Origin of the sequence: Clostridiisalibacter paucivorans DSM 22131, from assembly GCF_000620125.1 — a bacterium.
GTDB classification, from domain to species: domain Bacteria; phylum Bacillota; class Clostridia; order Tissierellales; family Clostridiisalibacteraceae; genus Clostridiisalibacter; species Clostridiisalibacter paucivorans.
Genome location: NZ_JHVL01000001.1, coordinates 1 through 115,343, shown reverse-complemented (window position 1 = coordinate 115,343; position 115,343 = coordinate 1). Strand labels below are relative to the sequence as shown.

Sequence of the window (115,343 nt, the reverse complement as noted above, 5' to 3'; positions counted from 1 at the left end):
GCAAAAAAAATAAAAAAGATATATGGAAATTATTCAATGCTATTGTTCCCTATTTTTATATAACTATGTCTATTGTTATATGGACTTTATATTTTGAAATTGGAAACATACAAGACTTTGGATTGGGGAAAATAAATATAGTCTTGATATTATCGTTGATATCATTGGGACTTTTCATATTTGAAATTAAAAAAAGAAAAAAAGAGGATATGAAAATTTCTTTGGTAATTTTTACATTATATGTATTTATAATAAATTTTATTTGACAAAATAATAAAAATACAATAAAATTTGTTACATGATACCCCGACAGGGTATATAATAGTTATATAAATATATTATAGGGAGGAAAAAAAATGAGAGTTAATATTAGTGAAAAAGCTACATCTGAATTAGAAAAGATTATAACTAATAAACAGAGTACTGAAGACAAAAGAGTGAGAATATATATAGCAGGTATTGGCTGAGGTGGCCCATCGTTTGGGCTTGCTCTGGATGAGCAAAAGGATAAAGATCAAGAAGTAGTAATAGACAATATAAGCTTTATAGCTGATGATGATTTATTGTCTCAGTATGATAGCTTCAATATTGATTATAACAATAGTTGGCTTAGAAGGGGATTTTTTGTTACAGCAGAAGGAGTTAGAAGATGCTAAGAGATGGCTTGAATTAGGCCATCTTTTTTTCATATATTGTAGAAATTAGGGTATATTATATATATTAGAATATAGTTATTGTAAAAAAACTGTTTAATATATTTAATAAATGGTATATATATTATATGCGTAAAGGGTGAACTGTGTATTTCTCTAAAGAATGGAGGAACAATATGAGGTTTTTAGAAGACAAGGCTACCTTAGAAAAAATATTAATGGCTAGAGAGAATTTAACTAAAGATCAGATAACAGATTATAGCCATAGAATAATTTCTACATTATTTAAATTAGCTGTATTTAAAGAAAGTAAAACTTTAATGACATATATCAGTAGTGATCACGAAGTAAATGCAGATGAGATTTTAAACAACTCCTTTGAAAGTAAAAAGAAATTAATTGTCCCATCAATTGATTTTGAAAAAGGGAATATAAATATAATTAATGTTAAAAATAATAGTGAATTATTAAAAAACAAAGATAAATCTTTTTTTATTGAAAATGATTATAAGATTGTAAAAAAAGTAGATATTAATGATATAGATTTAATAATACTTTCCGGTTTGGCCTTTGATATAAGAGGACGGCTAATAGGGTACAGATTTTATAAAGATCTTATTAATGAAATAAAAGAAAAACCTCCAATAATAGGACTTGCTTATGATTTTCAAATATTAAATAGAATATCTTCAGAGGCTAGTATAGCACTAATGGATTATATAATAACAGAGAAGAGAGTAATCGTAAGATAAGGACTACCCGATTAATATTGAGGTAGTTTTTATTTTCTTTACAGGTATATTATTTTATGATATTATGTACATACAAACAACCCACCCCATAGGGGGTAGGACAAGGAGGGATAAAATGGTTAAAACAGTTAATTTGAATATTTCAGGTATGACATGTGCTGCATGTGCCAATAAAGTAGAGAATTCCCTATCAAAGCTTGATGGTGTAAATTCAGCCAATGTGAACCTACTTGTAGAGAAGGCAACTATTAAATATGATACCGAAAAATTAAATATTGAAGATTTGATTGATACAGTAGAAAAAACAGGATATGAAATTTCCGCGGATAGAATTGTTTTAGAAATTCAGGGTATGACATGTGCTGCTTGTTCTACTAGAGTTGAGAAGGCTTTAAATAAAACAGAAGGGGTATATCAGGCATCTGTAAATCTTGCTACCAATAGGGCAGATATACAGTATAATGGTAAAGAGATAGATATCAATGGATTGATAGATATAGTAGAAAAGACTGGATACAATGGGTCAACTATATCAGAAAATGTAGAGGATCATCAAAGAGATGCAAGGAATAAAGAAATAAAGACATTAAAAACTTTATTTATAATCTCTGCAATATTATCAGTGCCACTTTTTTCTGCTATGTTTTTCCATATGGCAGGAAAGATGACCCCTCTAAATAATGGATACGTACAATTGGCACTTGCTACTCCAGTACAATTTATAATAGGATATAGATTTTACAAAGGGGCATATCACTCTATAAAGGGTGGAGGAGCTAATATGGATGTACTAGTAGCCATGGGAACTTCTGCAGCATATTTTTATAGTGTATATAATGTTATTATAGGCGTTAAACACTATTATTTTGAATCTTCTGCTGTAATAATTACATTGATTTTATTAGGAAAGATGTTGGAGGCCATAGCAAAGGGAAAAACATCAGAGGCTATAAAGAAACTTATGGGTCTTAGGGCAAAAACGGCTAGAGTTATAAGGGATAATGAAGAAAAAGACATAGCTATAGAAGATGTAGTTGAAGGTGATATAGTAATAGTTAAACCAGGAGAAAAGATCCCTGTGGATGGAGAAATAATAGAGGGGAGTTCATCTATAGATGAATCCATGCTTACTGGGGAGAGTATTCCTGTAGATAAAGAGATAGGAGATACAGTAATAGGTGCTACTATAAATAATCACGGCTCATTTAAATTTAAGGCGACAAAAGTTGGAAAAGATACAGTATTATCTCAAATAATAAAATTAGTTGAAGATGCCCAAGGCTCAAAGGCTCCAGTCCAAAGATTGGCAGATAAAATATCAGGTATTTTTGTACCAGCAGTATTAGTTATTGCATTGGTGACATTTGTGGGATGGATGGTAGCGGAAAACGACTTTTCCGTAGCCCTTGTAAATGCTGTATCAGTATTGGTTATTGCTTGTCCATGTGCATTAGGTCTAGCTACACCTACTGCTATAATGGTAGGTACAGGAAAGGGTGCAGAAAGAGGAATACTTATAAAAGGTGGGGAATATCTAGAAAAGGCTCATAAAATGGATACTATAGTATTTGATAAGACAGGAACTATAACTAAGGGTGAACCTGAAGTAACAGATATAATAACATATAATGAATCAGAAGAAGAGATTCTTATGTTGGCTGCATCGGCAGAGAATGCTTCAGAACATCCTCTAGCTAGGGCGATAGTTGAAAAGGCACAGCAAAGGAATATAGAATTAAAAGAAATAAAAGGGTTTAAAGCTATACCAGGACAGGGAATTACTGCTGATATAGATGATAGGAAAATATATATAGGGAATAGAAGACTCATGAATGCACAAAATATATCTATATCTTCTATTGAAGATAAATTAGTGGATTTAGAAGAAAAGGGTAAAACTGCCATGATGATTTCATTAGATGGAAAAATTTCTGGAATTATAGCAGTAGCAGACACTATAAAGGAAAGCTCTATAGATGCAATAAAAAGTATTATGGAGATGGATATAGATGTGTATATGCTTACAGGAGATAATAAAAGAACTGCACATGCAATAGCCCATGAGGTTGGTATAGATAATGTGATATCTGATGTGCTTCCAGAGGACAAAGCAGATAAAATTGCTGAATTAAAGGAACAGAACAAAATGGTAGGTATGGTAGGTGATGGAATAAATGATGCACCAGCATTGGCTACTTCTCATATAGGGTTTGCCATAGGTACAGGAACTGATGTAGCTATGGAGGCAGCAGATATAACCCTTATGAAGGGAGATTTAGATGATATAGCCATGGCGATAAGGTTGAGTAAAAGGACTATGAAAACTATAAAGGAAAATCTATTTTGGGCATTTGCATATAATACAGCGGGGATTCCATTGGCTGCATTAGGATTCTTAAACCCTATGATAGCAGGGGCAGCTATGGCATTTAGTTCTGTGTCAGTAGTTACAAATTCTTTAAGACTAAAAAGATTCAAAGGATAAAAGGAGGAAAAAAATTATGAAAAAGAGTATAATGATAGAAGGAATGAGTTGTCAACATTGTGTGATGGCAGTAAAAAAGGCATTAAATGAATTATCAGGAGTGAAAGAAGTAGATGTGGATTTACAAGGGAAAAAAGCGGAAGTCCAAGTTGAAAATGTATCAAATGATGATCTCAAAAAAGCAGTAGAAGAGGCAGGATATGATGTAGTAGAAATCAAATAGACAAGGGGGAAAATCATTGAACCAACAAAGAATGGCGGCAAAGAATCTATTAAAGACATCTAAAGGTCAAATAGAAGGCATAATTAAGATGATTGATGATGATAGGTATTGTGTAGATATATCAAAACAGATATTGGCAGTACAAGGGCTTTTGAAAAAATCAAATCTCCATATTTTAGACCAACATATAAAAAGTTGTGTCAAATCAGCTATACTTGAAGGAAAAGGCGATGAAAAAATTGATGAGATAATAAATGTACTAGATAAATATATCAAATAAAGACTTGCAAAAAATATAAATATTTAATAATATAATATATGTTGATGAATATTGATACCTGGTTAGGAGAGGCTCCTATATAGAAATATGCCACTGCCCAGAAACATCCAGAGATGCCAATGGGTATAACAGGTATAATCGTAAAGGTTATACTTAATGTGGCTGGTTGAACCTAAGCTATATAGTGCTAAACCCCAACAGGTGTTAGGTGGGAAACCTTTCACTTGTTGAAAGGTTTTTTTGTTTTATTATAATTAGGAGGTGGTGAAAAGTGGACGATGGTCCTAGTCTGAGTTGCTGTTTTCAAAGGAAATATATAATATTTAAATCTTTCTTTTCATCACTGATTACTATATCAAATTGTATGGTGATGGGAGGGAATGCTTGGAAAAATAACTAAGAGGGGTGACAAAGATGATTAAAATCTATAATACTAATGAAGATTGTAAACTAGAGGAAATATCAGAAGTCAATAGGGGAGCATGGATCAATATGGTAAACCCTACTGATGAAGAGATACAAGATATAAATTCCAAATTTGGGATTGATATAGATCTTCTCAAGGCGCCTTTGGATGATGAGGAGAGTTCAAGGCTAGAGATAGAGGATGGTCAAGTACTTGTATTGGTGGATATACCCATGGTAGAAAAGGATGAAGATTCTTATGTCTTTTATACAGTACCATTAGGTATAATATTGTATGAAAAAAATATAATAACTGTATGTCTAAAGGAAAATAATATTATTGACCATTTTATAGAAAATAAAGTGCGAGGATTTTACACATATAAGAGAACTAGATTTGTATTGCAGATACTTTTTAGAATAGCAGCAAGATATTTATTATATTTAAAGCAAATAAATAAGATAAGTAATAAAATAGAAAAGCAACTTCATAAATCTATGAAGAACAAAGAACTCATACAATTACTAGATTTAGAAAAGAGTTTAGTTTATTTTTCTACATCTCTAAAGGCAAATGAAATAGTAATGGAAAAGCTTTTGAAGGTAGATGCAGTAAAATTATATCCTGAAGATGAAGATTTATTGGAGGATGTAATAATAGAGAATAAACAGGCAATAGAGATGGCAAATATATATAGCAATATATTGAGTGGTATGATGGATGCATTTGCTTCTGTTATATCTAATAATCTGAATATAGTAATGAAAGTGTTGACATCTATAACTATAGTTATGTCGATACCAACAATGTTTGCTAGTTTTTATGGTATGAATGTAGGGTTGCCTTTTCAAAATTCACCCCATGCATTCTTATTGGTTATAACATTGTCTGCAGTATTTTCAGCTATAGCGATCATATTCTTAACAAGAAGAAATATGTTTTTTTAGAAGATAGTAATAGTTGGTAGTCTGTAGTCAATAATTAAAAAAGTTAGTAGTTAACGGTTAATAGTTATTAGTTTATAGTAGAAATTCCATGAATTTTATCATTAAACTAATAGCTATTAACTACGAACTACTAACTTTTTTTAAACATTTATATCTTATACATTTCTAAATCATTTCTAAATCCTTCTGAAACTTTTTTGAATTCTCTTATATTTCCCATCATCTTTTCTAATTCTTGAGTATATGTGGTTACATTTGCACTTACTTCTTCAGAAGATGCAGAATTTTCTTCGGCTATGGCAGCCAACGCTTCTATATTTGAGGATACATCATTTATAGCATTGGCTTCACTGGTCAATTGATTAATCATTTCTATGAGTGAAGTAGATACTTTTTCTATGCTTACAACGGTATCATAGTTACCTTGAGCCACATTGGATAAATTTTTATTTTCGCTGTTAAGGGTAGTGAATTGTTCTTCAATTTGGGTAACCAATTGATCAATTTCCTTTATGAAAGACAATAGATTGTTATTTATATTTTTAACAGCATCCTTGGATTCTTCGGCCAATTCTCTAATTTCTTGTGCAACCACTCCAAACCCTTTGCCTAAGTCTCCAGCTCTAGATGCCTCTATAGCAGCATTTAGTGCTAAAAGATTAGTTTGTTCTGATATAGCCTCTACAGCACTAACGATTTTAGTAACATCTTTAGCTTTGTTTTGTAGAGATAGACTGTCTTCTTTAACTTTTGAGAACTGTGTAATTATTTCTTGTAGATTAGAAGATGTATTTTTTAATTCTTGATACCCATCGTTGATTTTTCCAACAGCTACTTCTAATTCGTTTTTACTATTGTTTTCTTTATCTACTATTTCATTTAATGCCTTTATATTGTTATTTAAAAGATATGCGGCAGATTCAGTTTCTTCAGCTTGGTTAACAGCACCTTCTGCAACCTGTTCAACTACTCCAGCAATATCTTTAGACGTATCATTCATATTTACTGAAATATCATTAAATTTTTCTCCAAATACATTTAATTCATCAGTCATACCTTTGAAGCCTACAAAATCGCTCTTTACAATATTCTTAAATGAAGTTAGGGATCGATTTATGTCTTCGAAAAAGTCATTTGTTGCTATATCATTGTCTTCAGCATAATTTCGTTCAGATAAATCTTTGAGTTGGGCTGTAATATTATTTTTAGGTAAAAAAAGTAGTTTCGAAATTACTAATGGAACAAAGAAAGATAATCCTAAAATAATACTATTGAGTATATTGCCATCTATAATATCTGATAAGAATATATGGGGTATTCCTATAAGAATTACTGAAGCTAAGGCTATTTTCATTTCCATACTTTTGATAAATCCAAAGGACAATAATTTATTCACTTTATATGATTTATATCTATATATTTGTTCAGGAAAGGTTATATGTATTTTAGTAAAATCTTCAGTTTTTTCTACAGTTTTTACATCTATATCTTCATCGTAGAATTGAGCAGCACCCTTTAATAGACCATGAAAATACCCGAACATACCTCTAGAGGATTTATAAGTCATTTCTGCTGTGTTTTTTCCTATAGCCTTTATGTCTAATAGTGGAGGTTTGGCTCCAGGTATTTTCTGTGTTATGACCACATGTACATCGTACATAGATTTTAAAAATGAATATAAGTTTTTATGGTCAAAGAATGCTGGATAATCATTAAAGAATGTATTTATATTGTCTATCCCTATTTCTTCCCATATCTCATATGAAGATTTATTTAACCTTTCTGATATAAAATTTACCATACCAAAGGGATAAGAATCATCTACATCTTCAGTAGGCTTAAATATTTTATTGGGATCCATATTTATAGATTCCATAGCTTCTATAGTTAAATCTTCACCATATTTTTTCTTACATGTTTTTATCCATGCAGAGACTGTTGTACCTTTCATGATATTTTCCCCCTTTAATTGCAGTACAAAGTTCCCAGTTTAGATAATAATACTTTTTTTATGCATTTGTTATGTATATGACTAAGAGCTAAGAACTGTATTTCCTATATTTAGTAACAATGAATCTTTTACCAACATATTATATATTATATCAAACTATAAACAAAAGGAATAGTTATTACCAAATAAAGTTTAGGGGGTAATAGATTTGATAAATAGGAATAATAATATAATTTATATAGATATGTATACTACTAATTTAGATAGAGTGACAAAATTGACTTTAGAGGAAGCAATAAGAAGAGTAGTGTTGGCTCAAGGTTTTTTTACGTTAAACGAAGAATTTTTGAAGGTTCAAAGTATAATAGCCCGAACCCTTTTGATAAGGAATATGAGGATATATGGAGGAAGAGGATGTTTAATGCATGATGGATGTGATGTATGTGATGAAGGACACTGTATAGAGATAATGAAAGAAGATGAGTTTATAGAATTCATAAATACTGAAAGAGGACAAAATATTATATCTAAGGTGGATTATGCCATAAAAGAAACTAGAGGTCTTATTATAACGAAAAATAAAAAGCCCATAAAAGCACTGTATACCCATACATGTGGAGGGTCTACTGAAAATTCTGAAGATGTTTTAGGCAATAGAATTTTGTATTTAAGAAAAGTATTATGTGATCATTGTAAAGACTCACCGTTTTTTAAAAATACTAAAGAAATAAATATGGATGAACTTGAAAAAAAATTAGGGATTAATTTAAAGGGAAAAAACAAAGAATATCTATTGGGGATTATAGATAAAATTTTTAAAGATGAACGGGGTAGAATAAATAAGATAAATATGTGTGGTAGAGAATTTAAAGGCGTAGAGATAAAAAAGCTGTTGAATCTTAATTCAACAAATTTTTTTATAACGCCAAAGTCACTACTTATAGAGACTAAGGGAGAAGGACATGGGTTAGGATTGTGTCAATATGGTGGAAGTGTTATGGCTGAAAAAGGCTATAACTATAGGGAAATAATAAATTATTATTATACTGGAGTAGAGATAACTAGTATCTACACCCCATGTATAAAAAAGCCCTTATTGGGCAAAATAATAATGATAGATCCAGGGCATGGAGGAAAGGATTCTCTAGGGAATATAGGAGATACAGGATTGTTAGAAAAAGATGTTGTATTAAATATATCTAAATTTTTATTGAATGAGCTAGAAGACATGGGAAGTAAAACCTATATAACTAGAGAAAAAGACCGATTAGTACCATTATCTGATAGGGTAGATAAGTGTAAGGACATAATGCCCCATTTGTTCTTGAGTATACACTTGAATGGATTTCATAACTCTTCAGTAAAGGGAGCAGAGGGATATTATTATAAAGGAGATTTACAAGGTAAAGCATTGGGAGAATCTATATTAGAACAACTTAGCAAAGACTTGAGTATAATTAATAGAGGTGTAAAAGAAGCCAACTTCTATATATTGAGGCAAATACCTGTAAATTGTTTATGGCTGGAAGTAGATTATATAACTAATCCAGCTCAAGAAATGTTGTTATCAAAGGAAGATTATCTGAGGAAAGTTTCCAAAAGTATAGCAGATGGGATTAGACAGTATTATTTAATAAAATAGGGATGTAACCCTATTTTTCTTATTAAAAGCAATAATATTAAAGAAATATAACTAAAATAACAGTTGACAACGATTGCAAATAAGTAGTATAATAATAATTTCAAACTTGACATTATATTATAATTATGATAATATAATGGTGTGACTTTGTAGAATATACATTCTTTTAATTGCTTATGGATAATTTGAAAGAAGGTGATTTTTCCCATGGAAAAAAATAGTCTTTGTAGAATAAAAGAGAATGTAGAAAATTATATTGGGTCTAAAGTTAGACTTAAAGCAAACAAAGGAAGAAAAAAGACTACAGTTCGAGAAGGTATCCTTGAAAATGCCTATCCTTCCATATTTATAGTAAAAATAGACGGAGGGCATGACTCTGTAAGGAGGGTTTCCTACAGTTACTCTGACATATTAACAGAAACAGTAGAAGTTACAATTTGCAATGAAGACAAAAGAATACAGGCTAGTTAATATATTACATCGCCGCCATTGGGCGGTTTTAATTTTTGTATAATAATTTTTGTGTTATAATGGAGTAAAAGCTTTTTTGGAGGGATAATATATGAAACGAAAGATAATCGTGCTAGTATTAGCAATAGTATTTATAACAGTTGGATGTAGCGATAAGCCAATGGAAAAACCAACAGATAATGAAACAATTTCTGGGGATCATCAAAAAGAAGATAATAATGTAGAAGAGAATACAGATAATGAGGAGCCCGAAAAAGCTCAAGAAGAAGAGAAGGTATATATTGGACAAGCACTAGATACTTTGGATAGAGATGGTATAGTAGAGGTATATGAAGAAAAATCAATGAGTAGTAAAGTAATCCATAAGTTGAAGGATTTAGATAAGGTAGAGCTTACAGAAACTCTTCCCTATGGATGGTTTAAGGTCCTTCTTGATGACGGCACAGAAGGCTATGTAGATGCTAGATATGTAAGAACTAAAGAAGTACCACCCCATGAATATGATGAAAATGTTGAGGGGTATGCACTAGTGTTCAATCATCAGGATCAAAAGTTAAAAATATATAAAGATGGTCAGCTTGAGAAAGAGGCCATAGCGTCCAGCGGACTGTGGGATCATTTTACCCCTAGAGGAGTATTTCAAATAGAGTCTGATAGAAGGGGAAAGGCGTTTTATACACCGAGACATGAACAAGGTGGTAAATATTGGGTAGGATTTAAGGGTGTATATCTTTTTCATTCTATACCCACAGATGAGAAGGGTAATTTTATAGATGAAGAGGCAGAGAAATTAGGTCAACCTGCCAGTCATGGTTGTATAAGACTACCTGTAGATGTGGCAAAATATATATATGATAATGTGCCAGAAAAATCCAGAGTAATTATATATTAATTGAGTTTTTAGTATAATGATAGTTCGTAGTCGGTAGTTAGTGGTAGAGAACCTAAGGTTCTCATCCTTAAACTAAGAACTAAGAACCAAGAGCCAAGAACCAAGAACTAAAAACTAATCCCATACAACAATTTGAGTCTTTGATTTAATATTTTATTAAATCAAAGACTTTTTTTCATTATATTATAAGTTTTTGCATAGATATATTATTGATAGATTATATGCTTAATATGGAATAAATATATAGGGAGGGATAGGCCATGGCAGTAGAATTGATTAAAGAACAGCTTAAAATAGAGCAGAAATATGGACATAGTCAAAATCAGACTATGGTAGAAGGAGAGATATTGATATCAGAAGATAAACCTAAGCTCAATAGTATTTTAAGTTTAGATGGTATTGTCAAAATTGAAGAACAAAAAGTCTTAAAGGATAAAATAGTGGTGGGGGGTATAGTGAAGGTAAGGGTTTTATATAGTGCCAATGAGGGAGAACTATCTATTCACAATTTGGAAGGTACGGCTAAATTTAATGAGGAAATAGAGGTAGAAGGAATAACCGATAAAATGGCAAGTGAAGTTAGAGCCATTATTGAACATTTAGACTATTCCACAGTAGAGGGAAGAAAAATAGACTTTAGAGTTGTGTTACAGTTGGAAGGAAAGACCTATACTAGGGATAATATAGAGATAATTGAGGATATAAAGGGTATAGAAGGGCTACAAACTCTTAAAGAAAAGATTAAGTATAACAATGTGGTTGGAGAAAAAAAATCTTCTACAGTTGTTAAAGAAGCATTTGAAATAGAAGAAGGTATGTCAGATGTATTAGAAGTATTGAAATTAGATGGAGAGGTTCTTGAAAAAGAAGTAAAAGTGGTCGAGGATAAAGTAATAATAGGTGGGACATTAAACATAAATATGATGTATTTGGGAACAGATTCTGGTAAAAGATTAAATTATGTATTCCATGAGATTCCTTTTACCCATTTTGTTGAGATGTCTGGCGTAATGAAAGATATGGACTATTCTGCCAATATGGATGTGGAGAGTCTAGTATATGATATAAAAGAAGATCTGGACCAAAAGAGAAGAATAGTAGATGTGGAGGGTTTATTAACTGTAAATACTAAAGTATATAATCAAATTGAGAAAGATATAATAACAGATACATATTCCACGTTTAAGGATCTAGATATAGAAAATGAGCAATTAAAAATAGAAGAGGTATTGGAAAATAAAAAGATAAAGGAACCTATAAAATCTACAATTGCTATAGATGAACAAGAAAACTTAGTGGATATATATGATGTAAAAGTTAAACCCATTTTAACAGACCATAGGATTATAGAGGATAAGATTATATTGGAAGCTGTATTAGATGTAAATATGTTGTATAAAGGTGAAGAAGAAGGAGATATACAGAAAGTGCATAGGGATGTACCCATAAAGACATATATAGATTTAGAAAATATAACTAAGGATATGGAAAGTGAAATAAATTTAGCATTAGAGGGAGTCCACTATACTAAAAAAAGTGAAAAGGAAGTAGAGATTGAATCTACACTGGGAATAGATGTAAGGGCAAGTAGGATTAGAGACATAGATATAGTGACAAATGTGGATGAAGAAGGTAAGGATATAGATCTAAAAAGTAGACCCAGTATAACTATATATATAGTACAAGAGGAAGATAATTTATGGGATATAGCCAAAAGATATCATACAACTACTGAGGATCTAATAACTACTAATGATATAAAAAATCCTGATAATTTGATGCCAGGAGAGAGGATAATTATAGAAAAGTATATTGATGGGGAGATTATATAAAGATTGATAAGGCTGCCAGATTAATGAAGATAGTTGGTAGTTCGTAGTCTGTAGTTGGTAGTTAATTAATGGTAGAGAACCTATGGTTCTCATCATTAAACTACTTACTATTAACTACTAGCTACTAACTAAACTATAATAATATATTTGTAAATGATATGACGGCTTAGGCCGTCTTTTCTTATGATGTTTTATGTTAGTTTCAAATTCTTTCATATATTCCATGTTTTTGATATAATACCTGTAAAGAAGAGGAAAAATATGATTGTAGAAAAATTATCAAAATATATGTATTCAATATAAAATGTATAGTATAATAGGAGTTGATGACATGGTAAAGTCTGTAGAAATTAATGCACATGCAAAAATAAATTTAGCATTGGATGTAATATCTAGAAGAGAAGATGGTTATCATGAACTTAGGATGATAATGCAACAGATAGAATTGCACGATGTTTTGTATATAGAAGAAATAGAAGCTGGCAATATAAGTATAAGCTGTAGTAATCCCAATATTCCTGTAGATGCTTCAAACTTAGTGTATAAGTCATGGAAATTGATGTCTAATTTATATAAAGTCGATAATGGAATTAGAATACATATTGATAAACATATTCCTGTAGCAGCAGGATTGGCTGGAGGTAGTGCCGATGCAGCGGCAGTATTAAAGGGACTAAATACATTATGGAATATGGGACTTACCAATCAAGAGCTGATGGATATAGCCGTTAATATAGGTGCAGATGTTCCCTATTGTATTATGGGAAAAACGGCACTGGCGGAGGGAATAGGTGAAAAGCTCACTGCAATACAGAAAATGAAAGAAACTCATATATTGTTAGCAAAACCTCCCATAGATGTATCTACAGCCCAAGTTTATAAATCTTTAGATTTAGATAATATAAAAAGACATCCTGATATAGAAGGACTAATAAAGTATATAAATAGTAATTATCAAAAGGAACTAGCTTCAAATATGGTTAATGTTTTAGAAACTGTTACTGCTAAGAAATATCCTATTATTGAGAAAATAAAATTAGAGATGATGAGATTTGGAGCATTGGGGAGTATGATGAGCGGTAGTGGACCTTCAGTTTTTGGTATATTTGATGATTATGAAAATATGTCTAGGTGTAAAAACGATTTAGAAAGGTGGGCAGGAAAAGTTATTATGACTAAAACAATCTAAGATTAAATCATGGGGGGCGTATAAATGGAAAAGGATTTAAGTAAATTGGATTTACAAAATTATAAACCTCTTAGAGAAATTGTTTTTCAGTATTTGAGAGAAGCAATTATAGATGGTGCATTAAAGCCTGGCGAGAGACTAATGGAAGTACAATTGGGGGAGAAGCTGGGAGTTAGTCGTACTCCTGTAAGGGAGGCCATAAGAAAATTAGAGTTAGAGGGATTAGTTGTAATGGAACCTAGAAAGGGTGCCTATGTAGCAGATGTATCTTTAAATGATTTGCTCAATGTATTAGAGATAAGATCTGTATTAGAGGGATTGGCAGCATCATTAGCATCTAAAAGGATTACAGAACAGGAATTGGCTATATTGAAAAGTAAATTGTATGAATTTAACGAAAGTTTAGCTAGAAAAAATAAAAAAGAGATTATAGAAAAGGATATTGAACTCCATGACATAATATTTAAGGCATCTAGGAATAAAAGATTGATATCTCTAGTGGATAGTTTAAGGGAGCAGGTCCATAGATTTAGGATTAGATATATAAATAGATTTAATAGCTCCAATAGATTGGGAGAGGAGCATAGAGATATTATAGAGGCCATATCACAGGGAGATAGTGAAAAGGCTAAAGAATATGCAGAAAAGCATATAAAGAGTGCTCAAGAATTTATATTGCAACAAGTAGACGAGAAATTCAAAAAAAATACAACAAGGAGTAAATAATTAAACATACCCTTGTCATTAGTTTATCGGCCAGATTTTGGCCGTTTTTTTATTATTTAAGTATAAATGATTGATTAATTTGGAAAGAATAAACAGTGATGTAAAAGTAAATATTAGTAATATGGTTTGAGGGTGGTAATTGACATGTTGATTAAAATAGATGAAATTAAAAGCATATTAAATCCCTATTTTTTAGTTTTTATATTTTCAGTGGGAATTTTCACTTGGATAGTAGATGTTGCTAAATTAAAAAAATCGGGATTTAAAAGAGATACAAAAATAGCAAGATATATATCATTAGGATATATTATTATGGCTCCTGCAATTTATATATTGCTATTTATACTAGGAGGAGAATAATGTCAAAAACATTGTTGTCTAAAAATATAGAAAATAATCTAAAAAATATAAAGGACAGATTAAAAGACTGTGATGATGTAATATATAGAGAATTTTTAGTAGGGGAAAGACAGACTAAAAAATTTGTCCTAATATATGTTGATGGCCTCATAGATAAAGATATTATAAGTGATTATGTGATGGAGTCTTTAATGCATCAAGCTAGAGAATTGCCCCCTAGTCCAGCTACTATAAAGAGTAGTATTTATGATTTAGCAAAAAACAGAAATATAGCTGTGCCTGAAATAAAAGAGTTTGATGATATAGATAATACTATAGAAAATATCTTGATAGGGGAAACAGTATTACTCATAGATCAAATTAAAAAGTCTATGGTTATATCTTCAAGGGGATGGCCTATAAGGGGGATAACAGAACCCCAATCAGAAACAGTGATAAAGGGACCAAGAGATGGATTTGTAGAGACAGCAAAGGTAAATACTACATTGATAAGAAGAAGGTTTAGAGATGCTAAATTGAAAGTAAAATATATGCAATTGGGGGAGAGGTCAAAAACTGATATAGCTTTAATGTATATTGAGGATATAGTAGATAATGAAGTGTTAAAGGAGGTAAAAGATAGGCTAACCAGCATGAAAATTGATGCTGTCCTTGAAAGCTCCTATGTGGAGCAGATGATAGAAGATAGCTGGGTTTCTCCATTTCCTCAAGTTGAGGTAACAGAAAGGCCTGATTCAGTAGCTGCATCATTAACGGAGGGGAGAATAGCCATAGTTGTTGATAATACTCCTACAGTATTAATAGTGCCTGCCACATTGAGTATGTTACTACAGTCATCAGAGGATTATTATTTTAGATGGGTGGTATCTTCTGCTGTGAGGATATTAAGATATATTGCAATACCTATTTCCTTACTATTACCCTCATTATATATAGCCATTACATCATTTCACCCTGGAATGCTTCCGACACAATTGGCTCTATATGTAGCGGCTACTAGGACTGGTGTACCATTTCCTGCATTTATAGAGGCGTTAATTATGGAAGCTACTATAGAACTTTTGAGAGAGGCAGGAACTAGAGTGTCAGGGCCCATAGGCACCACCATAAGTATAGTAGGGGGTCTTGTAATAGGTCAGGCAGCAGTTGAAGCAGGGATAGTAAGTCCATTGACCATAATAGTGGTGGCATTGACCACTATAGCTTCTTTTTCGTTACCTAGTTATAGTTTTTCATCGGGTTTTAGGGTACTCAGATTTCCCATTATGCTCTTATCATCTGTATTGGGACTTTATGGTATAACATTAGGTGTAATAATTATAATAAGTCATTTAGCAGGGCTCAAAAGTTTTGGAGTACCTTATTTAGCACCTTATTCCAGTATGTTTTTTATGAAGGATGAATTAAAGGATACAGTAATAAGACCTCCTTTGATATTTATGAGAAAGAGGCCAAAGTTTTTCAATATAAAGGATAGAACTAGGATTAAAAAATAGAAAGGACAATACTTATGATTGGGAAGGATAATATAACAAAGGGACAAAATGCTGCTATAATGGTTGGATTGACATTAGGGGTAGGGATATTATCTTTGCCTAGTAACTTAATAAATAAGGTTGGAAAAGATGGTTGGATATTGATTATTTTAGGTGGAATAATGACATCTATTATGGTAGTGGTGTTGACTAAATTGAATAATATGTATAGGGGAGAAGATATAAATCAATATGCAGTTCATATATTGAAAAAACCCTTGGGTAAAATAATATCTATAATATATATTTTATACTATTTAGGATTACTGGCATTTGTTATGCGGATATTTGCAGAAGTTACTGAGATGTTTTTATTAATAAATACGCCTACAGAATTTATAATTATAACTATGCTTTTGGCTACATCGTATATAGCCCGTATGGGTATAGAGCCCATAGGAAGAATAGTGCAGATAATCATACCCATAGTAGTAATTCCCATATTTCTGTTACTATTGACATTATTACCAGAGTTACATTTTGACAATATACTACCGATCTGTAGATGTGATTTCAAGGAGATACTATTTACGCTACCAACCATATTTTTTAGTTTCTTAGGATTTGAAATTATAGCTATAAATAATGGTTTTATGTTAAAGGAACAGCAGAGTATAAAAACTAATGTATATGCTGTTTTGACTATAACGGCTATATATATGTTTACATTTTTAATAACTATTATGAAATTTGGGGAAGAAAAATTAGATCATCTTTTATGGCCTTCATTGTCAATAATGAAGACCATAGATATACCTGGTGCTTTTATTGAAAATATAGAGGGAATAGTTATGTCGTTATGGATGCTGATGATATTTGCAACTGTAGCACCTGTACTATTTGCTGTTGCTTTTTCCTTTTCGAGGCTATTTAATTGCAAAAAATATGAGCACTATGTAATACCAGTACTGCCTGTAGTCTATATATTATCTTTAATGCCTGACAATTTAGCAGAGGCATATAATTATATGGATATGTTCTCCTATTATATAGGAGTTGCAGCTACTATAGTTATTCCTTTAAGTTTATTCATATTTGCAATAATGAAATTTAAAAGACAAAATCGATAATTATAAAGGATTTGCATGTAAGGAGAGAAGAGCTTTGGATAGAATGAAAATATATATTTTTATTTTGATTATTTGTATTGTATTTTTATCGGGATGTTGGGATAAGGTAGAGATAGATAAAAGGGCATTTATAACAGCGATAGGCATAGATAGTTATGAGATTGAGAAAGAAGAAGATAATCAAAATAAATTTAAAGATAGATACAATATAACATATGAGTATCCAAACTTAGATTATATAGGAAAGGATTCTTCAGGGCCTCCTCGTTTTACCATAAGCAGTACAGGAAACAATGTATACCAGATATCTAGACAATCAACTACTAGGACAGATAAAGTATTTACATTTAGTCATACAAAGGCCATTATATTTGGCAAAGATTTTTTAAATACAGAACTTTTTCAAAAGGTAATGGATACATTTGAAAGGGATCCAGTGATAAGTAAAAAGGCATATGTACTAATAGCCTCTGATAGTGCCCAAGAGATATTAGAGGCAGAATTGGAATCGGAACCTATCATAGGTGCATATATATCGGGAGCCATGGAAAGGATCCAGGTGAGTTCAAGATACAATAAAGAAACAACTGGAGATCTAGTTTCAAAACTTCACGAAACCAATGGCTGTGCAATTATACCTAGAATAACAAAACATGAAGATGAATTGAAGATAGCAGGATCGGGTGTAATAAAAGATTACAAATTTATTGGTTGGCTGGGTGAGATAGAAACTAGAGGGTTCATACTTTTAACAGATAAGGTGAAATATGATGAAATAACTGTAGTATACAAAGACTTATCAATACCATATGTACTTACTGGGACATCTATAAAGAAGCATGCCTATATTGATAAAAATGGGACTATACATTTTGTATTTGATTTAGTTACAGAGGGATATACTAAGGAATATATACTTGATAGTACAGAACATCTTTTAGAGAAAGAAGTGCTAGAAAATATAGAAAAAAAATTGGAAATAGAGATAGAGAAGCAAGCGCTGAAAACTATAAACAAACTTCAGCAGGTGTTCAATGTGGATGTAATAGGAGTGCAAGAATATTTGAGTAAATATGAACCAGATATATGGGATACAGTTAAAGAGCAATGGGAAACAGAATTTAAAAAAGTAAAAATAAGTGTAAAAGTTGATTCAAAGCTGAGAAGAACGGGATTAGCCAAATAAAAGGCAATATATATGCCTCCAATTCCTCTTCAATTTCCTTCATCTAGTTTTTTAGCAGAATTTATTAGTATTCTCTTAACTATATGTATTAATACTTTAAAGGTTGAGTTGGATACCTATATAATACATATAAATTTTCTATATGTTATAAAAAAATGTAATCTGGAGATAATAATGTATATAAGCACAATAGTTAGTAGGCAGTTCTCAGTAGCTATTAATTATATTTAAAACTAGGAGGGGACAATATGAAAAAGAGGATATTGACCATGCTATTGGTCATAATTATATTAACTCCCATAATTGGGTATGGGTATGCAAGGGATGTATTTAAGAACAGGGAAGAATATAAGGAGAAATTTATTAGATTTCATGTAATAGCAAATAGTGATTCTCCCGAGGATCAACAGCTGAAATTGAGGGTAAGAGATAAGATATTAGAAGAGATGGGAAAGAAATTCGAACATTCCAATTCCATAGATGAAACTAAAGAAATAGTAAAAGAAAATTTAGATAGAATAGAATACATAGCAAGAAAAGAAATAAAGGAAAATGGCAAAGATTATGATGTAGAAGCATCTATTGGATTATCGGATTTTCCCACAAAAAGGTATGGAGATTATACACTTCCAGCGGGAAAATATGAGGCAGTAAAAGTAATTATTGGAGAAGGTAATGGACAAAACTGGTGGTGTGTAATGTTTCCACCTCTATGCTTTATAGATACAAATAATGGATTGACAGGACATAAATCAGAAAAGGCGTTAAAAAAAGTATTGACCCAAGAAGAATACAATATGATTCTTACATCTAGACAGGAAGAAAAACCAATGAAATTAAAATTTAAAATAGTTGAGTTGTTTGAAAAAAACAAAAATGTATTACTAGGGGAAAAAAATAATCACTGATTTTAGTTCTTAGTTCTTAGCTCTTAGTTAGTAGTTGATGATGGAAATCCTATGGATTTCATTATATACAAAGAATAGTTAATAAGTGTGCAAATAAAAAATGGACTGTTGCCTGTCAATTTGAAAGGGGCAGTCCATTTTTTCATACTTGTTATAAAAAATTGTTTTATTATTTTCAATATTTACTTGACAGGGTGCAGTTTACTACTATTGGTCGTCTTATTTTCTTCGTATATCAATTATTTAAAAATAATCGTGAATAAATTTCACATATATTACAGAAAATACTTTTGACTATATAACACTTGAGGAGGTATCATCTTGAAAAAAAGAATCTTATTGATACTTATTATTATGGTGTTTATTCTATGCACAGCTGCAAATGCAGCACCTAGAATATTATACTGGGGTTCAACAGGCCAGCCAGTGAAGGATGTTCAATATAGATTGAGAGAATGGGGCTATTATGAAGGAGATGTAGACGGTATATATGGTTCTAGAACATATAGGGCAGTTAGGAGATTTCAAAGGAATAACAATCTTTCGGTAGATGGAATAGTGGGACCTAAAACTGCATCAGCTATAGGAATAAGGCTTGATAATGCAGGGTCTGTAGCTGCTTCTACATCTAGGGATGACAATGTCTATCTTTTAGGTAGAGCCATACATGGAGAGGCAAGAGGAGAGCCATATATAGGTAAGGTAGCAGTGGCTGCCGTTATATTAAATAGAGTGGATCATCCATCTTTTCCAAATAGCATAGCAGGTGTAATATATCAACCGGGGGCATTTACAGCTGTTAGTGATGGACAAATAAATTTAGCTCCAGATGATGAATCTTTAAGGGCAGCAAGGGATGCATTAAATGGATGGGACCCAAGTTATGGTTGCAGATATTACTGGAATCCTGCTACATCCACCAGTAAATGGATTTGGAGTAGAAAGGTCATTATAAAAATAGGCAAACATTGGTTTGGAAACTAAGGAGGTGTTACAGTGAAAAAGAGGAATATTATAATATCTTCATTTTTGGCATTTGCGATTTTGGCAACAGGAATTTGGGGATATACCCAATATAGAAAGGCAAGGACATATGAGATTATGTTGAATAATCAATATCAAAGGATGTTTTATGATATGAAAGATAATGTAGAAACAGTACAGACATCATTATCAAAGGCACTGTTGTCAGAATCAAAGGAGCAAAATGTATTATTATTGTCTCAAATATGGCAACAAGCATATTTTGCCAAGGATAAACTGGCCCAGCTTCCTGTAAAACATAGTGATCTAGCTAAAACTGAAAAATTTTTAAACCAAGTAGCTGACTATAGTTATGCATTATTACAGGACCATTTAGATGAAAATAATTTAGACAATAAACAACGACAATCTCTTTTCAAACTTCAAGACTATACTGCATATTTATCAGGAGAGCTTGAAGGTATACATCAAAAGGTATTGAAGGGTGATATAGATATTAGTTCATTGTCGGGAGAAAAAGATTTTAGGAAGGCCAATGAAAATATGATAAATACAAGATTGGCTAAATATGAAGAGGAACAACTTACTGAGTATCCAGAGCTCATATATGATGGGCCATTTTCGGACCAAGTATTAAATGTCAAGCCTAAGGGATTGGGAGATAAGGAGTTTACAGAGAAGGAAGCAGAAGAAGTAGCTAAAAAGTTTATAGGAGTAGAAAAAGTAGAAAAGATAACTGGGTTTGAACAAGGGGAAAATAGTGATGCCGCCAATATCAATGCCTATACCTTTAGTATAGTCCCTGAAAATAAAGACAAAGAATCGGCTATATACATAGGGATAAGTAAGATGGGAGGAAAGCCCATATGGATGGAAAACCCTAGGCCAGTAAAAGATAAAAAGCTGTCTGATAAGGACGCAGAAAAAAGTGCAAGAGATTTTCTTAAAGAAAAGGGATTTGAAGGTATGGAGCCCAATTATTCATTAAAGTATGATGGGTCAATATTATATAATTTTGCATATACCAAGGATGATGTAACCATATATACAGATTTAATAAAGGTGAAGATAGCGTTAGATAATGGAGAGATTATCGGATTCGATGCATCGAAATATCTAAAAAGCCACTATGAAAGAGAAATCGATACTCCTGAAATAACAAAAGAACAGGCAAGGGAAAGGGTAAGATATGATTTTGATATCTCAAAGACAAGACTTGCCATAATACCAGATAGGGGAAATAATGATTTGCTATGCTATGAATTTAGAGGTAAGTACAAGGGTCTAGACTTTATAGTATATATAAATGCCGCCACAGGTAAGGAAGAAAAAATATTGAAAATAATAAAGGACGAAAATGGAACATTGATGATATAGATATTAACTTTTTAATAAAGGTATAAATATCATAGAATGTAGTTAGTGGTTAATAGTTAATGTGAGAGTCTTATAGGGTCTCTACATTTAATTTAAACTACTAACTTTTTTTCTTCTCTTTGAATATATAGTATAATATAATATACTAAGTGAGTTGTTGGTTATTAGTTCTTAGCTCCTAGCTCTTAGTTCTTAGCTCTTAGTTGATGGTAGAAATCCTGCGGATTTCTTTATTGAACTACTAATCAATACTTATCAATACTTACTAGCTACAAACTACAAACTAAGAACCAAGAACCAAGAACCAAGAGCTAAGAGCTAAGAACTAAGAACTAAGAACTAAGAAAACTAATTACTAAATTCAAGGAGAGATTATGGATGGATGATAGACCTATTGGAGTGTTTGATTCAGGCATAGGAGGCCTTACGGTATTAAATGAGATAATGGAACAATTACCGGGAGAAGATATTATATATTTTGGAGATACAGCAAGGATACCTTATGGTACTAGATCTAAGGAGACGGTTATAAAGTATTCATTTCAATGCATAAAATTTTTACTGAGCAAAAATATAAAAGCTATAGTAATAGCATGTAATACTGCCAGTGCAATAGCGCTAAAGGAAGCTTCAAAACACTTCGATATCCCCATTATAGGAGTTATAGAACCGGGAGCCAATGCAGCTGTACTAACGTCTAAAAACAGAAAAATAGGGGTAATAGGAACTACAGGGACTATAAATAGTGAGTCTTATCAGAACACCATAAGAAAGGTGGATAAAAATACCGAAGTTATAGGGATTGCTTGTCCCTTATTTGTTCAGATAGTAGAAGAAGGATGGGAAGATACAGATGTTGCAATGTTGACATCGGAGAAATATCTGATGGAACTAAAGGAACATAATATAGATACCTTAGTGTTAGGATGTACCCATTATCCTATTTTAAGATATACATTGGCAAAAACCATGGGAAAAGGAGTAAATCTAGTAAATCCTGCCTACGAAACAGCTAAGGCTACTAAAGAAATGCTAAAGGATAAAAATTTATTAAGTGAAAGATTAAATACATCTAATTATAAGTATTATGTAAGTGATGACCCTGAAAAATTTAGAAGGATAGGTGGAAATATATTAAAAAGAGAAATTAGAGATATAAAAAAGGTGGATATAGAAAATATTTGAAAGGAGTAAATAGATGTGTGAAGTGAGGATAAAGATTAAAGGGAAACAAACAGATGAAAACGGAAAAGAAGATATTATAGAGCTATTGACAGAGGGGAAGTTTTACAAGAAAAGGGATATATATTATATAGTTTATGAAGAAACAGAAATTTCAGGGATGGAGGGGACAACGACAACTTTGAAAATAGAAGGAGATAAGGTTTCTATGAAAAGATTTGGTTCCAATACATCCGATATGGTATTTGAAAAAGGTAAGAGATTTAATACCTATTATATGACTCCCTATGGGAATTTAGATATGGAGATACTTACCAATAAAATGGCAATAGATATATCTGACACAGGTAAAGGCAATATAGAATTGGGATATAGAGTAAACATTTCAAATAGTATAGAGAGTAATAATGAATTATTAATAAATGTAATGTAGCATATGATATAATAAAAAGGGCACTTAAAAAAACAAGTGCCTAAAATTAAGCGGCTGTTGCCGAAAAACGGGCATTGGGGGGTGCAATGTTGAAAGATATATTTTTAAGAGAAAATATTTTTGAAATTTTGGATTATATAACAGAGGGGATACAGATAATAGACAATCAGGGGAGGATAGTCTATTTCAATAGGGCAGCACAGAGGATGGAAGATATTGATGGAGACAAGACTATAGGACGGCATATATTAGAGATATACCCATCTCTGTCATTTGAAACCAGTACTTTTTTATCAACTATACGTACAGGTAAGCCCATATTTGATGTGGAACAGACATTTAAGAATTATAAAGGAGATAAGATAGTAACGGTAAACTCCACTATACCAATAAAGTATAATGATAAGGTGAAGGGTGCCATAGAGATATCCAGGGATATAACCCAAGTGAAGGTATTGTCTGAAAAGATAGTAGATCTTCAGAGTGAGCTCTATGAAGGTAAACCAGGAAAGCGTGTTAAACAAAAGGGTACAGCAGATTATACATTTGTGGATATAGTGGGAGAAAGTAAAAAAATGTTGAGCTTAAAGTCTTTAGCATTGAAGGCATCTCAAATAGATTCTCCAGTACTGATATATGGAGAAACGGGAACAGGCAAGGAGTTATTTGTACAGTCTATTCACAACTCCAGTCCCAGAAGGCATAAGCCCTTTATAGCTCAAAACTGTGCTGCACTACCAGTTAATCTATTGGAGGGTATATTATTTGGAACTACTAAAGGTGGGTTTACAGGAGCAGAAGACAGATTGGGATTATTTGAATTGGCCAATAAAGGTACATTGTTTTTAGATGAGATAAATTCAATGCCTTTGGAGCTTCAAGCTAAGCTTTTAAGGGTACTTCAAGATGGAACAATTAGAAGGGTTGGTTCTGTAAAAACGGTAAATGTGGATGTCAGGATAATTACTGCCCTCAATATACCTCCAGAAAAGGCAATAGATGAGAAGATGATACGTAAAGACCTATACTATAGACTTAATGTAATAAACCTAAATATACCTCCTTTGAGAGAGAGAAAAGATGATATTTCTATACTTATAAAGTATTTTATAAAGAAATATAATGAACGTTTCAATAAAAATTTTAAACGGGTATCTAGACCAGTTATGAATAGATTTATTGAGTATTCATGGCCAGGTAATGTAAGAGAGTTACAGCATGTTATGGAAGGGATAATATCAATGTATGAAGGGGATGTAGTCATAGAAGAATTTCTACCCCAACAGTTTATTGATATGGAGACTGATAAAAAAGAAACAAAAGCTATAAGACCTTTAAATGAAGCAGTTGAAGAAGTAGAGAAGAGTATTATAATAGAAGCATTAAATAAGACGAACTGGAATATTACTAAAACTGGAGAGATTATAGACATACCTCGACAGACTTTACAGTACAAGATAAAAAAATATAAATTAAAAAGATAAATGTTTAACTTTGCCCAAAATTGGGCAGGAAAACATTTTCTATAGATATTTTTATAGCAATTTAATTGGGTATTTTCTATATAAAAACTTTTTTTAAAAAATATTTTTTAAAATTAAATGGCTATATTTCAAGGATATAGACGATAAATGACCATCGACAAAGATGGTTATTTTTTTATCAATAGAATTTTTTATAGATTTGGCATATTGGTTGCATAATAATATAGGTGAGATGATGAGGGAGTATGGAATAGAGAATAGAACAAAATTAGGAGGAATGTATAATGAAAAAAGGATGTGCTTTTGGAACACATAGAGTTATTGAACCTAAAGGAAAATTACCTCAACCAGCGACAAAAATTGACAACAACATGGACATTTATGATAATGAAATATTAATTAATGTTCAGACACTTAATATTGATTCGGCAAGTTTTACACAAATTAAGGAACAAGCCGGTGGAGATGTTGAGAAAATAAAAGAAATAATGAAGGGAATAGTAGCAGAAAGAGGAAAGCATCAAAACCCTGTTACTGGTTCAGGTGGAATGTTAATAGGTACTATAGAAAAAATAGGACCTGCAATGGAAGGAAAAACTGACCTTAAAGTTGGAGATAAAATAGCTACATTAGTATCTTTATCATTAACACCTCTTAGAATTGATGAGATCTTAGAAGTGAGAAAAGATATAGATCAAGTAGATATAAAAGGTAAAGCAATATTATTTGAAAGTGGAATATATGCAGTATTGCCAAATGATATTCCAGAAAACTTAGCATTATCAGTGCTTGACGTGGCAGGAGCACCAGCTCAAACTGCAAAATTAGTGAAACCAGGGGATACAGTAGTAATCATAGGTGGAACAGGTAAATCAGGAATGCTTTGTCTATATGAAGCTAAGAAGAGAGCTGGAGTTACAGGAAAAGTAATATGTCTAGGACATAGTGAAGATGCTATGAAGAGGGTTAGGTCAGCAAATCTTGCTGATATATATATACAAGCAGATGCTACTAATGCAGTAGAGGTTATGGAAAAGATTTCAGAGGCTACTAATGGAGAAATGGCAGACATAACTATTAACAATGTAAATGTATCAAATACTGAAATGGGTAGTATATTGGCTACAAAGGATGATGGTTTGGTATATTTCTTTAGTATGGCTACAAGCTTTACAAAGGCAGCATTGGGAGCAGAAGGAGTAGGAAAAGATGTAACTATGATAGTAGGAAATGGATATACTAAAGGACATGCTGAAATTTCTCTTCAAATATTAAGAGAATCAGAAACATTGAGAAAATTATATGAAGAATTATATGCATAGGGGTTAGTTACTGGCTAATAGTTACTAAGATTAGTTTAGCCATTTACTTTTATATAGGTCACTTAAATGTGACCTCAATAGGGAATAGTTAATAATTTATATAAAAAGAAAGGGGAATTATAAAATGGAAAAGTATTGGCAAAATATTGATTTATGGAAAGATGTGACGGAGGAACAATGGAATGATTGGCAATGGCAAGTTAAAAATAGAATAGTAGATGTTGAACAATTAAAGGAAATTATAAACATAACAGCCCAAGAAGAAAAAGATATAGCTGAAGTGCTTAAAAAGTTTAGAATGGGTATTACTCCATACTATGCAGCTCATATGGATAAGAGTGATCCCAACTGTCCTATAAGAATGCAAGCTGTACCAACAATAGCAGAAACTCATATAGGTAGTTCAGATATGGAAGACCCATTACATGAAGATACTGATTCACCAGTACCAGGATTAACTCACAGATATCCAGACAGGGTACTTCTTCTTATAACAGACCAATGCTCAATGTATTGTAGACATTGTACAAGAAGAAGATTTGCAGGACAAAAGGATAGTGGAGCTCCAAAGGATAGAGTGGATGCAGCAATAGAATACATTAGAAATACACCACAAGTAAGGGACGTACTTCTTTCAGGAGGAGACTGCTTATTAGTATCCGATGAAAGATTAGAATATATCATCAAGAAATTAAGAGAAATACCCCATGTAGAGATAGTAAGACTTGGAAGTAGAACACCAGTAGTTATGCCTCAAAGGATTACTGATAACTTAGTAAATATGCTTAAGAAGTACCATCCAGTTTGGTTAAATACTCATTTCAACCATCCAAAGGAAATTACTCCAGAAGCAAAGGCAGCTATAGCTAAACTTGCAGATGCTGGTATACCACTAGGTAACCAATCAGTATTGTTAAGAGGAGTTAATGACAGTGTTCAAACAATGAAAAAGTTAGTGCAAGAATTAGTAATGATAAGAGTTAGACCTTATTATATTTATCAATGTGACCTTTCAATGGGTATTGAGCATTTCAGAACTAAGGTTTCAAAGGGTATAGAAATTATGGAAGGTCTAAGGGGACATACATCAGGATATGCAGTACCAACATTTGTTGTTGATGCTCCTGGTGGAGGAGGAAAGACTCCAGTTATGCCAAACTATGTAATTTCTATGTCACCAGACAAAGTAATCCTTAGAAACTTTGAAGGTGTTATAACAACTTACACAGAGCCTCATTATGAAGAGACTAAAAAAGAGGACACAGAGGTTAGAACAGGGGTTGCAGGATTACTTCAAGGAAACGATGTTGCATTGGAGCCTACTAAATTAGAAAGAAATGAAAGAGCAGCAAAGAGAAATCAGAAATAGTTGGAAAGTTGGAAAGTTGGAAAGTTGGAAAGTTGGAAAGTTGGAAAGATAGAGGGATAGAGATAACAGGGGAAATGGAAGGAAGATAGTGGGGACTGTCTTCCTTCCGAAAAAAGTATTTAATTCAAAAGGGTTATTGGGAACAGGGAATCGAAAGGAGCCCTTAAGATATGTCTTTGATAGACTTGATAGACAAAAAATATAGGATAATTTCTATAGTAGGAATGGCCAAAAACGCAGGAAAAACTGTAACACTTAACCATATAATTCAAGAGGCCATATATAGGGATATAACTTTAGGGATTACATCTACGGGAAGGGATGGAGAATCCCAAGATGTGGTGACTAATACAGAAAAACCCACCATATATGTTATGGAGGGAACACTTATTGCTACCACTTCTGAATTTTTAGGTATGGGAGATGCCAAAGTAGAGATTATTGAGGTTACAGATTTTAGTACACCTTTGGGAAATATAGTTATTGGGCGAGTTAAAGAAGAGGGATATGTTCAAATAGCAGGACCTCAAACCAGCAGTGAAATAAAGCAAGTTTCTGAACGTATGTTAGAATTTGGTGCCAATATAATTATAGTAGACGGTTCACTAAACAGGGTTTCATCTGCTGCTCCATCTATTACAGAAGGTACTATATTGGCTACAGGGGCTACGGTGAGTAGAAATGTCAATAAGGTAATAGAAGAGACCATGCATAAAACTAATCTTTTCAGATTAGATGAGGTTAAAGATTCTGAGGTTAGATTAGAAATTGAAAAATGTATAGCGGACAAGAAGACTTGTTTGATAAAAGACAATATGGATGTAGAACAACTGGATATACGGACTGCGATAAATTGCGGAGATATAATTGCATCTCATATAGATGAAGATACTAGGTATATAGTAATACCTGGTTCCCTAGTTAAGAAGACTGTTGAAGACATTATAATGTACACTAGAAAGTATAAAGATGTAAAATTTGTAGTTGAGGATGGCACTAAGATATTTATAGATGCTAAAAGCTGGTTGAGATTTTCAAAACAGGGATTTAATGTAGAGGTGTTAAATGGGATAGATGTAATTGCTGTTACAATAAATCCCTATGCACCACAAGGATATTATTTTAATCCTAAGGAATTTTTAGATAAGATGGAGACTTATTTAAAAGATGTCCCTGTAATGGATGTCATGCTTTAATAATAATCTTTTGGTGGTGAATTCGATGCATGAATTTGTAGATGAGAGAACTATTGAAGGAATAGGGTTTGACTATGTATTGGATAGAATATCGGTAACGACACCCTATGGACAATATAAAAAGGATAATATGTCTCCTTTTATGCCTGGAGAAGAAGAAGAATTAAAAGAAGAATTAAATAAAATAGAAACCATAGTTAAACTTATACAAGAACATAGGCCTAGTTTTGTGAATTTGAAGACTTTATTTGCCCATATAAAGGATCTAAGAAAATCTATAAATAGGGCATCTGCGGGAGATGCCCTCACTGTGGTAGAATTATTTGAGATAAAGGCGTTTGTTTTTTTCCTTAGAGAAATATATATGACCATATCAGATATTGATTGGAATGTACCTGATGATATGGTGATTACACCTATTAAAGAGCTAGAAAAGTTGTTTGATCCCAAGGATAGTGGCATAAAGACATTTTATATATATGATGAATACTCAGATGAATTAAAAAATATACGAATGCGTAAATTAGAGCTAGGTAAAAAGATAAAGATAGAGAAGAAAAAGGCAAGAGATAAGGTCAAAGAGGACTTAAACTTAAATATTCGTCCCAATGGTGAAGTGGTTATTGCCAAAGATGAAAAGGAGCTTATAAAGACCATTGAAGATTACCCCCTATTAACATATAGCTCAGAAACATATATGAATATAAAGTTTAATCTAAAGTCCACAGAAGTAGTAAATGACCTTATAAGAGAGTTGGATTTGCTAAAAGAAGTTGAAGAAGAAGAAGAATACAAGGTTAGACAGATGTTATCTGAGGATGTAGCGTCATATAAAGATATAATATATAAAAATATGGAAGCCATAGGGACATTGGACTTAAATATAGCTAAGGCATATATGGCATTGGATATGGGAGGGGTTAAACCTACAATATCTAATGAACCCATAATAAGTTTTACCCAAGGTAGACATATAAAATTGGAAAGACATCTAATGGAAAAAAACAGAGAATATATACCTATAGATATGGGTCTTACCAAAGGTGTTACTTGTATAACAGGGGCAAATATGGGCGGAAAAAGTGTTACTTTGAAACTTATAGGGCTTATTATATCTATGGTGCAATATGGTCTGTTCGTACCATGTAGAGAAATAAGATGTGGACTATTTGAGTTTATATTTATTTCTATAGGAGACTTCCAAGATACGGATATGGGACTTAGTACTTTTGGAGGAGAAATAAAAGAAATACAAAAGGCATTATTAAGAAGTGATAAAAAGGGAATTATATTGATAGATGAATTAGCCAGTGGAACAAATCCGCAGGAAGGTTCCGCTATATCTAAAGCAATAGTAAATTATTTAATGAATAGAAATTGCATAGTGGTTATAACTACTCACTATGATAATATAGCCAATACTGAAGGGGTAAAACATCTTCAAGTTATAGGGTTGGAGAATGTTGATTATATAGACCTTGAAAGGGAATTAGAGGAACAGAAGGAATACGGTATAGACACCATTGCTAAATATATGGACTATAGACTAAAAGAGGTAAAGAGTAAGAGTCAAGTCCCTAGGGATGCATTAAATATAGCACGGCTAATGGGACTAGATGAAGATATAGTAGAAAGTGCCGAAGGAATATTACAGGAGTAAAAGGAGGTAAAATAATGAAAAGCAAACTTAATCTTGACCCAAAGGTCATAGAGAGTGCAAGAAATTCTGCTGCGAAAATTGCTGATGATGTACAAGAGTTTATAGATAGACATACTACAGTTACAGTAGAGAGAACAGTTGCAAGGTTATTGGGAATAGACAATGTAGATGAAATAGAGAGACCACTATCAAATGTTGTAGTAGACAATGTAAAAGAAGGTGGTGGATTAGGACTAGGGATTGCTTACTGGATAGGAAATGCTATGGTTCATACTGGAGATGATCCTCAAACTATAGCAGAAAAGGTATCTAGGGGAGAATTGGACTTAACAAAAATACCAGTTCAAGATGAACAAAAAATAAAGGAAAAGGTTGAAGAAATAGCTAAATCAACCGTTGAGACAATAAGAAAAAATAGGGAAAAAAGAGAAGAATATATAACTAATCTTGGAGAAGGTAAAAAACCTTACCTATATGTAATAGTTGCCACAGGAAATATATATGAAGATATTATTCAAGCTCAAGCAGCAGCAAGACAAGGTGCCGATATAATAGCTGTTATAAGAACTACAGCCCAAAGTTTACTTGATTATGTACCTTATGGTGCTACAACTGAAGGGTTTGGAGGAACTTATGCAACACAAGAAAACTTTAGACTTATGAGAAAGGCCCTTGATGAAGTGGGAGAGGAAGTAGGCAGATATATAAGATTATGTAACTACTGTTCAGGTCTTTGTATGCCAGAGATAGCAGCTATGGGAGCATTGGAAAGATTAGATGTTATGCTTAACGATGCCCTTTATGGAATACTATTTAGAGATATAAATATGCAAAGAACCCTTGTGGATCAATATTTCTCAAGGATAATAAATGGATATGGTGGAGTAATTATAAACACTGGAGAAGATAATTATCTAACAACATCCGATGCAGTTGAAGAGGCTCATACAGTATTGGCATCACAGCTTATGAATGAGCAATTTGCATTGAAGGCAGGACTTCCAGAGGAACAAATGGGACTTGGTCATGCATTTGAGATGGACCCAGGTATTGAAAATGGTTTCTTATTGGAATTAGCCCAAGCACAAATGGCAAAGGAAATATTCCCTGATGCACCATTAAAATATATGCCTCCAACTAAATTTATGACAGGGAATATATTTAAAGGACATTTACAAGATGCGTTGTTCAACCTTGTGTCAGTGACCACAGGTCAAACTATACAACTTTTAGGAATGCATACAGAGGCTATTCATACACCACATTTACAAGATAGAATGCTATCTATAGAAAATGCCCAATATATATTTAATAATGCTAGGGCATTGGGAGATGAGATAGAATTCAAAGAAGGAGGAATAATGCAGACTAGAGCTCAAGAGGTGCTTAAAAAGGCCGATGAGTTGCTTCATGAGATAGAGCAGGAAGGATTATTCCCAACTATAGAGAAGGGTAAATTTGCTGGAGTAAAGAGACCAAGAGATGGTGGCAAAGGTCTTGAAGGAGTATTGACTCAGGATGCTAAATACTACAATCCATTTGTAGAAATGATGCTTGGGGGTGAAAGATAATGTCTATAGAGAAAATAGATTTGACAAAGGTAAAACCCTATGGAGATACATTAAATGATGGTATGATGCAACTTTCTTTCACTTTGCCTGTACCCCATGGAGATGAGGCAGATGAAGCGGCAAGACAGTTAGCAAAGAAAATGGGATTAGAGGAACCCAATGTAGTTTATTCAGTAGATTTGGGTATAGGATATACATTCTTTGTAGTATATGGTCAGTGTCAACATACAGTAGATTATTCTAAGATAGAAGTGCCAAAGGTAGAAGTAGAATCTATGGATAAATATGGAGTAGAAGACTATATAAAAGAAAATATAAAAAGAGAAATAACTATATTAGGAGCCTGTACAGGAACCGATGCCCACACAGTAGGTATAGATGCCATAATGAATATGAAGGGTTTTGCAGGACATTATGGGCTTGAAAGATATAAGATGGTAAATGCTATAAATATGGGAAGTCAGGTGCCCAATGAAGAGCTAGTAGCTAAAGCCATAGAGACTAATGCAGATGCTATATTGGTATCACAAATAGTTACTCAGAAAAATGTTCATATACCAAATTTGACAGAATTAGTTGAGCTTCTTGAGGCAGAAGGCGTTAGAGATAAGATAATACTTGTATGTGGAGGTCCAAGACTTTCACATGAATTGGCCAAAGAATTAGGATACGATGCAGGATTTTCCACAGGAAGTTTTGCAAATGATGTAGCTACATTCATAGTTACAGAAATGGTAGAGAGAGGATTAGCTTAAGGCACTAAGTACTTTTATATATAAAAGAAGGAAGGGACTTACTCACCCTTCCTTTTTTAATATGCTTTATTTAACTTAACCAATAAACTATTATCAATAAATATAGACACATCTCCCCTTGTGGCGTTGGAGTTTACTGATATGGGCAAATCGCCATTTATACCTAATTCCACAGATTTTTTCACATAATTGATTGGCCATTGGTCTTCAGTATTAACTGATTCTTCATATCCCAATAGTCTTATTAATATGGTCAACACTTCACCGTAGGATATATTGTTTTGTGGTTTAAACGTACCATCGGGATATCCCTTTATAAGACCTTCCTTTACAGCTATATTGACATAAGGGGCAGACCAATGTGTGGCAGTTACATCTTCAAATTGGGAATCGGTTTTATACTGATCTACTAAATCATCCTTACCTATAAGTCTAGTCATCATTGTGGCAAATTCAGCTCTACTAATATTATTTTTAAGCTTCAATGTGCCATCATTATAACCTTTAATTATACCTAATTTTACTAATCGAGTGGCAGAATCCTGCTGTAACTTTTCTATGTTTGAGTCTTCTGCAAATGCGACAGTGCCTAATACTATTAAAAAAACTAGTAATAGAGATACAATTTTTTTGAACATATTCTCACCCCTTCCCATTAAATTATAACAGATAAAAGGGTGTGGAGATATTTCAATTGTTTTACAAAACATCTAATAAATTCACCAATATTTCACAACATTCCCCTCTAGTTATATGGTCTCGATATCTAAAACACCCATCGGCACATCCACCCATTATATCCATACAGGATACATTAGATATGGAATCTCTACACCAATGAGGAAAATTTTTCTCATCATTATAAAAAATATCCCCACTATTGTCCACAGGTATATCTTTAAATTCAAGGACCCTGTCTATAATCACTGCCATTTCTCCTTTGGAAACAGCTGATTTAGGTCTAAAACTATTATCAAGAAATCCCTTCATTATTCCCAATCGGTTAATGTATGTGATGTGATTATATGCCCAACTGGGTATTGAAGCTCTGTCTATAAAAACAGATTCACCTTTGCCGATAATATTGCCATCTAAGATTATTGCTAACATTTTACCCACTTGACTGCGGGTTACATATTCATCGGGATGAAAGCCACTATCATTAAAACCATGAACTATACCTAAAGATGACAAATCCAATATGTAGGGTTTTGCCCAATAGTTTTCCACATCATTATATAATAAAGGGTCTTTTATCCCCTCTTTATCCACAGATTGTATTTTATTATTGTGTTTTCTTTTATTTTTGTTAACAGTATTATGGGATTTATTAAAATGAAATTTTATATTACTTAGACTATGTTTTAGTGGATTTCCATCGATATCTAGAATGACACTCTTATCAACATCTAATTTTATATCTTGTTCTTTAATATCTTCAAATGGAATATGCCCTATATCTATATTAGAATTAAATGATGTATCTTGTCCTAGAAGTGTTATCGCCAATGTAATGGTATTTGTATCGTGATTTATTTTATTTCTTGCGATGAAATGGTCTTTATCTAGTATATCTGAATTAAGGATGACAGAATCGTTGTCAAATGATATATTCTTTCCATCATATTTTATAATCAATGCAAAGCCATATATATTTTCTATATCAGATATAGATATATGTACTAGATTTTCATTATCAGAGCTGTGGACAGGTATAGTGTTAAAAGATATTAGCAAAATTATCAATATAAAAATAATTTTTTTATTCATAAAAATTCCCCCAGAAAGAAATTAGTAATTAGTAATGGACCTATTTATAATTACAAGATCAGATACATCTATGATTCCATCATCATTGACATCGGCTTTACTGATATTTTCAGACCAATTATTATCATCTCTATCTATTTTATAGTAGCTTGCAGCTATTACTAAGTCGGCAAAGGTTATTATGCCATCACCGTTTAGATCTCCCAATGTATCTTTAACCATTTGTATAACTATATTTGTGTCCATATTATTCTCTATAGTAAATTCTTTGTATACATCCCTATAACCCTCAAGGGATATGTGTAGCATATATTGACCTTGGGCTAAATTTGGAATTTCAAAGGAGCCATTTTGGTTGGGAGTTGTAGAAGAAGTAATAGTATGATTTTTAAGGATATCTATATGTATTTGCTGTAAAATATGGGTATTGTCTATATTGATCTTTCCCAAAAGATTTCCACCTTTTGATACAGTATATGAAATTGGAACCGATGAAACTTTATTGCAAGAGAAATTACCATTATCGTCTTCGGTGATGATAACAGTGTTATTTTTCACTTTAAGTTCTCCATCACCTATATTATTGGCTTTGAATTTTAATTTACCTATGACCTTATCGCCCAATAAAGGGTCAGTATCACTGTTTAAACCAAATATAAATATGGGATTTACGTTCTTTTCATTTATCAATTTCTTAAAATCTGTGACATTAGATATATCTAAATCATAAGACAATAGAGTAAGTATATTTTGGTCAAAATCCAAATAGATTTCTCCACCTACCATACCCGATGGATTTACAACCTTTATATCTACTGTGAATTCCTTATCTATAGTTAAATTTTGAGAAGGAAAGAGGAGTTCCAGAGATATTTCCTCACAGTATCCATGTAGAGGAATTAAAAGGATACCAAAAATTACAATCATGACAAGTAATCTTTTAATATTCATACCATCTACCTCCTGAAGTTTGTATTAATAATTATTTTCTATACTTCTCAGCATGATAATTAAGTCCATTATGTCTATAGACCCATTTTTGTTTAGATCCCATGAGGGATGCCACTGTGAATCATTTTGGTCTTTATGTAGATTATCCACTAGAATATTTAGGTCATCAAAATTTACCATATAATCATCATTTATATCAAAATATCCTTTATCATAGACTAACTGGGTATCTGATATATCTGTATCATCTGTGGATGCATATACATATTTACTTACGGTCTGGAATTTGTCATGACTAAATGTAAGGGTATATCTATCTTGGAATATATCTTCAAATATATAATGCCCCTCTATATCTGTAGAGGTGTCTTTTATATGTTCCCCATCCATATAATGTAGTTTTACATCAATATTGTTATGGGAGAGGGCATTTTTAAGTTTAGCAATACCGTGTATAATAACCTTTGGGTCATGGAAAAAATGCTTGAAATTTTCATCACAGGACCAGTTATTGTAATCAATAGGGCCTGTAAAAAACACATCATTTTCAGAGAAAAGGGGTCCGTCTTTACTTCCCCACCAGTTCTGTTGTGCCTCTAAGGGATATGTATCAGAATTTTCTAAGTAAAAATTTGAACATATTATACTATTACGATAAAAATTTATATAGTCAGTTAAGGAAGTAAGCAATTTACATGTATAACCATGAAATTTGTTTTTATATATATTGATATCCTCAGTATTATTTTCTATTGCAATGGTGCTATTTTCAAATGTATTGTGATGTATTTCTAGGGAACAGCTATTGTTGAGAATTTTAATTGGAGTCTTTATAAAGGTATTATCTGATATAGAGATATTTCCGTAAACATAGGATTGGACATCAATTTTTGGATAAGTAGTTTGAAATGTACATCTATTAATTGATATGTCTATGGGAGAGGAATTTTTAGATGAATTATTAATTGTTACTGGAATAATTTTTAGGAAGTGTATATTATTTAACCTTAGTTTATTACTGTTGCTTTCCAATAGTGTATTGGTGTCATTATTTGAACCTATATAGAGGTTTTCAATATGTAGAGCAGTGTCTTCAGCAGACCTTATTAGGGGATTTTGAGGGCAGAAAATAGAGGGTCGTCTCCCATCTTCTGTTATACCTATTATTTTTATGTCTTTTTCTACATATATGGGAGTGAAGTTATATGCATCTTTTAAATGGGGTCTTATATAGATAGTTCCACCATCAGTTACTCTTTCATATGCAGTGTCTAAATCTTTAATATAACCTACATAAGGAGCTATATATACTTCATCCATAAGTTCAGAAGTCGATGAAGTATTACTATATATAGGTTGAAACAGTATAAAACAGCATAAAAATATAAATATTGATTTTTTGACACGCAAGAAAAAACCACCTCCAAATATTAGAAATCAACAATATTATACAATATATTCCACAAAGATACAATGTAACCACTATAATATAAAAAAGGAAAGATTGACTTTAGAGTATGGTTGATTATTAAATTAATACTGAAGAAACCTTGGGAACTTGCCGATAATAATTGATAAGGAGGGGACTGCAAATGAGGAAGATAACATCAATAATACTAGCATTGATTGTAATAATGAATACCCATATATCCATGGCTATTACCCAGTATCAAGGGGTAAGTGGATATAAGGAATTACATAAAGGTATGGAATTTGTGGATGTATCAAATAGAGGGGACAAGGTGTCATTAAATAGACTGGTAGCATTTTCCATAGTCAAGGGTATGGGGAATGACAAATTCTATCCCAATAGAAGGGTCTCCAAGGAAGAAGCTATTGCATTTTTAGTCAGACTTCAAGGGCTTGAAGAAATGGCCCAGAAAGAGGGAGAAAACTTAATAGATAATACAGACACATCATACTATAGGATATTAGGACCTTCATACTATTGGAGTCTAGGATATATACAAACAGCTAAGAATAACGGTATAATAACTAGTGAGGAAGAACAATTGATAGAAAATATAAATGAATCAAATCAAGAGTCCTTAGAAATTCAATTGGAAAAACAGATGATGAATTATGAGAAAAATTTAGACATAACGGAAGAACAACTAAAAAATATAGAGGAACAGCTGAAATCTAAATTTGAAAAGGCATATACATGGCAAGGATATGTCAGTAGGGAACAGTTTTTTATATGGATGGCGAGGGTATTAGATATAGAACCTGTAAATGGAGAAAGTCAGAATATGGTGTATAAATACAGGGATTGGTCCCAGATATCTACAGCAAATATTCCCTATATTGAAGGACTCATAAAGGAGGGCATATTGGAGACAGACAATAAATTCAATCCCAAGGGTTCCATTACTAGAATAGAAATAGCCAGGGCATTGGATAAGGTATTGGACAAGGTGCTTTTGGACAGGGGATATAATATATATACTGGAGAGATAACAGATATAGATGATACTATAATAACGGAGACCAATACAAGCAATTATTCCAATGATACAGTAAATACGCTGAATCGTACCATAGAGGTAAAGAATGATAATTATATATTTGTAAATATTATAGCGAAGGAATCTCCAATACCTAGGAATGATATGGGATTTATAGTAGAGAAAAATGGAAGGACATATAGTCCCAATGTATTGAAAAAGGGATATTATATAAAATATTATGTGACGGAAGAAGGAAAAGTGGCATTTGCACAATTGGTAGATGAATTTATATTTTGACAAGGAGTGATTAACCCATGAATATTAAAAGGACTATGAGTATATTCTTATGTGTAATGATGGTGTTTTCCCTATTGCCCATAAACTATGGATATACAGGAAGTCTGGAGGACAGATTTCCCACATTTGAAAAGGCCACTTCAGATGAAGGTGGCAATCAACAGATTTATGATAGAGATACTACTTCATTAGGTACTGAAGGCTCTATCTATATTCATTTTGATAGGGAAATTAAATTGGCAGATAGTATAGATGACTTAGTAAATATATATGGCATAACTGAAGATGAATATATATTTGAGAATAGGTCAGGAACTATAGTGCCTGAAGGCATGGCAGTAGATAAGTTAGAAGATATGGACACGCTAAAGGATAAGGGCAAGGCTAAAGATATAGATGCCAATAATATAACTGTACTAGAAAATAATAAAAAAGTTATAAAAATAATATTGAAGGATATGGGATTAAAACCTTTTAATAAATATAAACTAGCTTTAGATAGGGATATAATAACTGATAATAATGGTCTACATCCTACAGATGATATAGTTTTTACATTTTGGGCAAAAAAGGCCAGCGATACTACAGTGCCCAAATGGAGTATAGATATAACTGATTGGAAGGAAGATGGTACACAGGATGATTTACAAAAAGATCAGAATGTAAGTACATATGATAAATACTATATAGAAAAGACGGATATATTTAGTGAAGAAGACCCATTGGTAATGACTTTTGAACAACGGGCATTGATTAACCATAAGGACAAAACTATACAAACTTGGCCCGAGATTGTGGAGAGAATATCCTATGATATTTTAAAGGAAATAACATTTATAGATATACACAATAATCAAAATATAGCTATAGATAAATACCAATTAGATACTAAAGAAGGAAAAACACAAATAAAACTATATCCATCTGTTGATGCAGGAAAGTCATATAGACTCATCATACCAGAGGATGTATTTATAACTGAAAGTGGAAAATCACCTAAAAAACTTCAAATAGATTTTACTACTAAATCAAGTGATACTGAAGATATAGGCATATATGATATAACACCTAATAAATTCAGTGTATTAGATATAAAAAAGGATATAGTTGAGTTTAATATAGAGGGATACAATTTCAATAAAAATATAGAGGGAGTAGTACTTTCTCCTAAAAGTGGTAATGCCACTGTTCAACAATCAGTATATTTGAGTGATGTATATTATTACAATCCCAATAGTATACAAGTTAGAATAAAAGACGAAGAAATAAGAAAGAAATTTAGTACAGAACAATGGACAGGCACATATGAAGTGCAATTGTCCGTTGCAGGAAAAACTGTAAAAAGTCCTGTGGATTTTGAAATAGCATCTAAAGGGATACCAGAAGTAATAGATAGATTTCCAGAGCATAGTCGAGATTGGATAGATGAAAACAGCTTAATAACTAAGAGGTACAATGGAGATACGAAATATTTTTTAAAGATTACATTTTCAGATCTAGATGGTACATTGGAATTTGACACCACCAATGGCCTCAATCAATTACAGGCATCTACAGTATATGCTGAAGGTGGAGATGTATCCTTTATAGATAGTGCATTTATTCAATCACTGGAACAGGGAGATATAGAACGGTATATATTTAGTAAGGGCATATCTTCAAAAGAGGCATATTTGTATATACCAGTGAAACCCCTATCACCTCAAACTAAATACAATGTAAACATATCTCCAGATATAGTTTATTATGCTGGAGGACAGTCAAGTGATAGTATTAATTGGAGCTTTACCACAATGGCTGAACCCACAGTATCTCAAGTATCTATAGGTAGTGTAGTAGAAGACTACGATGAAGACGAACCAATAATACTTAGGGGAGACTTCTTTTATGATGGTGTAGATGTATATTTCAATGATATTAGGGCAGAGGATATAGACATAAGGAGTGATGATCAAGGGACCTACTTAGAGGTATACTTACCCGATGGTAGAGATAGACTAGATCCAGGAACATACAAGATAACAGTGAAGAATGATAGAAATCACAGTACCTATGAATATGGTGCATTTAGTGTAGTGAAGTCGGGAGATTACATCCCCAATGAAGAGACTAGACTAAAAGAAGAAGATAGAAAGGGAGATGTACTGGCAAATGTGTCTGTAAATGAAGATACTATAGTCTTGGATTCTAAATATAGGGATGATAAAAAGGTTACCCTTAATCTAGATGAATTGATGGGTACAAATATCTTGACAAGGAAGATTCAAATACCAGGCAGAAGGGGAGAGTTGATAGGCGTATTACAGACAAAATCCCAATGGGCAGATATATTCCTATATGGAGTGGGACTATCTAGTAGCAGTAAAAGGGCAGATATAACTATAACAGTGGGTAGAACCAATCCCCATATGGAAAGTATGTTAAAGGAAAAATTAAAGGGAATAGATATAAAATCAGACTTTATAGAAGTATCTGGAGAAAACTTATGGCTACAATCAGTAGATATAAATATGCCCTTTAAAGATAGTGATGGTAGCAATATAAAGGTATATAGATATGATAAAGAACTGAAGAAATGGTTTAAAGAAAATGCCATGATAGACAAGGCAAAAAAGAATATAGTGTTGAGGTCTAATAATCAAGGAATATTTGTAGCAGTGGAGGTGAAGGAGTAGATGAATAACTTTAAAAAAATGGTATCTATTCTCATGATATTTGTCATATTAATTACTATGACACCCTGGGATAATTGGGGACATGCCTTTGACCCCGATAAGTTTACCATTACAGACATAACATTAGGTAGAACCTATGATAGAAACAGACAGATAGTAAAGACATATATCCTTATTGAAGGAACATATTTAAGGGATGCACAAGTAGGTATAATAACCGATGCAGGAGGTATAGTGCCCCTTAATAATAGGACATATAATTCTGAGGGAGCTATACAGTTTGAAGTGGATGGAGAGATAAAGGCCAGCAAGATTAAGATAGAAAGTAAAAAGGTCACATTGAATGAAAGTACCTCCATGCCCACATTGACAGGATTAGATAGAATAGCCCAAACAGGTACGGATTTAAACGTAACAGGTACTAATTTAAACCAACTTCAAGGGGCAGACCCTGTAGAGGTGAAGTTGAATGGCACGATTTTTTCAAATATAGATGTGACAGATGACCAAAATGCTACATTTAACGGTGTATCTGGAGATTTGGGATTGCAGGAAATTGTATTTACTAGGACATCTGTTGATGAGCAAGACTTAGCAGATACTGATGATGATATAAATATCAATATTAAATATACCTATCAAAATCAGTTTACCCTGACTCAACCGTTAGTGATAGATGACCTTCAAATGATACCGAAAAGGGGAGAAGTAGGAGATAAGGTCTTTTTTAAGGCAAAGGAATTAGATGAATATGATGTGTTTTTTATCAAGAATAAGGGAGATCTATTTGAGGTATCTAATAAAGCTGAAAACCCCATATTTAGGTCAAATGCAGAGGGAGATATAGATATACTCACAGTAGAAGTCCCAAATATTGAATTGGGAGAATACTATATATATTTAACCAATAGGACAAGTACCAATGATCCAATGAGTGAGATAACCCAAGAGAAACTATTAGATGATAAATTTAACGTGGTGGAAGGAAAAAGAAAGGCAACCATTATAAGTGTGCAACCTGATTCGGGCCCTGATTCAGGGTCAGATGCTACTATATCAGGCCAATATCTAGGAACGCTAAATATAGATGGACTTTCACTAAATGATTCTAATTCAACTAAAAGCATAAAGGATACAGCGGAGGGGCCAGAGATAGAATTGGTCTATGGAAAAGGAGCTTACAATGGAAATGCCGTAAATAAAGTAATAAAAAGAGTAAAGGTAATAATAGGAAATAGAGCAGACTTTAAAGATAAGGAATCAACATTCAATAAGGACTTAGATAGATTGAAAATAGTTATTCAACCTGTTACCGATGCAGAGATAGATGCCACTAAGGATGTGGTGGTAGAGACTATAACAGAACTCTATGAAAATAAAGCCGATACTGAACCCACATATATCTTTACAGATAGGGCAGAATTGTTAGATGGATATACATTTATACCCAGTAAGATAGAGCCAGAGATAGAGAGTGTAACTCCAGAAAAGATTCAAGTTACAGGTACTTCAGGAGATTATGAAATTCCTGAAGACAGGATGTTTGCTATACATGGTGAAAATTTTATGATACATAAATTTGAAAATAACGAAGGAAAGGTAATCACCAGATATCCAAAGATAATCGTTGGAGATATAGTATTAGATAAAAATACTGAAGATGGTATAGAACTAAAGGTAATAGATGCCAGTGGAGATGTATTAGATGGTTCCAAGGAAAATGAAATAGGAACAAAGATAATAGTAACTATACCTAAAGGAAGAAGTGTGGATGATATAGGGAAGGCACCAGTAACTGTGATCAATCCCGTTAGAAACTCAGAGGAGGAGGGGCTTTCTGTTACTGAGCCAGATATGGTTGAATTTGTAGATATAGGGGCAGAAAAGAGCCCTGTAATAGAGAGTGTAATCCCCGATGTAGTTACCATAGATGGTGGAGAAAATGTCACAATAAATGGTAGTAATTTTCAAGATGGAGTAGTGGTATATATAGATGGAGAGGAAATTAACAATATAGATAGGTCTGGAGATGGTAAAACTATAACCTTTGTTGCTCCACCAGGAAGGGAAGGAGATACACAGTTGCAGGTTATGAATCCAGAGGGAGGAATGGATACAGTACCATTTTACTATGTAAAGACCTATACTAATCCAATAATAACTGATTTTACTCCAAAAGAGGGTAATACAGGGACATTGGTTATTGTTACAGGAGATAATTTCCTAAAATCAGACCCCACCACATCCCCTTCAGAGTTAGAGGGGAGTGGAAATATAAGGACAGGGATCTATAAATTGATAGGAACTAGGGTGCTGTTAGAAGGAGAAGATATAAATGAATACAATTTAGATACTGACAACAATATAACATTAGCACAGTATAGTTTTTCAAATGGAGATAGATTATTCTATAAAGATACCGATGAAAATGGTGTTACCGATGTAAAGGTTCAAGATTATTACAATAGTTTGATATTAAAGGACCAATCAAAGGAAAATTTCTATACTATAGAGTTGACTCCCCAAAGAAATATAGTATTATCAGATGGAGTAAATAACAGCTATGAGATAGTGTTAGACGGTGAAGATATAAGGGCAGAAAAGGTAGGGGACAAAACTTATGATTTAGAACAACAGAGTGATAGTATAATCATAAAAGATGGAGATACAGAGATAGTTACATTAGATATGAAGACCCCTTATAAAGTCGATGGAGAAGGTCAAATAGTAGGAAATAAAGTAAAGGTAGTAGACAAGAATAAACTACATTTTACTGTGCCCATATTGAATAAGGGAGACGGATATTATGATTTGACTGTCCAGAATCCAGATACTAAAAAGGATAGTAGGATAGATGAAGATGGATTCCGTTATTTTACCCATCCCAATTCGAAACCTAAGATAACAGCCATAGATCCCACCGAGGGCTCCACCGAAGGAGGATATAAAATAAAAATCATAGGTGAAGAATTTAAAGATATAAGTACAGAGAAGAGTACAGTATATATAAATGGTATAGAGATATCCCCAGATGATACAGAGGTATCTATAGATGGAACAAAGATAATTGTAGTAGTACCCCCTTATCCAGGAGATTTAAGTGGAGAGTTGGGAACTGACAGACTATCGGTTCCTGTGGTAGTAATAAATCCTGATGGAGCCAATGCATCATTGGAGAAGGGCTTTACCTATATAGTACCTAGAAGTCATCCTGAAATAACTAGGGTATTGACCACAGAGGGGACTGCAGCAGGGGGAACTATAGTTGAGATCATAGGAAAAGATTTTAGATATTTTGAGCCTTGGAATGATGATGACAGGGATGGAGAAAGAGATGATGATGAGAATTATCAAGATTTAAATGGAAATGGTCAGTGGGAAGACTTTAGAGACTATCTCAAGGAAAATACATTGGACGATTTGAAGGAAGAATATGGAGAAAACTATGAAAATATAGTAAGACCTATATTGCCAAAAATATATTTCGGGCCCAATGAGGCTCAGATAATGGAGGCTTCCGATGGATACCTAAAGGTATTATCTCCTCCTTATGAAGCGGGTAAAGTAGATTTGTATATAGTCAACAATGATTCGGGTATATCCAATAAAGTCAGTTATAACTATATATCATCTAATCCATCCATAACCTCCATAAGACCAGCAATGGGTAAAAAGCAGGGAGGAGATAATGTAGAGATATATGGAAGTGGATTTGTAAAGAGCGAAGATTTAGATGTAGAAACAGCAAAAAATGGATTGCCACCAGAGACCTTAGTAAGATTTGGAGATACAACCAATAATGATTTACCTAGATTAGATGAAAATGGTGGTTTAATCAACAGCAGTAAGGCAACAGTAAATCTTTCAGGAAGATTGAAGGTAGAATACAATGGAATAACCGATAAAGCCACAGTATATATTACAGAGGAAGATATAGAGTATAGCAGAGAATTTGACTTTGATGGCAATACAAAATATATTGATACAAGATTGTTACTAGATAAAGATGACAATCCATATCAAGGACAAGAATTGATAAGATTAGAGATAAGGGATAGAAGGCTGTTTGTAGAGAGGGGATATGCCCCTGAGGTAGACTATATAGGGCCAGGGCAGCTAAAATTAATTACTCCATCATATCACGAAATAGGCATAGTAGATGTAACAGTGATAAATCCCGATGGTGGTACGGCCAGCACTGAATTTGAGTACAAAAATCCCGATAGTAGCCCTAGAATTATCAATATGACCAAGGAAGGGAAATCACCCCAAACAGCCATAATAGATGGAAAAGAAGTAAAGATACTTCAGATGACCTATAAGGGTGGAAATATAGTAAGTGTAATAGGAACAGACTTTAGAGAGAATGCAAAAATATTGATATCAGATATACTTACTATAGAGCCGGGACAAATAGACTATACATTACCCACAAAGATGACATTTACTATGCCATCAGTGCCAGAGGATGCAGTGGGTAACCTCCATAGGGTGACTGTACTAAATGAAGATTCGGGGCAACATTCTTCAGACCAATTGACACCACCCATATATATTCAATTTATAAAGGGAGAGACAGAGCCTCAAGTTGACAATATAGACCCAAATACAGGTCCAGCTACAGGAGGAACCAAGGTAAAGATAACAGGAAATGACTTTAGAGAAGGACTCAAGGTATATTTTGGAGGAACAGCGGTACCAGAAGACGATATAAATGTGGTAGATTATAAAACCATATATGTAATTACACCACCCCATGAACCAGGAACGGTACAGGTGAAAATAGAAAATAGTGACGGGTCTTTGGCTGAGTCCCCAGGTACATTTACCTATATAAGTGTACCTAAAATAAGGACTGTAGTAGACCCAGAAGATGAAACCGAGAGGAAAAAGATAGATACTATTTCCATAACTGGAGGAGAGACAATAAAGGTTAAAGGTACAGGGTTCATGCCTGGAGCCAGAGTGATATTTAACCCAGTATTGAAATCTGCCACAGGAGATGCACAGGGAGAGACTATATATATAGATGGAGAGCCTATGATTTTGGAATCAGGTAATGAAGGCACATCGGTGGAATTTATTGATTCCTCAACATTGACAGTAGTAACCCCTGAAGGCAAGATAGACACTCAGGGTATAATTGTAATAAATCCCGATGGAGGGGCCACTGATATATATGCTGATATAAGATATACCTTGCCTCAATTACAGGCACCGCTAAATGCCGAGGCAGAGTTAGTATATGACAGATATATAAAGGTACACTGGTCTCCAGTAGAAGATGCTACAGGATATGAGATATATGTAGTAACCGATGATGATCAGATGGAGTTTATAGGGTTTACAGAATTGACCGATTATATATATTATAATATCGAACCCAAAACTAGATACAAATTTGTAATAAAGGCTGTAGGAGATTTTGGCTCATCAGAGCCCTCAGACGAGACCAATAGAGTAAAGACAGGGTCAGATGTAGGTCCAGAGGATACCGATGGAGAGCTTGATGAAAATACAACAACAGAAAAGGTAGGAAACAAGGCTGTAGTAAATATAGGTACTAGAGATGCAGATGAAGAAATTACCATAGATTTAACAGAAGGAATATTGGCAGGGAGCACAGAAGTAAGTATAAGTATGCCAGCCGATGTAGTAACTGATGATGATTCAGAAGATATAACAGTTATAGGGTCAGATTATACATTTAAGTTTAATCCCAATATATTTGGCAGCAGCAATATGGAACAATATGATAATGAAAGTGATGCAGGTGTGAGATTTACCATATCATACGATTCTCAAATAACACAGCCCAAGGGAGAGCATCTGTTATCTAAAGGTATAAAATTATGGGCTGAAGAATATGTGGGCAATGAAAAAACCACAGTAAGTACTACAAAGCCAGGGTTTTATATGGCATTGGAATATGATAGACAGAAGGCAAATATGAGAAGAATAAAGAAGGTATTTATAAGTAGATACAATGAATATCAAGGTATATGGGAAAATATATCTACAGGAGAAATGGACCCAATAAATACCAGCATAGATGTAAACGGCTACAATCTAGGAAAATATGCTATATTTGGAACAAGAAGATAGTCTGTAGTAGAAGGATAGTTCGTAGTTAGTAGTAGGGGAACAGTTATTAGTTTTTAGTTCTCAGTTCTTGGTTCTTAGTTCTTAGTTGATGGTGGAAATCCTATAGATTTCTTCATTGAACTACCAACTACGGACTACGAACTACGAACTCTATAGACTACAGACTCAATGAACTAAAAAACAAAAGTGGGTGAAACAAAATGAAAAAAATAGTGTCATTAACAATAATAGGAATGCTTCTGATGGTATCTATAACCTCCCATGGGGCTATAATGTCACCCTTTAGAGAAGGATATATAGAGGGATATATAAAGGATATATCCGATGGATATATGAATATAGAGGAATATGGTGGTATGGAGTACAGACTTAGGGTACTAGATGATGCTACATATTATATAGACGATATCCCAGCATCTTTAAAAGACTTTAAGATAGGTATGGAGATATATGCAGAATTGAAGGGACGAAGCATATTAAAGATAGAGGGATATTCCACATCAAACCTTGGATATATCTCTCCAGGTGGAAAGATGAGACAAGGTACCATAACCAGTATAGACAGGAATCAAATAACCATAAAGAATATAATGGGAAAGGATGAAACATACTACTTTAATCCAACTACCATAATTCAACGAAATGGAAATAATGTAGATGCAACGACATTATATGTAGGTGACAATGTAATAATGTATTTTGACCAGATAAATACAGATGTAATAAGTAGAATGACTATTCAAGGGGAGTCCATAGAGGTCGAGGATATTTATAAGGGCCGTATAACTATGGTAGATAAATTAGAAGATGTCATTATGCTAGATGGAGTTGAGAGATTAGAAAATAATAAATGGCAGGACCTTCAATCCAGTATAAGGATATTATATACCACAGATTCCCCCATATATCTAGCGGGATATGAAGTATCACCGGCAAAGTTAGAATACTATAAGGGAAAAGATGTATATGTTGCCATCAAGGGATTTTTTGGTGAAAATAGGATAGAGAGAATGGTCATAAAAGACAGATATGAATCCAGTTATTCAGAAAAAATAGAAGATATAAACTGGTACACCGACACCTTTGAATTGGGCAACAAAAAAAATATAAGATTCAATGAAGGTACAATCATAGTAAAGAGTGGAAGATTGGTGGACAAGTACTCGGTAAATGGCAATTCAGATGTATTTGTTGTAGGAGATGGCAGGAATGGAGATCTAGTAGCCAGTGTTATAAACATATATAATGAAGATATAAACAACTCAAATGTAGGACAAAGCCATTTGTATAGTGGCAGGATGGATAAGATATTCCAAGATTCATTGACATTGAAGGATTTCTTCCTATTAGATAGAAATGAATGGGAGTCCTATGACGATGATAAGGAGCTTTATCTAGATAACGATACAAACATATATGATATGGAAGAGGGGGAAGAGTTAACCCTTAAAGAATTTTACTCAGGGGACTATGCTATAGATGAGGACAGTGACTATGCTGAAGATAAAAGGTTGAGAGATTGGCATGGATATGTATATACCGATGGCGATAGGGTAAGTGTAGTGGGTATACAAAAGAAGATGGACTCTTTACTTAGACAGAGGGTTACATTGGGAGTAGTCCAGTCTAAGGAGATAGACAACCTTACAGGTGAGACTATAACGATATCCAATGCCAAAGACTGGAGTGAAAGACATAATCAGTGGATGGCAAAATCGGTAAATTTAAAACTTATGATAGAAGACAGCTTGATAATAAAAGACAATAAACAGACAAATTACAATGCCATATCTCCAGGAGATAGATTATATATAATAAGAGACGATGCAAAAGGAAAAGTGATTATAGTTAAGTGATAGTTTTTAGTGAAAGGACAGCTCTTAGTTCTTAGTTCTCAGTTCTTAGGAAAGAAGGGGGCGCTAGTGCCCCCCTAAGAGCTAAGCCCTAAGAGCTAAGCCCTAAGAGCTAAGCCCTAAGAGCTAAGCCCTAAGAGCTAAGCCCTAAGAGCTAAGCCCTAAGAGCTAAGAACTAAGAACTAAGAACAAAGAACTAAGACCCAAGAAAGGATTGAAATTATGAAGAGATTAATTGCAATGGTAATATCTATGTTTATGGTATTGACCCCAGTAGCCAATGCAGCAGAGCTCATAGGTCTATCGGGGGGCGTGTACAATGAGTATGAATATGAGGAAGTAGTATTTGTCACGGGAGAGCCTATAAAATTTATGGGAGAAATGAAAGTATCTACTAGAGATCGAGATGATGAAAAGAAGATAAGCTATGACTTTGATTTACAGCCTGTGGATAGTTCCATAGAAGGGGAATTGAGTAGGAAGATTACCCTAGAGATAAAATATGACAAGAGGACAGATAAGGGACAAGAGATAGCCAATGCAGAACTTACTAAATATAGAGAAGATATAGAGATAGAAGGAGATGAATATGAATTAGAGGATTTTCAACTGTCCAAATCTGATGTAATAGATAAAAGGGCTGCCTCTGATTTCTTTTCAGGCAATATAAAGGGCAGAAAATACTATAGACTAAACGATGAACAGGGTAAAGTAATAGTAGACATAACGGGAGGAAATGTTGGCTATGAAAATTTTTGGGGAGATACAGAGACTCAAATAATGGACTATAGCATCACCTATACCGATGCCGATGACAGCGATATGTCATGGCAGGGAAATGTGAGGGCACAAGTGTCTGATAGTTTGACAAAAAAGATAAGATATAGTGATAACCAAGCCAATCTTTCCAGTTTCAATGGAGGATATATAAGGACTACAGAGAGGGAGATAGTATCTAAATATGACTATAATCTACCAGAATTCAATAGGGGAGAACCCGATGATAAAGACAGAGAGGTAGATGATATAGAACTATCTAGAAAGATGGTACCCAAGGTGGAAAGACTGATAGTACCTAAATTTAAAGATTTAGGAGGACATTGGGCACAGTCTTATATAGGACAGCTGTATTCTCTGGACATAATGGAAGAAGTATCTCAATTTTTCTCTCCAGATATACCTATGACTAGGGTGGAGTTTACTAAAGCAGTGATGAATGCCTGTAATATAAGGCCTTCATTAGAGGAAGAAAACTCATCAAGGAGGAGAAGGACATCGAGAAGGGATGAAGAGGATTCACCATTTATAGATATAACAACCGATGATGAAAATTATAAATATGTAAAAGAGGCATATGACAAGGGTATAATAGCAGGGGAAAATGTGTTTAAATTTGAGCCTAAAAAGGCATTAACTAAGGCACAAGCTGTAACTATGCTCATAAGGGCATTGGGATTTGACAGTAAAGCCCCAACGCCAGGATATTATACATCATTTTCAGATGATAGTAGGATACCCAATTGGGCCAAGGATAGTATATATGTAGCCAGAGAAATAGGGCTAATAACAGGAGATAGCAACAATAAAATATGGCCAGACAAGGAAATGACCAGAGCAGAGGCATCAGCAATGCTAGTAAGATTCCTAAAATTCCTAGAAAGAGATTTGCAGAAAGACTATAGAGAGAATATAATTTTATATTAGTATGTAGTTTGAGGTCTAGTTAGTAGTTAGTAGTTTGTAGTTAGTAGCTAGTAGTTGATGGAATAAGCAGAGAACCCAAATCTTTATTATGATTTGGAGTGAATCGCTTAGTGGTAAAGTAAAGAGTCTAAAAAAAGTAAAAAAGAAGTTAGTAGTTTCGTAGCTAGTAGTTAGTAGTTGATGGAAGAAATCCAAAGGATTTCATCATTGACCTACTAACCACTAACTACTAACTAATACCTGTCTTTCTACTAAAGACTACGAACTACGAACTACGGACTACGAACTACGGACTAAGACCTAAGAACTAAAACCCAAAAGGAGTTGTTCAAAATGAGTAGAATTACAAAAAAGGCATTATCATTGATTATGGCATTGACCATAGCTGTGCCATTGACTATAACATCGGCATCAGCCCAAGGGAAAGCACCACAGGGATTAGATGAAAATTTGGAATATATAGGGAAATTGATAAAATTTGTTCAAGTATATCATGCAGGAGAAGAAGTGACAGAGGATGAGTTGATACAGGGAGCAATGAAGGGTGTATTTTACAATCTAGATCCATATAGCAAATATTATACAGAGGAAGAATTTGAAGAGTTAAATGAAGATGTATCAGGAAACTTTGGAGGTATAGGAGTTAGAATTATAGAAAAGGATGGATATGTAACTGTACTTGCCCCCATAGAGGGTACTCCAGGATTTAAGGCAGGGATAAAGGCTGACGACAAGATAGTGTTAGTAGATGGTGAGGATATAGTTGGATATACATCAAAACAGGCAATGGATATAATGAGGGGTGAACCTGGTACTGAGATAAAGATAGGGATATTGAGAGAAAATGTATCGGGCATACTGTATTTTGATATAGTGAGGGAAATTATAGAGATAAATCCCATATCCCATGAAATATTAGAAGACAATATAGGATATATAAAGATTACAGAGTTCAATCAAAATACCCTTAGAAACATAGAAGATGTATTGAAGGAATTGGATAAAGAAGGTATAGAAGATATAGTAATCGATCTTAGAAACAACCCTGGAGGATTCTTGACCCAAGTAATAGAAATGAGTAAATATTTTGTACCAGAAGGGCCAATAGTGCATGTAAAAAATGCCGATGGAAAGACTGATTCATATAAATCAACAAATAAAGACCCTAAATATAATCTAGCAGTATTAGTAAACAGAGGAAGTGCCAGTGCATCGGAGATATTTGCTGGAGCAGTAAAGGATACAGGAGTGGGTAAGATTATAGGTGCTAAGACATTTGGTAAGGGCAGTGTACAAAAGATGATACCACTCACCAATGGTGGGGGAATTAAATTGACCATAGCAGAATACCTCACTCCCAATAAAAATAAGGTAAATGGTATAGGTATAACTCCCGATATAGTAGTAGAAACTAGAAATAAAATGGATGGTATAGACCCATTACTCATATCTAAGCTAGATAAAAGCAGAGAAATAAAAGAAGATATGGTTGGGCTAGATATATTGGCAGCAGAAGAGATATTGGATATATTGGGATATGATACAGGCAAAGTAGATGGAGTATATGATGATTCCACAGTAAAGGCAGTAAAGAAATTCGAAGAAAAGATGGGATTGTCTAAAGATGGCAAGCTAGATATAAAATCTCAAGAAGAACTACTCCAAGCAATATATGACTACACCCACGAAGACATGCAATTAGAAAAGGCAATAGAGGTGTTGAAGAGATAGTCCGTAGTTGGTAGTAATTAGTTAGTAGTTCAATGATGAAATCCAAAGGATTTCCACCATAGACTACGAACTACCAAAGACTACGAACTACCAACTACGGACTACGGACTACAAGCTACCAACTAATACAAATAAAAAAACCTTGACATAGTACGGAGGATATTATACACTATTGTAGTTGTAAAAAAGAGAATAAAAAGCAGAACATAAAACACAGGGCACTTAGTGCCCCGCGCAAAGAGGGGCGATATTTTTCGCCCCTCTTTTTATGTTAAAAATATAGTTGGAGGATAAGGACCAACTACCAAAAACCGAAAGGAGCAATGAAATGTCAAACACAAAATACATCTTTATAACCGGTGGTGTAGTATCCTCATTGGGAAAGGGGATAACAGCAGCATCTTTAGGTCAGTTGTTGAAGAGTAGAGGGCTAGAGGTAACATTGCAAAAATTTGACCCCTATATAAATGTAGACCCAGGAACCATGAGTCCATATCAGCACGGAGAAGTTTTTGTAACAGACGATGGTGCAGAAACAGATTTGGATTTGGGACATTATGAGAGATTTACTGATATAAATCTAAGCAAAAACAGCAATGTAACCACAGGAAAAGTATATTGGTCGGTATTGAACAAAGAGAGAAGGGGAGATTACCTAGGTGGAACAGTCCAAGTAATACCCCATATAACCAACGAGATAAAGGACAGGGTATTTAGAGTATCCAAAGAAAAGCATGTAGATGTGGTAATCACAGAGATAGGCGGTACAGTTGGAGATATAGAGAGTTTACCATTTTTAGAGGCAATCAGACAGATAAAATATGATGTGGGCAGAGAAAATGTGATGTATATCCATGTGACATTGGTACCCTATCTGTCAAAGGCAGGAGAGCTAAAGACTAAACCTACTCAACATAGTGTAAAGGAACTTAGGGGTATAGGTATACAACCCGATGTAGTAGTATGTAGGACAGAACATCTATTGTCCGATGAAATAAAGGAAAAGATAGGTCTATTCTGTAATTTAGATGCCAATAATGTGGTACAAAATCTAGATGCCAGAAATCTATATGAAGTACCATTGTTATTAGAAAAAGAAGGATTACCACAAATGGTAATAAACAAACTAGCACTCCAATGTAAAGAGCCAGATTTGACAGAGTGGAACAGTCTAATAGATAGGGTAGAGAATTTAGAAGGCAAAGTAAAGATTGCATTGGTAGGGAAATATGTAGAATTAAAGGACGCATATATATCAGTGGCAGAATCATTAAACCATGCAGGGATAGACAATGGAGTAGATGTAGAGATAGAATGGGTCCATTCAGAAGAGATAGATGATAACAACTGTAGTTCATATCTACAGGGAGTAGATGGCATATTGGTCCCTGGAGGATTTGGAGACAGGGGTATAGAGGGAAAGATATGTGCAATAAAATATGCCAGAGAAAACAAGATACCATTCCTAGGGATATGTCTAGGTATGCAAATGGCAGTAATAGAGTTTGCTAGAAATGTACTAGGTATAAAGGATGCCCATAGTGCAGAATTTGTAGAAGATACAAAACATCCAGTAATAGACCTGATGCCAGAGCAAAAGGATATAGAAGATATGGGAGGTACCATGAGACTGGGACTATATCCATGCAAATTATACGAAGATACAAAGGCAAAATCAGCCTATGGAGAAGACTTAGTATATGAGAGACATAGACATAGATATGAATTCAACAACCAATATAGAGAAGAACTAATGGAGAAGGGCATGATAATAAGTGGGATATCTCCCGATGAAAGATTAGTGGAAATAATAGAGCTAAAGGACCATCCATGGTTTGTAGCCAGTCAATTCCACCCAGAATTCAAATCCAGACCGACAAAATCCCACCCATTATTCAGAGATTTTATAAAAGCAAGTAAGGATATATAGTCGGTAGTAAAAGGACAGCTCTTAGTTCTTAGTTCTCAGTTCTTAGTTATTAGTTGATGGTTGAAATCCTCTGGATTTCTTCATTGAACTACGAACTACGGACTACGGACTACGAACTACGAACTACGGACTACGAACTACGAACTACGGACTACGAACTACGAACTACGAACTACGGACTACGAACTACGAACTACCAACTACGAACCAACATAATCAAACTGAAATAAAATGTAATATTCCTGTAATGGAATTCTCAGTCTAGATATTATATAATGACTAATGTAACAACGGAGGATGTGCTTAATATTACATCTTCATTACAAAGCCTGTTGTCTCATTGACGAGTCATATGGGCGGTGTTATAATTAGGTATAGAATGCAGGATTTATCATATTATACCTGCTCTATAAAATTTTGGGTCAGACTGGTTTCGGAAGGGGTTTACGGTCTGGCGACAGGAATCTACATAGCTCCTTCGCAAAAAACAAAAAATAAAGGAGGACTTCAAACATGAAGAGAGTATTATCAATAGTACTTGCCCTTGCTATGGTACTAGGAAGCTTTTCAATGGCTTTCGCAGCAGCTCCAAATACTGATCTTGTGAAGAATATCGAAGATAAAGATATTAAAGCTGCAGTAGAAAGACTATCTGCTTTCAGTATAGTAAGTGGTATGGGGGATGGAGAATACCATCCAGAATTAGATGTAACTAGAGAACAATTTGCAACATTAATGGTAAAGGCATTGGGATTGGACAATGCTGCAAATGCAGCTGCAGGTTCAAGTAGTTTTACAGATGTACCGGTAGGAAAATGGTCAACAGGATACATTAATGTAGCTGCTGGACAAAACATAATTAAAGGAACTCCAAGTGGTAAATTCTTACCTACTAAAAATGTAACTTATGCAGAAGCAGTTACTATGTTAGTAAGAGCCCTTGGATACAAAGACGATCTTATAGCAGGAAACTGGCCAGATAAATTCTTTGCTAAAGCAGCAGAGAAAGGTATAACTAAAGGCGTTAAATTTTCAACAACAGGATCTGCTGATAGAGGGTCTGTAGCATTAATGATAGACAATACATTAGATGCTGAAATAATTAAGCAAGATACTTTTGGTGAAAATGCTGAATACAAAGAGGAAGATACGACATTATTAAAAGAAAAATTAGACATAAGCAAATATGAAAATGTTAGAATAGTAGCAGATAAATTAGTAGATGATGGATTAGAAGAAGATGAAATGACTGTTAAATTCTTAGAAGATGTTGACGCATACGAGGATTCTGTAAGCACATCTTATAGAGAAAATGAAGTTAAAGACTTTGATTTTGAGGATTTTGTAAATCCAAGAAGATTTATAGGTGAAGAAGTAACACTATACATGGATGATAATGATAATGTTATTTATCTTGAAGAAGAAAAAGATGATAAAGCATATTTTGATTATGTAGACGGTGTTACTGGAAAAGATGGAGAAATAACAGAATTAGGCTTAGTTAGACATGATGATGACTACAAATTTGATGAAGATGCAGTGGTATATGTATTCGATTCAAGTGATAATCAGTATGATGAAATAACTGTAGATAAAAGAGATGGAATTGATACTGATATAGATGATGTAGTAGGAAAAGTTGGTAAATTTGTTGTTAAGAATAATAAGATAGTTTATGCTGAAGTAATGGGTTCTGACGAGGCATATCCATGGATGCTAGTTCTTGATAATAATAAAGGCTTGCTAGAAGGTATTAACGAAACAGATGAAAACTTTGACTTGGACTTAGGGGAAGATGGAAATTATGATGGTGTATTTGCTTTTGATACATTAGGAAATAAAGTTGATGTAGATGACATAGATGAAGGAAATATAATCTATGTACAAAAGCAAGACTATGATGGCGATGATTATGCGGTAGTAATGGTAGTTGATGATAATGTAGTAGAAGGCGAATTAGGAAGAGTAAAAGATGATAGAGTGAAGATAGGAAGCAAAGAAATTAAAACTACAAGATTTGATAATGATGGTAGAGAATATCAATCTTATTATAGCATTGACGGTCTTGAAGATATTAAACAATGGAATGTAGATAGTAACTGGGAAGATGATATGGAAGATGCTGATGATGAAGATGTAGTAGCATATTTAGACGTAGCAGGAAGAATTGCTTTCTTAACTACAGAGGCAGACGCTACATCTGGATTTAAATATGGTATAGTTACTAGAACATATTCAGATAATGATAAGATTAGAATCTTTACATTGACTGAAGAGTCAGATGGAGATGAAATCTTATATGAAGTAGAAGAATATAAGAACTTAGAAGAACCTTTAGAATTAGATGAGTTTGGTAATGATAAAGATGCTACAAAGAGAATATCCGCTATTAAAGCAGGTGAGGTTGTTAAATTTAAACTTAACAATAATGGTGAAATAGCAGAAGATGAGTTTTATGTAGCAGACAAAGATAATTCTTGGAAAATGAGAGAGGATAGAGATTTTGGCGAAGATAGTATTTTAGCTACATCAAAAGATGGTGCTGAAAATGAAAGCTTCTCAATAGATAATAAAGCAGCTATTATCGATGGAGAAGGATTAGATATGGATACATTGGATTTTGATTCAGATGATTTCGGAGTAGCTAATTGGGATGATATGGCTGAAGACAATTATGATTCTGAACTTGAATTCTTTGTATTTACAAAGCGAAGTAATAATATTGACATAGACGCTCTTGTATTCGTTGGAAAAGGAGCTTCATCTTCTACAGATGAAGAAGCTATCTACGTTGTAGATAAGTGGAGCAAAGGTGGAGATGACTATGTTGAATATGTATCATACGAAACTGGCAAGGTAGAAGAAGCGGAAGTAGATAAAGTATCTGATGGTAAGTTAGAAAAAGAAAGACCATACATTGCTGAAATCAAGAGCGATGGAACGTTGAAGCTTTATAACAAAGATAAAGGTGACTTTGATTATAAAACTGGAGTTATTACTGATAAAGACGGACAGATTATTACTGTAGATGGAAAAGACTATAGAATGAACAGTAAGACTGTAGCATACGAAGAAGATACTAAGAAGTCAAACTCTAACTTTAGAAAAGATGATGCAGTATACTTCGTAGTAGAAGATGGTGTAAATGTTAGAGTTATAGAAAGACTTGTTGATGATGAAGCAGAAGATGTAAAAGAAGGAACAACAGGCGGAAGTGGTTCATTTGAGGATGTTGATATAGACTTTGAAGTACAAAGTCGTGCTGACTATGTTACATTTACAGTAAGTGAAAGAGTTTACTTCGCAGATGATGTAACAAATACATTTAGTATAGAGCCTTTTGGAATAAAAGCAATAGAAGGACCTACTAAGGGAGATTCAGCAGCTAGAAGCTTTACTGTTAGATTTGAAGAAAAAATTCAAAAAGACGACATAATAACAATTGAAAAAGATGCTTTATATAAAGAAGTAGATGGAGAAGAAGTATCTAACGATAAAGCATTAGAATTTGAAGTTAAATAATTAAGTCTCTTATTGAAAACCAGTTAGATTTTTCTAACTGGTTTTCTTATGTCCAAAAACAATACCCCTTTGTTTCAATTACTTAACTTGTATTAATAAAAGCTTTTTTATATAATAATATTTGGTGCGGAAATATTTACAGCAAAGGGAGGAGATTATGTTTAACAGCAAAGGAAGACAGCAGAATAATAAAGGTATACTTAAAAACATTGAGAGAATAGGGAATGCATTACCCCATCCCGCAATGATTTTTGTTATATTGAGTGTTGCTATAATTATTATTTCAGGCATTGTTGCGGCAAAAGGAATCAATGTTACCTATTATGATGCAAAGGCAGGAGAAAAAATAACAGTTCATGCAGTTTCTCTGCTTAATTTTGATGGATTGCGCTATATATTCAATAGTGCAACAGAGAATTTTACAGGATTTGCACCATTGGGTACAGTATTGGTGGCAATGTTAGGTGTGGGAGTTGCAGAGTGGACAGGGTTAATCAGTGTGTCATTGAAAAAACTATTAACTGGTGTACATCCTAGACTTCTGACAGCCATAGTAGTTTTTGCTGGTATCATGTCCAATATTGCATCGGATGCAGGATATGTGGTAGTAATTCCATTGGGTGCCATAGTGTTTGCAGGGGCAGGGAGACATCCCATTGCAGGTCTGGCAGCGGCATTTGCAGGTGTATCGGCAGGATTTTCTGCCAATCTTATAATTGGAACATTGGACCCGCTATTGGCAGGGATTACAAATGAGGCACTTAGGAGCTCAGGAATGGGTTACGAGATCAATGCAACTGCCAATATCTATTTCATGATAGCATCTACATTCCTATTGGTCTTTTTAGGTACCTTTGTAACAGAAAAGATAGTAGAAAAAAATCTTGGAACATATACAGGGGATTACGTACCAAATCAAGATAAAATAACGGAAACAGAGAATAAAGGGTTGAGAAATGCAGGGATCGCACTTCTAATTTTTATAATTATTGTTGCATTATTCATGATTCCTGAAAATGGAGTATTTAGAACCCTAGATGAAGATACGGGTAAAATGACATTGAATCATTTCTTAAACAATGGTTTAATTCCCCTTATACTGTTACTGTTCTTAGTGCCTGGTTATGCATATGGTAAAACTGTGGGCAAGATAAAGAGCAGTAATGATTTGGTTGCAGGTATGACTGAGGCCATGCAGAGTATGGGAGGATATCTAGTATTGGCATTTTTTGCGGCACAGTTTGTAAACTATTTTGGATACACCAAATTAGGAACTATAATATCGGTAAAGGGAGCAGATGTCCTAAAGAGCGTAGGATATACAGGATTGCCCCTAATATTTGGGTTTATAATTATTTCAGCCTTTCTAAACTTGTTCATGGGTTCAGCATCGGCTAAATGGGCCATAATGGCGCCAGTTTTTGTACCTATGATGATGAGATTGGGACTTAGCCCAGAATTAACCCAAGCGGCATATAGGATTGGAGATTCTACCACCAATATCATAACTCCCCTTATGAACTATTTTGCGATGATAGTAGTTTTTGCAAAGAGATATGATAAAAATAGTGGAATTGGAACCTTGATATCCACAATGCTACCATATTCAGTGGTATTTTTATTGGGATGGATATTGTTAATGACTATCTGGTATTTCTTTGGTTTGCCATTGGGACCAGGGGCATATATTAATATATAGGTATTAGTTAGTAGGTAGTTGTGAGAGACGGTTTTTTGCCGTCTCTTTTTTGTGTAATTGTCTAACATATATAATTATGTTATTATTATATAATAATCAGATTATTGACAAGGATATAAAAGTTATTAGTTAGTAGGTATTAGTTAGTAGTTGACGGTGGAAATCCTATGGATTTCATCATTGAACTACTAACCACTAACTAATAACTGTATTTCTACTACCAACTACAAGCTACGGACTACGAACTACGGACTACGGACTACGAACTACCAACTATATAATGGAAGGAGATTTTTATGCTTTTTAATTCCTTTGAATTCATACTATTATTTGTCCCATTAACTTTATTGGGGTATTATATGTCATCAAGATATATATCGTCTACATTGTCCAAGGTGGTGCTTATTGGGGCATCTCTATTTTTTTATAGCTATTGGAATATAAGATATCTTCCATTATTGATTTTTAGTATAATTTTTAACTATATTATGGGTAGGATACTAATACATTATCCCAAAAGATATTTACTTTTTTTAGGGGTGTCCACAAATCTTATTTTATTGGGATATTTTAAGTATATAAACTTTTTTATAGACAATATAAATAGCTTTTTTTCTACAGATTTTAATTTTGTAAATATAGTATTGCCATTGGCAATATCCTTTTTTACCTTTCAGCAGATATCTTTTTTGGTAGATTCTTATAGAAAAGAAACACAGGAATATGACTTCTTAAATTATATATTATTTGTGTCATTTTTCCCGCAGCTAATAGCAGGACCCATAGTACACCATAAGGAAATCATTCCTCAATTTTATAAATCTGATACATATAGATTGAATTATTCCAATCTTTCCAAGGGGATGTTGGTATTTTTTATAGGGTTATTTAAAAAGGTCGTTATAGCAGATACATTATCTGCATGGGTAAGCCCTGCATTTGATGTGGCAGTTAGTGTTACCACTTTGGAATCATGGGCGGCTGCTATATCCTATACATTGCAGTTGTATTTTGACTTTTCTGGTTACTCTGATATGGCAATAGGATTGGGCCTATTATTCAATATAAATATACCTAAGAACTTTGATTCTCCATATAAGGCAAATAGTATTATAGACTTTTGGAGAAGATGGCATATGACATTGTCTAGATTTTTAAGGGACTATGTGTACATACCATTGGGGGGAAATAGAAAGGGAGAGGTAAGAAGATATATAAACCTATTTATAACTATGTTATTGGGAGGACTATGGCATGGTGCTGGATGGACCTTTGTGATATGGGGAGGTCTCCATGGACTATATCTTATCATAAATCATATTTATAGGAAATTTAGTAACAATATGGGCATGAATCTTTTTATCTCTAGAGTGATTACCTTTATATGTGTAACAGTGGGATGGGTATTTTTTAGGGCGAATACATTTAGTGATGCCTTTAAGATATTGAAAGAGATGTTCCTATTGGATGGGTTGAAATTTTATGCCACATATTATTTGCCCCAAGGCATTGTGGGACTGTTAATACTGGTATTACTGTATATAGTAGTGAATACCATGCCAAATTCTTTGGCTATATCCAAAAGATTTAAACCTACAGGGGCATGGCTTATATTCATAACCTTTTTATCTACTATATGTATACTAAATCTTAATAAAATAAGCGAATTTTTATATTTTCAATTTTGAGGTGTAATATATGACATATAAAAGATTTTTTTATAGCTTTTTGATATTGACCATTGGCTTTATATTGGGAATTGTAGCTATAAATTATATAATAGACCCATTACAATTTTATAGAAAGGCCAGTTTTTATCAGCCTGTATTTTCTGAAGAGCAGAGGTATCAAAACCCTGCCCTCGCCAAGACATATGATTACGATACAGTAATTATAGGGACCTCCATGACTGAAAATTTTATGTCATCCTATGTGGATCAAAAGTTTGGAGGAAATACATTGAAACTATCTATCTCTGGTGGATCTGCTAGGGAGCAGTATCTCATAGCCAACAAGGCAATAGAGACGGGTAAAGTAAAAAGGGTGATATGGTGTTTAGAGTATTCAGCATTTAGGGGAGATGCCCACAGGGTTAGAAACGATTATGGGAGTTTTCCATATTATCTATATGACAATAACCCTGTAAATGATATAAGATATCTATTAAATAAAGATACATTGATGACAGGGCTAAAGGGTATATTTGTTCAGAATGCACTGAAACCCAAGGCATTGGAGACATTAAATAATTGGGAGTCTGTTGCCACTTATGGTGAGGATAAGGTGATTTCATCTTTTAAACAGTTTAAAGCAGATAAAAATTTCCCCTTTAAGGAATTTAAATTGCAAGATATAAAGGATAGTATAGATGAAAATCTATTGCCTATAATAGATAAGAACGATGATATAGAATTTTTTGTATATTACCCCCCATATTCCATATTGAGATATAGATTCTTTTATGAATCAGACCCACAACTCTTTTATAATGAGCTTGAGATGAAAAGATATATATTTGATAAAACCAAAGGATATGAAAATATCAATATATATGACTTTCAAGATGTAAAGGAAATAACATTTGATTTTGAAAACTATAAAGACATTTCCCATCACTCACAACAGATTAATGAGTATATAATAGATGCCATAGTTGAAGGGAAACATAGAGTTACGGAACAAAATTTGGACAAGAAATTAAATAATCTTAACAAGCAGCTGAATGAATCCTATAGATTTGCCCCCAAAGATTTCCAGTGATACAATATAGATATAACAAAAAATTAAGGGGGATGTTTTAAATGAGTATTGAAAAGTTTTTCTTGGATAAATATCTTTCGAATATATCCCATGATACCTTTGCTATAGAGTATTGGGATGGAGATAGAAAGATATATGGTGAAGGAGATCCACAGTTTACCATAGTGTTTAGAGAACCTGTATCTAAGAAAAAGGTCCTTGATGACCCTTCGTTGGCCTTTGGAGAGGCATATATGGATGGCATTATAGAAATAGAAGGAAATTTAAGGGAAGTTTTAGAGTCGGTATATAAAAATAAAGAGAGTTTTTTGAACAAACCCAATATTATAAAGACATTGGCTAAGATCATACCCACATCTATAAATCAACAAAAAGAAGATATCCATTATCATTATGATCTAGGTAATGATTTTTATAGATTGTGGTTGGATGATACCATGAGTTATAGCTGTGGGTACTTCAAGAACAAAGACGATTCTTTATATCAAGCACAAATGAATAAGATACATTACATATTGAGAAAGTTGAATTTGCGTGAGGGAGATAAGTTATTGGATATAGGCAGTGGATGGGGTTGGCTAATAATTGAAGCCGCTAAGTTATATGGAGTCAATGCCACGGGTATTACATTAAGTAAAGAGCAGTATGATAAGACCATGGCCAGGATAGCTGAAGAGGGATTAAAAGACAAAGTAGAAGTAAGGCTAATGGACTATAGGGAACTTGCAGAGACAGGAGAAAAGTTTGACAGGGTAGTAAGTGTAGGGATGATAGAGCATGTGGGTAAGGCAAATATACCTAAATACATGGAAACGGTAGATAGATTACTGGTACCCTATGGAGTATCTCTACTCCATTGTATAACTGGGCAAGTGGAAAGTGAAGGAAATAGATGGATTAAAAAATATATATTCCCCGGTGGATATATACCTTCAGTAAGGGAATTAGTCGCAGTTATGCCTGATTTTGACTTTCATATAGTAGATGTGGAAAGTCTAAGGCTACATTATTTCAATACACTTAAACATTGGAGTGAAAACTTCGACGATTGTATAGACGAAGTGAGGAAAAAGTACGATGAAAGATTTATAAGGATGTGGAGGATGTATTTAAATGCCTGTGCTGCATCTTTCCACTATGGAGTAGTGGATATACACCAATTTTTATTTACTAAAGGACTAAACAATGATTTACCCATGACAAGGGGATATTTGTATAGGTAAAGAAGTTAGTAGTTAGTGGATATTAGTTAGTAGGTATTAGTTAGTAGGTATTAGCTCAATGAAGAAATCCCCAGGATTTCTACCATCGACTACTAACTACCAACTACCAACTACGGACTACGAACTACCAACTACCAACTACAAACTACGAACTACTAACTACTAACTAATGTCATATAAAATCAACTATGTATAAAGATTTGTTTTTAGATTCATTTAAATCTAGGATGGTATCGTCTTTGTCCAGTTTTATTACTGGTCTATGTATATTTCTTTTAGGTATGAATATAATCTCTCCAGTCTTATTGTTGTTTAATCTTATAGCTTGCCCTATAAATAGCCCCCCTATTTTATTTAGAAATGTATATAATATATTTATATCTAGCTTGTCTAAAAAATTGTTTTCCATTATCTTAATGGCTTCAAAGGGAGTCTTTTTATCTCGATGGGGCCTTTTGGATGTTATTGCATTATATACATCGGCTACGGCTATGATTCTAGCAAATAGTGGAATGTTTTCCCCTTTTAATCCCATGGGGTATCCACTGCCATCCCATCGTTCATGGTGGAAGAGTATGCCATTTTCGATTCTCTTGTTTATGAAACTATATTTTTCTATTAGTTGGTGACTAAATGTTGAATGTCTTTTTAGTATTTCAAACTCTTCCTCGGTAACCTTACCCTTTTTATTTAGTATTTCCTTTGGGACCATTATTTTACCTATGTCTATAAGTAATGCACTTAGAGCCAATTCTTTAAGGAGTTCATCCTTAAGGTCTAACCATTGACCTATAGAATAGCTTATAAGGGATACATTGTGACTGTGGGAAAATGTGGCATCATCCATAGATTTTACCTTTTGCATCAATTGAAATATATTTATATTGCTATTTAGTTCTGTCAGGGTATCTTCTACTTTAGAATTCAATTCTTCTTCTTGTATATTCTTGCCCGTAACCATTTTTTCAAAGGTGTCTTTAATGTCTTCACACTTTTGGGCGTAATTATGTACATATTTAAATACTGGGTCTGGTGTCTTGTCCTCTTCAATCTCATTTTCTTCCATAATTTTGACCATCTGAATGCTATTAGACATTAGAAGGTTTTTTATTTTATATACACTATTTATAGTGAAGCCCTTTGGTACAAGTATATTTCCTTGTTCATTAAATACATCTTGACCTATAACCATATCTGTCTCCAAGTCTGAGACAAATACTACTTTATAAGACTTACTCAACAAAATTGCCCCCTTTTCACAAGATAAATGTTCTAAACTAATAATTCGTCATTATGGTAAAAGATTCCTCTTTTCACGACAAAAAATTAAATAATAGTGCTTAATACTCATGGAGTTAATGTCATATTTATACATTACAATTTTATTAAAAGTATATATATTTTATTGACAATGGAGGACAAATAATATAACCTTATAAACAAGACAATACCGACTGGTCAGTCAGAAAATTTAGGAGGGAGAATATATGAAGAGAATATTGGCTATAGCTATAATTGCAATTATGGGTTTTACCATGGTTGGGACTACATATGCGGATACAGATAAAAAGGATATCGAGAGCTCAGAGATTATGAAATTTAGTTTGGAAGAGGCAATAGATTATGCATTGGAGCATAATAGGGATATGAAGATACAGGATATAAATATAGAGAAGGCAGATTTAGGATATGATGAAGCAAGATATGGGATAGGTAAAACTAATGATGCAATAGATAAATATGGTTCAGGTGTAGTTGATGCAATTACTGAAAAATTAAAAGATTTGGGTGTTACTAAGAGATCGGCACAATTGGGTGTAGATATAGCTAAGTGGAATAAGGATATAAAGACTAATCAGATCAAATATGATGTGGAAAAGGCATACTATGATTTGCAACAAATAAAGAATCAATATGATATAGCTAAAGAGGGATTGGAATTGGCAAGAACTATATATAATCAAAGTAAGGTTATGTTTGATGTAGGGACTATATCTGAGCAGCAGTTATTGGCATCTGAAGTGTCTTTGGCACAAGCAGAGTCTGGATTGGAAGAAGCAAGGAAATATTATGAGCTTCAAAGGATGAGTTTTAACAATGCCTTGGGACTAGACCTTACTACAGATATAGAACTTACTAGCCAGTTGACCTATGAACCCCATGATTATATAAAAGTGGAGGAAGGGGTAAAAGAGGCCCTTGAAAAGAATGCAGGGCTAAAGGTAGTAAAGGAGAATTATGAACTATCTAAATTATCCCTTGAGGCAACAAAGGTAAAATATACTCCAAATACATTCAGATATAAGGAAAAGGAACTGGCAATACAAGAGGCAGCAAAGAGTTTAGATACAGTTAAAATAGGTGTGGAAATGGGAGTGAGGAGTGCATATCTCTCATTAGAGACAGCAGAAAAACAGATAAAGACCTATCAAAAGGCATCGGATAAGGCAAAAAAATCTTATGATATCTCTCAATTGAGATACAAGGTAGGAGAAGGCACTCTAAATGATGTGACCAAAGCTAGAATAGACTATATGAATGCCAAAAAAGAACTAAACAACAAGATTCACGCCTATAACTTAGCCCTATTAGATTATAGATATAGTAAGGGATTAGGAAAGAATGTTATAGGTTAGGTATTAGTTAGTAGATATAAGTTAGTAGTTAGTGGTTAGTGGTTAGTAGTTGATGGTAGAAATCCTGTGGATTTCATCATTAAACTACTAACTAATACCTACTAACTACTAACTTTTTTACTAAGACCTAAGAACTAAGAACTAAGAACTACCAACCAATAATTAATAATAATTAACATATAAACTATTTACATATATAAAATATACTAGTATAATATATATATACAAACAAACAATATGAGAGGTGTATTTTATATGAGAGGTTTAAAAAAATTCATTGCATTAGTTATGGTAATAGCCATAGTTTGGAACTTGACTGGATGTGCTTCTAAGGAAGTATCTTCAGAGAGCGAACCTTTAAAACCTGCTAAGGTAGTGGAGGTAAAAGTTGACAACTATGCTCAAGACATGGAGATTAGTGGTAATGTAAAGCCGGGGAAACTTATAAAGGCAGCATTTAAGGTCCCTGGTGTAGTAGATTTTATATATGTGGAAGAAGGGGATAGAGTTGTAGAGGGTCAATCCCTTATGAGTCTGCAATCCCATGATTATGAGCTTAATGTAACTGCCACAAAGGCACAATATGAGGCATTGGAACAGAAGTCTGCAAGTGCTGTTAAATCAGCTATAAATCAAGCTGAAGCCAATCTTAACTTTGTCAAAACCCAACATGAAAGGGTAAAAAGATTGTATGAAAAGGGTGCAGTGGCAAAGAAGACATTGGAAGAAATAGAGACGGCATTGGTAGTAGCGGAAAATAAACATCAAGAGGCATTGGATGCAGAGGGTATATCAGAGACCCAACTCAAGCAGGCAAAGGCAGCATGGGATTTGGCAGCATCTAAATTGACAGATACAGTACTTAAAAGCCCTATAAATGGAACAGTAATAAAGACCATATTTGAGTCGGGAGAGACCATCGCACCTGGATATCCTGCAGTTGTATTGGGGAAATTAGATGAATTAGAAGTAGAGATAGGAGTCCCTGATAATATGGTAAAAAATATAACCATAGGTGATGAAGTGGATGTATTGATATATGGATTAGATTTAGAAACTAAGGGAACAGTTAAAAATATCGACACAACAGCGGATCAACAGACTAGAACATTTGGTGTAAAAATAAATATAGATAATAAAGACCTTATAATAAAACCAGGAATGATTGCAAAGGTAAAAATACAGCCTAAAAACAAAGAAGATATGAAAGGAATATTATTGCCTGTAGATAGTGTAATAAAATACACTGAAGGTGCAGTGGTATTCGTTGTAAATGAAGAAAGTGTGGTAGAAGAAAGACCAGTACAGACAGGAGAGGTTATAAAGGATAAGATTAAGATATTGCAGGGGCTAAATGAAGGAGAAAAGGTAGTAGTAGAAGGACAATACAAATTAAAATCAGGGGACAAAGTCAAATTGGAGGTTGCAAGTAATGACTAAATGGTGTATAAGGCATAGAAGTATAGTGGCGATGTTGGCCATATTTATATTTGTGATGGGAGGATATCTATATGCAAATATGGAAAGACAGGAAAATCCAAATGTAGTATCCCCTGGAGCCATAATTAAGGTCATATATCCTGGAGCCACCCCTGAAGATGTGGAAAAATTCATAGTAAAGCCCCTAGAGAAAAAAGTGTCAGAGCTTAATCATATCAAAAGATTGGAGAGTCATTCCCTTGACAGTGTAGGTGTCCTTGTGGTTAGGCTTGAAGATATAACTGATGATGAAATAAATGAAACTTGGAACAAATTAAAAGATAAAGTAGACAATGCAAAGGCAGATTTTCCTGAGCAGGTTTGGGAACCAGAAATAGATACTGAATTGGTAGAAACCTATGGAATGCTTCTAACTGTAAGTGGAGATAAATTCCAATTTGATGAATTGAAGGTCATATCAGATGAGCTAAAGGACAGATTTGAAAGGGAGTCGGGAGTAGCAGAAGTAAAGATAGATGGCTATGAGGATAAGGAAATCCATGTAAATATGAATATATTGAAGATGAGACAATACAATATTTCCTTAGACCAAATAGGTAAGATGCTTATGGCTACCAATGTAAATATTCCTGGCGGAAATATGGAATTAGGCGATACTAAGTTATCGGTAAGTACTACAGGGGAATATGAATCATTGGATGAAGTCAAAAATACCATAGTAGGCATGTCTGAACAAGGAAATGTGGTATATCTTAAAGATGTGGCAGATGTGGTAGAAACGGAAAAAAAACGGGATGTATATGTAAATAGCAATGGAGAAAAGGCATTACTTATTGCTGTGAAATTTTCCGAAGGTCAGAATGTAGTTAAGGTCGGAGAGAGACTAAATACATTTTTAGATGAATATGAGAAGAGTTTACCTGAAGGTATGCATATAAGGATGATAACTGACCAAGCAGTATATGTAAATGATGCAATAAAGGTATTTGAGAAGAACCTCTTATCGGCTATAGTGTTGGTATTAGTGGTAGTACTTATAACTATGGGATGGAGAAGTGCATTGGTAGTGGCATCTTCCATACCTATATCAGTAATGGCAACATTTTTATTTATGAGGATGACTGGAGTTATATTGCACCAAGTATCCATATCTTCATTGATTGTATGTCTCGGTCTTATGGTGGCAAATGCCATAGTAGCCAATGACAATATGGATGTATATCTTACACGGGGAAAATTAAATAGGGAGATGTCCATAGTTGAAGGTATAAAAGAAGTAAGGATACCTATACTTACTTCAACATTGACTACAGTTGCATCTTTTTTACCGTTATTGATGATGAAGGGTGTTGCAGGAAAATTTGTAAAAACATTGCCCGTATTGGTAACTGTGGCACTTTTAAGTTCTTATCTTTGTTCATTGACTGTGGTGCCTGTTATGGGACATAGCTTTTTAAAGGTGAAGGATGATAGTAAGAAATCCAAGTTTAGTGGATTAAGTGAATATTTTATGGGCAAATATAAAAAGATATTAGATGCGGCCTTGAAGAAGCCAAAGGTTACATTGGTAAGTGCCATAATATTATTGACATTGACAGGGTTACTTATTCCCACATTGGGTATGCAGTTATTTCCCTTTGTTGAGCGGGATCAATATATAATAGATGTGACTACAATGGAAGGAAGTACTGTAGAAAAGACTAGAGATGTGGTAGAAAAGATAGAGAATGTATTAGATGAAAATGACAAGGTAGATACATATCTATCTAAAGTAGGAGATGGGATTCCTAAATTTTATCCATCTTTCTTTCCAAATCAAATTTCATCTAATAAGGCACAGTTTATAGTAAATGGTAGTAAATATGAGATAGACAATATACAGAGGAAATTAGATGGAACCATACCAGGTGCAAGGATAGAGGTTAAACAGCTAGAAAATGCTGTGCCTGTGGGATTGCCTGTACAGGTACGGGTGAGTGGTGAAGATATAGACACATTGAGAAAAATATCTAGAGATATAAAGGAAAAGCTATATGAAATAGAAGAGGGAAAAAATGTCCAAGATGACTTTGGATTTGAGACACCTAAGATAAAGGTAAATGTAAATAAAGACAAGGCAAATATGGTTGGACTCACCAATTATGATATATCTAAAACCATAAGGATGGTGGTAAATGGTATAGAGATAACCAAGATAAAGCCTGCTCATAGTGATGATGATATACCTGTTATATTAAAGGTTCCAGAAGAAGACAAAAATAATAGGGAGCTTTTGGAACAGATATATGTGACATCTAGTATTACAGGACAAAATGTGCCATTGAATCAGGTTGCCGATATAGAGACAGAGTTTTCTATAAACAAAATTCTACGTAGAGATAAGGATAGGACTATTACCACAGGACTATATCCTAAAAAGGGATATACAGCAGCGGATGTATTAAAAATAGTAGAAGAAAAACTAAAAGACTTTGAGGTGCCCATTGGATATAAATTGGAATTTGGTGGAGAGAATGAAGATAGAACAGAGGCATTTGAGTCATTGATAGGACCATTTTTCTTATCAGCGGCGTTAATATATCTAATACTTATGTTCCAATTCTTTGATCTTCGTCAGCCCCTTATTATTATGGGAACTATACCACTATCCTTTATAGGGGTAATATTGGGATTGAAGATAACAGGATATCCCATAGGATTTATGGCGCTTATGGGTGCAGTGAGCTTGATGGGTATAGTAGTTAACAATGGTATAGTGCTATTAGACTATATAAATACATTGACTAAGTCAGGTCGAGACTTAATAGAATCCATAAAAGAAGCCAGTGCTACTAGACTAAGACCTATAATGATAGGTATGGTGACAACTACCATAGGATTGTTACCCATGGGATTGGCTGGAGGTAGTCTATGGGCGCCATTGGCATATTCATTGATATTTGGATTGTTTGTATCGTCTATGTTGACCATGATAGTTATTCCAGCAGCGTTTTTAGTATTTAAACAAGTCAAGGAAAAGAGAAAAGAGATTTTACAAAAGATAACTGGCTAAAATAGGGGACTAGATATGTCCCTTATTTTACCAATATAATATAAATATATAAACTATTTACACATTTATATATTAAGTTTAAAATAATTAAGGGTGTAAATTAATTATTAAGACTAGAGGTGACTGTGAATGAGTAAGGCCAAGAAATTATTTGAATCCTATGAGTGGGTAGGAGAAGTAGCAAATAAAGCCATAATAGAATTAAAAAAGACAGCAGATATATTAGAAGAAATTCATAACAGTTTTTTCAACAGATATGATATATCCAGTACTAAATTTAATCTTTTGGTGATACTATATACGGGACCAGAAGAAGGGCTTATGCTTTCAGAAATAGGAGAAAGTATGTTGGTGACCAGGGCGAATATAACAGGATTGATAGATAGACTGGAGAAACAGGGATATGTAAAGAGAAAGAGGGACACTGAGGACAGAAGAAAAATAATGGCGAATATAACAGTAGAGGGAAGGGCATTTATTGGTGAAATAATAGAAGAATATAAGCAGTGGACAAAGTCTGTTATGGGTGTATTGGATGATGCCCAAAAGTCACAATTGATTGACTTGTTAAAGAGGATGCAAGTGGGGCTTATAAAAGAAAACTTTGCATAATTTGGGAGGTTGTATATATGAAAAACAGGGTTTTAGCAATAGTTGTGGCATCTATGATGATATTTACTTCTACAGTATCCATAGCTGTAGACAATGATAGTGAAAGCAGTGAAGAGATTAAAGATGAAGAAGAAAAGGTATTAGAATTAGATATACAAGAAGCAGTGAAAATAGGGTTGGAAAATAGTATTTCATTGGAAAAGGTAAGAAATGAAATAGATTTAAGTGAAGTAAAGAAAAGAAGGGCAAAATCTGCCAGTAAAAAGTTGGAAGATGGAGATGAAAAGATAAGCGATGGAAGAAAGATATTAAATAAGGTGGAACAATTGGAGTCTTTACCCGATGAGTATCAATTAGATGATAAAACTGCATCGGAAGTAGAAAAGCTTATAGGAAGAGATTTACCCTCAGGAATAACGGCAGGTCAAATGAAGGGCATATTAGAGGCTGGAAATATGACATCTAAAGATATAGAAGACAGTTTAGAGGCTGGAAAAAGATCTATTATAGAGGGACTTCAAACAGCAGGAACTACTATATCGGGGAATTTAAATTTTGATAGTTTAGATCAATTACCAGTTAATGCAACATCTAATGTGTTAACTACTATGTCTAATGTAGCCTTTGAAGTAACTAAGGCGTCCTATGATATATATAAGAATCAGATAGCTATGCTTATACAAAAGAGCTATTATGATGTATTAAAGGCTAAGCAGATGTTGGAAGTAAAAGAAAGGGCGATGGAGCGGGGAAAGAAACAGTATGAATTTGTAAATGCCAGCTATGAAGAGGGAATGAAGGCCAAAGACGATATGCTGATGTCTCAAATATATTATCAGGGGACAGAGATAGAGTATAATAAGGCATTGGGAGAATATGAGAATGCGTTGACAGAGTTTAAGAAAAACATAAATATACCATTGGATAAAGAGGTGGTTTTAACTCAAGTAATGGAAGACGAGGGAGAGATACCTGATATTGACTATGGTATTGAAAATGGGTTGAAAGAAAGATTGGAAATAAGAAAGAGCTTTGGAGAAGTGATAGTATATGAAACCAATTTTGAAAATGTAGAGAAAAAGTATCCCAGCAATACATTCCAAAACAAGGAAGCTAGATTGTTGAAGGAAAAGGCAAGGATAAATTATAAAGATACTGTATTGAATGTGAAAAATTCCATATATCAGTCCTATGAGACATTGAAAAGCACTGGAGAGATGCTTAAAACTGCCAAGGGCATGGTGGAGCAAGCCCGAGAAAATCTTGAAATTGCACAATATAAATATAAAGAGGGATTTGGCGTAGAAACCAGTTTATTAAAAAAACTTGATTTAGAGTCTTCGGCAGGGACTATAATAGAGGTATTGGCAGCGGAGGAAAAAGTAGCCGAGGTAGAAGAAAAGGTAGTACAAATAAAATACGGCTACAATCTAGCAAAGATGAAATATTACAATGATATAGGGGATTTGATTTATTAGGTAGTTGGTAGTAAAGGGATAGTTAGCGGTTAGTAGTAAGTAGTTAATAGTTCAAGGAAGAAATCCAAAGGATTTCAACCATTACCTAAGAACTAAGAACTAAGAACTAAAAAGGGCCTTTGGCCCTTTTTAAAATTGTAAGGAACTTGTCACAAAATATATAGGTCTAATATGTTATAATTGTCTTAATAATATATGGAAGTAAAAACCATAAAAAGGAGGGATCAATTTGGTTGATGTATTAAACAAGCTAAATCCATTAGCCATAGTGATAATAATAACTATAGTGGGTATATTGATATCATCTATAGTTATAAGTATAATACTTAGAAATAGATACAAAGATCTACACAAAGATTTACAAATGGGAAAAAATGATCTAGATTCAGGAAGATATGCAAATGAGGTATTAAATGCAATAGTAAAGGACTATAGGGAAAGGGCAAAGAGCAATGCTGAGGAAGTAAATACTCAGGCGATAATAGAAAGCAATTTCTATAAATTTCATAGAAATTCATTTTTAGCAGAAAGATTTTTTAAAAACGCTGTATCGTTGATGATTATATTGGGACTATTAGGTACATTTTATGGTTTAACTATATCTATAGCTAAGTTAGTAGAGTTACTGTCCAATAGTGCCAATGTAGAGGTATTGAGCAGTATGGATTCTATAGTAGGAGGACTTATAGAGGCTGTTAAAGGTATGTCTGTGGCATTTGTGACATCTCTATTTGGTATCGCATCGTCTATAATAGTAACATTTATAAATATTCTATTTAATATAGACGAGACTAAAGAGGCAGTTATGGTTGATATAGAAGAATTTTTAGACAATAAGGTTGCCCTTGAGTTTAAAAAGGAAAATGAGTACACATATATAGCAGAAGATATCAAGAACACTATGGGAAGTTTGGGAGATAAAATAGAATATAACTTTAAAAATGTTATGGACAATTCAGGAAAAAATCTTACAGCAGCCACTAGAGAGATGGAGAATACTACTCTTAGTATGTTGAAGGCAGTTAAGTTATTTAATGAATCCCTAAATACATTTGCTGAGAATACCAAAGATTTTTCTCAATTTAATCATGAACTTAGGACAAACATTCAAAGGATGAATGTAACCTTTGGAGATTTTACTAATGAGATTAAAGAAATTACTGATAAAAAGTAGAGTTAAATATGGATTACTGTATTTGAAAAAAGGGGGTTGTGTATGAAGGCGAGGAGAAGGAATTTTAAACAAGGAGAAGATACTCAAAACTTTTGGCCCTCCTTTACAGATATGATTTCTACAATAGCGTTAATATTGTTTTTCCTTATGATATTGGCATATATACAGAATATAGTTGCAGGAAACAATTTAGAATTTGCACAAAAACAGCTTAAAGAGTCACGGGCTGAGATATCAGAATCCGAAGAAAAACTTAGGATATTGGAAGAACGACTAGAAGATGTAAAGGCAGAGGTAAGGAGGGGAGAACGAGAACTTAAGTTGTCCGAAGACAAAATAGAGGAACAGAAGGAAATAATAGCAGAAAGCAATAGAGAACTAGGAGATCTGCGTTCAAGACTGCAAGGTATAGCTTTTTTAAGGGTAGGAGTATTGGAAAAGGTTAAGACGTCTGTAGAAAAGGAAGTGGGCGAGACTACCGATAGTGGAGATAGAATAGTAAGTATAGCTGACAATGGAAATATAGTTATAAATGAAGGGTTAGTATTTGATTACAATTCCTATAAATTGAAGCCTGAAGGAGAAAAATTATTGGACAAGCTGGCAGATGCCTTTGAAAATGTACTAAAGGATAGAAGTACAAGACAAAATATAGATGCCATAAATATACAAGGTCATACAGATGATACAGGTAGTGCAGAATACAACCGAGACTTATCAACTAAAAGGGCTACTGCTGTAGTAAACTATCTGATGAAATCCAATAAGACTCTAGAGAATAGTTATGGCAAATACTTTATGGCCAGTGGATATTCAGAATTTAGACCTATATCATCGGGATCATCTAGTAAGGACAAGGCTAAAAATAGAAGGATAGAGATATCAGTAATATTGAAAGACTCAAATGTTCAAAATGTAATAGATGAGTATTTAGATGATACTAAAAAATTATTTGAAGAAGAATAGATATATACCTTAAAATTTTCAAAAAGTTTTCGAATATATATATGACTGGATTAAATATGGGGGCCCTTTATTTTGAAATATATAGATAAAATGTGGAGGTATTATTTTCCTCCACATGAATCTTTATAATTTTGAAGGATTTAAGGGTTACATAAAGAATAAAATAATATAACATGAATTAAAAGGGGAGGTATATAAATGAAATTTGATACGGGTAAATGTACAAGGTTTTTTTCATTGATTATTGTAGCGTTCCTGGTAATAGGTAGTGCCTCAGTATATGCTCAAGTTTTTACTGATGTACCCAATGGACATTGGGCCAATCCATATGTGGAAAAGATGTATAGAAAGGGCATAATATCTGGCTCTGGAGATGCTACATTTAGACCTAATAATTATGTAACTAAGGAACAGGCAATGGTTATGATCTATAATATGTTAGATATAAGTAGTTCCGATGTGAGGAATGCCAGAAACAAATATGACTCCACTATGAGTAGGGCAGGGGTATCATCTTGGGCAAGAGATGCAGTAGCTTCTGCTATACAATCGGGAATTGTTTCGGAACAAGAGGTAAGAGAAAGGTTCAATAAAAATGGTTCTCCACAAAATGCATTTAGATATGAATTATGTGTATACCTTACTAGGGCAATGGATTTAGAACAGGAAGCCAAAAATAAAATAATAATAGATTTACCCTTTATCGATAGAGAGCTAATGCCTTTACAGGTACAGGCATATGTGGAAGTAATGGTAGATAAGGGAGTAATAAATAAAAAGGGAGATTCAGAAGGTAAGTTTAACCCTAAAAAACCTATAAGTAGGGCAGAAATGGCTAAAATGCTCTCGGTAGCATATGACTATATAGATAGGAATAATATAAAACCCGATGTACCTGAGGAAATAGACGATGATTTAATAGATGATGCTAAGAAGATAGAAGGTACCATATACAGTATGTTTAAATCTACAGGGGATTTATATATAACTATAAAGGATGAAGATGGAGATAAGGATACATATATTCTTCATGATGATGCTAAGATAGAGATTGATGGCAGAAAGTCAGATGCTGAAGATATTACAGAAGGTTTGGAGCTAAAAGAGGCTAGGGTTACAAGGGATAAAAAGGTAGTATTATTGGAAGCAAATAGTATAGAGGAAGAGTATACAGGAGAGATAGACAGGATATATAAGGGAGACCCATATAAAATAAGAATAGAGTATAAAGAGGACGAAGATGACGATGACGATGATACAGAGAAGAAGACCTTTGAAGTAGATGAAGATGCAGATATAAGACTAAATGGTGAAAAGGCTGATGTAGATGAGTTGGATGATGAAGACAAGGGAGAGTTCAAGGTTAAAAACAGTAAGATTGTAGAAATAGACGTTAAAGGTAGTGACTGGAGATTAAAAGGGACTATAAAGAAGATTATATTTGACCCTGAGCCAGAGATTGTTGTGGTAGATAGAGATGATAATGAGTATAAATTTGATGTAGATAAAAGGGTTGATATAGAGAGAAATAATAGGAATGCAGAGATAACAGACCTCAGAAAGGGAGACAAAGTAAAGTTAGATATAGAATATGATGTAGTGACAGATATAGAGGCGGATGTAGTAGAAGACGATGACGAGGGAACTGTAACGGCTATAAATATAAGTAGTAAAGGTACTACAATGACCATTAGAGATGATGATGGAGACGAAAAAACATATGATGTAGCTAAGGGAGTAGACTTGAAGATAGATAGAAAGACGTCCACTATTTATGACCTTAAACTAGGTTACTCTGTAGAGGTAGAAATAGAAGGAAATGAAGTAGTAGAGATAGATGCCATATCTAGAAACCAAAACGATAGATATGAAGGTATAATAGAGTGGATAAATAGTAAGGCAGATGTGATAACAATATCTACAATAAATGCATCTGGAGATAAGGAAAATATAAGAATAGATGTAGATAGTCGTACCACATATATAGATGAAGATGGAGATGAAACATCTCTAAGGAGATTAGATGAAGGCGACGAGATATTAGTAATAGGTAATTATGAAGAGGGCGTATTTACAGCTAAGACCGTTATTATAGTACAGGAGTATTAGGTATTAGTTGATAGTTAGTAGTTGGTAGTTAGTGGTTAGTAGTTGGTAGTTCGTAGTTGATGGTGGAAACCCTATGGATTTCATCATTGTACTACAGGCTACTAACTTTTTTATATTTTTGTCAATAATCTGCTATGTTATTTTTGTGTAAAAATGTATTGACAGTTAGATAATTATGGTATATTATTAGTTTTATCGACCGACCAGTCAGTTCTGGAAAAGTTTAAGTAAGGAGGTATTTATTTTGGCAAAAAAAATCGTGGTTTTATTTCTGGGAATAATTTTAATAGTCAGTCTAGTAGTAGGATGTGGCTCTAAAGAAGAGGCAGTAGATAAGACCAAAGTAGAAGAAAACTATGTACCTGTGGAAATAGGTAAAATAGAAAAAAAGACTATTTCCAATGAAATAGTTTTTAGTGGTAAGGTATTTGCCAATAAGGAAGTAATGGTTATGCCTAAAGTACCAGGAAAAGTAGAATCAACAAATATAAAGGTAGGAGATAAGGTAGCAAAAGATCAAGTATTATTTACTCTAGAAAAAGATGATATACAAGATGCAGTAGACAATGCAAAGGTAGCATTGGATGGAGCTAAGGCAAATTATAAATTAACTGAAGAAAAAATACAAAATGCAAAGAAGGCATTTGAAAGGTCAAAGGAGTTGTATCAAGAGGGTGCCATATCTGAGGCACAATTTGAGCAGGCTAAGGTAGCTGCTTCAGATAATTCGTTAGAGGCAGCTAAATCGCAGTTAAATACTGCACAAGTAGGATATGACCAAGCAGTAGAGGCAATGGAAAATGCCTCGGTGGAATCTCCAATAGGTGGAGTAGTATCGGCAGTAAATATAGAGGCAGGGGAGTTTGCGTCCAATGCACAGGCTGCAGTAACTATTGTAGATATGGATAAGGTATATGTACAAGTAGATATATCGGAAAATATTATTAATCAATTGTATAAGGATAAGAGTGTAAATGTGGAGATACCGTCTGCATCACAGGAAGAATTTGTAGGGAAAATAGATACTATAAGTCCCACTACAGACCCTAGAACGCAGTTATATCCTGTGAAGATATATATAGGTAATAAAGACCATACCATAAAACCAGGTATGTTTGTAAAGGTAAAGGTAGATACTGATATAAAAGAAAACGTAAATGTAATACCTAGTGAGGCAGTATTGGATAATGAAGGGGAAACTATAGTATATGTGTTATCAAATGAAAATGCAAAAGTGAAAAAAGTAGATACAGGTCTTGATACAGGAACATATATAGAGATTAAAAGCGGTATAAGTGAAAGTGATAAAGTAATAATAAAGGGACAGAACTTTGTTGAAGATGGTACAAAAGTAAAGGTAGTAAGAGGTGAGAAATAATGAATATTTCTAGTTTATCAGTAAGGAGACCTGTTACTATATTGATGGTTATTTTTATAATCGTACTTTTAGGAGTAGTGTCTTTGAGTAGATTGCCCATAGACTTACTACCTAAGATAGAGGTGCCTGTAGCTATTGTATCCACATCATATGCAGGGGTTGGACCTCAAGAGATAGAAAAGCTCATAACTAAGCCTGTTGAAGAGTCTATAGCTACTGTAGGAGATATAAAAAATGTAAGTTCAAGTTCTTCTGAGGGAAATTCATTAGTTATAGCAGAATTTAACTATGGTACCGATATGGACTTTGCATCGTTGGAAATGCGAGAGAAGATAGATATGATAAAGGGATTTTTACCTGATGATGCATCTTCCCCTATGGTAATGAAGATAGACCCCAATGCTATGCCTATAATGGTAGTATCTCTTTCAGGAGATAAGGATTTGGCATATATTCAAAGTCTTGCTGAAGATGAGATGAAGTCTAAGATAGAGAGACTTGAGGGGGTTGCCTCTGTTGATATAATGGGAGGATATGAAAATCAGGTAGAGATAAAGGTAAATAGACAAAAACTCCAAGGATATGGATTATCCATAAATTATTTATCTCAAATAATCGGTGGGGAAAACTTAAATCAGCCTGGTGGTGCAGTAAAGAAGGGAAATAAAGAACTGACCATTAGGACTATGGGAGAGTTTGAAGATATAGAAGAGATAGAAGAACTTCCCATTGCATTACCCCAAGGAGGAACAGTTTATCTGAGAGATTTGGGAACTGTAACATTGGCTCCTAAGGATATAAGCAGTATATCTAGAACAAATGGAGAAAATAGTATAACCATATCAATAAGGAAGCAATCGGGAACTAATACTGTTTCTGTGGCAAATACTGTGAACTCTGAGATAGAAAAATTGGCTTCAGAATATGAGGGCATAAATATAAGGACTATGTTTGACCAATCAGACTACATCCAGGATTCTATAAATAATGTGGTTAAGAATGCATTGATAGGTGCATTACTGGCTATATTTATCCTATATTTGTTCTTAAGAAATATAAGGACTACATTTATAATAGGAACTGCAATTCCTATTTCTATAATAGCCACATTTATATTGATATATTTTAATGATATAACGCTGAATCTTATGACCCTTGGAGGGTTGGCATTGGGTACAGGTATGCTTGTAGATAATGCCATAGTTGTGTTAGAGAATATATATAGATTCAGACAAGAGGGATATTCTAGAAAAGATGCAGCGATAAAGGGTGCAAGTGAAGTAGGCATGGCAGTTACAGCATCTACCCTTACTACTATAGCAGTGTTTTTACCTATAGTATTTGTTGAGGGAATAACCTCTACTATATTTAAAGAGCTGGCATTGACAGTAACGATGTCTTTATTGGCTTCATTGGGTGTGTCATTGACATTGATACCTATGCTTTCTTCAAAACTACTCAAAGTAGATAAAGAGCAAGGAAAGACACATCATTCTAGATTTAGATTGTTCTCATTTTTGTATGATCTATTTGATAGAATATTCTTCAAAATTGAGGCCATGTATAAGGGATTACTTACAAAGAGTTTATCCCATAGAAAGACAACAATTTTCGCTGGTGTGCTAGTATTTATTATAAGTATGGTGTCTATAACCAGTGTTGGGGCAGAGTTCTTTCCAAGTACAGATGAGGGTCAGTTGACTATAAGTGTTGAATTACCCGATGGTGCAGAGATTGAAGAGACCAATGAGATAATTACCGAGATAGAAGGTATGTTAGAGGATATACCAGAGATAGAAAAGGTATTTTCCAGTATAGGGTCAAATAATATGTCCTTTGGTAATAATGGTACTAATAAGGGTTCAATAGATGTAATGACTGTAGGATTAACTGAAAGGGAGCGTTCAATAAAGGAAATAGCAGACGAAGTAAGGACTATGATAAAAGATATCCCTGGAGCGGAAAAGGGAGTATCTGTTGCCTCAAGTATGGGTATGGGAGGAGGTTCTGGTTCTCCAATTAGCATATCAGTAAAAGGTGATGACATAGAGGAATTAAAGAAAATAGGTAATGAATTCAAGGGAATAGTTGAATCTGTACCTGGTACTAGGGAAGTAGAGAGTAGCCTTGAAGACGGTATTCCAGAGGTACAGATAAAAATAAATAGAAAAAATGCTTCTCAATACGGAATTACAGCAGCTCAAGTAGCTTCTGCTGTAAAAGGCACAATAGATGGTAAATTGGCCACCAGATATAAATACAATGGTGATGAAATAGATGTGATGGTTAAGGGAGATGAAATATATAAAGAGAGCATTAAAAATCTTCAACAGATATATATACAATCCCCATCGGGCATAAATGTACCCCTTAGTCAAGTGGCATATATAGATGTGGAAAAGGGACCTATTTCCATACAAAGGGATGCCCAGTCAAGGGTTGTAACCATAAGCAGTCAAATAATGGGGAGAGATTTAAAGAGTATATCTGAAGATATAGCAGCTAAGATGGATAAATATAATATGCCTAAGGGATATACCTATGAATTTGGTGGAGAAAATAAGGAAATGGTAGAAGCATTTCAAGATTTATCCATGGCATTGATTCTTGCAGTTATATTGGTATATATGATATTGGCATCTCAGTTTGAGTCGTTACTACATCCATTTACAATAATGCTTTCAGTGCCCCTTGCATTGGCAGGAGGAGCATTGGGACTATTTATAACTAGAAGGTCGTTAAGTGTACCTGCATTTATTGGAGTTATTATGCTTGCAGGTATAGTAGTAAATAATGCCATAGTGCTTATTGACTATATAAATACTAGAAGAAGAAATGGTGAAACTAGGACAGAGGCCATAGTAAATGCAGGACCTATAAGGCTTAGACCTATAATGATGACTACATCTACCACAGTATTGGGATTGATTCCATTGGCATTAGGTATAGGAGAAGGGGCAGAGGCCCAAGCGCCTATGGCAACAGTGGTTATTAGTGGACTATTGCTTTCTACATTACTCACATTGGTATTTATACCAGTGGTATATACAATATTTGATGATATAACTAATTTTGTAAAAAGGAAGATATCTGGTAGAAAGCAACAGGAGGTGTTATAAATAGTTGCTAAAAAGGATAGAAGAATAGAGATATTAGAAGCTAGTCTAAGGATATTTTCCACAAAGGGATACCATACAGCAAAAATGGAAGGGATAGCCAAAGAAGCTGGTATAGGGAAAGGCACTCTCTATGAGTACTTCAAAGGAAAAAAACACCTATTCCATGAGATGCTAAAATATACTTTAATAAAGTATAAAGAAGAAGAAGAGAAAGTATTAGATATGGAAGGCCCTATAAGGGATAAATTGATAGCTTTTTCTGCATTTAATGGAAGGTTTTTAAGTGAATATATGGACTTAGCAGAAAATGTAATGAATAGTGTCAGTGTTTTGTCTGATGACGTTAAGGTATGGATGATGAAAAAAAAGACTGAGTTGATAAAAGTGTTACAGGAAGTAATACAACAGTCTATAGATAGTGGAGAACTAAGAAAGGATTTAAATGCAGAATTGGCTACATTGGCCCTTTCTGGAACTATAAGGGTCTATTATGGAAAAAGGCTTAACTTTGATAAAGAAAAATATAGTAATATAGACCCTGCTCTACCTATAGATATGATGCTTGAAGGAATGGTAGATAGGGATGTAGTTGGTAGTTAGTAGTTGGTAATCGGTAGTGGATGGTAGAAATCCATAGGATTTCATCATTAGACTAATAACTGCTAGCTGTTAACTATTAACTTACTGTATATTTTCTACAAAAGGAATACAGCATAAACTGTATTCCTTTTTGTTTTGTCTAATTAATAATACTTGATATAATTAAAAAATGTGGTATTATATAAATGAAACTCCAGATTGGTATACATATAACAACTGGGGACAACATACTATAAAACCCAAAAGAGGAGGTACTTTTTATGGAAAAAGCAATGATTAGATTAAGGATGAGTATGCATGATGCACACTACGGTGGCAACCTAGTGGATGGAGCTAAGATGCTTCAATTATTTGGAGATGTAGCTACAGAATTACTTATCAGAAATGACGGAGATGAAGGTCTATTTGCAGGGTATGATAAGGTAGAGTTTACTGCACCTGTATATGCAGGGGACTATATTGAAGCTGTAGGGGAAATCGTTAAAGAGGGAAATAGTTCCAGAAAAATGGTATTTGAGGCAAGAAAGGTGATAATTCCAAGACCAGATATAAATGATTCTGCTTGTGACTTATTGGAAGAGCCTATAGTAGTATGCAAAGCTGAAGGTACTTGTGTTGTGCCAAAGGACAAGCAAAGGAAATAATTGTTTTAAGAAATGAAAGGGGAATAAGAGATGGAGAAATTAATAATTACTGCTGCTATATGTGGTGCAGAAGTGACTAAGGAAAATAATCCTGCTGTACCTTATACTGTAGAAGAAATAGGAAAAGAAGCAGAAGCAGCATATAAGGCAGGGGCCAGTATTATACATCTTCATGTAAGAGAAGATGACGGAACACCTACTCAAAGTAAGGAAAGATTCAAAGCTTGTATGGATGAAATAAAGAGAAGATGCCCAGATGTTATAGTGCAACCATCAACTGGTGGAGCAGTGGGTATGAGCGATGAAGAAAGACTTCAACCAACTGAACTTATGCCAGAGATGGCAACCCTTGATTGTGGTACATTAAACTTTGGTGGAGATGAGATATTTGTAAATACAGAAACCACTATAAAGAATTTTGCTACAATAATGAAGGAAAGAAATATAAAACCAGAGATAGAGGTATTTGACAAGGGTATGGTAGATGCAGCAATCAAATATCATAAACAAGGTTTTATAGAAGGCCCATTACATTTTAACTTTGTACTTGGCGTTGCAATGAGTGCTACAGCTAGGGACTTAAGTTATATGGTAGACAGCATTCCAGAGGATGCAACTTGGACAGTTGCAGGAATAGGAAGACATGAATTCCCAATGGCTGCTATAGCTATAGCTATGGGTGGAAATGTAAGAGTTGGATTTGAAGATAATGTATATATAGAAAAGGGCAAGATGGCTAATTCTAATGCAGAATTAGTAGAAAAGGTAGTAAGGATAGCAAATGAATTGGGAAGAGAGATTGCTACTCCAGATGAAACAAGAAAAATTTTAAGCATAAAGAAATAGAAAGAGAGCAGAGGGAAATTCCTCTGCTCTTTAGTTAGTATTCAAAAAAAATCTCAGATGCAGGAATTTTAAAATCTATATAGAAATAGTATATATAGTGGGAGGTGTATCTGTTGGTTTTGGATACTAATATATCATTGGCTATACGGTGTAGCAATTGTGGGGAGCTAACGGTTCAAGGGTTTTCTTTGTTCCAATTTCGAACTAATGAAAATATTTATTTTAAATGTCATTGTGGTCAGTCTCATATTACTATAAAAAAAGACGAGCACAATTATTTTTGGTTTAAAATACCTTGTTATATATGTGAAAGGATACATACATACAAATATACATTAAAACAATTATTAGAGGGAAACATATTTATAAGATGTGTTGAAGGTCCAAAACTATGTTTTATTGGAGATAATATATCAACAAATGAGATAATTAAAAACTATAAAGAAGAATCCTCTAAAGTATTAAATGAACTTAAATTCTATGATTATTTTAGTAATTTTGATATAATGATGGAGTGCGTGAATAAAATAAGAGAATTACAGAATACAGGCAATATATTATGTGATTGTGGAGAGGGAAGGATAAAGATAGATTTATTTGAAGATAGAATAGAGCTAAAATGTGTTAATTGTGGTAGTATACAGTTAATTTATGCTGAGAACAAAGAAGATTTCAATAGGATTTCTAAAATAAATAAGATTATTATGCATAAGCACAGATTTGAATGTATAGATGCTATAAAGGATAAAAATAAATAATATAATTTCCTACTGGAAAGTCTTAATTTATTATAAATTATGATTATATAATGAGGGAGGTTTTTTATAATGTTAGTTTCAGGTAAACAAATATTGGACCATGCCCATGAGCATGGTTATGCTGTAGGAGCTTTTAATGTAAACAATATGGAGATTGTTCAGGCAATAATTGAGGCAGCAGAGGAAACAAAGTCTCCAGTAATACTTCAGGCCAGCCAAGGCGGACTAAAGTATGCAGGGGTAGAGTACATAGCAGAGATGTCTAAAATAGCTGCAAGGAATTCATCTGTTCCAGTTGCAATACATTTGGATCATGGTACAGATTTCAAACAGATTATGCTTTGCTTAAGACATGGATTTACATCAGTAATGATAGATGCATCTAAGCATCCTTTGGATGAAAACATAAAAATAACTAAAGATATAGTAGATATTGCCCATGCAGTAGGGGTGTCTGTGGAAGCGGAACTAGGTAAGATAGGTGGAACAGAAGATGATATAACAGTAGACGAAAGGGAGGCTACGTTTACAGACCCTGATGAAGCTGAGAGGTTTGTAAAGGAAACAGGATTAGACTCTCTAGCTATAGCGGTGGGAACTGCCCATGGTCCATATAAGGGAGAACCGAAATTAGATTTTGATAGAATAAAAGTAATAAAAGAAAGACTAGATATGCCTCTAGTGCTTCATGGTTCTTCAGGAGTTCCAGAACAGAGCATCAAAAAGGCAGTAAGTTTAGGTATTAATAAAATCAATATAGATACTAATATAAGGCAAGCATTTAATAGAGCCGTTAGAAAATTTGTATCAGAAAATCCAGATGTATATGATCCAAGAAAGATTGTAGGTCCTGCCAGAGATGAGATGAGGAAAGTAATAGCAGAGAAGATGGTTATGTTTAATTCAGCAGGAAATGCATGGAAGTAAAGCACCTAATAGGGGGTGATATAGGTGAAATTATTTATAGATACTGCCAATGTTGACGAGATTAGAGAAGCCAACGATTGGGGAGTTATCTGTGGAGTGACAACAAATCCTTCCCTTATAGCTAAGGAGGGCAGGGATTTTAAAGAAGTAATTAAAGAAATAGTAGATATAGTTGATGGTCCTATAAGTGCAGAGGTAATCAGTCTTGATGCAGAGGGTATGGTGAATGAAGCTGAAAAGTTATCTAAAATCCATAAAAATGTTATAATAAAAATTCCCATGACTAAAGAAGGATTAAAGGCAGTAAAAATCCTTAGCCAAAGGGGAATAAAAACCAATGTAACTCTAGTTTTTTCTGCGAATCAAGCATTATTAGCTGCAAGGGCTGGAGCCAATTATGTGAGTCCTTTTATAGGTAGAATGGACGATATAGGAAATAAAGGCATGGATGTAATAAGAGATATAGTGGATATATTTTATATGCATGAAATTGATACAGAGATAATAGCTGCCAGTATAAGACATCCTATACATGTAATGGAGTCAGCCAAAATGGGGGCTGATATAGCTACTATTCCCTTTGATGTATTGGAAAAGATGGCATTACACCCTATGACAGACAAGGGCATAGAAAGATTTTTAAAGGATTGGGAGTCAGTTAGTAGATAAGATAAGGGATAAGCAGAGGGGGATCTTCCTTTGTTTATCCCTATTGTCATTTAAAAACAGGAGGTAAAAAATATGTTAATGAATAGAAATTTAGCCATATCCCTTATAAGGGTTACAGAAACAGCTGCATTGGCTTCAGCTAGATACATGGGTAGAGGAGATAAGATTGGTGCTGACCAAGCAGCGGTGGATGGTATGAGAAAGGCATTTGATTTGGTTAATGTAAGGGGTACTGTAGTAATAGGAGAAGGAGAAAAGGATAAGGCTCCCATGCTATATATAGGAGAGCATATAGGTGCAGGGGGAGAGGATAGTATGGAGGTAGACATAGCAGTTGATCCTTTAGATGGAACAACTCTAGTTGCAAAGGGTCTTCCAAATGCTGTGGCTGTAATAGCTATGGCACCAAAGGGTTGTTTGCTAAATGCCCCTGACACATATATGAAAAAAATAGCAGTTGGACCAAAGGCAGCGGGGAAGATAGATATAAATGCCAGTGTAGAACAAAATATAAAGTCAGTTGCCAAGGCCTTGGATAAAGATGTAGCAGACCTTACTGTAATAGTACAGGATAGACCTAGACATTATGATATGATTAGGGAAATAAGAAAGGTTGGTTCAAGGCTAAAACTTTTTGGAGAAGGAGATGTGGCGGCAGCTATAGCAACAGGATTTGAAGATACAGGAGTAGACATGCTTATGGGTATAGGAGGAGCGCCAGAGGGAGTAATAGCAGCGGCAGCCCTTAAATGTATGGGTGGAGAATTGCAAGGTCAGCTGTACCCTATGTCTGACGAAGAAATGGAAAGATGTAAGGAATTGGGATGGTATGAAAAGGACTTGAAGAAAATTTTAAAATTGGAGGACTTAGTCAAAGGAGATGAAGTATTCTTTGCTTCAACAGGAATAAGTGATGGAGATTTACTTAAAGGAGTGCTTTATTATGGTAATAATCATGCCAAGACCCATTCTGTAGTTATGAGGGCTAAAACAGGTACAATAAGATTTGTAGAGGCTGTTCATAAATTAGATAAAACAGATATAATGGAAGACTTAATGAAAAAGCATATGGTGTAGGAGAGTCTGGAGTCGGTAGTCTGTAGCTGGTAGTCTTTTATTGAAATCCTACGGATTTCAATAAACTCCCCTAAGAACCAACAACTAACAACCAAGAACCAAGAACTAAGAGCCAAGAACTAAGAACTAAGAGCCAAGAACTAAGAACTAACAACCAAGAGCTAAATAATTGACAATATATGAAGGATTGGAATATACTATTTATAGAATTCAATGAAAAAGGAGGTCACATTTGTGGACAGAGATCTTGCTTTAAACCTTGTGAGGGTTACAGAAGCGGCAGCATTAGGTAGTGCTAGACATGTGGGTAGAGGAGATAAAATTGCAGCGGATCAAGCAGCTGTAGATGGTATGAGAAGAATGTTTGACACTATAGACATAGAAGGTACAGTGGTTATTGGAGAAGGAGAAATGGACGAGGCACCTATGCTTTATATAGGTGAAGAAATAGGAAAACGTGGAGAGGGAAGTATGAAGGTAGATATAGCTGTGGACCCATTGGATGGCACTACAGCTGTGGCAAAGGGTCTACCCAATGCTATAGCAGTGGTAGCTATAGCACCAGAGGGATGTTTACTGCATGCCCCTGATATGTATATGGACAAAATAGCAGTGGGACCTAAGGCGGCAGGGAAAGTAGATATAGCAGCCCCTGTAGAAGAAAACCTTAAATCATTATCTAAGGCACTAAACAAGGATATATCAGATATAACAGTTACTATGCTAGATAGACCTAGACATGAGGAGCTGATAAAGAGAATCAGAAAGGCTGGAGCAAGGATAAAGCTTTTTGGAGATGGAGATGTGGCAGCAGCTATAGCGGCGTGTTTTGAACACTCAGGAGTAGATATGCTTATGGGTATCGGAGGAGCACCAGAAGGAGTAATAGCAGCAGCAGCACTTAAATGCTTAGGCGGACACTTTCAAGGAAGATTGATGCCAGGGATATATAATTCTGCAGATGAAGAAATGAAACGATGTAAAAAAATGGGTATTAAAGATATAAATCAAGTACTTAATATGGAAGATTTAGCAAAGGGCAATGAAATATTTTTTGCAGCTACTGGTATAACAGATGGAGATTTCTTAAAAGGTGTTGTATATTATGAAAATAATACGGCAAAGACATATTCTATGGTTACTAGGGCAGAGACAGGCACAATAAGATTTGTAGAGGCTATTCATAAATTAGATAAAAAGCCTGCTTATGCTAAGTAGTTAGTAGTATTACTGACTATTAACTGGAATTGTTTACAAACATATAGCTATGACAGAGGTATAAAACATAAAAAAGTTAGTGGTTAATGGTTAGTGGTTAGTAGTCTAATGATGAGAACCTAGGGTTTTTTATAGTCAACTACGAACTACTAACTATTAACTACCAACTAAAACTTGTTGACTTATCCTAGATGAAATGGTAATATTACATTGATTAAACCTTTCTTTTGAACTTTCCCTTTTAATGTATTTACACAAAGTAAATAAGTTCATACACTTGAATTGTATTGATTCTACTTGCTTTTGATAGTTTATATATTTTTTCATACAATATGAAATTAACTCCTAGATTTAAAAGGGTATATCTTATTATTTTCCAGATAGCAAAGAGTTTGTTTATATAGTTAGGTTATAGTACATTTTATATTATGGAGGTATGAGTTTGAGTATTGATAATTTTAAAGATTATAAATTAGAAGACCTCAGAAATATTGCCAAAGAGTTGGGAATAAAGGGGTGCACAAAATACAGAAAGAATGAATTGATTGAAAAGATAAAGGAAGTAGGAGATACAGATAGTGTAAAAAAGATAGTAAAAAAAGAAAGACATAAACAAGGCCTACCCGATAGACTTTCTGATGAGATTGATAAAAGTGAAGATATAAATACTGCTGAAGGAATATTGGAATTACATACTGATGGATATGGATTTTTGAGATGTGAAAATTATCTTACCAGTGATGATGATATATATATATCTCCTTCTCAGATAAGAAGATTTAATTTGAGAACGGGAGACAAGGTATTCGGTATAACTAGACCACCGAAATCTGGTGAGAAATATAAGGCGTTATTATATGTAAAAAAGGTCAATGGTCTAGATCCAGACTTTGCAACCAATAGACCAGATTTTGATACCCTTACACCTATATATCCAGAGGAAAGAATAACTATAGAGACTTCTCCTAATGAACTTTCAACTAGAATAATAGATTTAATAGCACCTATAGGTAAGGGACAAAGAGGGATGATTGTTGCTCCCCCTAAGGCAGGTAAAACTATCCTTTTGAAGAAGATTGCCAATAGTATCGCGCAAAATTATCCCGATATAGAGATAATAATATTGTTGATAGATGAACGACCTGAAGAAGTAACAGATATGCAGAGATCTGTTAAAGGGGATGTTGTATATTCTACATTTGATGAACTTCCGAAACACCATACTAAAGTAGCTGAGATGGTTTTGGAGAGGGCCAAGAGATTAGTAGAACATAATAAAGATGTAGTTATACTTTTAGATAGTATAACTAGATTAGCTAGGGCATATAATTTAACTATACCTCCTACAGGCAGAACTCTTTCAGGTGGATTAGATCCTGGGGCTTTACACAAACCTAAGAGATTTTTTGGTGCGGCAAGGAATATAGAGAATGGAGGTAGTCTTACTATTTTAGCTACAGCTCTTATAGAGACAGGTAGCAGGATGGACGATGTGATATTTGAAGAATTTAAGGGGACAGGAAATATGGAGGTGCATTTAGATAGAAGATTATCTGAAAAGAGAATTTTCCCTGCTATAGATATGAATAAATCAGGTACTAGAAGAGAGGAATTACTCCTTAGCCAGAAAGAACTTGAGACTATATGGAATATAAGAAAGGCATTGGGCAATACTTCCACTGCTGATGTAGCAGAGGTATTATTGGATAGGCTGATGTCAACTAAGACCAATGAGCAATTTGTAAATATAATGAGGAGTAAGATAAGAGAATTATAAAATTAATTGGAAAAATATTATAGTTCTCAATTGACATGAAAGAATATTTGGAATATAATAGAAACGAAGATTGTCTATTATATATCAAACTTTTTTAAAAGCAAATGGATTGCTAATTCAAATTGCAAAAAATATAATACTTCTCTCTATTCTATTTGTAATATTTATACACTAGGATTCAATAGACAGTAATATTAGTAATTTTATTTACTATATATAACTGTCTTTTTTATAATAAAATTTATTAAAAAGGGGGCCTAGGGGTTTACAAAAATATTTTATAGAGAGGGATAATATGAAAAAGTTTAGAATTGCTTTATTAGTATTATTAGGTATTTTATTTCTGGCATTACCTGTTTTTGCAGAAGGTGAGACTGAAGCTAGTTTTGGGTGGATATCTTTGTTGCCGCCATTATTGGCAATTGTTTTAGCCTTTATCACTAAACAAGTATTGATATCACTATTTTTAGGGATATTGGTTGGCTCAACTATGTTGGCAGGGTGGAATCCATTTTATGGATTGTTAAGGACTATGGATAAATACATATTGGGTTCTTTATCTGATTCATGGAATGCTGCTATAATTATTTTCCTATTGGCCATAGGAGGTATGGTGGGTGTTATTAGTAAAATGGGTGGTACCCTGGCAGTGGCAGAAGCAGTAGGAAAAAAGGTGAAAAATCCTAGAACTGCTCAGTTGTATACAATATTGCTTGGTGTATTTGTATTTTTTGATGACTATGCAAATACCCTTATAGTGGGACCAACTATGAGACCACTTACTGATAAAAACAAGATATCTAAAGAAAAATTCTCATACCTTATAGATTCTACTGCTGCACCTATAGTAGGTATTGCTTTGATATCTACATGGGTTGGGTATGAAATAGGGGTAATAAAAAACATTTACGAAAGATTGGGTATTGATGCAAATTATTATGAAGTATTTTTAAAGACAATCCCATACAGCTATTATTGTGTTTATGCACTAATATTCATTTTAGTATTAGTATTAATGCAAAGAGACTTTGGACCTATGTATAGGGCAGAGAAGAGGGCAAGACTTACAGGTAAGTTGATAGCTGATGGGTCAAAGCCTATGACTAGTGATGAAATAACTAATATGGAGATAAAGAAAGATATTAAGCTAAAGGTTTCTAATGCAATCGTTCCAATTCTTACATTAATTGTTGTGGCTTTTGTAGGACTATGGTACAATGGCTATGTGTTATTGGAAGGAAATGTAGACCCATTTACTATGTCAGGTATTCGTGCTTGTTTTGGTGAAGCAGATTCTAGTATAGTATTACTTTGGGCATCTATTGTATCAGGTATAGTAGCTGTAATTATGGGAGTAGCACAAAAGATATTTACTATTGACGAAGCCATGGATTCGTGGGTAGATGGAGCTAAATCTATGGTTATAGCATGTATGATTTTAGTTTTAGCGTGGTCATTAGGTAGTGTGACTGGTGATGTGGGAACTGCTGAATTTTTAGTAGGACGAATCTCAGATACTATTCCATTTGCGGTATTACCTATAATCATATTTGTATTATCAGCGCTTGTATCCTTTGCAACAGGAACTGCTTGGGGGACTATGGCAATCGTAATACCATTGGCTGTTCCAATGGCCTATGCCTTTGTTCAAGATGGAGGCGATCCTCATATGCTTACAATTTCTTTGGGAACTGTCTTATCAGGGGCAATATTGGGAGATCATTGTTCACCTATTTCGGATACTACCATAATGTCATCCATGGCATCAGGGGCAGATCATTTAGACCATGTTAAGACACAAATGCCTTATGCCTTTACAGTGGCGGCGGTGGCAGGATTATCCTATTTAATTGCAAGTATCTTTTCAATTCATCCAATAATTATACTTATAATCGGTGTAGCTATACTTATTGGTATAGTGAGTGTATTTGGAAAATCTGTTAAAGAGGAGGATTTACTTAAGAAGGCTAGAGTAAAAGAATAAATGAGTCGAATTCCAATCTGATATAATCTTTTTCTTGCAAAGATATTTTTTACATGCTATAATGTATTAGTTGAAAAGTAAAGGATTATTATTATATAATAAAATAAAGCTATTAGGAAAGAGGTGATTTCAGTGAAAAAAGGAATTCATCCAGAATATAAAAAAGCAGTAGTTCGTTGTGCTTGTGGAAATACATTCGAAACAGGATCAGTAAAAGATGAATTAAAGGTTGAGATTTGCTCAGAATGCCATCCATTCTTTACAGGGAAGCAAAAGTTTGTAGATAAAGGCGGACGTGTAGACAAGTTTAAGAAAAAATATGGAATGGAATAATATCGATTGTATAGGGTTAGAAGTGAAATATACTTCTAACCCTTGTGTTTTGTTATAGATGACCAATTTTGTATCAATGTTCTATTTTATTAATATTTGAGTATATTGGAAATTAGACTTGGGTATCTATATACTGATTTTAAATTTGGAATGGGAGTGATTTATGGATATGTATGGCCCAAACCACCACGGGTGGATAGAAGTAGTTGTAGGTCCTATGTATAGTGGAAAAAGTGAGGAATTAATTAGACGACTTCGAAGAGCTGAGATAGCTAAACAAAATATTCAAGTATTTAAACCTAAAATAGATAATAGATATAGCATAAATGAAGTTGTATCCCATAATGGGGAAAAAATTTGTGGAGAATGTGTAGACAGTTCTAAAGAGATAATTGATTTGATTAAAGAGGACACAGAGGTAGTTGGAATAGATGAGGTACAATTTTTTGACGATGATATAATACATATATGTAGGAATCTAGCAGATAAGGGATTGAGAGTAATAATAGCAGGTTTGGACATGGACTTTAGAGGGGAGCCCTTTGGGCCTACTCCCAAACTTTTAGCTATAGCTGAATTTGTAGACAAGCTTACTGCTGTATGTATGAAATGCGGTAGCCCTGCAAATAGAACTCAAAGACTTATAAACGGAAAACCAGCAGCATATAATGACCCAACTATTTTAGTTGGAGCAAAAGAGAGTTATGAAGCAAGATGCAGACTACATCATGAAGTGCCTAGAAGAGATATAGAAACCGAGTAATGGCTTCTATATCTCTTTTTTTATAATTTTATCTAATATTTTGTCTTCCACTTCGAGGCATACTCCAAATTCTCTAGAATAAAATATACCCCATTTGTATAGTTCATATAGTAGTGGAATAATGGTCTTACCATAATCAGTAAGACTGTACTCTACTTTGGGAGGAACCTGAGGGTAAACCTTTCTATTTACTAGACCATCGGCTTCTAGCTCCCTAAGTTGTTGAGTTAACATCTTTTGAGTAATATCTCCCAGTCTTCTTTTAAGTTGACTAAATCTTAATGTCCTATTCCTCAGATGCCAAAGTATTACATTTTTCCATTTTCCTCCTATGATGTCCATGGTTAATTCCATTCCACAGGGATAATTCTTTTCTTTGACTTTTGATTGAGTTACATTTGACAAGAGATCCACCCCTTTTCTACTAAGTATCTTTATGATACTAGATATCAAATTAGGCATTATAAAGCATAAAAGTTTGTACTTAATATATCTTCATTATATACCAAACTAATATAAACCTCAACTGAAAAGGAGGGAAAAATTTTATTGATTTAGTGTGGGTAAAAGACTTTTAAAGTATCAATTAGAAATAAAGTATCATATTAAACACTATATACCTTATAAGTGCGTACTTGATATAAAGTATTAAATCAAATAAAATTAAAAATAAAGAAAATTCTAAAATATTTAAGGGGGTAATAATGTAATGGACTTTAATTTAAGTAGTGAACAACAAATGGTGGTTAATAGTGTGAAAGAACTTGCAGAAAATAAAATTAAACCTTTTGCGATGGAATTAGAAGAAAAAGGCGAATTTAATATGGATGCATTTAAAGATATGGCTAAAATGGGATTATTTGCATTACCATTTGATGAAAAAGTAAATGGGGCAAAGGACTATCTATCTTACATATTATCAGTTGAAGAAATATCAAAGGTCTGTGGGTCTACAGGAATAGCCTATTCTGTACAGGTGTCATTATGTGCCGGCGGAATAGATAAATTTGGCAGTGAAGAACAAAAAGAAAAATACTTGAAACCTTTAGCCAGTGGAGAAAAGATAGGTGCATTTTGTTTGACAGAGCCCAATGCAGGTACAGATGCTTCAGGTGTTGAGACTGTTGCTGAAAAAAGAGGAGATAAGTATGTATTAAATGGAAAGAAATGTTTTATAACAAATGGTCCATTGGCCGATGTCTATCTAGTATTTGCCAAGACAGATAAAGATGCAGGCACTAGGGGGATATCTGCCTTTATAGTTGATAGAGAATCTGAAGGGTTGTCTATAGGAAAGATAGAGAATAAAATGGGAATTAGGTCAGCTCAAGTGTCTGAAATTATTTTTGAAGATTGTGAAGTCTCAGCAGAAAATTTAGTTTTAGACGAAGGAAAAGGTTTTCGTATAGCTATGGCTGTTTTAGATGGAGGTAGAATAGGAGTGGCCGCCCAAGGTTTGGGTATAGCGGAAGGTGCTTTTGATGAAGTTATCAAATATATGAAGGAGAGAAAACAATTTGGTAAACCCATAAGTAGTTTCCAAGGGTTACAATGGATCATAGCAGATATGGATGCAAAGATTGAACAGGCAAGATATCTTGTTTATAAAGCTGCAATGGATAAACAGGAGGGTAAACCTTATTCAGTATCGGCTGCTAGGGCCAAATTAGTGGCTACAGATGCTGCCATGTATGTTACTACCAATGCTGTCCAACTAATGGGGGGATATGGATTTATGAAGGATTATCCCGTTGAAAGAATGATGAGAGATGCTAAAATTACTCAAATATATGAAGGCACAAATCAAGTTCAAAAGATGATTATAAGTGGTAATGCCTTTAGATAAAATTTTGAAAAGGTATGTTGACAGACTATAAAAAAGGTGGTATAGTAAATGTGAAAATAGAATATATTGATTAAGACCTTCAGGGCAGGGTGAAATTCCCGACCGGCGGTAAAGTCCGCGACCTCCTTATATAAGGAGCTGACTCGGTGAAACTCCGAGACCGACAGTAAAGTCTGGATGAAAGAAGGAAGATGCTTAATTATTTTGCATATTTTTTGAGCATAAATTTTGAGTATAAACCCTGAAGATATCTATATCTTTAGGGTTTTTTATTTTTATAAAAATTAGATTTACATTTTAAAGGTGGTGATTCCTTGGATGAGTTCTACATGAAAAGGGCTATAGAGTTGTCAACAGGAGGGATAGGATATGTAAATCCCAATCCATTGGTGGGGGCAGTAATAGTAAAAGGGGGAAGGATAATCGGTGAAGGTTATCATAAAGCCTATGGAGGATATCATGCAGAGATAGAGGCATTTAGAAATGCAGTAGAGGACATATCAGGGGCTACAATGTATGTGACCTTGGAGCCATGTTCCCATTATGGTAAAACCCCACCCTGTGCCGTCGAGATAGTAAATAGGGGTATAAAAAGGGTTGTAATAGGTATGGTTGATCCTAATCCCAAGGTTTGTGGCACAGGAATTAAAATCCTCCAAGAAAATGGTATAGATGTAGTAACAGGGGTATTGGAAGAAGACGTAAGGGTTCTTAATGAAATATTTGTGAAATATATAACAAAAAATAGACCATTCTGCATTATGAAGACAGCTATGACATTGGATGGCAAGATAGCCACATATACAGGAGATTCTCGTTGGATAAGTAATGAAAGGTCTAGAGAGTATGTGCATCAATTGAGACATAGGGTCTCGGGTATTATGGTTGGTATAGGGACAGTTTTAAATGATGACCCTTTACTTACAACTAGATTGACAGAGAAGGAAGGTAAGGATGCTATAAGGATTATAGTAGATACTAATTTGAGAATACCCTTAAATACTAAAATTGTTAAAACTAGTTCCAATGTAAAAACTATAATTGCAGCCAGTAAGGTAGATAAAGAAAAGGTAACTAGTCTTAAAGATATGGGCATAGAAGTATTGAAGATACCCATGAAGAATAAGTTAGTAGATTTAGATATATTGATGGACGAATTGGGAAATAGAGGTATAGATAGTGTGTTATTAGAAGGGGGTGGCACATTAAATTTTAGTGCATTATCGTCAGGGATAGTGGACAAAGTTATGGCTTTCATATCTCCTAAGATAATAGGAGGTAAAGATGCTAAAACTCCTGTAGAAGGAAAGGGATTTGAGTTTATAAGAAATGGTGTACAGCTTAAAGATACTAATATTTCTAATTTTGACGGTGATATATTAGTAGAGGGATATGTAAAGGTAGGTTGATATATATGTTTACTGGGATAGTTGAAGAGATAGGAGTAGTAAAGTTTGTGACTAAGGGACATAATTCTATCAAGATAGGTATTGGATGTGAAAAGGTATTGGAAGATGTAAAGGTGGGAGATAGCATAAGTACCAATGGAGTATGCCTTACAGTTTTTCATTATGAAGATTATATTTTCTATGCCGATGTGATGCCTGAAACTATGGATAAAAGCAATCTGAATTTTCTAAATGTTGGGAATAGAGTGAATTTAGAGAGGGCATTGAGAATAGGAGATAGATTAGGAGGGCATATGGTTTCTGGTCATATAGATGGTATGGGCAAAATAGTATCTAGGGTAAATGACGATAATGCTACTTGGGTAGAAATAAAGGTTAGTCAAGATATGCTGAAATATATAGTCAATAAAGGGTCTATTGCCATAGATGGTATTAGTCTTACTGTGGCTTATGTGGATAAGGATTCTTTCAAGGTATCTATAATTCCCACAACTGCTCAAGATACCATCTTATTGACTAAGGGTATCGGAGATTATGTAAATATAGAATGCGACATGATAGGGAAATATGTTGAGAAAATAATGGGATATCAAGAATATAGCCATGATAAGAAAGAGATTTCCATGGATTTGTTAAGAGAAAATGGTTTTGTATAAATAATGAGAGGTGAATAATATGTATAAATTTAACACTATAGAAGAGGCTGTGGAGGATATAAAAAGGGGCAAGATGGTAGTTGTGGTAGATGATGAGGATAGGGAAAACGAAGGGGATTTGATTATGGCTGGTGAGATGGTTACAGGAGAGGCCGTAAACTTTATGACTAAATATGGTAGAGGATTAGTATGTGTACCTATGATGAAAGAGAGATTAAAGGAATTAGATATATATCCAATGGTTTCCATGAATACAGACCCAAAGGAGACAGCATTTACTGTATCTGTAGATCATAGAGAGACTACTACAGGGATATCTGCCCATGAGAGGGCATATACTATATCTAAATTATTAGACTCCAATGCCATTTCAGGAGATTTTAATAGACCAGGACATGTATTTCCCTTAGAGGCTAAAAAGGGAGGAGTATTAAAGAGGGCTGGTCATACTGAGGCTACTGTAGATTTGGCTAGACTTGCAGGACTTTACCCAGCAGGGGTAATATGTGAGATCATGAACGATGATGGCACTATGGCTAGGGTGCCACAACTTATGGAATTTGTTAAAGAACATGACCTTAAAATCATAACTATAGCAGATTTAATTTCTTATAGGATTAAAAGAGAGAGCTTAGTTTCAAGAGATGGAGAGGCAAAGATGCCTACGAAGTATGGAGAGTTTAAGATTGTAGGATATGTGGATAAATTGACAGGGTCTCAGCATGTTGCATTGATAAAAGGAGAGATAAGTCCAGATACACAAACATTGGTAAGAGTACATTCGGAATGTCTTACAGGAGATGCATTTGGTTCAATGAGATGCGATTGTGGTGACCAACTTCATACAGCCATGAATACTGTAGAGAAAGAAGGAAAGGGAATAATATTATATATGCGACAAGAGGGAAGGGGAATAGGACTTATAAATAAGATAAAGGCCTATACATTACAGGACGAAGGTATGGATACTGTAGAGGCCAATATAGCATTGGGTTTTCCAGATGACTTGAGGGATTATGGAATAGGTGCGCAGATATTGGCTGATTTAGGTGCTAAAAAGGTAAAATTGTTGACTAATAATCCTAAAAAGATATCAGGTATATCAGGATATGGAATAGAGATATTAGAGAGAATCCCATTAGATGTGGGAACTAATGATGTAAATAAATATTATTTAGAGACTAAGAAGGAAAAAATGGGACATATGTTAAACTTTAAGGAGGCTAAATAGCATGAAAATTTATGAGGGAAAATTAATAGGTGAAGGTATAAAAGTAGGTATAGTAGCAGGGAGATTCAATGAATTTATAACAGGGAAACTTTTAGATGGAGCATTGGATGGATTAAAACGACATGGAGTAAACGAAGATGATATAGAGTTGACATGGGTTCCAGGTGCCTTTGAGATACCATTTATGGCTAAACAAATGGCTAAAAAAGGCATATATGATGGAGTTATATGTTTAGGGGCAGTAATAAGGGGTTCTACTCCTCATTTTGATTATGTGTCTAGTGAAGTAGCCAAGGGGATTGCCCATGTATCTTTAGAATCCGATGTACCAATAATATTTGGAGTACTTACTACCGATACCATAGAACAAGCAATAGAAAGGGCAGGAACTAAGGCAGGTAATAAGGGGTTTGATGCAGCAGTAACAGCCATAGAAATGGCAAATTTGATGAAGAAATAATATCCATATTTTATATTAAATAGTTGGTAGCTAATGGGATGATATAAACCATTAACTACCAACTATAGAGTTTAAATTATAATTTAAATTTCGATATCTCTGATTGTAGATTTTGAGCCAATTGTGCCAAGCTTTCACAGGCAGAAGATATCTCTTCCATTGATGCTGTTTGTTCTTCAGTGGCAGCAGATACATTTTGTATTTCACCAGCAACCCTTTTGCTTGTGCTTTCTATGGATTCTGCTGAATCCATTATATGTTGACTTTCTGAAGATACTTTGTTTGCATATTGTGCGATATCATTTATTTGTTGTGTCATATTTTCAATCGACTTTACTATATTGTCAAAGGAAGATTTGGCATTATTTACTGCATTTATACCATCATTTACATTTTCAGAATCCTTCTCCATAATTGAGTTTGTCTTTTCTATTCTCTGTTGATTTTCTAAAATCAATTTACTTATATCTTCTGTAGCATGTTGAGATTCCTCTGCCAATTTTCTTACTTCTTCTGCCACTACAGCAAATCCCTTACCATGTTCTCCCGCTCTAGCAGCCTCTATGGCAGCATTTAGTGCTAATAAATTTGTCTGTTCAGATATATCCATAATCAACTCGATAATATCGTTCATCCTTACTGAACTGTTGTTTATATCCTGTAGGGACATTTTTATATTATTACTACTGGTTTCGATACTTTTCATTTTGGTTATTACATTATCCATTTGATTTTTTCCATCATTGGATGCTGATAAAGTTTTATTATTCATATCTTTTATTTCATTGGAGTTATTTGCTATATTTTCAATACTCTCTGCTATATTTTCCATTGCATCTACTACATTGACTATTTCATTTAGTTGTGTATCGGCACTATTGGCCATTTCATTTGACGATGATGCTATACTTTCAGAAGCTGTTGCTGACTGTTGAGATGTAGCAGTAAGTTCTTCGGCCGATGATGCCACCTGTTCTGAAGAATCAGCTACATTAGATACAAATGACCTTAAATTTTCTATCAACATTTGAAATGCCTTAGACATTGTGCCTATTTCATCATTTCTATCTATATACTTTTGCTCTATATTATTTTCAAATATTAATTTAGACATTTCTTCAGCTCTGTTTGCAACTGTAATTATAGGTTTAGCAATAATTACACTAAGAATGGATGTAAATAGTATACCTAATCCCAATGCTATTATAGTGCCCAATATAGAAAATGATTTAATTCTATCTAGCCCTGAAAGCATTTCATCCTTATTAACAGTCATCCCCATGGACCAAGATGTGTTCTCTATTGGGCTGTATCCTATATATTTAGGCATACCTTCAATAGTGTATTCGCCATATCCTTGTTGACCTGCTATCATCTTTTTAGCTGATTCAGATAGGGCTTGAAGGCTGGGGTTTTCTTTTACTATCTTTATGTAATTAATATCTTGTATAACGTATTCAGGATTTTTATGTCCTATAACAGTACCTACTTCGTTTAATATAAAGGCTTCTCCCGATTCGCCAAAGCTGATATCTTCTATTAAATCACACCAATAATTGCCATCTCTAAATCCTACTAAAACGCCTACCACTACATCGTCTTTTCTTATAGGGACTGAAAATGCTATCTCCATAGTTTGGTCTATTTTGCTTATCATAGGATTAGATATGGCATTTTTTCCATATAATGCTGATTTAATATAGTTTTCATCTTTAAAGCTTGCCACTGTATTTTCCGTAGAAAATAATATACCCTCGTCATCTGTTATGCCCATTGCCTTATAACCTAATTTATCACATATACCTTTTAAATAATTTTTTTTCTGTTGCCAAGTGAATTCTTCATTGGTAAATATGTCTTCTTTGGCTACTTGCTCCAATACGCCATATTCTTTTTCTACTTTGGCATTTATAAATTTTGCAGCATCATTGGCCTTTTGAGGTAATTCTTGAGTTACATTATTAATTATAGTGTCTGAAGATATCCAATATGCCACCGAACTTAATACTGTACATAGTATTAGGATTAATATAGAAAATGGTACTACAAATTTTAGTCTTATACTTTTCATAAGTATTGGTCCCCCTTCAAAATTATGTTTTAAGAAGTTAATTATGCTAAATTTAATTATACAGTATATATAATATCAGATAGTGAAAATAAATTCCATTGTTTGGAATGGTATTTTTAGATTATATTACTATTAACTATTATTTTATATCTTTGTAATAATATAGGTTTGGCAATAACCTGTATTATTATGTTATAATTATCTCACGACTATATACAATTATTAGGAAGTAGGTAGATAAGGTGAAAAAGATAAAAACAGTAAATAGAAAACCTAAACATATGACCAGCATAGGAGGCCAGGCATTAATTGAAGGAGTTATGATGAAAGGCCCTAAAGACATATCTATTGCAGTTAGAAAGCCTGATGGGAAGATAGAATTAAAGAATGAAAAAGTGAGTTCACTATCTGATAAATATAGATTCTTGAAACTGCCATTTATTAGAGGTACAGTTGCATTAATAGAAGCTATGGTTATAGGAACAAGGTCTTTAATGTATTCTGCTCAGTTTTATGAAGAGGAGGATGCCCAACCAGGAAAAGTAGATAAATTTTTAGAAAAGGTATTTAAGGATAAGGCAGATGATATTGCCATATATCTATCTGTATTTATTTCCATAATCTTAGCAGTAGGATTATTTATATTAGGACCTTCATTTTTGACTAATTTTTTAAAGAATAAAATAGAAACACCATTAGTTCTCAATTTAGTGGAGGGACTAGTAAGATTAACTATATTTCTCATATATATATACGCTGTGTCTAAAATGGAAGATATAAAGAGGGTATTTGAATATCATGGCGCAGAACATAAATCTATACATTGTTATGAAAATGAGGAAGAGCTAATTGTAAAAAATGCTAAAAAATATACTACATTACATCCTAGATGTGGAACTAGTTTTTTGTTCATGGTTATGATGGTTAGTATAATAGTATTTTCTTTCTTTGGATGGCCAAATCCTTTGATGAGATTTGTATCAAGAATAGTTATGTTGCCTGTAATAGCTGGAATATCCTACGAAATAAATAAGAGGATAGGAAGGAGTAATAGTTTAGTAGCTAGAATAGTTTCTTATCCTGGACTTATGCTACAAAAGATAACTACCAATGAGCCAGATGATTCTCAGCTGGAGGTAGCTCTTGCTGCATTGAAGTCAGTATTAGTAGATGATAGGGAGGCAGATTTATGGTAGAGGGAAATACTGTTGCCAATACTTTGAAAAAAATATTAGATGAACTTGAAGAAGGGGATTTAAACAATCCCTTTCTTGATGCTCAATTACTGATGACATATGTGCTTAATGTGGATAAGACCTATCTATTTGTTCACAGAGATCAAATATTGGAACAAGAAACTGTGGATAAATTAATGGATTTAGTCAAAAAGAGAAAAAAAGGGTATCCATTACAATACATAATAGGAAAACAAGAATTTATGGGATTAGATTTTTATGTGGAACCGGGAGTATTAGTTCCGAGGCCAGATACTGAGATATTGGTAGAGAGTATTATTGATAGAGTTAAGGCTATGGGTCATACAGGTAATAAGATTAATATAGTGGATATAGGAACAGGAAGCGGTGCTATTGCATTGAGTCTTGCCTATTATATAAAAGGAGCATATATCTATGCCATAGATATAAGTGATAAGGCACTTAACATTGCAAATAAAAATTGCAAAGACATAGGATTGGAAGACAGAGTTGTTTTTTTAAAGGGTAATTTAATAAATCCCTTAGAAAAATTCCACTTAGATGATAGAATTAATATAATAGTATCTAATCCACCCTATATAAAGTCCAATGAGATAGCCCAGTTACAGACTGAAGTATCTACCTATGAGCCTAAATTGGCATTAGACGGTGGAGATGACGGTCTAGACTATTATAGAGAGATTATACCTATAGCTAAAAGATATTTAATAAATAGAGGAATCCTTGCATTTGAGATAGGGTATGATCAAGGGGATTCAGTATCGGAACTAATGAAGTCAGAAGGATATGTGGAAATCGATATAATTAAGGATTTAGCAGGTATGGATAGGGTTGTTATAGGTAAGATTCAAAAGGAGAATTGATGACTATGCTTTTATTTAGACTATTTATCACATTTTTTAAAATTGGAGCATTTACCTTAGGTGGAGGGTATGCGATGTTGCCCATTATACAAGATGAAGTAGTGGATAAAAAGGGGTGGCTTACTGATGAAGAGTTTTTAGATGCCATAGCAGTAGCTCAATCTTCCCCTGGTGCTATAGCAGTAAATACTTCCATATATATTGGATATAAAATAAATGGAATAAAGGGTGCTATATTTTCCACATTGGGAACGGTGATTCCATCTTTTACAATAATAATTATAGTGGTTACATTTTTATATCAATATAGAGACAATGCTGTAGTGGATAGGGCATTTAAGGGCATAAGACCAGCAGTGGTAGCCCTGATTCTTTCTTCTGTATATAAGCTAGCTAAATCGGCAAATCTAAAGGGAAAGAAAATAATAATATCTTTAGGGGCATTGTTTATGATAATGATATTTAATATAAGTCCTGTTTGGATAATATTGGCCAGTATATTAATTGGTATGAAGGTTGAATTATAGAAAGGAAAGATAAAAGATGGTTTTAGTGAAATTGTTTACAACTTTTTTTAAAATAGGGATATTTAGTTTTGGTGGAGGGTATGCCATGTTACCCTTTATTCAACAGGAAGTAATAAAAAATCATCATTGGCTTACTAGTAAGGAGTTTATAGATGTATTGGCCATATCCCAAATAACTCCAGGGCCTATAGCTATAAATAGTGCCACATTTATTGGATATAGAGTGGCTCAGGTACCTGGGGCTATTGCGGCTACACTGGCAGTAGTGCTACCCTCTTTTATTATCATTTTAACTATAATTTCATTTATAGAGAAATTTAAAGATACACCTGCTATGAAATCTGTTTTTTCTTTTTTAAGACCTGTAGTCATAGGTCTTATAGCATCTGCTGCATTATTAGTGGCTAAGGATACCTTTGTAGATATAAAGGGACCTGTAATAGGGTTAGTTATATTTTTTTTATTGACATGGAAAAAGGTTAACCCCATATTGGGAATAGTTTTTTCTGGGATTTTGGGGGTAATACTGTATTGATGATACTTGAAATGTGATATAATATATAGTTAGTGAATTTTATTTGTTGAGGTGAAATAAATGTTAGAAAAGTTGAATTTTTTAGAACAAAGGTATAAAGATTTAAGTATGAAAGTTGGGGACCCTGATATAATAAATGACAGAGAACAGTGGCAGAAGTATATAAAAGAGCATGCAGAATTGGAACCCATAGTTATGAAATATAGGGAGTATAACGATATAGTTAATGAATTGGATGATGCCAAGGAAATGTTAAAGGATAAGTTGGAAGAAGACTTTAAGGAGATGGTAAAAGAAGAAGTCAATGAATTAACAGCAAGATTAGAAGAATTAAGGGAAGAATTGAAGATGATGCTCATCCCTAAAGATCCCAATGACTCTAAAAATGTTATAGTGGAAATTAGAGCTGGGGCAGGTGGAAGTGAGGCAGGACTTTTTGCTGGTGATTTATTTAGGATGTACTCTAGATATGCTGAGCGTAACAGATGGAAGGTTGAGATTATGAGTTCCAATAGCCAGGGAGTAGGTGGAGTAAAAGAAGTTATATTCATGGTAAAGGGTAAAGGTGCCTATAGTAGACTCAAATATGAAAGTGGAGTGCATAGGGTACAGAGGATACCCACTACTGAATCTGGAGGTAGAATCCATACATCCACAGCTACGGTTGCAGTATTGCCAGAGGTAGACGATGTGGAAGTGGAAATAGATTTAAATGATGTAAGGGTAGATGTATATCGTTCTTCAGGAAATGGTGGACAGAGTGTTAATACTACAGACTCTGCTGTACGACTTACCCATATACCTACAGGAACAGTTGTAGCTATGCAAGATGAGAAGTCCCAGTTAAAAAATAAGGAAAAGGCATTTAAGGTACTAAAAGCCAGAATTTATGAAAAGGTTCAAAGGGAACAGAGTGCAGAAATCGCTGAAGCTAGACGGAGTCAAGTAGGTACAGGAGACAGAAGTGAAAGGATTAGAACATATAATTTTCCACAAGGTAGGGTCAGTGACCATAGAATAAATATGACTATATATAAATTGGAGAATTTTCTAGATGGGGACATAGATGAGATGATAGATGCCCTTATCACTACTGACCAAACTGAAAAGCTTAAGCATGTTCAATAAAAGTACAAAAAATAGTTAGGAGATGATTTCATGGGGGAGGGTTTTAAATTTTTATTAGATTTAGCCCTTATTCTTCTCTTTGCTAATTTGGGAGGATATATTAGCAGAAAATTGAAGCAACCAGCAGTATTGGGACAGATAATAGCAGGTCTTGTAATAGGACCTTCTGTTTTAAATATAGTAAAAGAGACGGAATTTATAAGTTATATGGCTGAAATAGGAGTAATACTACTTATGTTTATTGCAGGGCTTGAGACAGATATTGATGATTTAAAGTCATCCAGTAAGTCTTCTGCATCTGTAGCTTTGGGTGGAGTTGTATTTCCACTTCTATTGGGTTTTTTAGCAGTAAAGGTTATGAAACCACAATCGGATATTACTGAAGGGTTATTTGTAGGGGTAATACTTACAGCTACCAGCGTCAGTATTACAGTACAAGCATTGCGAGAAATGAACAGACTAAGAACGAAACAAGGAATAGCAGTTTTAGGGGCTGCTATTATAGATGATGTCGTAGGTATAATATTACTTACTTTAGTTGTAGGACTAATCAATCCTACTTCTGGTAGTGGAGAATTATTTTTTGTAGTCGGTAAGATAATAGTATTTTTCCTTTTATCTATAGGATTGGGAATGGTATTTTCTAAGTATCTTACAAGATATAAGGAGTTCTTAAGCAGAGAGGACAGGGTATTGGTATCTGCATTGATATTTTGCTTTCTAGCAGCATTTTTTGCAGAGAGTTTAGGAGTAGCGGCAATTATAGGGGCTTATTTTACAGGTATAGTATTTTCTACTACTCCCCATAGGAATAGGGTGTCCTTTGAAGTACAAAAAATAGCCTATTCTATATTTACACCAGTGTTTTTCGTAAATATAGGTCTATTTGTAAGGCTTGATGATGTTGGAGGGAATATAGGACTGACTGTAGTAATTATAATTGCAGCTATATTAGGTAAAGTAATAGGATGTGGACTGGGAGCTAAGTTATCCCATTTCAACAATAGAGAGGCATTACAGATAAGTATAGGGATGATTCCCAGAGCAGAGGTGGCACTAATAGTAACTAATCTAGGGGTTAAAATAGGTGTCATAACTAAGGAGGTATTTGCATCTATAATTTTATTGGTATTGGTATCTACCATAATAACTCCAATACTTTTAAAGATTGCCTATGATGATAAGCCCCAGCATCAAACCCAGTAAAAACCCAATTGAGGATAACTTATTGTTTTTTCTATCTTTAGAAGTGGGGATTATTTCATCAATAATTATATAAAGCATAGCACCTCCTGCTAAGGATAGACAAAATGCTATAAATTTATCAGAGATATTGCCTAATAAGGTGCCGATAAATGCACCTATACCAGTGGGTATACCAGCTAATAATGTAAAGAAAAATACTTTTAATTTGGAGAAGCCACTTATTCTAAGGGGGGTGCCCATGGCCATACCTTCAGGGATATTATGAAAAGCCATTAATATGGCTACTTTTATGCCCATTTCTATAGTGAATGTAAGGCCAGCCCCTATGGCAAGTCCTTCGGGGAAATTATGTATTGCTATGCCTGTACCCATTATTATACCTGTCTTTAAGAATCTATTATTGTGTTTATATAGTGAATTCGTATTAAAATTTAACACGCTTTCTATAAATAGTACAACGACTACTCCTATGGTTATACCCATAATTTCAATATATATGCCACCTATATTTTCAGCTTCTGGCAATAAATCAAATGTTACTATTGATAACATTATCCCTCCAGTTAGTCCCATTAATGTGTCTAATAAAGTTTTATTAGGTCTTACTAAAAGGACAGATATAATACCACCAATTCCTGTGCCTATAACACCCACTAATGTACTGATTGTAGTATTTATTACTAATTGGTCCAAACTATTACACCTGCTTTCTATTATTTTGGAGATAGGAAATTATATAAAATAAGAATAATGTATAATGGTAATAACAAAAAAATAGTGATTTTACTATATTTTATGAAGACAGTCTGGAGTTTAGAATTGAGAATTAAGAATTAATTTTATATAATAAAGGTTAGAATTTATTAGGAAGAGGGTAAATATAATGGAAACTAAAGTCACTAGGGTTTTTGATATAGACCCTAATAGTATTGATTTTGATAAGATTAAAATAGGTGGAGATATATTAAAAAATGGAGGAACTGTAGCCTTTCCCACAGAAACTGTATATGGTCTTGGTGCAAATGCATTGGATGAAGGTGCTATATCAAAGATATTTGAAGCAAAGGGAAGACCACAGGATAATCCCTTAATAGTGCATATTTCTGATATAGAAGAAATATATCCATTGGTTAGGGAAGTACCTGTGGAAGCTAGGAGGCTTATGGATAAATTTTGGCCTGGTCCGTTGACTATAATATTTGAGAAGAGCCAAAAGATACCACTTAAAATAACTGGGGGCTTAAATACTGTAGCAATTAGGATGCCTAGTCATAGTATAGCTAGGGCATTGATAAAAAGTGCAGATATGCCTATAGCTGCACCTAGTGCCAATACATCGGGAAAGCCTAGCCCCACTACAGCGGAACATGTGATAGCAGATCTTATGGGAAAGATAGATATGGTAATAGATGGTGGTCCTACAGGTGTTGGATTGGAATCTACAGTTTTAGACCTTTCTGCTGGCATACCTACTATATTAAGACCTGGAGGTATAACAAAGGAGGATATCCTGACTATTTTTCCTAAAGTAAATGTAGACCCAGCAATAATTCAAAAGGATGATAAATTAATTCCTAAATCTCCTGGTCAAAAATATAAGCATTATGCCCCTAAAGCAAAAATGAAGATAGTCCAAGGTGATATCTACAAAGTATCACATAAAATAAATCAATTGGTTACAGAATATGTAGATAAAGGGCTTAGTGTTGGAATAATGGCTACTACAGAGACAAAGGATAGATATAAAGAAGGAAATATCATTGTAGTAGGAAATAGAAAATGTCCTGAAACCATAGCTACTAATCTTTTTAAAGTATTGAGAGATTTTGATATGTTAAATGTAGATATAATTTTGGCTGAAGGAATAGAAGAGAATGGTATAGGTATGGCAATAATGAATAGAATGAACAAAGCATCTGGTGGAGATATAATGTATATATGAGGAGCTGATATTTTGAATATATTAGTTGTATGTACTGGAAATACATGTAGGAGTCCCATGGCTGAGGGTATACTAAATAATGTCTTGAGTAATTACGGTGAGAAATATAAAGATGTAGAGGTTCAATCTGCTGGGTTATTTACAATGGATGGATTGTCCCCGTCTAAAGAAGCCATAATTGCCATGAAGGAATACGGCATAGATATAAAAGACTATTCATCTAACCAAATAACTAGAGATATGATTAATAATGCAGACTTGATACTTACCATGACTTCAAATCACAAGGAAAGTATATTAAAGAGTATACCTAATGTGAAAGATAAAGTATATACATTGAAGGAATATGCCTATGGTATAAAAGAAGATGCATTAGATCCATATGGACAGTCCATAGATGTATATAAAAAAACGGCTAAAGAAATAAAGGATGCTGTGGAGGAGATAGTTAAGAAGATAGTTGGTAGTTCGTAGCTAGTAGTTGGTGGTAGAAATTATTTGGATTTCAATAATTTATTTAAGAAGTAAAAAGAGGAGGAAAATTTTGATGAAGATAGCTATAGGAAGTGACCATGGAGGATTAGAATTAAAGGAACATGTAAAGAAATACTTATTAGATAAAGGTGTAGATGTTGTAGATTGTGGGACTAATTCATCAGAATCTGTAGACTATCCTGATTTTGCATATAAGGTGGCTGAAGCAGTAAAGGATGGAAAGTGCAGCAATGGTATAGTTGTGTGTGGAACAGGGATAGGTATTTCTATTGCAGCAAATAAAGTAGCTGGTATAAGATGTGCATTATGTGGAGACTGTTATTCTGCAAAGATGGCCAAGGAACACAATAATGCCAATATGTTGGCATTGGGAGGAAGGGTTGTAGGAAAGGATTTAGCCTTAGAAATTGTAAATTCATGGATAAATGCAGAATTCCAAGGTGGTAGACATGAAAGAAGAGTTAATAAAATAACTGACATAGAAAAGAAGTATATGGTATAATAGTTTGGGTAAAAAAATGGACGATATAAAATTAATAAATTGAAAGGAGTTTTTATATGGGTAAAGTCTTTGTCATGGATCATCCGTTGATTAAACATAAGATTACATTTATGAGGGATAAGAATACGGGTTCTAAAGAGTTTAGAGAGTTGGTTAAAGAACTTTCTATGTTGATGGGATATGAAGTAACTAGAAACCTTCCGTTAGAAGATATAGAAATAGAAACACCAGTATCTAAAACTACTTCTCAAGTTATAGCAGGAAAAAAATTGGGTATAGTACCTATATTGAGAGCTGGATTAGGCATGGTTGAAGGTATGCTTAGTCTATTGCCAGCAGCAAAAGTTGGACATGTGGGACTTTATAGAGATCCAGAGACTTTAGAGCCAGTTGAATATTATTGTAAGTTACCTAGTGACGTGGAGGAGAGGGAGCTTATAGTAGTAGACCCTATGTTGGCTACAGGAGGCTCGGCTAAGGCTGCAATAAAATTTCTAAGGGATAGAGGGGCTACATCTATAAAGCTTATGTGTATTATAGCAGCTCCAGAAGGAGTGAAAGTAGTTCAGGAAGCACATCCAGATGTAGACATATATGTTGGAGGTATTGACGAAAAATTAAATGACCACGCATATATTGTACCAGGATTAGGAGATGCAGGAGATAGATTATTTGGAACGAAATGATATAGTTTGTAGTTGGTAGTGATTAGTTGATAGTTAGTAGTTAATGGTGGGAATTCTGTGGATTTCATCATTAAACTACTAACTATTTTTTATAATATGGTATAATGGAATAAAAATTTTAAAAAGGGAAATGATATTTATGGATAGAAGGGACAAGCATAATTATTATTTAGATATAGCGGAAACTGTTTTAGAGAGGGGAACCTGTCTAAGGAGAAATTTTGGTGCTATTATTGTAAAGAATGATGAAATAATATCTACAGGATATTCTGGTGCACCTAGGGGCAGGGAAAATTGTATAGATTTAAATTTTTGTATGAGAGAAAAAATGGAAGTGCCTAGAGGAGAAAGATATGAACTATGTAGGTCTGTTCATGCAGAACAAAATGCAATAATAAGTTGTAGTAGAAGAGATATGATAGGTAGCACAATGTATTTGGTTGGAAGGGATAAGAAGACCGATATACTTGTTACAAATGCTGATTCTTGTGCTATGTGTAAGCGATTTATAATTAACGCAGGTATCAAAGAAGTAATAATAAGGGATACTAAAAATAAATATAGAGTAAAGAAAGTACAGGATTGGATTGATAATGATGAGTCTTTAAAAGGAAAGATGGGATATTAATATTCTTGACTTGTAATATGGAATAGAGTAAAATCATACTGAAGCTTGTTTTAATTTGATATAGGGAGTGTTAATATGTATAAATACTATGTTCCATTTTTCATTGCATTAGTTATATCTTACATAGCAACTCCTTTTGCTAAAAAATTTGCGTATAAATTGGGAGCAATTGACATACCAAAGGATGGCAGGAGAGTCCATAAAAAACCTATACCTAGATTAGGAGGATTAGCCATATACTTTTCCACTGTAATATGCCTTGTAGTATTTGTATTTTTAGGAGAAATAACAATGGATAAGGAATTAATGGCTATTATTTTAGGAGGAACTATAATAACACTTACTGGTATAATTGATGATATAAAGCCAATGTCGGCTAAAACAAAACTTTTTTTACAGATATTGGCTGCTATGGTAGTTGTTTTTGGAGGTATTAAGATAACATTTATAAATGATCCCTTTGAGTCGGGATATGCAACATTATCATTAAATGGTTTTTCTATTCCTATAACAGTGATATGGATTGTAGGAATAACTAATACATTAAATCTTATAGATGGTCTTGATGGTTTGGCAGCTGGGGTAGCTGGTATAGCATCTATGTCTATGCTTTTTGTAGCCTCAGGATTTGTGGGAATAGACCCTATCTATACAGTAGTTATGACTATGGCGGCCATAGTTGCAGGAGCTGCATTGGGATTCTTACCCCATAATTTTAATCCTGCAAAGATATTTATGGGTGATACTGGATCGCTATTTTTAGGATATATGTTAGCGGTCATGTCCATAAGAGGAGTTATGAAAAGTGTAACTGCTGTGTCTGTAATATTGCCAGTGATTATATTGGGATTACCCATATTTGATACAGCTTGTGCAATTCTTAGAAGACTTATAAAGAGAAGGCCCATAATGGAAGCGGATAAGGGCCATTTACATCACAGATTGTTGGAAAGAGGACTTAGTCAAAGACAAACTGTATTAATATTATATGTAATAAGCATTGGATTGGGAATGTTGGCAGTAAAATTAAGTGGAATGGAGCCCAATATGAGTCTTACAGTTCTAGGAATAATATTTATTCCTACTGCTCTTTTAATGACACAAATGAGTGTAAATGATATAAACAATGAAAAACATTTAAAAAATAAGAGATAAAATAAAAGGGCGAGAAGATATTCTTGCCTATTTTTGTATGATATAATGAAGGGAGAATACATATGAAGACAATAAAGACATTGATAGTATTTGGGACAAGACCTGAAGCAATTAAGATGGCTCCCATTGTTAAGGCTATGGAGAAAAATCCTAATATAGAGAGTACTGTATGTGTGACTGCACAACATAGAGAGATGCTGGACCAAGTTCTAAATATATTTGGAATAACTCCCCAGTATGATTTAAATATATTTAAATCTGGACAGACCCTTACTGAAATAACTAATCGTGCATTGTCAGGGCTAGAGAAGGTTATAACAGAGGTAAAGCCAGATGTTATGTTAGTGCAAGGTGATACTACTACAGTTTTTGCTGGGGCATTGGCAGGTTTTTATCACAAGGTAAAGATAGGACATGTTGAAGCGGGATTGAGAAGCGGTAATATTTATTCTCCATATCCAGAAGAAGCTAATAGAAAATTGACTGGTGTAGTTACTGATTTTCATTTTGCACCTACAGAACAGAGTAGAGATAATCTGTTAAAAGAGGGATATAGTGATGAAAAAATATTTATAACAGGAAATACAGTTATAGATGCACTATTCGAAGTAATATCTGATGATTATATATTTGAAAATCCATTATTAAATAATATAGATTATGAGAATAAAAAGGTGATATTGTTGACATCCCATAGGAGAGAAAATCTAGGGGCACCTATGGAAAATGTATTTACGGCAGTAAAAAGGGTGGTATTGGATAATGAGGATGTAGAGGTTGTATTTCCTGTACATTTAAATCCAAAGGTTAGAGAAATAGCCAATAGAATATTGGGAGATATGCAAAGGGTGCATTTGATAGAGCCCATAGATTATCTACCCTTTGCCAATCTGATGTCTAGATGTCATATCGTGGTTACAGATTCAGGTGGTATACAGGAAGAGGCACCATCGTTGGGAAAACCAGTATTAGTTGTAAGAAAAGAAACAGAAAGACCAGAGGGAATAGAAGCAGGGACAGCTAAATTGGTAGGGATAGAAGAAAAAAATGTATATGATAACTTGAACTTGTTAATAAATAATGGGGAAGAGTATAAAAAAATGGCCAACGCTATAAATCCCTATGGAGACGGGAAAGCAGCTGAAAAAATAGTTGAGATTATAAAATCAGTTTTTAGTTGCTAGCAAAAGGGATTCATTATTATTAATTAATAACTGTATTTCAAAAGGGGTGTATTACTATTAATATAATTGATTATCTTTTTTCTAAACTTGATAATAAGGAAAAGTTTAATTTTTTAGATAATATTTTCAATGCTGTTTTTGATGGAATAGTTTTGATTAATCCCTTTGGTGAGGTTATATATGCCAACAGATTAAGCGAAGATTTATTAAGTATGAAAAGAACTGAGATGATCGATAAGAGCTTTGATGAAGTATGTAGACAAAAAGAATTGGTGAAAGAGTTATTAAAAAAAACAGGAAAATCAAGCACTAATTTCAGGTTGAACAATAAACATATAACATTGAAAAGCAACTCTTTTATAAGCAATGGAAAGCTTATAGCAACTATTATAATAATACGAAATGTAACAGAAGAAAAGGACTCTGAAAATCAATTAAAAGAAATGAAAAATAGTTTAGAAACTATGGAAGATATATTAGACAATGCATATCAAGGCATAGTATTAGTGGATAGAGAGGGTAGAATAGTAAAATTTAATTATGAAAAATTGATGGGTATTAAAGAAGAAGATGTATTGGGGAAACCGGTAGAAGATGTCATAGATAATACAAGGATACATATAGTAGCTAAGACTGGAATTAAAGAACTATGTCAGGTGCAGAGAATACAGGGTCATGATATGATAGCTAGTCGTACTCCCATAGTAAAGAATGGAGAGGTCATAGGGGCAGTAGGGACTGTATTATTTAAAGATGTAAAGGAGCTCAAATCTTTAGTTCAAAAGTTATTGCAGCTGGAGAAGAAATTTGATTCATATAAGGATGAAATCCAGAGGATGCAGGAAGCTAAATATTCTTTCGAGAATATAATAACCAATAATAAAAAAATGGAACATTTAAAGGAGATTGCTCAAAGGGCTGCCGAAAGTAATTCCACAATACTAATAGATGGAGAAAGTGGCACAGGTAAGGAACTTTTTGCCCATGCTATACATAAGGCTAGTCACAGAAAGTATGGGGCATTTATATCTATTAATTGTGCTGCAATACCTAGAGAACTTTTAGAAGCAGAACTTTTTGGATATGAAGAAGGGGCATTTACTGGAGCAAAAAGAGAGGGAAAACCAGGTAAATTTGAACTGGCCAATGGAGGAACCATACTTTTAGATGAAATAGGTTCCATGCCTATGGAAATGCAAGCAAAACTTTTAAGAGTTTTAGAAGAAAGGGCATTTGAAAGAATAGGCGGTACTATGAAGATAGATCTAGATATAAGAATAATTTCATCTACAAATGAAAACTTAGAGGATGCCGTAAAAAGAGGTAAATTCAGACAAGATTTATATTATAGATTAAATGTTATAAGGATTAATATATTACCTCTGCGAGAGAGGAAAGACGATATAGAACTATTATCCCGGTATATATTGGATGATTTAGTAGTAAAACTAGATATGGAAAAGAAAGATTTAGCTGATGATACTATAAAGGTTTTAAAAAAACATAGTTGGCCAGGAAATGTAAGGGAGCTTAGAAATATAATAGAGAGATCATTAAATATAGCTAGTGGAAACACCATATATCCTAAAGATTTGCCTGAATATCTAATAGATGAAGAGATAGAGGCTATATTGGAAAACGAAGAAGAAACAGTATTGTTGAAGAAGATCGTGGCAGATGCTGAAATAGATGCTATAAAAAGGGCACTAAAGCAATCAGCCGGCAATAAAACTTTGGCGGCCAAAAAGTTGGGAATACATAGAACGGCATTGTATAAAAAAATGGATATGTATAGAATAGAAGTGTAGATTTATAGATACATACAGAAGGTGTGTATCAAAAAATCTACACTTTGTTAATTTTTTAATCTCTGGTAGTTGACAGGAAAACGCTATACCACAATTGAGCTTTATTGAAAGTGTAGAAATAAATCTATAATAATTGGAAAGTTGAGAAAATTCCAATTTATCAAAAAACAATTAGCTTATGTAGATAAGGTGTAAAAATACAGGTTTTCAGACTGCACAAATATATATTTAATAATTGGCATGATACTTGCTTTAATATTAAAGCGAAACTAAAATTAATTTCAAACTTTAAAAAAATAAATCAAACTAATTATAGGAGGTTATATTGATGAGAGAAGTAGTAATAGCCAGTGCAGTGAGAACACCACTAGGAACATATGGTGGAGCATTCAAAAATGTAGATGCAGTAAAGCTAGGAGCTGTAGCAGTAAAGGCAGCGATAGAAAGAGCAGGAATAAAGCCAGAGATGATAGAAGAAGTATTGTTTGGTAATGTGCTTCAAGCAGGAATAGGACAAAATACAGCAAGACAAGTAACAATAGCAGCAGGATTACCTGAAGAGACACCAGCAATTACAATAAATAAAGTGTGTGGTTCAGGACTTAGAACAGTAAGTATGGCAGCCCAATTTATAGCATTGGGAGATGCAGATGTAATATTGGCTGGAGGAACAGAAAATATGAGTATGGCTCCATATTTGTTACCCAATGGAAGATGGGGACA

General features: G+C 33.8%; 91 protein-coding genes and 2 riboswitches (1 of these 93 running past the window's edge). Of the genes, 82 read left to right on the top strand and 9 right to left on the bottom strand.

What is annotated here, in order from left to right:
* The 6 genes from Q326_RS0100475 to Q326_RS0100440 form a co-directional block, all read left to right on the top strand.
* Positions 1 to 266, top strand: the final stretch of a protein-coding gene (locus tag Q326_RS0100475; RefSeq protein ID WP_026893580.1) for a prolipoprotein diacylglyceryl transferase family protein. Its footprint begins 310 nt before the window's first position; only the last 266 of its 576 coding nucleotides appear in the window; the start codon falls outside the window, past its left edge; it ends in the stop codon at positions 264 to 266.
* A 533-nt stretch (positions 267 to 799) separates the two neighbouring features.
* Positions 800 to 1,405: a 5-formyltetrahydrofolate cyclo-ligase gene (locus Q326_RS17785; RefSeq protein WP_488655819.1), complete on the top strand. Its 606-nt coding sequence runs from the start codon at positions 800 to 802 to the stop codon at positions 1,403 to 1,405.
* A 115-nt stretch (positions 1,406 to 1,520) separates the two neighbouring features.
* The gene (locus Q326_RS0100460) at positions 1,521 to 3,890 is read left to right on the top strand and encodes a heavy metal translocating P-type ATPase (RefSeq protein ID WP_026893579.1); all 2,370 of its coding nucleotides are present in this window, start codon (positions 1,521 to 1,523) and stop codon (positions 3,888 to 3,890) included.
* A 16-nt stretch (positions 3,891 to 3,906) separates the two neighbouring features.
* Positions 3,907 to 4,113, top strand: a complete 207-nt coding sequence (locus Q326_RS0100455; protein WP_026893578.1) for a heavy-metal-associated domain-containing protein — start codon at positions 3,907 to 3,909, stop codon at positions 4,111 to 4,113.
* A 16-nt stretch (positions 4,114 to 4,129) separates the two neighbouring features.
* Positions 4,130 to 4,393 (top strand): metal-sensing transcriptional repressor, encoded by a 264-nt coding sequence (locus Q326_RS0100450; protein WP_026893577.1) that lies wholly within the window; start codon positions 4,130 to 4,132, stop codon positions 4,391 to 4,393.
* 51 nt (positions 4,394 to 4,444) lie between these two features.
* Positions 4,445 to 4,608: riboswitch (M-box (ykoK) riboswitch) on the top strand.
* Positions 4,609 to 4,807: 199 nt separating this feature from the next.
* Positions 4,808 to 5,746, top strand: coding sequence for a magnesium transporter CorA family protein (locus Q326_RS0100440; RefSeq protein ID WP_026893576.1), 939 nt, complete (start codon positions 4,808 to 4,810; stop codon positions 5,744 to 5,746).
* Between the two features lie 148 nt (positions 5,747 to 5,894).
* Here the strand turns inward: Q326_RS0100440 and Q326_RS0100435 are convergent, their stop codons facing one another.
* The gene (locus Q326_RS0100435; RefSeq protein ID WP_026893575.1) at positions 5,895 to 7,697 is read right to left on the bottom strand and encodes a heme NO-binding domain-containing protein; all 1,803 of its coding nucleotides are present in this window, start codon (positions 7,695 to 7,697) and stop codon (positions 5,895 to 5,897) included.
* 208 nt (positions 7,698 to 7,905) lie between these two features.
* Between Q326_RS0100435 and Q326_RS0100430 the strand changes: the two genes are divergently transcribed.
* The 22 genes from Q326_RS0100430 (at position 7,906) to kamE (ending at position 32,841) form a co-directional block, all read left to right on the top strand.
* Positions 7,906 to 9,339 carry an N-acetylmuramoyl-L-alanine amidase gene (locus Q326_RS0100430; RefSeq protein ID WP_051530996.1) on the top strand — a complete coding sequence of 478 codons (1,434 nt, stop codon included), beginning with the start codon at positions 7,906 to 7,908 and terminating at the stop codon, positions 9,337 to 9,339.
* 207 nt (positions 9,340 to 9,546) lie between these two features.
* The gene (locus tag Q326_RS0100425) at positions 9,547 to 9,810 is read left to right on the top strand and encodes a Veg family protein (protein ID WP_026893573.1); all 264 of its coding nucleotides are present in this window, start codon (positions 9,547 to 9,549) and stop codon (positions 9,808 to 9,810) included.
* A 91-nt stretch (positions 9,811 to 9,901) separates the two neighbouring features.
* Complete coding sequence (locus tag Q326_RS17780; RefSeq protein WP_051530995.1) at positions 9,902 to 10,702, top strand: L,D-transpeptidase family protein; 801 nt, start codon at positions 9,902 to 9,904, stop codon at positions 10,700 to 10,702.
* Positions 10,703 to 10,962: 260 nt separating this feature from the next.
* Entirely contained in the window at positions 10,963 to 12,534 is a 1,572-nt protein-coding gene (locus Q326_RS0100415) for a DUF3794 and LysM peptidoglycan-binding domain-containing protein (protein ID WP_026893572.1), read from the top strand.
* A 331-nt stretch (positions 12,535 to 12,865) separates the two neighbouring features.
* Positions 12,866 to 13,723 carry a 4-(cytidine 5'-diphospho)-2-C-methyl-D-erythritol kinase gene (ispE, locus tag Q326_RS0100410; protein ID WP_034600659.1) on the top strand — a complete coding sequence of 286 codons (858 nt, stop codon included), beginning with the start codon at positions 12,866 to 12,868 and terminating at the stop codon, positions 13,721 to 13,723.
* 24 nt (positions 13,724 to 13,747) lie between these two features.
* Positions 13,748 to 14,449: a GntR family transcriptional regulator gene (locus tag Q326_RS0100405; RefSeq protein ID WP_026893570.1), complete on the top strand. Its 702-nt coding sequence runs from the start codon at positions 13,748 to 13,750 to the stop codon at positions 14,447 to 14,449.
* 144 nt (positions 14,450 to 14,593) lie between these two features.
* On the top strand, positions 14,594 to 14,809 hold the full coding sequence (locus Q326_RS0100400) for a CLC_0170 family protein (RefSeq protein WP_026893569.1): 216 nt from the start codon (positions 14,594 to 14,596) through the stop codon (positions 14,807 to 14,809).
* Positions 14,809 to 16,305, top strand: a complete 1,497-nt coding sequence (locus Q326_RS0100395; RefSeq protein ID WP_051530994.1) for a spore germination protein — start codon at positions 14,809 to 14,811, stop codon at positions 16,303 to 16,305. Before Q326_RS0100400 ends, Q326_RS0100395 begins: the two co-directional genes overlap by 1 nt.
* Before the next feature lie 14 nt (positions 16,306 to 16,319).
* Entirely contained in the window at positions 16,320 to 17,414 is a 1,095-nt protein-coding gene (locus Q326_RS0100390; protein WP_026893567.1) for a GerAB/ArcD/ProY family transporter, read from the top strand.
* Between the two features lie 43 nt (positions 17,415 to 17,457).
* Entirely contained in the window at positions 17,458 to 18,600 is a 1,143-nt protein-coding gene (locus Q326_RS0100385; protein ID WP_245592038.1) for a Ger(x)C family spore germination protein, read from the top strand.
* 248 nt (positions 18,601 to 18,848) lie between these two features.
* Complete coding sequence (gene spoIIR, locus Q326_RS0100380) at positions 18,849 to 19,508, top strand: stage II sporulation protein R (RefSeq protein ID WP_026893565.1); 660 nt, start codon at positions 18,849 to 18,851, stop codon at positions 19,506 to 19,508.
* Positions 19,509 to 19,829: 321 nt separating this feature from the next.
* A complete protein-coding gene (gene sleB, locus Q326_RS0100375) occupies positions 19,830 to 20,492 on the top strand; it encodes a spore cortex-lytic enzyme (RefSeq protein ID WP_026893564.1) in 663 nt (220 codons plus the stop codon).
* Positions 20,493 to 20,504: 12 nt separating this feature from the next.
* On the top strand, positions 20,505 to 21,869 hold the full coding sequence (gene ypeB, locus Q326_RS0100370) for a germination protein YpeB (RefSeq protein WP_026893563.1): 1,365 nt from the start codon (positions 20,505 to 20,507) through the stop codon (positions 21,867 to 21,869).
* Positions 21,870 to 22,247: 378 nt separating this feature from the next.
* Complete coding sequence (gene murI / locus Q326_RS0100365) at positions 22,248 to 23,054, top strand: glutamate racemase (RefSeq protein WP_026893562.1); 807 nt, start codon at positions 22,248 to 22,250, stop codon at positions 23,052 to 23,054.
* Between the two features lie 13 nt (positions 23,055 to 23,067).
* Complete coding sequence (locus Q326_RS0100360) at positions 23,068 to 23,484, top strand: YwiB family protein (RefSeq protein ID WP_026893561.1); 417 nt, start codon at positions 23,068 to 23,070, stop codon at positions 23,482 to 23,484.
* 86 nt (positions 23,485 to 23,570) lie between these two features.
* Positions 23,571 to 24,968: a sigma-54 interaction domain-containing protein gene (locus tag Q326_RS0100355; protein ID WP_026893560.1), complete on the top strand. Its 1,398-nt coding sequence runs from the start codon at positions 23,571 to 23,573 to the stop codon at positions 24,966 to 24,968.
* 284 nt (positions 24,969 to 25,252) lie between these two features.
* Positions 25,253 to 26,290: an L-erythro-3,5-diaminohexanoate dehydrogenase gene (gene kdd / locus Q326_RS0100345; protein WP_034600654.1), complete on the top strand. Its 1,038-nt coding sequence runs from the start codon at positions 25,253 to 25,255 to the stop codon at positions 26,288 to 26,290.
* Positions 26,291 to 26,414: 124 nt separating this feature from the next.
* Positions 26,415 to 27,659 carry a lysine 2,3-aminomutase gene (gene kamA / locus Q326_RS0100340; protein WP_026893558.1) on the top strand — a complete coding sequence of 415 codons (1,245 nt, stop codon included), beginning with the start codon at positions 26,415 to 26,417 and terminating at the stop codon, positions 27,657 to 27,659.
* A 170-nt stretch (positions 27,660 to 27,829) separates the two neighbouring features.
* The gene (kamB, locus tag Q326_RS0100330) at positions 27,830 to 28,855 is read left to right on the top strand and encodes a lysine 5,6-aminomutase reactivase subunit KamB (RefSeq protein ID WP_026893557.1); all 1,026 of its coding nucleotides are present in this window, start codon (positions 27,830 to 27,832) and stop codon (positions 28,853 to 28,855) included.
* A gap of 25 nt (positions 28,856 to 28,880) precedes the next feature.
* Entirely contained in the window at positions 28,881 to 30,515 is a 1,635-nt protein-coding gene (gene kamC, locus Q326_RS0100325; RefSeq protein WP_026893556.1) for a lysine 5,6-aminomutase reactivase ATPase KamC, read from the top strand.
* A gap of 14 nt (positions 30,516 to 30,529) precedes the next feature.
* The gene (gene kamD, locus Q326_RS0100320) at positions 30,530 to 32,086 is read left to right on the top strand and encodes a lysine 5,6-aminomutase subunit alpha (protein WP_026893555.1); all 1,557 of its coding nucleotides are present in this window, start codon (positions 30,530 to 30,532) and stop codon (positions 32,084 to 32,086) included.
* Positions 32,086 to 32,841: a lysine 5,6-aminomutase subunit beta gene (gene kamE / locus Q326_RS0100315; RefSeq protein WP_026893554.1), complete on the top strand. Its 756-nt coding sequence runs from the start codon at positions 32,086 to 32,088 to the stop codon at positions 32,839 to 32,841. Before kamD ends, kamE begins: the two co-directional genes overlap by 1 nt.
* A gap of 56 nt (positions 32,842 to 32,897) precedes the next feature.
* Here kamE and Q326_RS0100310 read toward each other — a convergent pair whose 3' ends face one another.
* From Q326_RS0100310 to Q326_RS0100295, 4 genes are all read right to left on the bottom strand, one after another.
* Complete coding sequence (locus Q326_RS0100310; protein WP_026893553.1) at positions 32,898 to 33,479, bottom strand: S-layer homology domain-containing protein; 582 nt, start codon at positions 33,477 to 33,479, stop codon at positions 32,898 to 32,900.
* 61 nt (positions 33,480 to 33,540) lie between these two features.
* The gene (locus Q326_RS0100305) at positions 33,541 to 34,611 is read right to left on the bottom strand and encodes an S-layer homology domain-containing protein (protein WP_026893552.1); all 1,071 of its coding nucleotides are present in this window, start codon (positions 34,609 to 34,611) and stop codon (positions 33,541 to 33,543) included.
* A gap of 21 nt (positions 34,612 to 34,632) precedes the next feature.
* Positions 34,633 to 35,562 (bottom strand): carboxypeptidase regulatory-like domain-containing protein, encoded by a 930-nt coding sequence (locus Q326_RS0100300; protein WP_026893551.1) that lies wholly within the window; start codon positions 35,560 to 35,562, stop codon positions 34,633 to 34,635.
* Positions 35,563 to 35,586: 24 nt separating this feature from the next.
* A complete protein-coding gene (locus Q326_RS0100295) occupies positions 35,587 to 36,972 on the bottom strand; it encodes a hypothetical protein (protein ID WP_026893550.1) in 1,386 nt (461 codons plus the stop codon).
* A gap of 182 nt (positions 36,973 to 37,154) precedes the next feature.
* On the opposite strand from Q326_RS0100295, the gene Q326_RS0100290 reads away from it, so the two are divergent.
* From Q326_RS0100290 to Q326_RS0100235, 12 genes are all read left to right on the top strand, one after another.
* On the top strand, positions 37,155 to 38,309 hold the full coding sequence (locus tag Q326_RS0100290) for an S-layer homology domain-containing protein (protein ID WP_026893549.1): 1,155 nt from the start codon (positions 37,155 to 37,157) through the stop codon (positions 38,307 to 38,309).
* A gap of 17 nt (positions 38,310 to 38,326) precedes the next feature.
* A complete protein-coding gene (locus Q326_RS0100285; protein WP_026893548.1) occupies positions 38,327 to 40,984 on the top strand; it encodes an Ig-like domain-containing domain in 2,658 nt (885 codons plus the stop codon).
* The gene (locus Q326_RS0100280; RefSeq protein WP_026893547.1) at positions 40,985 to 47,089 is read left to right on the top strand and encodes an IPT/TIG domain-containing protein; all 6,105 of its coding nucleotides are present in this window, start codon (positions 40,985 to 40,987) and stop codon (positions 47,087 to 47,089) included.
* Positions 47,090 to 47,289: 200 nt separating this feature from the next.
* A complete protein-coding gene (locus Q326_RS0100275) occupies positions 47,290 to 48,945 on the top strand; it encodes a hypothetical protein (protein WP_026893546.1) in 1,656 nt (551 codons plus the stop codon).
* Positions 48,946 to 49,164: 219 nt separating this feature from the next.
* Positions 49,165 to 50,646: an S-layer homology domain-containing protein gene (locus tag Q326_RS0100270; RefSeq protein ID WP_034600649.1), complete on the top strand. Its 1,482-nt coding sequence runs from the start codon at positions 49,165 to 49,167 to the stop codon at positions 50,644 to 50,646.
* Positions 50,647 to 50,979: 333 nt separating this feature from the next.
* Positions 50,980 to 52,377 (top strand): S41 family peptidase, encoded by a 1,398-nt coding sequence (locus Q326_RS0100265; RefSeq protein ID WP_034600646.1) that lies wholly within the window; start codon positions 50,980 to 50,982, stop codon positions 52,375 to 52,377.
* Positions 52,378 to 52,705: 328 nt separating this feature from the next.
* Positions 52,706 to 54,307, top strand: coding sequence for a CTP synthase (pyrG, locus tag Q326_RS0100260; protein WP_026893543.1), 1,602 nt, complete (start codon positions 52,706 to 52,708; stop codon positions 54,305 to 54,307).
* A gap of 513 nt (positions 54,308 to 54,820) precedes the next feature.
* A complete protein-coding gene (locus tag Q326_RS0100255; protein WP_026893542.1) occupies positions 54,821 to 57,829 on the top strand; it encodes an S-layer homology domain-containing protein in 3,009 nt (1,002 codons plus the stop codon).
* A gap of 157 nt (positions 57,830 to 57,986) precedes the next feature.
* Positions 57,987 to 59,528 (top strand): AbgT family transporter, encoded by a 1,542-nt coding sequence (locus Q326_RS0100250; protein ID WP_026893541.1) that lies wholly within the window; start codon positions 57,987 to 57,989, stop codon positions 59,526 to 59,528.
* A 359-nt stretch (positions 59,529 to 59,887) separates the two neighbouring features.
* Positions 59,888 to 61,216: an MBOAT family O-acyltransferase gene (locus tag Q326_RS0100245; RefSeq protein ID WP_245592035.1), complete on the top strand. Its 1,329-nt coding sequence runs from the start codon at positions 59,888 to 59,890 to the stop codon at positions 61,214 to 61,216.
* Positions 61,217 to 61,226: 10 nt separating this feature from the next.
* Positions 61,227 to 62,288 carry a hypothetical protein gene (locus Q326_RS17775; protein ID WP_051530992.1) on the top strand — a complete coding sequence of 354 codons (1,062 nt, stop codon included), beginning with the start codon at positions 61,227 to 61,229 and terminating at the stop codon, positions 62,286 to 62,288.
* A gap of 41 nt (positions 62,289 to 62,329) precedes the next feature.
* Positions 62,330 to 63,511, top strand: a complete 1,182-nt coding sequence (locus tag Q326_RS0100235) for an SAM-dependent methyltransferase (RefSeq protein WP_156936211.1) — start codon at positions 62,330 to 62,332, stop codon at positions 63,509 to 63,511.
* Between the two features lie 172 nt (positions 63,512 to 63,683).
* Here the strand turns inward: Q326_RS0100235 and Q326_RS0100230 are convergent, their stop codons facing one another.
* Positions 63,684 to 64,751: an HD-GYP domain-containing protein gene (locus Q326_RS0100230; protein WP_051530991.1), complete on the bottom strand. Its 1,068-nt coding sequence runs from the start codon at positions 64,749 to 64,751 to the stop codon at positions 63,684 to 63,686.
* A gap of 247 nt (positions 64,752 to 64,998) precedes the next feature.
* Here Q326_RS0100230 and Q326_RS0100225 point away from each other — a divergent pair, with 247 nt between their 5' ends.
* The 22 genes from Q326_RS0100225 (at position 64,999) to Q326_RS0100120 (ending at position 93,071) form a co-directional block, all read left to right on the top strand.
* Positions 64,999 to 66,147 carry a TolC family protein gene (locus Q326_RS0100225; protein ID WP_026893537.1) on the top strand — a complete coding sequence of 383 codons (1,149 nt, stop codon included), beginning with the start codon at positions 64,999 to 65,001 and terminating at the stop codon, positions 66,145 to 66,147.
* A gap of 255 nt (positions 66,148 to 66,402) precedes the next feature.
* Positions 66,403 to 67,587, top strand: coding sequence for an efflux RND transporter periplasmic adaptor subunit (locus tag Q326_RS0100220; RefSeq protein WP_026893536.1), 1,185 nt, complete (start codon positions 66,403 to 66,405; stop codon positions 67,585 to 67,587).
* Positions 67,580 to 70,639: an efflux RND transporter permease subunit gene (locus Q326_RS0100215; RefSeq protein WP_026893535.1), complete on the top strand. Its 3,060-nt coding sequence runs from the start codon at positions 67,580 to 67,582 to the stop codon at positions 70,637 to 70,639. Before Q326_RS0100220 ends, Q326_RS0100215 begins: the two co-directional genes overlap by 8 nt.
* A 129-nt stretch (positions 70,640 to 70,768) precedes the next feature.
* A complete protein-coding gene (locus tag Q326_RS16345) occupies positions 70,769 to 71,251 on the top strand; it encodes a MarR family winged helix-turn-helix transcriptional regulator (protein WP_051530990.1) in 483 nt (160 codons plus the stop codon).
* A gap of 17 nt (positions 71,252 to 71,268) precedes the next feature.
* Positions 71,269 to 72,729, top strand: a complete 1,461-nt coding sequence (locus Q326_RS0100205) for a TolC family protein (RefSeq protein WP_026893534.1) — start codon at positions 71,269 to 71,271, stop codon at positions 72,727 to 72,729.
* Between the two features lie 229 nt (positions 72,730 to 72,958).
* Positions 72,959 to 73,903, top strand: a complete 945-nt coding sequence (locus Q326_RS0100200; RefSeq protein ID WP_026893533.1) for a MotA/TolQ/ExbB proton channel family protein — start codon at positions 72,959 to 72,961, stop codon at positions 73,901 to 73,903.
* A 42-nt stretch (positions 73,904 to 73,945) separates the two neighbouring features.
* Positions 73,946 to 74,869: an OmpA family protein gene (locus tag Q326_RS0100195; RefSeq protein ID WP_026893532.1), complete on the top strand. Its 924-nt coding sequence runs from the start codon at positions 73,946 to 73,948 to the stop codon at positions 74,867 to 74,869.
* Positions 74,870 to 75,067: 198 nt separating this feature from the next.
* Positions 75,068 to 76,978, top strand: a complete 1,911-nt coding sequence (locus tag Q326_RS0100190) for an S-layer homology domain-containing protein (RefSeq protein WP_026893531.1) — start codon at positions 75,068 to 75,070, stop codon at positions 76,976 to 76,978.
* Between the two features lie 244 nt (positions 76,979 to 77,222).
* Positions 77,223 to 78,356 carry an efflux RND transporter periplasmic adaptor subunit gene (locus tag Q326_RS0100185; protein WP_026893530.1) on the top strand — a complete coding sequence of 378 codons (1,134 nt, stop codon included), beginning with the start codon at positions 77,223 to 77,225 and terminating at the stop codon, positions 78,354 to 78,356.
* Positions 78,356 to 81,475, top strand: coding sequence for an efflux RND transporter permease subunit (locus Q326_RS0100180; RefSeq protein ID WP_026893529.1), 3,120 nt, complete (start codon positions 78,356 to 78,358; stop codon positions 81,473 to 81,475). The genes Q326_RS0100185 and Q326_RS0100180 overlap by 1 nt, the downstream gene beginning before the upstream one ends.
* Positions 81,476 to 82,075: a TetR family transcriptional regulator gene (locus tag Q326_RS0100175; protein WP_084489481.1), complete on the top strand. Its 600-nt coding sequence runs from the start codon at positions 81,476 to 81,478 to the stop codon at positions 82,073 to 82,075.
* Positions 82,076 to 82,335: 260 nt separating this feature from the next.
* Positions 82,336 to 82,719 (top strand): 3-aminobutyryl-CoA ammonia lyase, encoded by a 384-nt coding sequence (gene kal, locus Q326_RS0100170; RefSeq protein ID WP_026893527.1) that lies wholly within the window; start codon positions 82,336 to 82,338, stop codon positions 82,717 to 82,719.
* 30 nt (positions 82,720 to 82,749) lie between these two features.
* On the top strand, positions 82,750 to 83,565 hold the full coding sequence (gene kce / locus Q326_RS0100165) for a 3-keto-5-aminohexanoate cleavage enzyme (RefSeq protein WP_026893526.1): 816 nt from the start codon (positions 82,750 to 82,752) through the stop codon (positions 83,563 to 83,565).
* Positions 83,566 to 83,678: 113 nt separating this feature from the next.
* The gene (locus Q326_RS0100160) at positions 83,679 to 84,323 is read left to right on the top strand and encodes a hypothetical protein (RefSeq protein ID WP_026893525.1); all 645 of its coding nucleotides are present in this window, start codon (positions 83,679 to 83,681) and stop codon (positions 84,321 to 84,323) included.
* Positions 84,324 to 84,392: 69 nt separating this feature from the next.
* Positions 84,393 to 85,250: a class II fructose-1,6-bisphosphate aldolase gene (locus Q326_RS0100155; RefSeq protein WP_026893524.1), complete on the top strand. Its 858-nt coding sequence runs from the start codon at positions 84,393 to 84,395 to the stop codon at positions 85,248 to 85,250.
* Between the two features lie 24 nt (positions 85,251 to 85,274).
* Positions 85,275 to 85,919, top strand: a complete 645-nt coding sequence (gene fsa, locus Q326_RS0100150; protein WP_026893523.1) for a fructose-6-phosphate aldolase — start codon at positions 85,275 to 85,277, stop codon at positions 85,917 to 85,919.
* Positions 85,920 to 85,997: 78 nt separating this feature from the next.
* Positions 85,998 to 86,996 carry a class II fructose-bisphosphatase gene (gene glpX, locus Q326_RS0100145; RefSeq protein WP_026893522.1) on the top strand — a complete coding sequence of 333 codons (999 nt, stop codon included), beginning with the start codon at positions 85,998 to 86,000 and terminating at the stop codon, positions 86,994 to 86,996.
* Between the two features lie 234 nt (positions 86,997 to 87,230).
* Positions 87,231 to 88,214: a class II fructose-bisphosphatase gene (glpX, locus tag Q326_RS0100140; protein ID WP_026893521.1), complete on the top strand. Its 984-nt coding sequence runs from the start codon at positions 87,231 to 87,233 to the stop codon at positions 88,212 to 88,214.
* A gap of 442 nt (positions 88,215 to 88,656) precedes the next feature.
* A complete protein-coding gene (gene rho / locus Q326_RS0100135; protein WP_431188258.1) occupies positions 88,657 to 89,991 on the top strand; it encodes a transcription termination factor Rho in 1,335 nt (444 codons plus the stop codon).
* A gap of 295 nt (positions 89,992 to 90,286) precedes the next feature.
* Entirely contained in the window at positions 90,287 to 91,975 is a 1,689-nt protein-coding gene (locus Q326_RS0100130; protein ID WP_026893519.1) for a Na+/H+ antiporter NhaC family protein, read from the top strand.
* 132 nt (positions 91,976 to 92,107) lie between these two features.
* Positions 92,108 to 92,308 (top strand): 50S ribosomal protein L31, encoded by a 201-nt coding sequence (gene rpmE, locus Q326_RS0100125; RefSeq protein WP_026893518.1) that lies wholly within the window; start codon positions 92,108 to 92,110, stop codon positions 92,306 to 92,308.
* Between the two features lie 163 nt (positions 92,309 to 92,471).
* Complete coding sequence (locus tag Q326_RS0100120) at positions 92,472 to 93,071, top strand: thymidine kinase (protein ID WP_284071424.1); 600 nt, start codon at positions 92,472 to 92,474, stop codon at positions 93,069 to 93,071.
* 6 nt (positions 93,072 to 93,077) lie between these two features.
* Here Q326_RS0100120 and Q326_RS0100115 read toward each other — a convergent pair whose 3' ends face one another.
* Complete coding sequence (locus Q326_RS0100115; protein ID WP_034600635.1) at positions 93,078 to 93,476, bottom strand: winged helix-turn-helix transcriptional regulator; 399 nt, start codon at positions 93,474 to 93,476, stop codon at positions 93,078 to 93,080.
* Positions 93,477 to 93,780: 304 nt separating this feature from the next.
* Between Q326_RS0100115 and Q326_RS0100110 the strand changes: the two genes are divergently transcribed.
* The 5 genes from Q326_RS0100110 (at position 93,781) to ribH (ending at position 98,673) form a co-directional block, all read left to right on the top strand.
* Positions 93,781 to 94,917 (top strand): acyl-CoA dehydrogenase family protein, encoded by a 1,137-nt coding sequence (locus Q326_RS0100110; protein ID WP_026893515.1) that lies wholly within the window; start codon positions 93,781 to 93,783, stop codon positions 94,915 to 94,917.
* A gap of 71 nt (positions 94,918 to 94,988) precedes the next feature.
* A riboswitch (FMN riboswitch) is annotated at positions 94,989 to 95,110 on the top strand.
* Between the two features lie 121 nt (positions 95,111 to 95,231).
* Positions 95,232 to 96,326, top strand: a complete 1,095-nt coding sequence (gene ribD / locus Q326_RS0100105) for a bifunctional diaminohydroxyphosphoribosylaminopyrimidine deaminase/5-amino-6-(5-phosphoribosylamino)uracil reductase RibD (protein ID WP_026893514.1) — start codon at positions 95,232 to 95,234, stop codon at positions 96,324 to 96,326.
* 5 nt (positions 96,327 to 96,331) lie between these two features.
* Positions 96,332 to 96,982: a riboflavin synthase gene (locus tag Q326_RS0100100; protein WP_026893513.1), complete on the top strand. Its 651-nt coding sequence runs from the start codon at positions 96,332 to 96,334 to the stop codon at positions 96,980 to 96,982.
* 19 nt (positions 96,983 to 97,001) lie between these two features.
* On the top strand, positions 97,002 to 98,213 hold the full coding sequence (locus Q326_RS0100095) for a bifunctional 3,4-dihydroxy-2-butanone-4-phosphate synthase/GTP cyclohydrolase II (protein ID WP_026893512.1): 1,212 nt from the start codon (positions 97,002 to 97,004) through the stop codon (positions 98,211 to 98,213).
* 1 nt (position 98,214) lies between these two features.
* Positions 98,215 to 98,673, top strand: coding sequence for a 6,7-dimethyl-8-ribityllumazine synthase (gene ribH, locus Q326_RS0100090; RefSeq protein WP_026893511.1), 459 nt, complete (start codon positions 98,215 to 98,217; stop codon positions 98,671 to 98,673).
* A 76-nt stretch (positions 98,674 to 98,749) separates the two neighbouring features.
* On the opposite strand, the gene Q326_RS0100085 is transcribed toward ribH, so the two are convergent.
* A complete protein-coding gene (locus Q326_RS0100085; protein WP_026893510.1) occupies positions 98,750 to 100,744 on the bottom strand; it encodes a methyl-accepting chemotaxis protein in 1,995 nt (664 codons plus the stop codon).
* Positions 100,745 to 100,986: 242 nt separating this feature from the next.
* Between Q326_RS0100085 and Q326_RS0100080 the strand changes: the two genes are divergently transcribed.
* The 6 genes from Q326_RS0100080 to Q326_RS0100055 are packed head-to-tail and all read left to right on the top strand — an operon-like array spanning position 100,987 to position 106,220.
* Complete coding sequence (locus Q326_RS0100080) at positions 100,987 to 101,940, top strand: DUF1385 domain-containing protein (RefSeq protein WP_245592034.1); 954 nt, start codon at positions 100,987 to 100,989, stop codon at positions 101,938 to 101,940.
* Positions 101,934 to 102,824: a peptide chain release factor N(5)-glutamine methyltransferase gene (prmC, locus tag Q326_RS0100075; protein WP_051530989.1), complete on the top strand. Its 891-nt coding sequence runs from the start codon at positions 101,934 to 101,936 to the stop codon at positions 102,822 to 102,824. The genes Q326_RS0100080 and prmC overlap by 7 nt, the downstream gene beginning before the upstream one ends.
* Positions 102,824 to 103,351 (top strand): chromate transporter, encoded by a 528-nt coding sequence (locus tag Q326_RS0100070; RefSeq protein WP_026893507.1) that lies wholly within the window; start codon positions 102,824 to 102,826, stop codon positions 103,349 to 103,351. The genes prmC and Q326_RS0100070 overlap by 1 nt, the downstream gene beginning before the upstream one ends.
* A 16-nt stretch (positions 103,352 to 103,367) precedes the next feature.
* Entirely contained in the window at positions 103,368 to 103,886 is a 519-nt protein-coding gene (locus Q326_RS0100065; RefSeq protein ID WP_026893506.1) for a chromate transporter, read from the top strand.
* Positions 103,887 to 103,946: 60 nt separating this feature from the next.
* Positions 103,947 to 105,014: a peptide chain release factor 1 gene (gene prfA / locus Q326_RS0100060; protein ID WP_026893505.1), complete on the top strand. Its 1,068-nt coding sequence runs from the start codon at positions 103,947 to 103,949 to the stop codon at positions 105,012 to 105,014.
* Positions 105,015 to 105,044: 30 nt separating this feature from the next.
* Positions 105,045 to 106,220 carry a cation:proton antiporter gene (locus Q326_RS0100055; RefSeq protein ID WP_026893504.1) on the top strand — a complete coding sequence of 392 codons (1,176 nt, stop codon included), beginning with the start codon at positions 105,045 to 105,047 and terminating at the stop codon, positions 106,218 to 106,220.
* On the opposite strand, the gene Q326_RS0100050 is transcribed toward Q326_RS0100055, so the two are convergent.
* The gene (locus tag Q326_RS0100050) at positions 106,176 to 106,913 is read right to left on the bottom strand and encodes a ZIP family metal transporter (RefSeq protein WP_051530988.1); all 738 of its coding nucleotides are present in this window, start codon (positions 106,911 to 106,913) and stop codon (positions 106,176 to 106,178) included. The genes Q326_RS0100055 and Q326_RS0100050 overlap by 45 nt on opposite strands.
* 190 nt (positions 106,914 to 107,103) lie before the next feature.
* Here Q326_RS0100050 and Q326_RS0100045 point away from each other — a divergent pair, with 190 nt between their 5' ends.
* From Q326_RS0100045 to Q326_RS0100005, 9 genes are all read left to right on the top strand, one after another.
* On the top strand, positions 107,104 to 108,162 hold the full coding sequence (locus tag Q326_RS0100045; protein WP_034600630.1) for an L-threonylcarbamoyladenylate synthase: 1,059 nt from the start codon (positions 107,104 to 107,106) through the stop codon (positions 108,160 to 108,162).
* Positions 108,163 to 108,174: 12 nt separating this feature from the next.
* The gene (locus tag Q326_RS0100040) at positions 108,175 to 108,636 is read left to right on the top strand and encodes a low molecular weight protein arginine phosphatase (protein ID WP_026893501.1); all 462 of its coding nucleotides are present in this window, start codon (positions 108,175 to 108,177) and stop codon (positions 108,634 to 108,636) included.
* A gap of 73 nt (positions 108,637 to 108,709) precedes the next feature.
* Positions 108,710 to 109,159, top strand: coding sequence for a ribose 5-phosphate isomerase B (gene rpiB / locus Q326_RS0100035; RefSeq protein WP_026893500.1), 450 nt, complete (start codon positions 108,710 to 108,712; stop codon positions 109,157 to 109,159).
* A gap of 56 nt (positions 109,160 to 109,215) precedes the next feature.
* Positions 109,216 to 109,845, top strand: a complete 630-nt coding sequence (gene upp, locus Q326_RS0100030; protein ID WP_026893499.1) for a uracil phosphoribosyltransferase — start codon at positions 109,216 to 109,218, stop codon at positions 109,843 to 109,845.
* Between the two features lie 139 nt (positions 109,846 to 109,984).
* On the top strand, positions 109,985 to 110,473 hold the full coding sequence (locus Q326_RS0100025; protein WP_026893498.1) for a deoxycytidylate deaminase: 489 nt from the start codon (positions 109,985 to 109,987) through the stop codon (positions 110,471 to 110,473).
* A 75-nt stretch (positions 110,474 to 110,548) separates the two neighbouring features.
* Positions 110,549 to 111,628 (top strand): glycosyltransferase family 4 protein, encoded by a 1,080-nt coding sequence (locus Q326_RS0100020; RefSeq protein ID WP_026893497.1) that lies wholly within the window; start codon positions 110,549 to 110,551, stop codon positions 111,626 to 111,628.
* Between the two features lie 71 nt (positions 111,629 to 111,699).
* On the top strand, positions 111,700 to 112,812 hold the full coding sequence (gene wecB / locus Q326_RS0100015; RefSeq protein ID WP_026893496.1) for a non-hydrolyzing UDP-N-acetylglucosamine 2-epimerase: 1,113 nt from the start codon (positions 111,700 to 111,702) through the stop codon (positions 112,810 to 112,812).
* A gap of 50 nt (positions 112,813 to 112,862) precedes the next feature.
* Positions 112,863 to 114,620 carry a sigma-54 interaction domain-containing protein gene (locus tag Q326_RS0100010; protein WP_431188259.1) on the top strand — a complete coding sequence of 586 codons (1,758 nt, stop codon included), beginning with the start codon at positions 112,863 to 112,865 and terminating at the stop codon, positions 114,618 to 114,620.
* Positions 114,621 to 114,945: 325 nt separating this feature from the next.
* On the top strand, positions 114,946 to 115,343 hold a 398-nt coding region (locus Q326_RS0100005), incomplete at its 3' end, for a thiolase family protein (RefSeq protein ID WP_284071423.1).

Excerpts from the sequence above, each read along its gene's own strand:
- Q326_RS0100300 (WP_026893551.1), bottom strand. The coding sequence starts at position 35,562 with ATGAATATTAAAAGATTACTTGTCATGATTGTAATTTTTGGTATCCTT.
- Q326_RS0100285 (WP_026893548.1), top strand. The coding sequence starts at position 38,327 with ATGAATATTAAAAGGACTATGAGTATATTCTTATGTGTAATGATGGTG.
- Q326_RS0100455 (WP_026893578.1), top strand. The coding sequence starts at position 3,907 with ATGAAAAAGAGTATAATGATAGAAGGAATGAGTTGTCAACATTGTGTG.
- prmC (WP_051530989.1), top strand. The coding sequence starts at position 101,934 with ATGGTAGAGGGAAATACTGTTGCCAATACTTTGAAAAAAATATTAGAT.
- Q326_RS0100290 (WP_026893549.1), top strand. The coding sequence starts at position 37,155 with ATGAGGAAGATAACATCAATAATACTAGCATTGATTGTAATAATGAAT.
- Q326_RS0100395 (WP_051530994.1), top strand. The coding sequence starts at position 14,809 with ATGTCAAAAACATTGTTGTCTAAAAATATAGAAAATAATCTAAAAAAT.
- Q326_RS0100085 (WP_026893510.1), bottom strand. The coding sequence starts at position 100,744 with ATGAAAAGTATAAGACTAAAATTTGTAGTACCATTTTCTATATTAATC.
- Q326_RS0100310 (WP_026893553.1), bottom strand. The coding sequence starts at position 33,479 with ATGTTCAAAAAAATTGTATCTCTATTACTAGTTTTTTTAATAGTATTA.
- Q326_RS0100205 (WP_026893534.1), top strand. The coding sequence starts at position 71,269 with ATGAAAAACAGGGTTTTAGCAATAGTTGTGGCATCTATGATGATATTT.
- Q326_RS0100130 (WP_026893519.1), top strand. The coding sequence starts at position 90,287 with ATGAAAAAGTTTAGAATTGCTTTATTAGTATTATTAGGTATTTTATTT.
- Q326_RS0100360 (WP_026893561.1), top strand. The coding sequence starts at position 23,068 with ATGTGTGAAGTGAGGATAAAGATTAAAGGGAAACAAACAGATGAAAAC.
- Q326_RS0100100 (WP_026893513.1), top strand. The coding sequence starts at position 96,332 with ATGTTTACTGGGATAGTTGAAGAGATAGGAGTAGTAAAGTTTGTGACT.
- Q326_RS0100305 (WP_026893552.1), bottom strand. The coding sequence starts at position 34,611 with ATGAATAAAAAAATTATTTTTATATTGATAATTTTGCTAATATCTTTT.
- Q326_RS0100180 (WP_026893529.1), top strand. The coding sequence starts at position 78,356 with ATGAATATTTCTAGTTTATCAGTAAGGAGACCTGTTACTATATTGATG.
- Q326_RS0100460 (WP_026893579.1), top strand. The coding sequence starts at position 1,521 with ATGGTTAAAACAGTTAATTTGAATATTTCAGGTATGACATGTGCTGCA.
- Q326_RS0100220 (WP_026893536.1), top strand. The coding sequence starts at position 66,403 with ATGAGAGGTTTAAAAAAATTCATTGCATTAGTTATGGTAATAGCCATA.
- Q326_RS0100215 (WP_026893535.1), top strand. The coding sequence starts at position 67,580 with ATGACTAAATGGTGTATAAGGCATAGAAGTATAGTGGCGATGTTGGCC.
- kamE (WP_026893554.1), top strand. The coding sequence starts at position 32,086 with ATGTCTATAGAGAAAATAGATTTGACAAAGGTAAAACCCTATGGAGAT.
- Q326_RS0100095 (WP_026893512.1), top strand. The coding sequence starts at position 97,002 with ATGTATAAATTTAACACTATAGAAGAGGCTGTGGAGGATATAAAAAGG.
- Q326_RS0100250 (WP_026893541.1), top strand. The coding sequence starts at position 57,987 with ATGTTTAACAGCAAAGGAAGACAGCAGAATAATAAAGGTATACTTAAA.
- Q326_RS0100070 (WP_026893507.1), top strand. The coding sequence starts at position 102,824 with ATGACTATGCTTTTATTTAGACTATTTATCACATTTTTTAAAATTGGA.
- kdd (WP_034600654.1), top strand. The coding sequence starts at position 25,253 with ATGAAAAAAGGATGTGCTTTTGGAACACATAGAGTTATTGAACCTAAA.
- Q326_RS0100110 (WP_026893515.1), top strand. The coding sequence starts at position 93,781 with ATGGACTTTAATTTAAGTAGTGAACAACAAATGGTGGTTAATAGTGTG.
- upp (WP_026893499.1), top strand. The coding sequence starts at position 109,216 with ATGGGTAAAGTCTTTGTCATGGATCATCCGTTGATTAAACATAAGATT.
- Q326_RS0100280 (WP_026893547.1), top strand. The coding sequence starts at position 40,985 with ATGAATAACTTTAAAAAAATGGTATCTATTCTCATGATATTTGTCATA.
- Q326_RS0100405 (WP_026893570.1), top strand. The coding sequence starts at position 13,748 with ATGGAAAAGGATTTAAGTAAATTGGATTTACAAAATTATAAACCTCTT.
- Q326_RS0100390 (WP_026893567.1), top strand. The coding sequence starts at position 16,320 with ATGATTGGGAAGGATAATATAACAAAGGGACAAAATGCTGCTATAATG.
- ispE (WP_034600659.1), top strand. The coding sequence starts at position 12,866 with ATGGTAAAGTCTGTAGAAATTAATGCACATGCAAAAATAAATTTAGCA.
- ribH (WP_026893511.1), top strand. The coding sequence starts at position 98,215 with ATGAAAATTTATGAGGGAAAATTAATAGGTGAAGGTATAAAAGTAGGT.
- rpiB (WP_026893500.1), top strand. The coding sequence starts at position 108,710 with ATGAAGATAGCTATAGGAAGTGACCATGGAGGATTAGAATTAAAGGAA.
- Q326_RS17775 (WP_051530992.1), top strand. The coding sequence starts at position 61,227 with ATGACATATAAAAGATTTTTTTATAGCTTTTTGATATTGACCATTGGC.
- Q326_RS0100045 (WP_034600630.1), top strand. The coding sequence starts at position 107,104 with ATGGAAACTAAAGTCACTAGGGTTTTTGATATAGACCCTAATAGTATT.
- Q326_RS0100225 (WP_026893537.1), top strand. The coding sequence starts at position 64,999 with ATGAAGAGAATATTGGCTATAGCTATAATTGCAATTATGGGTTTTACC.
- Q326_RS0100385 (WP_245592038.1), top strand. The coding sequence starts at position 17,458 with ATGAAAATATATATTTTTATTTTGATTATTTGTATTGTATTTTTATCG.
- Q326_RS0100440 (WP_026893576.1), top strand. The coding sequence starts at position 4,808 with ATGATTAAAATCTATAATACTAATGAAGATTGTAAACTAGAGGAAATA.
- Q326_RS0100275 (WP_026893546.1), top strand. The coding sequence starts at position 47,290 with ATGAAAAAAATAGTGTCATTAACAATAATAGGAATGCTTCTGATGGTA.
- kamB (WP_026893557.1), top strand. The coding sequence starts at position 27,830 with ATGTCTTTGATAGACTTGATAGACAAAAAATATAGGATAATTTCTATA.
- Q326_RS0100400 (WP_026893569.1), top strand. The coding sequence starts at position 14,594 with ATGTTGATTAAAATAGATGAAATTAAAAGCATATTAAATCCCTATTTT.
- murI (WP_026893562.1), top strand. The coding sequence starts at position 22,248 with ATGGATGATAGACCTATTGGAGTGTTTGATTCAGGCATAGGAGGCCTT.
- Q326_RS0100265 (WP_034600646.1), top strand. The coding sequence starts at position 50,980 with ATGAGTAGAATTACAAAAAAGGCATTATCATTGATTATGGCATTGACC.
- Q326_RS0100120 (WP_284071424.1), top strand. The coding sequence starts at position 92,472 with ATGGATATGTATGGCCCAAACCACCACGGGTGGATAGAAGTAGTTGTA.
- Q326_RS0100355 (WP_026893560.1), top strand. The coding sequence starts at position 23,571 with ATGTTGAAAGATATATTTTTAAGAGAAAATATTTTTGAAATTTTGGAT.
- Q326_RS0100235 (WP_156936211.1), top strand. The coding sequence starts at position 62,330 with ATGAGTATTGAAAAGTTTTTCTTGGATAAATATCTTTCGAATATATCC.
- Q326_RS0100415 (WP_026893572.1), top strand. The coding sequence starts at position 10,963 with ATGGCAGTAGAATTGATTAAAGAACAGCTTAAAATAGAGCAGAAATAT.
- pyrG (WP_026893543.1), top strand. The coding sequence starts at position 52,706 with ATGTCAAACACAAAATACATCTTTATAACCGGTGGTGTAGTATCCTCA.
- Q326_RS0100195 (WP_026893532.1), top strand. The coding sequence starts at position 73,946 with ATGAAGGCGAGGAGAAGGAATTTTAAACAAGGAGAAGATACTCAAAAC.
- kamD (WP_026893555.1), top strand. The coding sequence starts at position 30,530 with ATGAAAAGCAAACTTAATCTTGACCCAAAGGTCATAGAGAGTGCAAGA.
- Q326_RS0100190 (WP_026893531.1), top strand. The coding sequence starts at position 75,068 with ATGAAATTTGATACGGGTAAATGTACAAGGTTTTTTTCATTGATTATT.
- spoIIR (WP_026893565.1), top strand. The coding sequence starts at position 18,849 with ATGAAAAAGAGGATATTGACCATGCTATTGGTCATAATTATATTAACT.
- prfA (WP_026893505.1), top strand. The coding sequence starts at position 103,947 with ATGTTAGAAAAGTTGAATTTTTTAGAACAAAGGTATAAAGATTTAAGT.
- Q326_RS0100435 (WP_026893575.1), bottom strand. The coding sequence starts at position 7,697 with ATGAAAGGTACAACAGTCTCTGCATGGATAAAAACATGTAAGAAAAAA.
- kamC (WP_026893556.1), top strand. The coding sequence starts at position 28,881 with ATGCATGAATTTGTAGATGAGAGAACTATTGAAGGAATAGGGTTTGAC.
- glpX (WP_026893522.1), top strand. The coding sequence starts at position 85,998 with ATGAATAGAAATTTAGCCATATCCCTTATAAGGGTTACAGAAACAGCT.
- Q326_RS0100155 (WP_026893524.1), top strand. The coding sequence starts at position 84,393 with ATGTTAGTTTCAGGTAAACAAATATTGGACCATGCCCATGAGCATGGT.
- Q326_RS0100255 (WP_026893542.1), top strand. The coding sequence starts at position 54,821 with ATGAAGAGAGTATTATCAATAGTACTTGCCCTTGCTATGGTACTAGGA.
- Q326_RS16345 (WP_051530990.1), top strand. The coding sequence starts at position 70,769 with ATGAGTAAGGCCAAGAAATTATTTGAATCCTATGAGTGGGTAGGAGAA.
- kce (WP_026893526.1), top strand. The coding sequence starts at position 82,750 with ATGGAGAAATTAATAATTACTGCTGCTATATGTGGTGCAGAAGTGACT.
- kamA (WP_026893558.1), top strand. The coding sequence starts at position 26,415 with ATGGAAAAGTATTGGCAAAATATTGATTTATGGAAAGATGTGACGGAG.
- Q326_RS0100270 (WP_034600649.1), top strand. The coding sequence starts at position 49,165 with ATGAAGAGATTAATTGCAATGGTAATATCTATGTTTATGGTATTGACC.
- Q326_RS0100245 (WP_245592035.1), top strand. The coding sequence starts at position 59,888 with ATGTCATCAAGATATATATCGTCTACATTGTCCAAGGTGGTGCTTATT.
- Q326_RS17780 (WP_051530995.1), top strand. The coding sequence starts at position 9,902 with ATGAAACGAAAGATAATCGTGCTAGTATTAGCAATAGTATTTATAACA.
- Q326_RS0100025 (WP_026893498.1), top strand. The coding sequence starts at position 109,985 with ATGGATAGAAGGGACAAGCATAATTATTATTTAGATATAGCGGAAACT.
- Q326_RS0100020 (WP_026893497.1), top strand. The coding sequence starts at position 110,549 with ATGTATAAATACTATGTTCCATTTTTCATTGCATTAGTTATATCTTAC.
- Q326_RS0100065 (WP_026893506.1), top strand. The coding sequence starts at position 103,368 with ATGGTTTTAGTGAAATTGTTTACAACTTTTTTTAAAATAGGGATATTT.
- Q326_RS0100055 (WP_026893504.1), top strand. The coding sequence starts at position 105,045 with ATGGGGGAGGGTTTTAAATTTTTATTAGATTTAGCCCTTATTCTTCTC.
- kal (WP_026893527.1), top strand. The coding sequence starts at position 82,336 with ATGGAAAAAGCAATGATTAGATTAAGGATGAGTATGCATGATGCACAC.
- Q326_RS0100425 (WP_026893573.1), top strand. The coding sequence starts at position 9,547 with ATGGAAAAAAATAGTCTTTGTAGAATAAAAGAGAATGTAGAAAATTAT.